This is a genomic window from Marinigracilibium pacificum, from assembly GCF_012926615.1.
In the GTDB taxonomy this organism is placed as follows: domain Bacteria; phylum Bacteroidota; class Bacteroidia; order Cytophagales; family Cyclobacteriaceae; genus Mangrovivirga; species Mangrovivirga pacifica.
Genome location: NZ_JABBNU010000004.1, coordinates 346,028 through 443,479 on the forward strand (window position 1 = coordinate 346,028; position 97,452 = coordinate 443,479).

The following is a 97,452-nucleotide window of genomic DNA, read 5'->3' on the forward strand; positions in this document are numbered from 1 at the left end:
CAAAAACATTTAACAACGAAGCTCTTTACCATTCTGGGAAAGAACCAGATAAAAATGAGATAGAAAATCGTAAGGAGACATTCTATAAACCTTATCATAACAAGATTCAGGAACTACTTAATGAAATAAAAAATCAATTCGGATTGGCACTTTTATTTGATGCACATTCAATAAAAAAACAGGTACCAGGAATAAGTAAAAAACCCTTCCCGGATTTCATTCTTGGAGACAACGACAATAAATCTGCAGCCAAGGAAATAATTGTTATTGCAGATAAAACACTATCCTCAAATAACATAGGATTATACACTCATAATCATCCATTTAAAGGCGGTCAAATTACGCGAAGCTTTGGTGACCCGAGTAATAATATTCATGCCTTGCAACTAGAAATGGCTAAAGTCAATTATATGAATGATGATGAAACCAAGTATGATTGTGATAGAGCAGAAAAAATTCAGAAAGAATTGCTATCGCCTCTTTTTTCGTCATTAGGGAAATACATGCTTGAAATGAGTGAAAAATCAGATACCATAAGCCGATGAAAAATTTTTATATCCCTAAACTTATTACTGAAAACGGACCTGAATCAACTTATCTTTCGCTTGATAATGAAGGAAATATCATTCATTTATCAAATGAAGCTAAAGCAGATATCAATTATGAAACAATAAATGGCATAGTACTTCCGGGAGTACCAAATTCACATAGTCATGCTTTTCAATATGCTATGGCCGGACTTGCTGAAGTCCAAACAAGAGATCAAAGTGATGATTTCTGGAGCTGGAGAAACTCTATGTATAGCCTAGCATCCAAGTTGCAACCTGAAGACCTTGAAGCAATAGCAGCACAGTTATATGCAGATATGGTAACGAGAGGATATACCCATGTAGTTGAATTTCATTATTTGCATAGGCAGCCAGATGGAACACCATATGAAGATAATGCAGTAATGGGTAGAAGTCTTATTAGAGCAGCTAAAACTGCTGGAATAGGAATAACAATAATGCCTGTTTATTATCGATTGGGAAATTTTGGCACAGCTTCTTCTGAAGGTCAAAAAAGATTTATATCAAACAATTTTGAGACCTATGAAAAATTGGTTCTTGATACAATTGATGTGATCAATGAAGAAAATTATGGCAGCATTGCAATTGCAGCTCATTCATTAAGAGCTGTTGATGAACAGGATCTTCATGATTTAACTTCACTGAGAGAAAAATTAGACTGCCCTATCCATATTCACATTGCAGAGCAATTAAAAGAAATTAAAGACTGCTTCGAATTTCATAAAAAAAGACCTGTTGAATATTTATTGAGTCTGGGAATTTGCGATAACAATTGGAATTTTGTCCATGCTACCCACCTCACAGAAGAAGAAACCATCCAATTGGCTAATCAGAAAGTAAATGCAGTTATCTGTCCAAGCACTGAAGGCAACCTGGGTGACGGTATATTTAACATGAAACTTTATCTTGAAAACAATGGTCGGCTTTGTATCGGGTCAGACAGTCATATAGGCCTCTCTCCTTTCGAAGATATGCGTTGGTTGGATTACGTCCAGAGACTTGTTACACACCAAAGAAACACATTTAATACAGGACTCAGGTCTGAAATGTTTCATAACTCAATAATCGAAGGAAGAAAATCAGCGGGAATTGATTCATCAAAATATTTTGAAGTAGGCAACTCATTTGATGCAGTAGTTTTTGACCAAAACCATCCTTTGGTTGCGTCATCTTCAAATAAAAACCTCCTTAGTACATTGCTATATAGCGATAGTACTATAAAAATAAAGGATGTATACAAAAGTGGTGAAAAAATTGTAGAAGAGTCTAATCATATAAAAAAGGAAGAAATTAGTACACGAGCATTAAAAACTTTAGAAAAAACCGGACTTAGATAACTAACAATTTTTTTAATTTATTTAAAAGTATATATTAGTATTATTATTCTAAGTTACTTATAGATTTTTTAGAGTTATATCAATGCTGAATTACAAAACAAGGGCAGGTAATTTTTTTAAAAACCCTAATTTCCAGATAATATTCCTTTCATTAATTTATATTCTGGCTGCGCTGATGGGAATAAAAACTATGATGCCCGACATCAATATTACTCCTGTATGGCCTGCAACAGGAATCATCTTTGCTTTTGCGATGCTAATGGGCTACCAATCCTGGCCTGGAGTATTTATCGGATCACTAATCTCAAATTTTCTATTATTTAACTTTTTTGGTTTTTCCTTTAATTACGACAGTATATTAGCCGCAGTATTTATTTCAATAGGTCATACTGTTGAAGTTCTTGTAGGTTTTATTCTTGTCAAATTTTACATTAAAACAGATAAACTATTTATAAAAACCATTGATACCTTCAAATTTGTAGGTGTCAGTATGTTTATGAGTACTATTGGAGCATTTATTACCATTGGAGCTTATAAATACTTTAATCTTATTACAGAAGACTACGTTTTTAAATGGGTTACTTTATGGATTGGTTCTATGGTAAGCCTTGTTTTATTCACTCCCTTTATATTATCATGGGTAAAAATCGGCAAATGGAATCTGACAAAAAACCATCTATTTGAGTTTGCTGCATTTATTATAAGTATCAGTATTCTATTAATCTTATGGAAGATTGACTTTTTGACAATGCCAATAGAGAAATCATTACCATTACTATCAATTCCATTTTTGCTTTGGTTAGCTTTTAGATTCAATTTACAAGCTTCAATAACTGGAATTGTTTTACTGGCACAAATCACAATCTATTTTACAGTTGAAGGTAGAGGACCATTTATTGCATCAAATTATCAGAATTCATTATTGCTATTGCAAATCTATATAGCTGTTGTAGCTGCAATGACTATTATTGTTTCAGCCACAGTTACAGAAAGAAATATTGCACAGGAAAAGTTAATTTCCTTTAATGAAAACCTTGAAACAAAAGTTCAGGACAGAACAAAAGAATTAAAAGAGGAAATTAAAAACAGGAAACAAACTGAAAAAGATTTATTGAATAGTAATAAAGATCTGCTCAAAGCCAATGAAGAGTTAGACAATTTTGTTTATAGTGTAAGTCATGATCTAAGAGCCCCTATTGCCTCTGTTTTAGGACTTGTAAATCTGGCAAAACTGGAAACAGATAAAGACAAGATTAAAGATATACTTGAAAAGATAGCTAAAAGTGCTGAACAGCAGGATGCATTTATCAGAGATATACTTGACCTATCCAGAAATGCAAGATTAGATATCTCAATAGAGAAAATCGATTTAAGTGGTCTTACTTTGGATATTTGTCAGCAACTAAAATACAGTGGTCACAATAAAGAAGTTGAACCTGAAATCAACATTACACGTAACAGTAAATTTGCATCAGACCCCAAAAGACTTCGGGTTATTTTGAACAACCTGCTATCAAATGCTATCAGATACAGCAATGATGATAACCCATCGGTAATTGTAGATATTAATATCACTCAAAGTAGTGTTCGGCTAAAAATAAGTGACAATGGCATAGGAATTGAAAAAGACCATATGCCTAAAATCTTTGATATGTTCTATAGAGCTACAGATAAAAATTCTGGAAGTGGATTAGGATTGTATATAGTTAAAGAGACATTAAATAAACTTGGCGGATCTATTTTTATGGATTCTAATCCAGGCAAAGGAACTGTCGTTGAGATTATTATTCCAAATATGTTTAGTCAATTACCTACCGATGATCAGCCTAATAAATCAAATAAAAAGCCCAACTCTCTAAATCAAGAGCACAAAAAGACAGATTCTTTTAAAAAAGCTGAAAACAAAACTTAAAAAAATTTGCTTTATCATTTTGCTAATTTAATATAGATTATATATCTTGATCAAAATTCAAGAAATATAGTTATGAAATGTCCTCGCTGTGCATCCTTAAAGTTTGTAAAAGATGGATTTGTAAATGACAGACAAAGATATCAGTGCAAAGAATGTCATTACCATTACTCAGTAAGAAGAAAAGGTAAAAAACCTTCTTATTTAAAGCGTTTAGCACTATTCCTACACCTCGAAGGCCTGGGCTACAGGCCAATTGAAGAGCTTATAGATGTATCAAATGTATCCATAATGAAGTGGATGAATAGCCTATCTCCTGAACTTAAACCCTTAAAAAGTGATAGAAGAAGGATTCAGACAATCGATAAGCAAGACATCAACAATATCATAAAGCGAAACAAAGAAGGAAAAACCCTATTAATCAACATAAATGAGAATAAAAGTGAAATTTATTATATAAAAGACTAAATAAATTTGACTTATAATTTTATCTATATTATATTAGCATAATAAACAATAAAGCTATGCGACATATCACACGAAAGATCACACTACTTGCAATTATCCTGTGTCATTCGATAGTTATAAATGCAGAATCAGACACAACATCAAACAAACGTCATGTCAAGGAAAAATTATTCCAGATATATGTCGAAGATGTGGGGTTAGGAATAAACACAAAATATCATGAGATCAAACCCATTATCTCACCTGACGGACAATCACTATTCTTTTCAAGAATGTATTATCCTGGCAATATTGGAGGAGCATCAGATGAACAAGACATCTACTTTTCCAAATTAGTTGATAATAAATGGACCTTCCCTGTAAACATGAAAGCTCCAATCAACAATTCCAAGCCTAATGGAATGATATCAATATCTCCGGATGGAAAACACATTCTTCTACTTAATAGCTACAAAGGAACTAACGCACCTGTTTCACAATCATTTATTAAGGAAGATGGGAGCTGGAGTGAACCTGAAGACATAAAAATATACTCTTACTACAACAAAAGTATATTTGCTGACTTTCATATGGCTCCAAATAACAGAACGCTATTAATGGCTATAGAAAGAAACGATAGTAGAGGCGATCAGGATTTATATGTATCATTTATTCTGGATAACGGCCAATGGTCTCCTCCATTGCACATGGGCGACATTCTAAACTCCAAAGGAGCAGAGTTTTCACCATACTTATCAGCAGATGGACGTACACTATACTTCTCAAGCACAGGACATGATGGTTATGGAGAAAGCGATATATTCTACTCTAAAAGACTTGATGATACATGGACGAAATGGTCTGCACCAATAAACATGGGCCCACAAGTCAATTCTCCAGGTTGGGAAGCATATTATTCCGTACCTTCGAAATCAGACTACGCATACTTTATTTCAGGAGAAGAAGGAAATTCTAAAACCAGAAACATCTATAAAATACCTGCAGACTATATAGATTATTCACCTGACGAAACAATTATGATTGAAGGAAATGTTGAAGCTGAAGAAGAGAACCTGGTCGTCAAAGTTAAAAATTCACTTACAGGTGAAGATCTTGCTCAAGCTTTCACATCTGGAGAAAATGGCGAATACAAACTATTAATTCCAAAAGTTGAAAAAATAGATATATCGGCAAGTGGAAAGAATTCATTTGGTTTTAACAAAACTATTGATCTATCCGAAGTTAAATTAACTACTTCAATAGATTTGAAAGTAGAAAAAATTGAAAAGGGATCATCTCTTGCAATGACTAACTTACTATTCAAAAGAACTACACCTATCCTACTTAAAGAAAGCTATCCGGACCTGAATAACCTTGCTGCTTTAATGAGAAATAATTCTAAAATTAAAATATTAATTGAAGGCCATACGGATAATGTAGGACCACATGACTCTAAAATGGAATTAAGCAATTTGAGAGCACAGACAATCAAAAATCAATTGATCAATCTGGGTATAGAAGAAAATAGAATTAAGACTGAAGGATTTGGTGACACCAGACCTGTCGCTCCAAACACAACAGAAGAAAACAAACAGCGAAACAGAAGAGTGGAGATAAAAATCCTATCATTCTGACTTTTTATAACTAGTCTGGCGACAGACATTTTTTAAATCACAGTGCCAACTAAAAAAAGCTGCATTTAGCAGCTTTTTTTTTTAATTCTTAATAATTGTAAATTCTACCCTTCTATTAAGTCTTCGCGTTGCCTCAGTGGCATTTGAGGCGATTGGTTGAGAGCCTCCATACCCTTTACCATTCATACGACTTTTTTGAATACCTTTCTCGGCTAAATATTCAATTACCCTGTCAACTCTTTCCTCACTTAATTTTAAATTCAGTTTCGGGTTACCCCTATTATCAGTATGCCCGGATAATTTAATTTTCATATTAGGGTTTTCCTTCAACATTTGGACAACTAAATCTAATTGATCATAAGATCCTGTTAACATCGTTGAGGTTCCCCGTTGGAAAAGGACGTTGTCAAGCTGAATAGTAGAGCCAACCTCAAGAGGGTTTAACATTATATTTATTTGATCTTTAAGGCTATCAGCATTCAAATAAATTGCTTTTTCTTCAGGCATAAACCCAGGACTCACAACCCTAACTAAAACTCTTTGATCTTCATATTCATCAGGAAGTGAAATATCGAAATAGCCAGAATTTGTCTCAAGCTTTTTAATTACCTGTTTATCTTTAGGTAATGCGATATTAACCACAGCGCTACCCACTAACGTTTTGTCCTTTTTATTTCTTAAAGCACCATTAAAAGAAATGAATTTATTCTCAACAACTCTGTGAATAATTGCCGAATCTTTTTTGATCACCTGAGCTATCACCTGACGAGTGACAACTTCAACAGTATCTTGCGGAAGGATATCCTCTGGCTTTACATCAACCTTTTTAATATCTCCATAACCATCACTATTATGTGTCGAAATCAAATAAACAAACTCTCCGGAAGGATCAAAAAACAACGATTTTTCCATTCCTGAGGTATTTATTCCACTTCCTAAATTCTTTGGCTGAGTCCAATTTGTCCAGGAATCATCTAAACGCTTGGCTACATAGATATCTTTAGAACCAAGACCTTCATGACCATTGGAAGAAAAATACAAGCTCTTATTGTCCTTATACAAATAAGGGGTCACCTCTTGATATTTAGTATTTATTGTTGCTCCAAGGTTTTTAGGTTCACTCCACGAGCCATCGATATTTAAAAAGCTAACATATAAATCCTCTGCCCCTCTGGTATCAAATGATTGCAAAGATAAAATCATTATTGTTCCATCCTTTGAAACAAAAATATCTTGATTTTCAGAATAATTTCTAAAATACTTTATATCCAGTTTCTGAGGAAAAGACCATGTGCCATTTCGATATATTGAAAAAGATAATCCTTGAGTTTTTGGAGTAGAATTATCTTCACTATAGAGACCATATAAATACATTATTGATCCATCAGAAGAAAATCCAAGAATTGAATTTTTCCTATTATCATTAAAAGGTTGGCCAAAATTCATCGGGGTACTCCATTTACCATCAGAACCCTTTTTTGAGATCCAAATATCACCTTTATCTGCTTTACCTCCAAAATTCCCTGGATGATGAGATCTTGTAAAAAATAAACTATTTCCGTCTGGTGAAACTACTGGAGTACTTTCATCCTCCTTACTATTTATTATCCCTCCCAAACTTTTCTGCTCGCCTCCAAAATCCTGACTAAAACAACTAAATGAATAAAAAATTAATAATATTATGGATAACTTATTGGCCATGCTTTGTTGTATCTGTTTATAGTTCAAAAATAAATGGTTATTCTTTTAAATCAATATTTATACCAAACTAATGTTAACTGTATATTACATCTGCTTCAGTATTAGTGTTAACAAACGATCAATTTCAATCGATAGTACTTGAATTAATAAGGATTTTATCTTGTTTAAACTTTTTACTCACAAAATCCGAATCACCAAAATAAAATCTCCACAACCTTAATGCATGTTCACCGGCATATTCAACACCAATTCTTTTACTTGCTACAACAGGTCGAAAATTACTTTTATCTTCTTCTGAAATAAATATCTCTTTTTTTAATAGATCAGCCCCATTTAATTCCGTGGTTATACCTGCTTCCTTTGTCCATTTCCCAGGTCCATTGGTATTTACCGTTTCAATAACCAATGGTTCTACCGCCCTAATCAAAACTGCATCTGCATTCCCCTCTGTATTTGTTACCACATTAAATAAATGATGAATTCCATAGCAAAGGTAGACATAACAAATACCGCCATTTTTAAACATCACTTTATTACGATTAGTCATTCCATTTGAGGCATGACAGGCCTTATCATCATATCCACGGTATGCTTCTGTTTCAACAATTCTAAATTGCTGTGATTGCTTCTTATTATTTACTGTAATAATTTTGCCCAATAATTGTTTGGCAACGCTAACTACATTATTTTGTAAGTAGAATTCTTTCGATAATTTTTCCATATAAAATTTTGAACAGAATATCTAAAATTACGTTTACAGAATCAAAACCAACATATTTAAATTACCATGACTAAACACACATTTACAATCCTGGCTTTCTTTGCCATGACATTATTTATGTATACGGCAAATGCCCAACAAGGAATACAACTACCTCAACCTAGCCCTACTGCTAAAATAGTTCAAACTGTAGGCCTTAGCACTGTTACAGTAGATTATTCAAGACCTGGTGCAAAAGGACGAGACCTTTTTGGATCATTAATACCCTATGATCAGGTATGGAGAACCGGAGCAAACGCTTCAACCAAAATTACTCTAAGTGATGACTTTACTTTTGAAGGTGAAAAAGTCCCTGCTGGAACTTATGCTTTATATACTATTCCTTCTAAAGATAAATGGGTAATTATTATTCATAAAAACACTGAACTTTGGGGTGCTGGTGGATATAATGATGAAAATGACCTTTTTAGACTCACTGTTGACGCCAAAGAATCTAAAGAATTCTATGAAACATTTACAATTGAATTTTCAAACCTGGGTTTTGCTGATGCCATGATTGACATTAAATGGGGTAATTCAGTAGCAAGCTTTAAAATAGCTACTGAAGTTGACTCAAAAGTAATGGCTCAAATTAATGACAAAGTAATAAATGCAAACGGAGAAGTTGATCCTGGCATGTATGCTGCTGCTGCAAATTACTACTTGATGGCGGACAAAGACATGAATCAGGCTATTGAGTGGATTGACAAAGCTATTGCAGCTAATCCTGATGCATTCTGGTTAATGCATAATAAAGCAAAGATGCAGGCTAAAACTGGTGATTATAAAGGAGCTATAGCTACAGCAGAAAAATCAATGGAAATAGCTAAAAAGAATCCTGATGGTGACTTCGGATACATCAAAAACAACGAAGATGCTATCGCCAAATGGAAAGAAATGTAATCAAGAAATTCATTAATTAAAAGGAGCTATATAGCTCCTTTTTTTATTTTATTCTGGTTATTAAAGCTTGAATAACCAATGAGAATACCACAACAGATACACATCCTATTAAATTATACCATAAGAAACCAATTTTAAAAATCCCATTGGTATTTAATAAATGGGTAACAATAACTAGAGTTTCACCTATTAATGCTCCAACAAAAACTGCTGTACCTTTTACATATCGAACATAAAAGGCTGTAATAAATATCCCTAAAATAGCACCATAAAAAAGTGACCCTAATAAATTAACTAATTGAATTAAATTTTCGAGTAAACTGGCATTAAAGGCAAATATCATTGCTATTGCCCCCCAAACAAAAGTCAAAACTTTACCAGCTAGCATATAATGTCTTGAAGTACCATCTTTTTTAAAATACCTCTTATAAAAATCAATTGTAGCAGTAGAGCCTAGAGCATTTAGCTCAGAAGAGGTACTACTCATTGCAGCGCTAAATATCACCGCGAATAACAGACCAACTAGTCCTTTTGGTAAATGATCCATAACAAAGGTCATAAATATATAATCTTTATCGTTGGTTTCAACTAGTGGTGATTTCTCGCTGATATATTGTTTTACATCTTCTCTTATGACTTCTTCTTTAGCACTTAATTCACTAACTAATTTAGCAGATTTTTCTGCTGATAAGTCATCACCACTTTCCATGTAGGAAAGCATATCCCTATAAGCCTCTGACTTCTCTTTGTGTATTTCACTATACTCATTATTTATCTTCTCAAAATATTCAGGTCCCTCCTTTTCTGTTATTTCCTGTATAGCTACTTCATTAAAAAAGACAGGCGGCTGATTAAACTGATAGAATACAAATACTAAAACACCAACGAATAGTATCAAAAATTGCATAGGAACTTTTAATAACCCATTCATCATTAACCCTAATCTGCTTTCCCGAATAGATTTTCCGGAAATATACCTTTGGACTTGAGATTGATCAGTCCCAAAATAAGCCATAAATAAAAAGAAGGCTCCAAATATCCCAGACCAGATGTTATATCTGTCTTCAAGATCAAATGAAAAATCAATAGCGTTTAATTTCCCGCTTTTACCTGCAACCTTTAAAGCATCATTAAATGATATATCTTCAGGCAATAAAAATACCACCATGACTCCTGCTATAATCATCCCTCCCATCATTACAGCCATTTGTTGCTGCTGAGTTTGAGAAACCGCTTTAGTACCACCTATTACAGTATATATTATTACTAAAAGCCCAATAATTAAGGTAGTAATTGATAAGGGTATTGATAATAATGTTGAAAGAATAATTGCCGGTGCATATATAGTAATTCCAGCAGCTAATCCTCTTTGAAGTAAAAACAAAAAGGCAGCTAAAGATCTTGTTTTAGCATCAAATCTAGTTTCAAGAAATTCATATGCCGTATAAACTTTTAATCTATAAAAGATAGGAATGAATGTTATTGAAAGAACTATCATAGCTATTGGAAGCCCCAGATAAAACTGGACAAACCGCATTCCATCGGCATAAGCTTGCCCTGGAGTGCTCAAAAATGTAATTGCACTAGCCTGAGTAGCCATAACAGACAAGCCAATTGTCCACCATTTAGATGAATTCCCCCCTTTAAGATAATCTTCTACTCCCTGAGCTCCGCGTGTCTTGTAAGTACCATAAGCTACAATAAAAATCAATGTTCCTGAAAGAACCAGCCAATCAATCCAACTCATAAGTTAAGAGAATAAATAACCAAAAAAATAAAACACGATTACTTCTAAAATCAATACAAACAAAAGAAGGGCATACCAGCCCTTCCAAGATTTAAATATCGGTATATTGTTATCAGCTTTTTCCATTATTCACTAAAATAAGCGATTTATTATCACTTTTGTGAACTTGATTATAAAAATTGTTGACAACGTCAACCTCAGATGGCTCAAAAACATCTCCACTGAATCTTACTTTTCTAAATATGTGTAATTCACCATTCTTTAATTCATATTTTACTTCATAAGTTCCTGCAGCACAAGCTAATGACTCATTTTCAGGGATTTCTGCCAAAGTATATCCTTCAGGCAATTTAATTATGACATTCGCAATTTCTTGTTTACGTGTTCCAATATGAAATTTTCGACTATAGCCTTCATCTACCTTATACCGCTCATCAAGTTTACAGATCAATAATGGTCTGATTATTCTATTTGAACCTGCTGACACCATTAGACCAGAGCTTATTCCATTCATTTTAATATTAAACTCAGGATTATATTCCCCTACGTTTTCAATTTCAAATCCCTCTAATTTAGATACCTGAAAAGGAAGCCTTCTACGAAACCGGACTTTATGTTCATTTATTTCTGTATAATAATCATTATTTAAATTCATCAGGTAAGCTTGATTACCCTTCAGAGTAGTCATAATATCAAATCTTTGTTCAGTATTTGAAATATCAAAAAAGATCTTCAGTTCTTCTGAATTTTCTTCATAGGTAAACTTAGGAGTATTAATTAATTGTGAATCATTCTCCTTAACAAAAAGAGCCTTTCTATTTCCAGTATGAAATCCTTCATAATTAATATTTGTATTTGAACTGGTACACTCTAACCATAAAGAGTCATTTTCCATTGGTACAACTAAAAAAACATGATTAAAATTATTATTTGGGTTATCTTCATCAAATTCCTGATACATTTTATTATAAGTAGCTCCTACAAGCACGTAATTAGATTCTATTCCAGCTACCTTCAGCATTCCTTTCATTAGAGATGATAATCCTTTACAATCTCCATATCCTTTTTCAGCAACCATTTTGGCAGGCATTGATTGCCATCCACCAATTCCCAATTGGATACTTACATATCTGGTATTATTTTGAAGGTATTTATAAAGAATATTGACTTTCTCAATATCCGAATCAACATTCTTTATTAATTCATTTATTTTGTTCGTAAATTCTTCAGTTAATTCGTCTCTACCTTTATTTAGTTTATAATACCAATTACCATAATCTTGCCATGTGTACATATTCACTGTGGTTCCTTCAAACACAAATTCCTTTGGTAATGGTATAAATTGTGGGTTTTGGTCTAAACCCGGCACATAAAGTTTTTTTTCTTTATCTGCAATATAATTCTCCATAGTAATGTGAACCTTCTGAGGTGACTCATTGACAGTATATAGATTCCGATCCCCATTTAATTTAAAATCAATATCATAATTATGATTTTTATAAAATTCATACTCATGTTTACTAACCTTTACATCTTCATAACTTAATGGTGACCAAGCCCCTAATCCACTTAAAAAATATAATGAGTTACATTTAATGGTGTAACTAAATCTTACAGTATAGGGATAGGTAGGTAAAGCTGGTTCATAAAATAAGATTCTTTCTCCACTTATGTCTCCGCCATGGTCAGCGGATACGTCAAAAAAATCTCGGTTTTTTATTTTCTGTGATTTACCATTATAAATAACTTCCCCTTCTATTCCTTCAACTTCATATAAATCACCATATCTAAAAAATCCTTGAGCATACTTTACTCCATGCCTATTAAGGACTTTCACTTCCCTTGTTGTTTCAACATAAAAGGATCCATCATTATTTACAACTACTTTTTCATGCATACTTATTGAAGCATTTACTTTCCTGTCATAATTTGAATACCCATATAACTGGATGCATAAAAAAGAAATAATAAATATTAAAAATCTTTGCATAAACTATAAGTTTAAACTTCGTTAACTAGCATTACCTGTTTAGATAATTCTCTTTCTATAGTATCAAAAAATAACCGAATATCAGGATATTGATTTGGAAGAAAATAGGATTCTTCAATAATTACTGTAGCTATCAAGCTAAGTTTATTACCATTCTGAATTGAATTTATTTTAAAAACAAATTTTTTATCTGGTGTCGTGAATATTTTAGACTCAAGTTCTGTTTCTACGATATAACCTTCAGGTACATCAATGGTAGCCATATATATTTTTTTCCATGGACTTATAAAATCTATCGCCTGATACCTTTTTTCTTTATTAAAAGGGTTTTTCTTATATATAAAGTCTTCAAATGGTGATATATATATAGCATTGTTAGCAACCAATAATGGATTAGAAACCTCAACTTCTTGAATTGCCTCATACCCCTCTATACCTATTTTATGACTTTTTATTTCTGATCCGGAAAATTCTGAAGTATACTTATCTGCAAATTCTTCTACAAATTTTAATGAGTCAAGACCTGTAGCAAAATTTATTAAGTCTATACCTTTTCGTTTTCTAAGGATAGTTTTATCTAGTGAATTGTTTTCAAGGTTAATTTTTATTGTTGAAGAGGTTAAAGTCTCTGCCTTTGTATAATTTCTAAGATCAATCCATTGTTCAACTGCATCATCAGTAACAATTAATCCTTTACCATTGATACATCTTAGTGGTAGCATTCCAAATGGTGCGGAAGGTTCAGTTGCATCAACCAGAATATATTTTCCATCTATCACTACTAAACAAATAACATAATTAAAATTGCTTAATAATGGAACAAAAGGATTCACCAGTCCATTCTTCCTTGTACTTAATAATACAGGATAAGCGGTAAATCCTGCTCTTCTATATGCACCAATCAATAAATTATTAATATCAGCTGCAGATCCATTTTTATCATTAATTAATTTTCTATACGTTTTATATGGAGACAACCATCCTGTTTGCTTATTCCAGGCTATACTTCTACTAATTAGTTTAAGAATCGTATTTGCTCCATCAATTGATTTTTCAATGCTAACACTTCCCAAAACTTCATCAAGAAAAGCATTGTTTTTTTTATATTGAATGAAATTGCTATCATCAAACAATTGCCCCTCAATAATATTATTATAGTCTGTACCTAAGGCATGATACCCACCGATGAAGTCCCTGTAACCTCGGATTTCAAATCTATACTTAGTAAATGAATTAGATTTTATTGAAGTATAATCCTCATCTGGAACACCTGGAAGATTTTGAGTAGAATAAACACTTTTTTCATAAGAATAGGTTTCTGAATAATTAGTCATATTGATTGTAGATACACCACTGCCTTTATCAATATTTACCGGATATGAACCTTGGTAAAAAGCTTTAAAATCAAAAAATTCTGGTATGATTGTAGTATACTCACTTAATAATACCGGATCTTCTTTCTGAAACTCCCAATCTCTCACATTAGCTATATTTCCAGTTCTAATACTAATCTCATATTCAAGAATACTATTTTTCTTTAACCCAGGTATATGAAGAATCAAATTATCCCGGAAGGTAGTATATTCTGTAAATGAAGCATCCCTGGTCGTAAACTTTTGTTCTGTAATTTTATTGGATTTATCTTTTGAGTAAGTATATCCTTTAATTGACACATCATCATTTTGATTATAAACAATGTCAATATTCCCGAATTTATCAACTCCATCATTATTAAGAATTAATACCTTTACATAATAACTATATTCAAGCATCCATCCTTTAGAAGAAATATGGTCGATTCTTGAAAGTCCTATATTACTTAAAATTACAGCATCACAAACCTTTTTAAGCGAATCCAAATTTGCAATATTCCAATCATCTGCATTGATTCTACCTATTTTAGGTTTGCTTTGGGAGAATAAAACATTTGATATTCCTGCAAAAAGCAGAAAAATTAAAATTCTCTTCATGAAAAAAAATATTATAGTTGATAATTTTAGGATTGCAAGAAAACAATTAACACTAAAATATCAAAATATTTTTTTCATGAACTCTATGCAAGTTGTAATACAACTTTATCTGCTACGGTATTTCCAATTGCCAATGAAGATGTTGCTGCAGGAGATGGTGCATTGCATACATTAACAACTCCTTTTGTTTCTAAGATCAAGAAATCATCAATTAAACCTCCATCTTTATCACATGCTTGAGCTCTCACTCCTGCCCCGCCTGGAATAAGATCTGACTCCTGTAATTCTGGCATAAGTTTCTGTAATGCATTGGTAAATGCAGATTTACTAAATGAACGATACATTTCGCCAAAACCTGTTTTCCAGTACTTTGAAGCTACTTTAATAAAGCCAGGCCATGTAAGTGATTCTACAAGTTCTGGAATATCGATATCCGACTTTGTGTATCCTTCTCTTTTAAATGCAAGTACTGCGTTTGGCCCTGCTTCTATTCCTCCATTTATCATTCTTGTAAAGTGAACTCCAAGAAATGGGAAGTTTGGATCTGGAACAGGATAAATTAGGTTTTTAACCAGGTTGTGTTTTTCCGGTTTCAACTCGAAATATTCTCCTCTGAATGGGATGATCTTAACATTTAGTTGCTGCCCCGTCATTCGTGCTATTTTATCCGAATAAAGTCCTGCACAATTAACGATCATCCCAGTCTCAATATCTCCTTTATATGTTTGAACTATCTTTGATTCCCCTCTAGAAACAATATTAACCACTTTATGACCCAGCTTAATTTCGCCTCCATTTTCCTTAAACTTCTCGGCATATTTTTGGGCAACTTCCTTATAATCTATTATCCCAGTCTGAGGTACATATAATCCGGCAAGTCCTGCTACATGTGGCTCATATTCATGTAGTTGCTCCCTAATTAGCCGTTTTATACCTTCAAGACCATTTTGAGCCCCTCTGGACTGTAATGTATCAAGTTGAGGTATCTGAAAAGCATCCGTAGCAACAACTATTTTACCACAAAGCTCATATTTAATATCATTTTCATCACAGAATTGAATTAATCTATTATAGCCATCAACGCAATTTTTAGCCTTTAGACTACCTGGCTTATAATATAAACCTGAATGTATCACTCCACTGTTATGACCTGTTTGGTGACTTGCCAATGACTCTTCTTTTTCTAAAAGTCCAATCTTCAAATCAGGCTTTTTTAAACTAAGCTGATATGCTGTTGCCAGTCCTACAATTCCACCACCGATGACTACAATATCGTATTTTTCCATTCTGTCAAAATTTTATGCGAATATACACCGTATCAAACTATCATAAAAAAGTTGGTATAACTTTTGCCATACTCTGAAAAAAACATCTATAATCATGAAGCGATCATTACTATTTTATTCATTTTTATTAATAGTTTCATTATCGTCTTGTAACATTTATATAGACGAGCCACTGTATAATCTTAGTGGGCATTACAGAGTTGATGAATACAGTCATCATTATGATGAATATTTCAGATACTCAATTTATATTGATCAACCACATATAAATGGCCCGGATGACGTCATATTTATAGAGAATTTTTACAATGCTGACATTGTTGTTGAAGCATACCTAAACGGTTCACGAATTAATATTCCATACCAAGAGATCGGACCTTTCGATATCCAAGGAAGCGGCTATATCAGTGACGGCAATATTCACCTTGATGCTACCATTTGGGAACATGTAGGTTACTCTACCATCAGAGATGACATCGAAATAGATGCTTATTAATTAATAAGTAGGTTATAGAAAAATGTTTTTGCAGAATTCAGGTTTTCGATACTAATGCGTTCATTGTTACCATGAATTCGTTCAAGATCCTCACTTTCAAGAACAAACGGCGAAAAACGATAAACATTTTCAGCTATAGATTCATAATGTCTCCCATCAGTTCCGGCGATTACTAATCCCGGAACTACTACTGTATTATCAAATGTTCCAGCAATAACACTAGCCACCCTTTGATATGAGTCAGATTCGTGAGAAGATACTTTACTTGGCTCCTTAGCAAATTCATCATATCGGGTTAAGCGAACATCAGATTCTCCAATTACATGTTTTAAATATTTCTCAATCGCATCGATATTATCTCCAGGTAATATTCTAAAATTAATAGTAGCACTGGCACTAGAAGGAACTACGTTATCTTTTACTCCTGCATCTATAATTGTTACTGCTGATGTAGTTCTTACCATTGCATTTCCTGATGGTATAGCTTCATAGGTAGAAATTAATAAGTCATCAAATAACCATGTGTTGGCAAAAACCATTTTCTCCGGAAAAGGCATCTCAGGCCCTAAATATTGAATAAAGGCCTTTAGAGGCTTTGATAATCGAGCTTTGAAAGGTTCCTTCCTGATTTTCTCCAGCACTTCAACAAGTTTATTTACAGCATTATCTCGTGCAGGCATAGATGAATGCCCAGCTTCAGCTACTGACTCAAGTTTGAAGGTCACATAACCTTTCTCTGCAATTCCAATGATTGCTGCATTTTTAGCTAACCCTGGAACAATACCTTTAGTAACCACAGAACCTTCATCCAAAGCCATATTTAATTTAATACCTGAATCAGAAAAATATTTGGCGATAGCCATAGCTCCGTTTGTTCCTCCGGTTTCCTCATCAAATCCGAATGCTAAATAGGTAGTACGTATAGGTTTACCATTATTCTTTAGTAACTCTTCAACTGCTTCCAGTATAGCAAATGCGGATCCTTTATCATCGAGAGTACCTCTACCATAAACAAATTCGGAATCATATTCTCCTCCATAAGGAGACTTATTCCATAATTCAAGCTGATTTTCAGGTATCGGGACCACATCAATATGAGCTGCCAATAGATCTGGTGATAAGCCAGAATCCTTACCTTCTACTTTGATTAAAACACCTGAATTATTAATTATTTGAATATCACAATTTGAACTTATTAGCGGGTAATTATTTCTAATCCATGGTAGAACTAAATCAAAATCAGAACTATCTTCAGACTTTCTGTCTGATGAAGCGATAGTTTCTAACTTCAATAGCTCAGATAAACTTTCTAAATCTTGTGTGTCAATAGATTTTCTTTCAACAGAAAATGCAACAGGTTGCTGTGAAGTAAACATAAAAGTCTTCACCAGCAATATGAGTATGGTCAAAACAAACACCACCAAAAGAACGTAAAAAACCTTGACTCGCTTTCTCATGAATTTAGCTTTGTAAGAATTCCCAATAATAAACAAGGTTTGGTAAATTACAAACTTCAAACTGAACAGATAGAAATGAAAAGACTGTTTTTATTTTTTTTAACATCCTTTACGGCTTCATTATTTGCCCAACATAACCAGATAATATCTCCCCAGCCATCCTCACAAATTGTTGATGAAATAAAGGGATTAAATTCATTTGTAAAAGTATTATATGTTGCAGCTCACCCCGATGATGAAAACACCCGGCTAATTACATACTTTGCAAGATACAAGCACTTTGAAACTGGATACCTTTCAATGACAAGGGGTGACGGTGGTCAAAACTTGATTGGACCGGAAATAAGAGATGGCCTTGGACTAATCAGAACACAGGAATTAATTGCTGCGCGAAAAACTGATGGTGGAAGACAGTTTTTCTCTTCAGCAAATGATTTCGGTTATTCAAAAAATCCTACAGAAACATTTAGTAAGTGGGATAAAGATAAAGTTCTTAGTGATGCAATTTATGTTATCAGAAAATTTCAACCGGACATTATTATTACTCGCTTTCCGGAAACACCTGGAATAACCCATGGACATCATACCGGAAGCGCTATAATAGCTCGAGAAGCCTTTGACCTAGCATCTGACCCTAATACATATCCTGAACAATTGAAATTTGTTGATACCTGGCAGCCAAAAAAGATTTACTGGAATACCAGTCCATGGTTTTACCGAGGTAGAAATGAGGAATTTGATACAACTAATTTAGTTAAGGTAGATGTTGGACATTATTTACCTTCGATGGGTGAATCTATCGAGGAAATCGCCGGCAGAAGCAGAAGTATGCACAAATCACAAGGATTTGGTTCTTCTGGGGCAAGAGGTGAATCATTTGAGTGGTTAGTACCTGTAGAAACTAAGAAAGGCACAACAAATGGTGATTTATATTCCGGAATTAAAACTTCGTGGAAAGACTTTGGAGCCCCTCAAATTGAAAATGAAATTGAACAAATAATTAAGGACTTTGATGCCCTTAATCCGGGGAATTCTGTTGAAGAGTTGATTTCATTAAAAGATAATATCAAAAAATTAAACTCATCTAATCAAAAGGTTAAAGATAAATTATCCCAAATTGACAATATAATTATTGAATGTCTGGGGCTTTATGTAGGTGTTCATACTGACAAAGCATATTTTTCTCCCGGAGATACAGTTAACATTGATTTTGAAGCAGTAAACAGATCAGAAAAGGAAATTAAAATAGTTAATATTGATCTACCTGGTTCTTCGAATGAAAGAACTGGTCTTCTAAGTCCAAACAAACCATTTACATTTAAATCTTCATTTGTTATTTCTGAAAATGAAGCTTACACTGATCCATATTGGCTAAATGGAAACCAGACTGATGCTAATTTTGATGTAGAAAGCTATAATTTAATAGGTAAGCCTGAAAATGAACCTCGATATAATGCTAGTCTAACTCTTAGCATAAATAAAGAACAAATTAATCTAATGGTTCCTATTACCTATCACACTACAGATAGAGTTAAGGGGAAAGTAATTCAACCGCTTCACATTATTCCTGAAATTAATATTGAACCTGATCAAAAAGTGATGGTTTTACCTGTGAATAAAAGTAGAACCGTTACAGTAACATTATCGTCTGAGTCCCCTATTCCTTCAGGCACTGTTAAAATCAATTTACCAGATGGCATAACAGCTAACCAAAAAGAGATAAATTATAACACTAATGGAGTTGAGAGAATAAAGTCATTTGATTTTACCATTAGTGCTAAAAAGCCAACAGACTTCATGCAAGATAATGTAAGCTTTGAGTTTATTACGGGTACAAGAAGCTTTAAAGACTACACGCTTTTTGTAGAGTATGACCATATACCAAATCAAATAGATGTAAAAGCCTCCAAAATGACAATTTCAGCTGTTGACATAACTGTTCCAGATGTAAAAGTCGGATATATAATGGGTGCCGGAGATGAAATACCGGAGTTATTAAGTGAAGTTGGAATGGATGTTAAATTGATTGGTGTTGAAGACCTTAATGGAGGTAAAAACATCCCTTATGATGTTATTATATTAGGTGTCAGAGCATTGAATACCCTTCCGGAGTTATCCAGATCGATGGATAAGATATATACTTTTGTCGAGAATGGAGGAACTGCTATTGTTCAATACAACACTTCATATGGATTGAGTGTACCAAGCCCTGGCCCATATCCTATAAGTATATCAAGAGATAGAGTAACTAATGAAGATTCTCCGGTAACAATTTTACACAAGGATCACCCTGCATTAAACAAGCCCAATAAAATTACAAATGAAGATTTCAATAATTGGGTACAGGAAAGAGGATTATATTTTCCTTCTTCATGGGATAACAACTACACCCCAATGTTAAGCATGAATGATCAAGATGAAGGTCCTTTGGAAGGCAGTTTACTTATCGCAAATTATGGTAAAGGTCATTACATATATACCGGACTATCATTTTTCAGGGAATTACCAGCTGGAGTTCCGGGAGCCTATCGATTATTTATTAATCTAATAGGATTTGATACTGCAGCCGACAAGCCATAAAAAAAGGAGGTTCAAATGAACCTCCTTTTTTTATTTTACTAATTCCAGTTTATTCTGGAGATCTTCTATCTGTTTTAAATAAAGTTTTTCTTTTCGAATCATTTCTTCCTGAGTAGCAGCAAGCTCTTCCATATTCTGTCTCATTTCTTCTTCCTGAGCCTTCATTTCTTCTTCCTGCTGTCTTGCTTGCTCCAGAAGTTCCTTGTTAGATTCGTTGATTTTTATATCCTTCAAACTTGAAGCGATTGATTCTCCTAGCTTTTTAACAAACTCAATCTGATATTCATCAAATTCATTAAAAGAAGCTATTTCTATTATCCCTTCAACTTGCTCATTAAAAATCATTGGAACAATTATTATACTATTAGGAGTAGCCTCACCTAACCCTGAAGTTATTTTAACATAATTCTGAGGTATTTCTTTTAAATGAATTACCTCCTTCTCAATAAAAGCCTGACCAACTAATCCCTGACCTGGCGTTATTTTACCTTCTTCAAATTTCTTCCTGTTGTAGGCATATGTTGCATATAGATTTAAAACACTATCTTTTTCGGTATCACCTGCTTCTAACAAATACATTGTCCCTTGATTCGCTTGCATATAATCGACTACAAAAGCGATAATTTTATCACATAAGTCCCTCAAGCCATAATGACCACGTAAGAGTTCTGTAACCTCAGCAAGTCCCTGAACAGCCCACTGCTGCCGTTTTTCATTTTGTCTAACCGCTTCAATTTCTTTAAGATTTTCCTTTGCTTTATGCTCTGATTCTTCCATTTTCTTAGCAATTTCCTTACTCTCATTGATGTATTTCAGTGAAATCTCTTCCGAATGCCTGTTTTCAATAAGTAAAGTCAGAATAATTCCAACAGCAAATACAACAGAAATTAGTACAGCAATTCTGGTCAGGTTTCCTTTGGCTAATTCAGTTCTGTCCAGATCAATTTCAAAAATGGAGTTCAGAAAATCAAAACCAAGAATCATGGCTATGCAAATTCCAGCACAAGCAAATAGATATCCCTTTTCCCGTATATCAAATACAATGAAAGGGATAAACAAAAATGCCAGAGAAAGCATTGAAAGTCCTGTCATCGGAGGATTTCCTGCTTCTACAATGTATGCACCTACTACGGAAGATAAGGTGATTGGAACCAGCGAAATAATTATTCTACTGATATAAATCATTCCAAACCTATTTAACAACACCGAAAGAACCGAAAGAAAAATCCCTGCTATAGGCAATTTAATTATCGGCATTAAGCTTCGTGTAGAAATCAAGGTAAAGGGTAATGACACAAAAAACGTTAAAATCAACCCGGTAATATTAGCTTGGTAAACTTTTCTTTTCAAAAACCTCGGTTGATCAGGATTTATTCCCCACTTTAGTATGTCCTGTAATTTCATTTGGGCTAAAAAATTATAATCTTAGTAACTTCAAAAATCAAAAAGTATTAACAATATAACAATAAAGAACATTTAAAACCTATTTTTTATGTCGCAAAAAGAAGAGTTCAGTAATCGTTGGGGTATTATCCTGGCGGCACTGGCAATGGCTGTAGGAGCAGGTAATCTTTGGAGATTCCCAAGATTAGCAGGTGAATACGGAGGTACATTTATTATTTTATGGATGTTTTTTTTATTCATTTGGTCTATTCCAATTCTTTTAACCGAATTTAGTATTGGTAAAAAATTCAAACGATCTGTCATTGGATCTTATACCGAATTCGCAGGAAAGAAATATGCCTGGATGGGCTATTTCATTACAATCTGTACACTTGGAATTGCTTTTTATTATTCCGTAGTAACTGCCTGGAGTTTACAATACCTGGGATTCTCAATTGATTATATGATTCAGTATTTTAATGGTGCTGAATTAAAAAACTTAGCTACACAAGAACAAGTAACATCTTATTGGGAGAATATATCTAATAATAATTTCATTACTGTCGGACTTCATGTTTTTGCTTTGGCAATGGCCGTTTTTGTGCTAATAAAAGGAGTTAAAAATGGTCTTGAAAAAGCAAATAAAATATTAATCCCTTCCCTTTTCATTCTTCTTATAATAATATCAGTTATTGCATTGAATATGGATGGTGGTGAAATTGGGATAAAGTATATGTTTGGTATTAACACTAAGTATTTCTACGAGCCTAAAGTATGGATAGAGGCATTATCTCAAAGTGCCTGGTCAACTGGTGCCGGATGGGGACTTATAATGACATTATCGGCCTATTCCCGAACCAAGGAAGATGTATCTCTTAACATAGTCTTTAGTAGTTTAGGGAATAATGTTGCTTCAATCTTAGCAGGAATGGCAATTATTCCTTCGGTTTTTGCACTTAGTACTTCTGAAGCAGAAGCAATTAGTTACTTACAAAGCGGAAATCAGGCTTTAACTTTTACAATTATCCCCAAACTGTTTTTCTCTATTCCAGGAGGACCAGTATTGTGTGTGGTGTTTTTTGGAGCCTTTTTCCTTGCAGCATTTAGTAGCTTACTTCCGATGATTGAGCTGTTTATAAAAACTCTGACCGATCTTGGTTTTGATAGAAAGAAAGCAGTTTTATCTGCAGCAGGGTGTTGTGTTATCTTTGGATTTCCAAGTGCATGGTCTTTGGACTTTTTCAACAATCAAGATTGGGTATGGGGTGTTGGCCTAATTATCAGTGGACTATTTATTATTTTCCCAACAATCAGAAAAGGTGTATTGAAAGTAAAAAATGAAATGATCGACCCGGATTCAGACCTAAAACTTCCGAATATATATTATTCAGCTTCGATGTTCATTAATATTGGTTTAGGAGTTATCCTTATTTGGTGGTGGTTATCCAGAGGGTATAGCTCCTACCCTTGGTTTAATGCTGAAGGGATGTGGAATATTATTGATGTGTATAGTAATGCAACGGTAATTACACAATGGGCACTGGTAGTGATCAGTGGACTACTCCTAAATAGATTTATAAGTGAAAAATTCAAAATTCTATAAATGAAAAGGCCTCTGATGAGGCCTTTATTTTTTTAGGCAAAAAAAAAGCCCGAATGAGCTCCGGGCATCTTTTTAACCAGCTATGGAAAGAAAGATATACTTGATTCTACTTGCACTTCAAAGATATCTCATAATTAAATAATCAAACCAAGCAATTAGATGAATACACCATTTAACACGATGAAACATAATTAAAAGACCATTAACCTATAAAGGGGTATGCTTATGTTTTAACCACCCGGTAATAGAAAATCGATCTTTATTAGTTTTCAATACTTCATGAGGCAACTCATCACTCTTAAAAAGTACCAACCTCCCTGGTAACGGAGCTATTGTCTTTGAATCATCTCCCGGATAAATCATAAGCTCACCTCCAAACGATGAATCCCAATTTTCATTTAAATAACAAATAACTGTCATTAACCTGCCATCATTTGTTTTAAATTGATCAAGATGCTTTTTGTAAAATGCTCCCGGAGGATAAACCGCAAAATGGAACTCGTAATCATTGATGCTTAAAAAGCAATAACGATTTAAAGTCTCTACAAGTCGGTCAATTTCATTATAAAAACATTCTGTCTCAGGGAATTCGCCTTTACTCAACCACAATATTTCATCTTTTCTAATACTTTTGATTTTAGTCTGATGAAATCTATCTCCTATCTTTGCTTCTTTAAATTCTCCTTCAGAATATTGATTCCTTAGAAGTTCTCTCAGAGTTGTTAATTCGGGATCCGTCAAAAAATTATCACAGATCGCATAGCCTTGATCAATAACCGTATCAATCAAAGGCAGAAAGTCAACCTTACTTGTCACTTTTCATAAAATGAAAGCGAAAGTAATCAATATATAGAAATATTCTCTACTATCCTCTGGTTTTTAACAAGTATCAAATTATTGTCTCCAATATCGATATAGCCCTGGTCATAAACAAAGACATAAGTATTTCCATTTTTCGCACGGTAGATACTAGTTATATAAGAAAAATCAAACCCATAGGCTATAAGGCTTTCCCTTGTGATTTTGGTTTTTCCACTTGGATTAAGTTTCGATAATATCCTCCTGTTTTTTTGAAGACGACTATTAATTCGGCGAATTAAATTATTGTCTTTTGAGGAAACTTTATTATTATACGAACTACGACATTGATCAGTGCAAAAGATCTTGTCAGCTCTACTACCCGGACGAATAGTATCGCCACAGAGTTTGCAAGCTCTAGATTCCATTATGTTATGTTTTGGTTTAGTTGATAATGTGCCAAAATAATACTTTCATCGATAATTGTAAACTATTTAAAGAAAATATATAAAAATACCGTCACCTTTTATTGCTGTAACGGATATATAATCATGATGAGATCACTTTTTAGAACATTCAAGAAAAGGATCACCTACAACCAAAACAAAAATCACCTGGTGAACCTATGCGCATTAGCCTTATCTGATGGCAAGTTCGATGATATTGAACAACAGTATATTATATCCATTGGTAATCAATTGGGTATAACAGAAGAAGAAGGCTTAGAAATTATTGACTACTGTAAACAAAATCCTGTAGTCATCAAAACCAAAAAAAGTCTGTTTGGCAATAAAAAGCTATCCGATTATTTTGCATTAGTAATTGCCGATGGAATAATTCATCCTAATGAGGTTAGGTTAATTGAATTCATCGGTGAAAAATGGGGTTATGATGAATCTCAAGTCAATAAACTATTAACTCTAACAAAATCGTATTTTGGTGGACAAATCACAAAACTTAATATCAAAAACAGATTAACATTCCTATTAGAAGAATATAATAGCATTTTTAATAAAATAAGTTCAGGAATAAATAATCAGGTTTCTATATTTGCCATGTGAGTTTACCTATTACTGATTATTTACTTTTATTTGGTGTCGGAGCAATAGCCGGATTTATAAATGTCATCGCAGGTGGTGGAAGTTTTTTTGTTTTGCCACTAATGATGTTTATAGGAATCCCTCCTGCTGTAGCTAATGCAACAAACCGTGTAGCTGTTTTACTTCAGAGTATATCTGGTGTTGCAGGTTTTAGAAGTAAGGGAGTAAAAGTCAGTAAATTTGGATGGTATATTGCTGCTTCGGCAGTGGTTGGATCTATAATCGGTACTCAATTAGCCATTGAAATCAATCAGGATTTATTTAAGAAATCTATTTCTGTCTTTATGCTTGGATTGGTCTTTTTGACTGTTTTGTTTACCAAGCATAACTACAAACCAGAGGAAGCATTACTAAAAGGTAAAAACCTGATAGTATCTATAATTGTATTCTTCTTTATTGGTATATATGGAGGCTATATACAGGCAGGAGTTGGCTTCCTGATTATGGCAGCTCTTACCGGAATTAATAAACTCGACCTGATCCGAACTAATAATTTAAAAATGTTCGTCAATGTTGTATATACGGCGGTTGCTTTAATAATCTTTGCTTACCAAATCAAAATTGAATGGACAGCTGGCTTATGGCTTGCAGCAGGAAATATGCTTGGAGCCTGGGTATCAAGCCGATGGTCAGTAAACACTCAAAGCAAAACCCTAAAGTATATCACTCTTTCAGTATTTGTAATCCTTGCCATTGCTTTATGGTTTTATTAAGCCCATTGAAATTTAAGGTACTTAATTGTAAAGCCTTTATCAAAAAACATCTTTTCAAACCTGGTTTTTATACCATGGTGCTCGTCCATAAATTCTGAGTGATATAAATCACGAGTAAAAGACAGGTTCTTTATATCTTTCCTTTCTTCCAGAACTTCAAGTGTATAATCAAAAAGCCCCGGATTATCCGTTTTAAAATAAACCCAGCCATCTTTGCTCATCACCTTCTTATACATATCTAAAAAGCGAGGAGAGGTAAGCCTGCGTTTGATATCACGCTTCTTTGGTCTTGGATCAGGAAATGTAATCCAGATATCTCTAACCTCATTTTCTACAAAGAATTTTTCAAGCAATTGAATCTGTGTACGAAGAAACCCAACATTATTCAATCCTTCTTCTTCAGCTTCCTGACTACCATACCATATTCTATCGCCTTTAATATCTACGCCAATAAAATTTCTTTCAGGATAATGCTTAGCAAGGCCAGTGGTATATTCTCCTTTTCCACAAGCTAATTCAAGAGTAATAGGGAATTCATTTTGAAAGTATTCCTTATTCCAGTTCCCCTTTATTTCTTCATATCCCGGTTTTTCCGGTTCAAAAACAAACTTGTTATCTTTATTATCTGCGAAGCGCTTAAGCTTTTTCCTCATAGTCTAATTCATTCAGTTCGGCGACAACAAAAGTACTGCCACCAATATATAATGCCTCATCGGCTTTTAGATCATTTTTTGCTATACTTACAGCCTCATCCACTGTTTTATAGTATCCTTTAACATTAATATCACCAGAAACATGCATTTTAAGGTCTTCTACTTTTAAACCTCTGGGCACATTTGGTGTGCAAAAATAATATACGGCATTTTTAGGTACCACTTCAAAAACTTCCTCTACGGCCTTATCAGAGACAAACCCCATCACCAATCTATATGCAGAAGCTTCAACCTCTAATAACTGTTCCATGGTTTCTCTCAAGCCTTCTACATTGTGCGCCGTATCACAAACGATAAATGGTTTTTCTGATAAAATTTGCCACCTTCCCTGTAAACCGGTATTAATTATAACACTTGATAATGCCTTATCTATATTTGATAGGGGAAATCCTATTTTCATAAGCTGTTCGGAAACAGCCAGCACTCCAGCCAGGTTTTTACGCTGATATTTACCTTTCAAATCAAGATTATATTTTTGAAGTGTATCGAAATTATAATTATGAGCGGCAAATGTTAAATCAGCATTACAATCTTTGGCCTTATTCTCGAATATATCAGCTATTTCTTCCTGATACTCACTGACAACAACTGGAACTCCTGGTTTTATAATTCCCGCCTTCTCGCCAGCAATCTCCCGCAAGGTATTACCAAGCATATTCTTATGGTCCAGACCAATGTTGGTAATCAATGATACCAATGGAGTAATTATATTTGTAGAATCCAGACGACCACCTAGACCAACCTCTATCACGGCAATATCAACCTGCTGCTCTTCAAAATATTTAAAAGCAAGAGCTACAGTCCATTCAAAAAATGAAGGCTTCAGATGCGCTGTAACATCTTTGTATTTATCGACAAAATTAACCACATAATCCTTGGTGATCATTTTGCCGTCTATTTTAACTCTTTCTCTAAATGATTTTAAATGTGGTGAAGTATACAGTCCAGTCTTATACCCGCTCTCTTGCAAGACAGAAGCCAGCATATGTGATGAACTACCCTTACCGTTAGTTCCTGCAATGTGAATGGATTTAAAATTATTTTGAGGATTACCAATTATACGGCAAAACTCAATAATATTATCAAGTCCTTTTTTAAAAGCAACACTTCCAACACGTTGATACATGGGAAGCTGCTCAAAAAGATATTCCTCTATTTGATTGTAATTCATCACCGTTAGTTAAAACGGTGCAAAGATAACAAGAAGTTAATTGCTTTTAATAATGAAAGTAACCTTTCCTTTCGTTTCAGATTTAGGAGGAAGGTTTCCTGTTTGATGAAATGTTGTTTCTTCAAGCTGTCTTTGATAAAAACTAACCACATCAGGACTTACTGTGCTTTCTAAAACTCTAGCTCTGATGACATACCCATCTTCATCAATGAAAAATTCAAATACAATACGACCAGCTTGATCGGATTTATCCTTTTTATCAGGCTTGGAGTCCCAGTCCCAACCATCAATTTCTAACTGTGGTCCACCGCCACCGCCACCGGAAGTGCCTTTATAGATAAAGCGTTCATCAACACTATTCGGATCTCCTTTATCACCTTGCTGGCCGGTATCGTCACCATCACTCTTTTTAGAAGCGCCGCTACCCTCTCCTTTATCAGTACCAGGATAAACAGGTGCTTTTACCGTTTCTTTCTCAGGTTGTTTTTTAGTCTCTGTGGTTTTAGTTTCCTTAGGTTTAGGTTCAACAGGAACTGCATCACTATCATCAGTCACATCTTCTACAGTTTCAACGACCTCTGTTTCCACAGGTTCGGATGTTTCTTCAACTGCCTCTTCAACCGGTTCTTCGGTTGGTTGTTCTTCTACTGCCTCTTCAACTGGAGATGGTTCATCTTCAGCTTCAGTTTCCGGAGCTTCAACATCATCCTGATCACTTCCACCACCTATTTCATCCATTCCCATATCAACTTCAATTCCATATTGAGGCAATGGTGGATTAGGTTCCTTCCAGGCAAGAAGAAAAGCAAAAAGAATCAAAAGAACACTATGAATCACAAAAGTGATCACCATTGACTTTTGTTTATCTTTTTTTCTGGCTGTATCTTCTTCTCTGTTAATCATTCTATTTATCTGGTGTTGTCGCTATTGAAACTTTAGCTTTCAGAGATGTCGCTATCCCTGCAATTTCCACAAAATGCTCTGTAGGCACCGACTTATCTATATATAACGAAACTGTTGGAGATTCCGTTTTTCCAATTTCATTTCTCAGTAATGCCTCTATCTCTCTCCGTGAAGATTTTTTACCATTAAAGTAATATTCAAGATCTTTAGTAATAGCTACTTTAATAACAGGATTACTGAATGTATTACTTTTTGATTTTGGAAGATTTACCGGCAATGCCATCGGATCTACGACTGTTGATGTGAGCATAAAGAATATAAGCAGCAAAAACACCACATCAGTCATCGATGACATGTTAAATGTCGGATCAACTTTATGTTTTGACTTTAATGCCATAATTATTTATTTGGCTCTTGTAAAAGATCAATAAACTCAACAGAAGTGTACTCCATTCGATGAACCACCTTTAACACTCTGGCTACTAAATAGTTATACCCTAAGTAAGCCAGAATACCTATAAACAAACCACAGGCAGTTGTAATTAAAGCCTCATAAATACCGGCAGAAAGCTGTTGAGGTGTCAGAGCACCTTCAATCTTCGTAATATCCATGAAGGCCGTAATCATACCTGTTACTGTACCCAGGAACCCAAGCATAGGAGCTGCCCCGGCTATAGTTGCCAACAGGTTAAGGTTTTTCTCTAGTCTGTAGATTTCTATTTTACCGACATTCTCTATACTTACCTCGATATTTTTAAGTGAAGAACCAATTCGGTCAATACCCTTTTCAATCATTCTTGCAATCGGGGTATTTTCACCACTACAAATACTTTTTGCACCAGTGATATCACCAGCCATCACAGAATGTCTCACACGATCCATCAGATCGTCAGAATCCCTGTCGGCTCTTTTTATGGTAAATATTCTTTCGAAGAAAATGTATACCGCTGCTAGTTGCAGAAGTACCAATGGCACTAACCACCACCCTCCTTTTTGTAATAACTCTAAAAATGTTAGTGTTTCCTCAGACGACATCGACTGTAAAGCCAGTGAATCAGGTGTCGCCTGAGTCAGTTGCAAAAGTAAGCTCATAAATTATTTTAATATTTCAACACCCAAACTTCCGATCCGTATTCACTTTTATAACTTTCTGATCCCTGCATACCTTCATCGTAGGTTTCATAAGATTCGGCTGCTACACGATAAAACCTGGTTTTACCATATGGCTCAATTACAAAAGTGGTTAATCCTTGTTCTTTGCGTTTTCCAGCTAAATCCATAGCTTGATCTTTGTCAAAGAAACTTCCTATTACTACATATGAACGTCCTGTTCTGCTTTTTAGTACACTGATTGTACCTTCTTCAGGAATATTTTCTTGTGCGAGTCTTGCAGAGTCTAATGCTCTATGTCTTTCTGCTTCCAACTCACGTTGTTTTTCTTGCTCAGCTTTCAATTTTTGATCCGCTAATTCCTGCTGTCTTCTTTTTTCAGCAGCAGCAATTTTATCTGCCTCATTTTGAGGTTTGATAAGGAAGAAATAAATAACAAAGCCTGCCGCAACTAATAATAAAATTACTACAAGAGCAATAATACCTCCGTTGGAATTATCTTTTTTGGTGGTCTTTGTTGTTGCTTTTGGTGTTTGCTTTTGGCTCGTTTGTTCAGTTGGTTTGTTTCTGTCTATTGGATTGAATGACTGATTTTCAGGTAATCCGTAATCAGAATCTTTGGATCTATACTTTTGCTCCATGATTAAAATTTGCTGACGGTTTTTAAAAAATTAAAGTTTGAGTGTAAACTTAATTTAAATAAATTATACCTCAAAAACCTAAAGTAAACACTTTTTTAACCCAAATCAAGTATTTACCCCTAATTAAAAGCTATAAGTAAGTCCTGCCAATACCTGAACTTTCTTATTTGAATAATTCAGATATCGCTGATAATCTTTATTTAACAAATTATATCCTTCGATAAATGCACTAAATCTTGGTGAAAATAAATACGAAATCTGGGCATTTACATCAAAAATATTATCAAGTTTTGCTATTGTATCAGAGGCCGGATTTATTGTTTCAATCTGGCCTAGATAATATGCACCTAGTCCAAGATGTACTTTATCAAACAAATTATATTGTGCTACCAAATCAAATTTATACGTTGGTTTATGCCATGCTCCTAACAGTTCATCAAGACCATAATTAAATACATCCATTGAAATCTGGACATTACCATTCTCATTAAACTGATAACGACCATTGGCATAAAAATTAAACACGGCCACAGCATCATTATTATATACAATTTCGAATCTTGATGTATCGGCATCACTATTTTTATAGAATCCCATATTCAGATAGCTCCCTGCTCTAAAACCAACACTGTATGCATAGTTTTGGTTCTGACCTCTAATTCCACCGTCAAGCTCAAATGTCTTTATTTGTTGTCTGATATCAAGCCCTGTGCCTAGATAAGGATTTTCTGACACATAATTCTGGTAAGTTTGTTTATCAACACCTCCTGAAATTCCGGCATAAACACTAATCATCTCCTTCAAATCATATTCGGCAAATACAACAGGGAAGAATCTCAGGTCCTTTTGATTATCAGCCAAGGTATCATCTTCATAAGCTACTGTAACACCAGCTCTGATTCTAAAATCGTTCCAATGGAAATAATATGAAGGAGTAAACTGAAATAAATTTCTTGTATCAGATCTGAAGTTATCTTTCAACTTGCTATGCCAAAGCTCGAAATCTACTTGCAGATTTTGCTCATCATTAACATTCCAGTCAGCATGACCCTCTAAACCCACCTGAGTTTCTACATCATCAAACTTCGAGTTAAAACGATTAGCTTTAGCTTTCAAATTAAAATTAAAATCCTTCTTTTCCTGATATGATCCAAAATCCACTTGAAGGCCAAGATTATTATAATTCTGCTTGATATCTTTTTTATCAACTTCCAGAGAAGGATTATAGCCGTAGTAGTGGTAGGTATCTGTCGAACCTATAAATTTACCACCAACCTGATACCCATTATCCATATACTTGGCATTTAACTCCAGATCAGTATTTCCGAATGCTGCATTTTTACCATATGGCTCCGGACCTTTCCCCGAACTATTATGTAGAAAACTACCTCCAACTATTAAATTGTTATTCCTTTTGTTGTTAATAAGCACCTTTAAGTATGGAGTAGAATAATTACCAAACCCTGCCTTAATGAAATTACCATAAAGCTTTTCAATTTTCTCCGGACTGATTTTTAACGGACGTATTGGAATCAAAGCCGGTAATTGCTTTATTTCCAATTGAGGGATTGTATAGTTTACTTTTAAATCTTTTTTATCAGCTTCCGACTCATCTGCTGTAACAAATATCTTTGAAGCTTTAGGTACAGAAAGCTCCTTATTTTTTTCAATTACAATGTTAGTCGGGTCAATTTGACTTTGAGTCTCTTCTTTTTTATTCTGACCGTCAGTACCTTGTGCAAAAACAGTATACCCGGAAAAAAATAATAATATATATATCAGTTGAGATTTGATCTTCATAAAAATTTTATTTTATACTGTCAGTATCAATATAATTCTCTTCTACAATTTGTTTTCCTAAGCCTTTAAGCTCTGCTAGTTTAGCATTTGCCATTTCTACATTCTCTTCATTTTCAGCATTTTCAATCACTGAATTTAAAGTAGCTTCAGCTTGTATTAATTCATCCAAGCCTATGAAATTATCAGAAATAAGAATAAAGCTTCTACCAAGCCAATAATCATAAGCACCAAACTTATTTATGAACTCATATAATATCTCATTACTCGCTTTGTAGTTTTTTGACTTATACAGCACTTCAGCTTTTCTAAACATTGCTTCTGCTGCATATTCATCAGATGCATTTGCAACAAGGTTATCAAATACTTTTACAGCAGCTTCTGTCTCGCCTTTACCTAATAAAGCTTTTCCTTTGTAAACATTTGCCATGGTTACTGATGAAGGCTTTGGAGATCCTATTTGCAATGCTTTATCAGCATATTCAATTGTCTTATCATATTGGTTTGTATTGTAATAAGCAATCATCAACCCTTCTACCGCATCGTATTTCTCTCTGTTGTTTACAGCGTCATTTTCTAATTTTGAATATGCAGCTATTGAAGACTCCCAGTTTCCATTTTCTTGCTGAAGGTCACCTATTTTCTGTCTGGCACGGTTTACCTTATTTGTTTTGTTTTGTTCAATGACTTTTTGATATGCAAGAATCGCTTCAGTTGGCTTCCCTTGATATCTCAATGCTTCTGCTTTAAGGTATTGGGCTTCATATGCTTCTGTCGTACCCTGGTAATCCTTTATAATATCATCAAATGCACCAATCGCTTCCGGGTACTTTCCTGCATAAAGCAAAGACTTTGCAGATTCAAATCTTACTGTAAGCAATTGTTTGTTTTCAGGGTTTGTCTCCCTGTAAATCTTAAGATATTGATCAAACTGTTCAGATTGGTCAGTTCTAGCTAATAAATCTTGTAATCCCAATAAAGCATTATAGGCACTTGGGTAAGTAGGATATTTACTTACAGCCATTTTATAATCCTTTATGGCCATATCATAATCTTGCAAATTGGTAGCAGCTAATGCCCTTTTTACATGTGCCTGAACAATTAGATCTTGTTTTGTAGCGCCTGATAAAAATCTTGTAAATGCATCAATTGACTCCTGATATTTACCTCCTTCGAATAAGATTGTCCCTATCTGAAACGCTGCATCCTCCCTGTAAACACTATTTGGATAGCTTCGCACTAATTTTGATAGTGATTGAACAGCATCGTTATCCTTTCCCTCAAGCCATTGTGATGCCGCAAGTTGGAAAGCAGCATAATCAACATTTAAAGTAGATTTGTTAAGGTATGAATTATATGCGGAAATGGCATTGGAATATTGTTTTGTCACATAATATGAATCTCCTAATCTAAGCGTTGCATCAGCTATTTTTCTTTTTTGAGCTTCCGTTTCACCATTAAGTGATGAGTAAACTTTAAAGTGAGTTATAGCTTTATCATATTTTTTATCATTAAAATAAGCATAACCTATTCCATACCTCGAATCAAGAAACAACTCGGAAGATTCATCCTCATTTCTGAAAACTGTTGAGTATGCATTTACTGCTTCAGGATAATTCTCTTTGAGAACCATAATTTCTCCCTTTAGATATGATGCTTTTGAAGTAAGCATTCTATCGGCCCCTACTCTGATCGATTCGTTTGCAAACCCTAAAGCCTTATCAACCTCTTTCCTGTTAAATGATTCAACAGCAAGGTTATAAGTAACACGTTGAAAAACCTCTCTTAATTGAGGCGAGTTTAAGTTTGTATTACTTAGGTGATTATAAGCAGCCTGATAGTTATTATTATATAGGTAAGCCTGACTAAGCCAATCGTTTACGTTATTTTTTGTAGCTTCATTAGGATATTGCTCTTTAAAAGCTTCTAGTCCGGTAATAGCATCGTCAAAATTACCAAGTTCAAGATTTAACTTTGCATATAATAACAATGCTTCTTTACTAATTTCCGCATCATTATTCATTTCATATGCCTTTTTTAAAGGTGCAGGTGCATAATTTTTGTTTCCTGATTCCAAGTAACAAAGTCCCAGAAAAAATGATGCTCTTTGACCAATTTCACCTTCAGTTAAAGCTAATGGTCTTAATCTATTTACAGCAGTTTCGAAATTGCCAGCTTCATAATTAGCAATTCCTATTCTTAATGCTATTCTCTCATCAACTTTACCCTTATTAGTGCTTATAAATTTATCATAGTAAACAAGGGCTTTTTCCTTCTGGTTACTAAAAAAATAAGCTTCAGCAAGTGAAAGGTAGAAATCAGAAGAATTACGAATTTTTCTTCCACTCAGATTAACCTGTTCTCCATATTGAATTAACTCTTCATATTGCTGTGTCTCATAATATGAAAGAGCAATTAATGAAGGAACAATTTCTTTATAAGATGCTCCTGATTCAGCCTGTTTAAATTCTGTTACAGCTTTATCATAGTCTTTATTTCTATAATAAATATAACCACTATAATAATGAGCAGCGTGTGTATAAGGGTTTGATGAGTTCTTTAAATAGTCAAAATGAACAAGTGCATCATTAAATTTTTGCTCATTAAAATATGAATAAGCCATCCTGAACCTTGTCTCAACAGCAGTAGCACGACTCAATTTATTAGCGTTAACCCTTTTATAATAAGTTACGGCCTTTCCATATTTACCAGACCTATAGTAAAAATCGCCTAACTCAACAAAAGCCTGATTTGCTAACGGATGGCCAGGATATCTATTTGTAAATTGCCTAAGAAGGTACTCACCATCATCATGGTAAAGCTTTATTGCACACATAGCCAGATAATACCTTGCTTCCATAAGGTTGTTATCCTCTGGTGATGTTTCAAGATAATTTTCCAGCATACTTCTTCCGGCATTGTATTTACCACTATTGTAAAGTGAAATAGCTTGCAAAAGAGGCCCGTCATCATCTGTAAAAAACAGTGTTTGCTGAGCGTTGACATAAAAATTTAGCAAGAAAAAAATCAGAAGTCCTGAAAAGACTTTAACTCTATGCATATGATGCTTTTGTTTTTGATTAAATAACAGTTAAAATTCTGAATTATTTTATTGAGATGAAACAAAAAGAATAAAGAATATTTTATTCCCGTCAAAAATCCTATTTAATATTTCAATATGTAAGATTGAAAGTCATTGAGCAATATTCAGCATTTAAACTATCAATTATTATATTTATTATTGTGAAGTTGAGAAATTAAATAAGAAGACCTTGTTAGACCGGTTAAAGCATATTTTTAAATCTAAAAATTCAAACTCAGAGCCAATATTTGGTGATGAGCAGATTAGCAGATTTGTAAGTTATCTGGTTTATAATGTTGAAAATATAGAGTCTAACCCATTACTTAAAGAAAAGGTAAGGGAGATTAACAAGCTAGAACCAAAGGACAAAAAGAATTTCTTAGCCGGATTATATTTACTTTTTGAAAGGAATATCTTTTCAGATCCTAAATTTGCAACTGAAACTGATAAGAAGAACTTCAGAGAAGATTTCAAAAGCAAATTCCCAACCATTAGTCAGACCCCTGAGATGTCATTAATATTTCAGGAAAGGATAATTCAGGAAAAGCTAATTTGTATATTATTCCTAAAGAAATTAATCCAAAACAGTTTCCATTCATTTGATTCATCCGGAAAAGGTTATATAAAGAATATAAATGATTATCTGGATGAATTAACCAGTAACATAAACTCATTAAAAGCTGACAAATCCAAAAAGGTAATCGGAAAATTGAAGACATACACTAGTGAGATCTTCAACAGGTTACATAATAAAGTTGGAAAGAAATTAGCTACAGAAATTTTTCAAGGTGTATATAATTTCATGGCAGACAATTATCGTTTGCTTAATTCATTTCATGAAGTAATTGTAATCATTCCTGAGGAAGTACTTAATGAACAGCAAATAGGTATGCTTAGTAAAAAGCATATGCAAAACATGCTTGTTGATAAAGTAGGAAATCTAGAAGCTGTTAATACCCGGTTAAATGAGGAGATCCGTGACAGAAAGAAAGCTGAAGCCGCACTAAAAGATAGTGAGCAAAGGCTAGCACAAATCATTGGATCTGCAATGGATGCCGTGGTAATCTTTAACAGCTCCGGAATTATCATGGAATGGAATAAACAAGCTGAAATTCTACTTGGATATTCGAAAGAGGAGATTATAGGCAAGCAGGTTCATAAAACAATTCTACCTGATATTGAAATAACTAAAAATGAGAATGATGAACCGATGATCAAGATCGGAGATCAATTTCCAATAAACACAAATAACCTTCGTATTGAGCTTAAATCAGTAACAAAATCAAATACGGAAATTGAAACAGAATTATCAATCTCACCAATAAGCTATCATGACGAAAAGATATTTAGTGCTTTCGTAAGAGATATTACTCAAAGAAAAAAATACGAAAGGGAAATTCTGGATGCAAAAGACAAGGCAGAACAAGCATCTATTTCCAAAGCTCAATTTCTTTCTACGATGAGTCATGAAATCAGGACTCCGCTTAACGCAGTAATAGGAATTTCAAATTTGCTTTTGAAATCCAACCCTAGCAAAGAGCAGATTGAAGACCTGAAAATATTAAAATTCAGTGGTGAAAATCTTCTGTCTATTATCAATGACATTCTGGATTTTAATAAGATTGATGCAGGAAAAATTGAATTAGAAAAAGCTCCATTTAATATAAAAACAGTCATTAACGGGGTTAAAAGCTCGTTATCAACTAAAGCTTATCAAAAGAACCTTCCATTAGTTCTTTATGTTGATGATAACCTGCCTGATGTAGTTGTTGGGGATAGCACCCGATTAACACAAATCCTGACTAACCTAATTAATAACGCCATTAAGTTCACTCATAAGGGCTCTGTAACCATTGCAGTTTCAGTAATTTCAAATGAGGAAGACGAAATTGAAATAAGGTTTTCGATACGTGATACAGGTATTGGTATTTCTACTGAAGAGCAAAACAAGATATTTGACAGTTTTAGTCAGGCATCAAGCAGTACAACAAGAAAATATGGCGGTACTGGCTTAGGACTTTCTATATGCAAAAAGCTTCTAGAACTTCAGGATAGCAACCTTATGTTAGAAAGCGAAATAGGAAAAGGCTCTGAATTCTTTTTCACATTGAAGTTTGGCAAATCAGATATCCAGATTGCTCCTGAAGAATTAAACATTAATGATGACAAAAAGGATCTTGCCAAAGCGAAAATACTGGTTGCCGAAGATAATAAAGTAAATCTATTAATTGCAGTAAAATACCTGAACCGCTGGAATGCTATAGTCGACACAGCTGAAAATGGTATTGAGGTAATTGAGAAGTGCAAGAAAAATGATTATGATCTTGTTTTAATGGATCTACAGATGCCTGATATGGATGGTATAGAAGCCACAAAGCAAATTCGATCATTGAACAACAAGAAATTCCAAAGCTTACCAATCATTGCCTTAACAGCATCTGCGATGATGGAGGTAAAAAGACAAGTATTAGAAGCCGGAATGAATGACTTTGCAGCAAAGCCTCTTAATCCGGAATTACTTTACGAAAAGATTTATAATCATATCTTTGAAAACAAGGAAACTATGTCGATATGATTAATGCATTAATTTGTAAATAAGCTCTTTCCACAATTCTTTTTCTTCAATACTTGCGCCCACACCTTTAGAAGCTAGGTCAGCATTAAACAAATGACCTAAATTTTCTATCACCTTCTGAGGCGGGTAATTTCTTGCCGCCGAAAGATATTCTTTTTGAACGTAAGGATTAAATATCTTAATTATACCTCCTACCGCTTTTTCTGAATAAGCCTGCTTATGGTGTATTTGCAACAGCTTTGAATAGTAACCAGTTAGTACAGCTAATGCAGGAATAATCGGGTGACTCTTGGTATTTGCTGCAAAATACTGAACAATGCGGTTGGCTTTAACGACATTCCTCGTAGAAAGAGCCTTTTGAAGCTCAAAAATGTTAAAATCTTTACTTATTCCGACATTCTTTTGAATGTGATCTTCATCGATTGTGTCACCTTCTTTCAAGTTTATGAGAATTTTATTTATCTCATTACTTAATCTACTAAGGTCGTTACCAATAAAATCCGACAACATAATAGTTGCCTTCTGATTTATTTTATATCCCTGTCCCGAAACATATTTTTCTATCCAGTCAGGCACCTGGTTATCGTATAATTTCTTTACGGAAACTAATGTTGCATATTTATCAAGACTTTTAGCCAGAGACTTTCGGCCATCGAGTGTTTTATGTTTATGAGCAAACACAAGTATAGTACTAGGTTGTGGGTTCTTAATATAGTTTTCCATCAACTTAATACCTTGTTCCTTCTGTAGATCAGGTACATCTTGAGCTTCCTTGATAATTACTACCTGACGGTCAGACATCATCGGAAATCGTCCGGCATTTGTAATAATAGTATTAACATCAACATCCTTTCCGTAAAACACCATTTGATTAAAACCACGTTGAGATTCTTCGAGTGCATTTTTCTCGATATACTCAGTGATCATATCAATGTAAAAAGGTTCATCACCTTGTAAAAAATATACCGGGTGATAAGTTCCCTTATTTAGTTCTTCGATTATTTTTTCGGGTGCTACGGCCATGTGTTTTCTTTAATCGATTAGTATAACTGTATCCTATAACAAAAGATGTCGCCAAAATTGACAATAAATTGATAAAAAGTACAATAACAAAGAGGTTATAATCTTTTTTATTCTTTGACATATTCAGGTCAGGCCCTGAAAAAGTACTGCTATACAATGGTTTAGTATTAAAAATATACAGATCAAGATGAACTTTAAACCTTGCAATCAATTCCCTGACAAACATTTTAACTGTCATCCCTCCTTTTGCTACCGCTCCTACCACTTCATAATCATGGTATTCAGCTATTGGAATTGCCCTACGCAAATGAAATTGCTGTGACACAATTATAACTTCGGAAACACGGTGGTCTTTTAAGCGAATTACCGAACCAAGTGTATTCCTACCAGCATAATCAAGGTGTATTAAAGATGAAGGCACACTCCTTTTAACCAATGACTCCTGCATTAAAGCCGGTTCATTGTAACTTGATGAGCTATTATCTCCTGATAAAACAAAAAAACTGGCTTTCCCTTTATGATAAAGATCTGCTGCCATATCCATACGGTTTTCATAATAGGCATTTAACGACTTTCCATCACTAAGGTATTTATTTGTACCCAAAACAAGTACTGGGGCCCTACCAGGAATATCCTGAGCAGAATCAGTAAGATTTCCCATTGACTGAAATACAATCAAAATATTACTGATAAGAATACAGGAGATTAAAAATGTTACTGGAAACCCAAATACTTTTAACCAATAAAAAATAGGTGACTGATATGATAATCCTTTTTCACCATCATTAGATGATTTCTTACGAGAAGATTTTTTTCTTTTACTTTTATTCTTCCGGAAGAATTTAGATATGTAAGAAACAATTGGAACTTCTATGAAAAATATCCAAAACAGATTATGAACCATAAAAAGTATTTGTCCATACAAGAAATTCTTGACGCGATATTCACTAAGGTCTAATTCAATGCTTTGAAAAACTGATGATAGCCCAAGACTATCAAATGAATCTTTGAAACTAATATAGCCTGTCAGAAAATGTAGTGAAGGGTATTTAAAATTTAAAAACTCAAATGCAGGAAGTATTTTCTGCTTTTCAAGCATAAACAGAGGAACACAGGTTTGAAAAAATGTAATTCCAATGGCAAAAATTAAAAAAATAAATATTCCCGTCAGTGCGCGTTGCATGAATATTTCCTTAGCTGTTAAGCTAGCAAATAAATAATTTTTAAGGTAAGATAAAAGGGTTATTGCGGGTCATGTAAGGTTAAAATAAAAAGAGCCCCGGGTAAGGGCTCCTAAGGGCAATCGGAATTAACGATTAATAAATACGAACAGGTTATTAATCGAGAATTTTTCTTGAAATAATTTCTTTCATAATTTCATTTGTACCTGCATAGATACGCTGAACTCTGGCATCAGCCCAAGCTCTCGCTACAGGGTATTCCCACATATAACCATAACCTCCATGTAATTGAACGCATTCATCTGCTATTTCACACTGAAGATCAGTCAATTTGTATTTGGCCATTGATGCAGTTGCAGTATCTAACTTACCTTCATTATGAAGCATTAAACACTTATCTGCAAATGCACGTCCCATTGTTAATGAACTAGCCATCTCGGCAAGCTTGAATTTTACCGTTTGAAGCTTAGTTAATGATCCACCAAATGCTTCTCTTTGTTTTGTGTATTCTACTGTTTGATGAAAGATAGCTTCCGCTGCTGCTATCGCGCTTAATGCAACAACTAAACGCTCTTGTGGTAATTCGGTCATCAGGTATACAAACCCTCTTCCCTCTTCACCTATTAAATTTTCTTTTGGTACTTTTAAGTCTTCAAAAAACAATTCGCATGTATCTTGAGCATGGAGTCCTACTTTTTGAAATGGAACGCCTTTTTTGAATCCTTCCATGCCTTCTTCTACAAGAAGCAAGCTAATTCCTTTGGCTCCCATTTCAGGATTAGTCTTAGCCGCAATCACCACATAATCAGCCAAATAACCATTAGTAATAAAAGTTTTACTTCCATTTACTAGATAATGATCACCTTTATCTACAGCAGTGGTACGCATTGCTTTAAGGTCACTTCCAGCACCAGGTTCAGTCATTGCTATCGCGTTAACCTTTTCACCAGTTAACATTTCAGGCAGAACTCTCTTTTTAAGTTCTTCAGAACCATTATGTAAAACATACGGAAGTACAATATCAGAATGAAGCGGATAACCGATAGCTGGCCCAGCACAACCTGATCGAGATAATTCTTCTATAAGTATGGCATTGTACCTAAAGTCATCAATACCTAACCCTCCATATTCCTCAGGAACCTGAATTCCCAGGAAGCCATTTTCACCAAACTTTTTCCATGACTCACGGGATACCATTTTATTTTTCTCCCATTCATCATTATAAGGTACAACTTCTCGATTAATAAAATCTTTTACCGAATCTCTGAACAAATCATGTTCTTCATTAAATATTTCTCTGGGTAGTAGTTCCATAACCTAACAAGTGTTAGTAATTTTTAGCAAATATAACCCATAACAGGATATTTTCAAGAATCTAGAGTGGAAGAAACCGATACCGGTCTGAATTATGATTGAAGAATTGATTGAGAATACGCTGAACATCGGCATCGTGAATTCCCTGATTAATTAAGTTTTGCCAATTTTCTAAAGCCTGATTTTCGTTTGAAGCAAAACCAAAACCTTTATAAGTATTATCCTTAATAACAACAAATCCGGTTTCTCCAACACTTCTTCCCTCTCCAAGGATCAAAATATCAGCTTTATTAGTAATAACTGAATTATGCCAGTCCAAAACCCTTTTGTTATACTCTTCAGGTGTTTCATGATCACAACACGCTCCTTTACATTCTTCATCTTTAACCCATGCACATGGCCCGGAAGTTTTAGCTAAACCTAATAACTTGGGACATAATTGATATTCCCTGGCTATTTCAAACAAGTAATTCCTAGATTCCATCATGGAATTAAAGGTCATTATCAGGTTTGGTTTACGTCCCTGAGCAACACCATGCCTGATAAAGCCTTTTCCATCGAAATATGAAATCAGACTAAATACTTTTGAATTAAATTTTTGCGCCTTATTAAATGGTGGCCAATATTTTTTAATTAGTTCATTTTCATGAAGCAGTGCTATTAACTCATTTCCACAAACTACGTGTTCAATATTGTGAATTTCATTAATGAATGAAACCTCAGGTTTTCCAGAGCCGGTTGTAAAATGAGATTTAACCCTTTTTCTAATATTAATTGCTTTACCAACATATAACACCCTGCCCTTTCCATCGATAAAAATATAAACACCAGGTAATTCCGGTAGATTTATAAATACAGATTCTTCAAGATTGGGAGGAATATATCTATGAATGCTTCCATGGTTGATCAGCTTATCCATGATCCCTTCTGAATCCTTAGACACCATTAAATGAAAAATTTCAACTGTAACCATAGCATCTCCAAACGCTCTGTGCCTGGCTTCGTTATTAAAACCCAGATTATCCGCAAGCTTACCTAAACCATATGATGGAAGGCCAGGGAAAATCTTCCTCGCATACCTAACTGTACACAATTTCTTCGAATCCCATTCATATCCACTGGACTTAAGCTCATTTTTGACAAAATGATAATCGAAATTCACATTGTGAGCAACAAAAATTGAATCCTTAAGCATTGAAATAACCTCATCTGCTATATCTGCAAAAACAGGAGCTCCTTCAACAGTATAGTTGTCAATACCGGTAATAGAAGTAATGTATGGCGGTATGGAAACCTTAGGATCAACAAGAGAATGAAATTCATCTATCACCTTTTCTCCATCACTTAGGTAAATAGCAATCTCAGTAATCTTGTCTTCAAAAGATGATCCTCCTGTTGTTTCAATATCTACTATAGCGAAAGTATTCATTTGGATTTTTCAAGTACACGCATTTGCAATTTACTCATGAAAGATGACAGTTCACGTCACAATAATGACAACTCACGGAAATGTGCTAATCAAAATTCATTTCAGCAAGTTATCTGATCAAACAAAAATTCGACAATACTATGAAGACCTTACAATCACTTTATTTAAAAAGATTATCACTGATACTACTCAGTATCTTTGTATTAGGATTATCATCTTGCGATGATGATGACAATCCGGGAACACAACCACAAATCGATGAAAATCTGGCGGAAGTTGCAGAAGATGCAGGTTTTTCTGCATTATTGGCTGCTGCAGAAGAAGCTGGATTATCAGATGCACTTACAGACGAAAACAGTGATCTGACAGTTTTCGCACCTACAAATGATGCTTTTGCTGCATTTTTAAGTGCTAATGGTTGGGCAGATGTAACTGAAATTCCTGATGCAGCATTAGAGGCTGTTTTAAAATATCATATTTTAGGAAGCAGCAAATCTTCAAGTGAATTAGGAGCCTCAGAAGAAACTTTAGAAGGTAATTCAATTTACTTAAACACAAGCGCATTAACAGTCAATGGAAATGTAGATATTCTTTCAGCAAATGTTAATGCTTCAAATGGTATAATACATGTTATTGATGCCGTATTAATGCCTCCAACAGAAAATATTGTAGCTATAGCAGCTGGCAACGATGATTTTTCAATTCTAGTTTCTTTATTACAACGCGCAGGCCTTGTTGAAGCTGTACAAAATGGTGAATTCACAGTTTTTGCTCCAACTAACACCGCTTTTGAAAATTCAGGTATTACTACAGCAGTAGCAGAACAGTTATCTGATGAAGAATTAACAGACATTTTAACGTATCACGTAATCGGTGGATTTGCATTTAGCTCAAATCTTTCAAACGGAGATATTACCATGCTAAATGGTGAAAGTCTTACAGTAGATGCAGATAACGGAACATTACAAGGCGCAAATAACGAAGATCCTGTAGGATTGACAGCTACCGACATTTTAGGTACAAATGGAGTTATTCATGTAATCGATGGGGTTTTACTACCTCCAAAAACTATTGTTGATGTTGCAGTTTATAATGGTTTCGATAGTCTTGCTGTAGCCGTTCAGGAAGCTGGATTAGTACAAGCCTTAAGCGAAGGTGAATTGACTGTCTTTGCTCCTACAAATGCGGCCTTTGTAAACTTGTTGAGCAATTTAAGTTATGCCCAAGTATCAGATATCCCATCTGATTTGTTGACTGCTGTTTTAACTTATCATGTTGTTGATGGAGTTGTTAGTTCGGAAATGCTGTCTGATGGATTTGTACCTACTTTAAATGGTCAGGCTGTAAAGGTAAATGTAGCAGGATTGACGTTAAATGGAAATACAAATATTGTTGCTGTTGATGTCATGGCTGATAATGGAATCGTTCATGCAATTGATAAAGTTTTAGTTCCAGAAACAAGAACAATAGCTGAAATAGCAGGAGATGCGGGACTTTCAAGATTAGTTGAGGCTCTTACAGAAGCAGGATTAGCCGAAACATTTACATTGGAAGGAAATTATACAGTATTTGCTCCTTCAAACGCGGCATTTGACGCATTGTATTCAGCACTTGGGGCTTCGGGACCTGCTGACATTGATGATGCTACTTTAACTGCAGTATTGACTTATCACGTTTTAGGAAACAGAGTATACAGTTCTGACTTAACTGATGGCGCAATGCCAGAAACTCTTCAAGGAGGAACGTTCACAGTTAATATTGATTCAAACGTAACTATCACAGATAATGACCCTGATAATACTGATGCAACGGTTACTGCAACAGATATTCAAGCAACAAATGGAGTAATTCATACTATTAACCAAATCATATTACCAGTAGATATTTAATATATTGCCTGCTGAATGAGGAGATCGGGAGTTGTTTTACTCCCCTCTCCTCTTTAATTTGTAATCTGATCGCTCGCTAAGATGTTATTTAATAATAAATATAGATGGTTAATCATTGCTTTGATTTCAATCTATTCTTTCCTGAACATTATGTTTACTGTGGGAGAAAAGATTTTCGATTTCAATGCACCTCCTATATTTTTATTTTTCATACTTACATTTCAAGTGATTTTCATTTGGGAAGGTAATAGAACCTTATTTAACAAGATCGAGAAAAATTACGGTTCAACATTAAAAACTCTTCTCTTTTACTACTCAATTTCAATAATACTGGTCGTTGCTATTTCATTTATTGCTGTTCTGATTACAGCTGGAATTTTAGAAGGTGCCAAAACCGGATTTTGGAATAACTTGAGGCTAGATCTGGCATTTGTATTCAGAGTGAATCTATTTCTTCACACAGTTAATGCAATTGTGATATATGCTCAAAAAGCAACAACAATGAAAGAAGAGAAAAACAAATTGGAAAAAGAAATTCTCGAAGTTCAATATGATGCTCTCCGTAATCAATTGAACCCACATTTTCTTTTTAACAATTTGAATGCATTGAGCAGTTTAATTTCTATATCACCAGATAGAGCAGAAAAATTCGTTGAAAAACTTTCTCTCATATTCAGGTACCTGCTTCAACACAACAGTAATAACCTTGTAACAATAAAAGAAGAAATAGATTTTATAAAAAATTACTTAGATCTCTACAAAGAGCGATATGGAATTGCTCTCACATATGAAATAAACATTGATCAAGAATTTGAAAACCAATTAATAGTTCCTTCTGTAACACAATTAATATGTGAGAACATATTCAAGTACAATAGTTTCACAAAACAAAACCCGATACATATTAGAATAAACATTGATAAAGAAAATAACTACCTGGATATCTGGAATAGCCGCAATCCAAAAGCTGTCACCAAAACAGATAGTTCCGGAGTTGGATTTAAAAACATTGTTAAACGGTACGAAAATTTTTCTGATAAAAAAATTGAAAGTTTAAACAATGACTCTACCTTCTCGGTTAGATTACCAATAATTCCAACAGACAGCAGCAATGAATTACTTAATAATCGAGGATGAAGAAATAGCCGCGGAAAAATTAAAATCCCAGCTAAAAAAAATTGATAATGAAGCCACATTTTCCGGCTATTGTCAAAGTGTAGCTGAAACCATAGAATTTTTGAATAATGATCACCCTCCCATCGATCTTGTATTTATGGATATTCAACTTACCGATGGCGTTTCGTTTGATATATTCAAAAACACTACTCTTGATTATCCCGTAATTTTTGTAACTGCCTATGATGAATATGCTCTGGAGGCCTTTAAAGTTAATAGTGTTCACTATTTATTAAAGCCTATTTCCACTTCAGACTTAAATGAAGCTTTAAATAAATTTAAGTCGATTAATTATCACCATAGCTTCCAAAGCTTAAAAAAAATAGAAGATCAACTTTTAGGGAAAACAACCTATAAAGACAGGTTCATTAGTCAAATAGGATCCAAATTCTTTATTATTAAAACTCAGGATATTTCCGGGTTTTATGCTGATGGAAAAACTGTTTATTGTCTGAAGCATAATGACAATACAAAATACATAATTGAATATTCACTTGATATGTTGGAAAATGAGCTTTTAGACCCAAAGGCATTTTTCAGGATAAATAGAAAAATGATAATCCATATTGATAAAATATCGGAAATTAGGAATTATGTGAATAGCAGACTACTTTTAATGGTACCGGAATTAAATCTTCCTTTTGATGCTATAGTTAGCAGAGAAAGGGTCTCATCTTTTAAAAACTGGTTAAATCAGTAATCATGAATAAATACTTTTATCTTTTACCAATACTATTTATTTCCTTTATATCGACTCAAAAAGTTCAAGCACAAGGACCTGTAGTTATCGATACAACCGGTCTGGAAGCTAGAATAAACCTTATGGAATCAAGGATTTCATATTTAGAGGATAATCTGGCCAAAATGGATAAACAATTTAAAATTGGTGCTGCCATGGCTGCTACCGGCTATACTGTAACAATTATTGGAGGACTAATGTTGGGAAGAGAAAATGACAAACTAGGTCAGGGATTATTAATTGCCGGAGGTACAATAGGATTGAGTGGAACAATTGTTTTAGTTGATGCTTTTAAATATCTTGGTCGCTCCAAAAAAAGACATGGTCGGAAATGACGAGAAAAGAGAAAGCAAAGGAAATACTAAACATCTTAAACAATATCTATCCGGAACCTCCTATTCCACTCGATCACAAAGATGCCTATACATTATTAATAGCAGTTCTATTGTCTGCTCAATGCACAGATGAAAGGGTAAATAAAGTTACCCCTGAATTATTTGCCTTGGCTGACAATCCATATGACATGGTAAAGCTAACTGTTGAACAAATTAAATCTATAATAAGACCTTGTGGTTTATCACCTAGAAAATCTAAAGCCATTTATGATTTAAGCCAGATATTAATTGACAAGTACAATGGAGAGGTGCCAGATGACATGGCAAAATTAGAAGAACTACCTGGCGTGGGGCATAAAACAGCTTCCGTTGTTATGGCTCAGGCATTTAATGTGCCTGCTTTCCCCGTTGACACACATATTCATAGGTTAGCATGGAGATGGGGACTTTCTACCGGTAAATCTGTTGAGAAAACTGAAGCAGATCTTAAAAAAGTTTTTCCTCCTGAAACCTGGAATAAGGTTCACTTGCAAATAATCTACTATGCAAGAGAATATTCTCCAGCAAGAGGATATAGATTTGAAAAAGATATTATTAGTCAAAAATATGGCAGAAAATCTTTTACAAGTAAATACATTGACAAATAATGTCATCAACAGGTTACTAATTAATTTTAACCCGAATAAACAATATAAATAGAACAACTTTTTTTAATGGGATCGCATTTCAGGCTTGCAATATCTTTATTCCTAATTCTCCAGACCTTACTAGGTTTTGCTGTAGAGACAGACTCTACAACAATAACTATCAATGGAAATGAAAATGATATTATAGAGTTATCAGGAAAGTGGTATCTCATTAAAAACCTCGATAATAAAAGCATTATTAACTTACAGCATGGGCCGTTAAATAAATCACCTTATGAGTATGGTGAATATCAAAAAAAGATATTTTTAGATTCAGACGAACACAAAACAACAGCAATATTATTTCCAATAATTAGATCAGCCTACCAATTAAAAATAAACAATGAATTTATAACTGAACATGGCGTCTTTTCATTTGATAAAGATGAATATAAACCTGGAGCAAAAATAGTTCCTTATGAAATCACATTAAAGCCCGGTTTAAACACTATTTCTATATTATATGCTAATTATGACCACGTTAATGGTGGTATAATTGCTCCACCACTACTCGGTAACATAAGTCAATTAGAAGGACTATTAGTTCAAAACGATTTAGTACTTACGGCAATCTATAGTAGCATAATTTTGTTAGGAATATTTTTTATGGTATTCTTTATTAGCTGGAAGAAAGACCTTGAAATATTTTATTTTAGTCTTTTTGCCATTTTATGGGCTATAAGATGTTTAGCTACATCAGAAAAGAAAATCACTTATCTCTCAAACAATATAGATTGGGACTTATTAATGCGGATTGACTATTTCGCATTCTTTGGAAGCACCCTCTTTGGGCTACTGTTCTTTAACAGTCTGTTTAAAAATTATTCAAAGCCTCTTTTTGCTAAGGTGGCCATAATTGGTAACACTTCAATGATGGCCTTAACAATATTTTTTCCGGTTAAAGTATTTACAGAGGCAACTACAATAATTCACTTTGTATTGTCACCATTAATTGGGTATGTTATATATCTGGCGTATCAATCATATAAGAATAATGATGATATATCTAAAATAGGATTAGTTGCTGCAATTTCTGCCATGGCGATATTCTTTTTGGAATGGCTTCTTTATTTTCAATTTTTTGCCATTCCTGAATTTACAATTGATTTTGGTTATTTATTAATTTTTATATTGAATGCTTCAACACTTTCAAGAAGATTTGGGAAACGATTTACAATTCTGGAAAAGCTTCAAAAAGAAACTTATGATCAAAATAAGAAAATAGAAGAACAGCATAAGAAGATTATCGATTCGCACAACACAATTGTCCAGCAAAGAGATGAACTCGAAAAGAAGCATAATGAAATCAAAGCCATAAATATTAATCTGGAAGAAACAGTTCAGCTTAGAACCAGAGAATTAAAAAAAGTTAATAACGAATTAGACACTTTTTTGTATAGAGCATCTCATGACTTAAGAAGGCCTTTGACGTCAATCCAGGGACTATGTAATATTTCAATGGCTAATCAGGATATTCAGGAAATTCATCAGTTGGTTGAAATGATTAAACAGACAACAGGAACTATGGATGATATGCTTAAAAAGTTAATAAGCATAAGCGAAATATTTAATTATAATGGGAATAAAGATTTAATTCAACTAAATACAATTCAGCAGGAAATACTAACTATGTTTAAATGCAGGCTTGAGACAAACAAGATACAGTTAAACTTTAATACTGATTGTGACCAAATCTTAATCAATAAACGCATGCTATTTTTGATCATATATCAATTAATTGATAATAGTATCAACTATCATAAAAAAGGAGTAGAAAGGGAGCAGAAAGTAATAAATGTTAATTTCGAAAAGTCTAATAAGGAATTAGTTGTTTCTGTTTTTGATAACGGAACCGGTATTGAAAAAGGACAGCTTAATAAGGTATGTGGTATGTTTTATAAAGGTACTGATCAATCTTCTGGTAATGGTTTAGGGCTTTATCTATGCCAATCTGCTGCAAATAAAATTGGAGGTGAATTATCAATTATAAGTCAGGAACAAAACTATACTGAAGTAATCCTTTCTATACCTCTTTCTGAAGTTGAATTGGAATTAATTTCTCAGAATTGATTATTTAATAATAGATATTTCAAAGGTTGTCTTACCATTAGTAGATTCAACCAGTCTTATCTTCCCTCCTAGCTTATCCATTGCCACTTTTGAAATATACAAGCCTAACCCTGACCCCTTTGACCTCTCAGATCCTTTATAGAACATATCAAAAATATGACTTTTGGATTCTTCTCTAATTCCAACGCCATTATCTGTCACATAAAAATTAACATACTTTCCGTTAGGCACAATGTCAATTTTAACTTTAGAGTTTTCATTTGAAATATCTGAATACTGAATACTATTTAAAAACAAGTTATAAAACACTCTTTTTAGTAATTCAGGATCCGTTGAAATGGGTTTATCATAATTATTAATGATATCTAACTCAAAAGGGAGCCCATTTTTAACATTTGCTTCTTTAAACGCAGTTTTTATTATTTTTTGATAGTCTACATTCTTGATTTTCGGATCGTTCTCTCTTATTGAAATAATATCAATCAATTTCTTAAGAATGACATACATTTCATCAGCAGAATTAGACAATAAACTCATGTATTTAACTGCAACTTCTTCTTCTACTTCAAGCTTACCCAGATGACACAAACCTTTCAATCTTGCTAGCGGCCCTAACAAATCATGAGATGCTTTATACATAAAAGTATCCAGTTCTTTATTCAGATAGGCTAATTCTTTATTAGCTTCTTCAAGGCTGGCTGTACGTTCAGACACCTTTCGCTTCAACTCTTTATTGAATTTATGAATTGTATCATTAGCCTCTTTTAATTTTTCATTTATGGCCTCATACTCTTCATTTTTTTCTTCTATTTCGTCTTTCTGTTTCTGAATTTCTCTAGTCCTTTCTTCTATTCGCTCCTCGAGCTTCCTATTATAATTCCTTAGACTACTAATACTTAAATTAACAATCATAACAACTAAAAAAAGAGCTCCCATACCTGCAACTAATAGAAACCAAGGAGATTCATACCATGGAGGAAGAATACTAAAGTTAATTTTGATAGGCTCAATTGAATTGGTTTCATTGAGATTTGAAGCCTTAAATTCTAAAGTATATTTACCAGGTTTCAAATTACTAAACGAGACAATTCTTTGAGTTGAGGCTGGTGACCAATATTTCTCTGCCGGTAGTAATCGGTAACGATAAACCCAATCTGTTTTTCCAATCAGATCAATACAATCAAAGTAAAATGTTAAGGTAGTAACATCATTTTCAATAGATATTACCTCATCTGAATTAATGTATTTTTTTAATTCCTCATCCACCTCAAGTGGAGATTCACCATAATTTCCGGAGATATCTTTCAGAAAAAGTTTTGGTTCAGAATTTCCTAGAATATTCGGAGATCTTTTAACTAGAGTAATCCCATTATCTGTACCAACCCATAAATTATTAGACGAATATGAAAGTGCATGCGGATATCTTGAAATACCATAAAAACCATCTTCCTCTCCATAGGCTATAGTTTCCTCTGCATTTCCAGATTCATTTATAATAATACATTCAAGTCCATTATCAGTATTAAACCAGATTTTCCTGGATGTTTCGATAAATAAATTAAATGTGTTTAATGAACTTAACCCTTCATTTTTGGTAAACCAGGTCACCTTATCATTTCTTATCCTTATTAAGCCAGATCCCAAAGTAGATAACCAATAGTCCTGATCTTTACTTTTACTAATTTGAGTTATCTTAACATTTTGATCTTTACCAAGGTCAAATGATTCAACTTTACCATTTATTAATTTATATAAACCTTTATCGGTGGCAATCAATAAATTGTTAAATTCATCCGAATATATATCATTAATTTTTGATGAATTGAATCCATCACTTTGATCAAAATATCTAACAACCGTATTGGTAAAGAGAATTAATCCATTCTCAGTAGCTACCCATATACCATTTTTAGATCTTGCCAATGAATTTATTTTCCCATTTGTATATGGCTTTAAACTATAGGAATCAATAAACCCATCTTTAAACTTTATTAACCTGCCATCGCTAGTTCCAAACCATAAGGCACCACCACCATAACTTACACTTGTAAACAATTCATTTCGAAGCCATTCTTCTCCGGTAATATCTGCGAGATTAACAGTGTCTTTTGAGGAAATTCTGTAAGCACCATTACCAAGAGTCGTTACCCAGTTAGTAGTAGAGCCTTGAGTAGTTTGGTAAATTCGCGTAATAATACCCAGATTTTCAGGTTTGGTATTGAGATAAGTGAATTGATCCCCTCTATAATTAAACACTCCGGAATTTCCACCGGCAATCCAAAGCATACCATTAAGATCCAAATGAAGATCATAAATATCAGTAGCATTCAATCCATTTGAAGGACCATAATTAATTACTTTATTCTCATTGATTGAGAAGAGACCTTTAAGCGATGAAATCCAAATTGTTCCCTGATAATCTTTTAAAACATCAGTTACTCCCGCTCTATATAAATTAGGAAATTCTTTAATGAAATTTCTTACTTTACCATTCTGGAGGGTATAGATGTCCTCATTTGAAACAATAGCTAGTTCATTTTCACCTAAACCTTTGATACTAATAATCGGTGATGAAGATATTTTTAAAGCATCATACTCACCAATATCCTTATTCATCAAAAGTCTACCTTTAGATGTTCCAACATATAAAAGATCATCATAATAAATTAAAGCACTTACTTTTTCATTATTATATAATTGCGGAATATCAAATGGGTAAACTTTACTATCCGTATATAGAAATATTTCATTTTCAGACAAAAAGAATAGACTATCTCCTACAGCTGGTATTATTTTATCAACTCGCTGACTGAAAACAGAATCCTGTTCTTTAACAACTTTATCATTAGTAATATTAACAGTACCATCAAGAGTACTCACCCATACTGATCCATTGTCTGAAATATTTACATCAAGAACAAAATCCGAAGGAAGGCCCTTTTCTCGGTCAAACCGTACAAATTCAGAACCATTAAATCTAAACACACCGCTACCTTTGGTTCCTATCCATAGATAGCCATTATTATCCTGTATTACTGAGGATGCAGTAATTTCAGTATAGGTATTACCTACTTTTAATTGATTAAATTCGAATTGAACATTCTGACCATATAACCCTTCCCCGTAGATAAATATGAGCAGAAAAATAAGATGGATTAAATATTTCACTATTCTATACAGCTGTCAAGAATCGGAATCTAATATACAACAGCATTACGAAGAAATTAAAGAAATCTTTACTTTTTAATTATGGTTATACTGGTAATTTTATACAGTATTAATCAATAGTTCAACTAACTGTCTTATTGAGAGTTTTTTACAGAATCTTTATCATCATTTTGAGTATCATTTCCTTCTCCGTTTAATATCCGTTCTTTTAGTTGAGGTTTACTTCCTGGAAATGTAGTTCTTTTGGCAATATCAATACAAACTATCCCTATGATTATAATGAATATTGCAGAAAAGATTAAAAAATACTTTTTTGATTTGGAATTTTGTTTAGCCATTTGTCAAATCTTTGGAGCTAACCAGATTAATGCCATTCCACCAATTATAAGCAACAACGACAACCAACCTGGCTCTTTATACTTCGAAATTAATAAATCATTACTTTTTATGCCCTGATTATGTTCAATAATCGATTCTTCTGTCTTAATTGAATTTTCAATTACATTAAATTCAGGCCAATCATTATCATAAACATATAACATAAAACTGTTCCCAGAATTATATCTAAACTCTACCCAACCAGTTGAATCAATTGCACCGGATATTCTATTTAAGTTGGGCACCATATTCAACTCCAATGCATCAAAATTTCCATTGCCAGGTAAATCCACAGAAATGATTTCACCAGTAAACAAACGGTTTTTTGTTAAGTAAGGAAACTTAATAAATACAGGATCTGAAACAGCATTGCTCACAATTTTAATTGGCACTTGCCATATTTCATTATAAACATCCTCTGAACCTCTCAACATAATTTCAAAAGTTGTATTGAAAGGTAAAACGGTGACCCTACCATTACCTGAAATAAAGTATGGCCATTTAAGTTCATTTAATTCAGAATTTTTATACAAGTCAAATGATAGTTCATTACCTTTCAGACCCGCCAGAGATGATCTGGCTAATGTTTCCCGGGTTCCATGAACGTTTACATTGTAACTAATTCTTTGCCCTTCTTGCCAGTAAGTTTTTAAATTGACATTTAGATAATTTATAGCAAGATTTACTCCCCTCCTGTTGTCTCCGGTTATAATTAATCCTTTACCATTTTGGTTTATCAAATCTGAAATTATAGACCATTCATATGAGTTAAATGCATCGGATGAAACAATGAATAAATCAAACTGATAAAGCCACTCTTGATTAAATTGATAAGGCTCAAACTCTCCGGCACTTTTATTTAGAAATCTGTCTCTAGAAATTTGTGACCGATAAAAATAAGAGTGCCCTTCTGATTCAAGCCATCTTACCAGAGTATTAAACTCACTATTTGGTGTTTGGGTAAATAAGCCAATTTTCTTGGGCGTATAAGGTAATACATTTACCCCCAGTTTGGATGTTCTTACTTTATTAAATCCTTTATAAAATTCTACATTTAGAATTGATTTACCTGGTGATTTAAATTTATGATTAATTACAAAATCGATTTGTTTATCAGTATCCAATCTTTTAGCTGCAATAATTTCATTATTAATATTTATTGCAATACTATCATATTTTGACAATAAATAAGGTTTCAGGTTTAATTGCCAATCCTTACCAACTGAAGTTGAATAATCACATGAAAATGGCTCTTCAAATTTTCGATTATACAATACCTCAGCTTTTCTATTATCTATTAGATATGATCTGAGTTTAAGCTGATCTTCCCATGGACTGACAATTTTAATATTCTCAACTAATGAAGGATCTATAAAGTGATTGTTATTAACTGAATCCTCATATATAACAATGTTGTTTTCACCTTTAATAGGAGAAAAAATTGTAGAATCATACCCGGTTCCAACAAGATAAATATTGGAAGTATCTAAATCTGCATTATTGGCTAGAGGAAATAGCAATAAATACAATCCTATCGCCAGTAAAAAAGACCCGGTTATTTTAATTATACGCTCCTTACCTTGTGTTTTAACAGAAAATACAAAAGCTATCAAGGCAGCCAGAAAGATTAAAATAATATTCAGCCAATAATGGTTCATTGTGTTAATTTTTTCTTATAAAAATTGACTAAACTATCAGAGATAACTTTCTGATTTTCTGACTTATAATTAAAATCAGATAGAATTTTATTTAAGGATTGTAGTAACTGATCCGATTCAGATTTAGACAATTTATCACCCTGTGAAACTTTTCTTAAACTTGCGAGAGGCTTTAATAAGGTAATGTCATTATTTTGAAGAATTCTACGTGAAAACTCATTACCAACTAATTGAATGTCAGCTGAGTTATAAATTTTAGAATTCCCTATTAAATAATCCTTAAAAGAGATTAATGAAGTATATAAATTATACTCCTCTATCTTTGCCTTTTCACTAATTCGCTTATCACTTATATCATTAAGGTCACCCGCATACCGACGTTCAGACAATTTAATCGGAGGTGGTTCAAACCCAACCCTTTCCACATATACCCTTGAGCGCTGTTGAATTTCCTTAATTAATAATAAAGCACGTTCTTCATAAGGTAACGCAGTCGAAGGTTTCATCATTCTAAGATACAATTCTGCATCCCACATTTCATTAAGAGCTGCACGTAGGAGTGCTTTTATTGACTGGTCAAAAAAGGTCGACTCAGACTCAATATCGTGAGTATGAACAAAGTCATCCAGCCCTGTTAGTTCATCCTTCCCTGTTGCTGAAGGAGCATCAGATTCATGTTCATGGTCTTCATGATCATCTCCATCTCCACCATGATCGTGTTCTTCTGTTGCATCAGCTTCAGGCGTAGTAATTCCAAGGCCACCAGTCTCAAATTCTTCTCCCATAAACTTACTATACCTGATTCTAAGCAATTTCTGATCATAACCTAACTCATTACTTCTTTGTCTGAATTCATCCTTGGTAATTTTTAAGCTATCAGATATTAACTTTTTAGTATCTATAATTATTTGTCTTTGTGACCTAAAATATTCAGGCATAATATCAACAGCCATCCCACCACTATATGTGAGTTTATCAGCATTTTCATCAACTAGTTTTATAAACCTCGTTTGACTCTTAGTTATGTTTGCAGCCGGTTCCTTATTATCAGTTGCTCTAACGTGAAAATAAACTTCATCGCCTGGTTCCAATGACAAAGAATTAGTTGTTAAGGAAAAAGCATACCTTCCATTACCAACTCTAACCATATCAAATTCCTGATCTCTGAATTTCACACTTTCACCGGAACCTCTACTAACAGTAGTAACTATCTTAACATCCGTGATAGCATAATCATCTTTGACCATTGTGATTATATCAAACTTAAAATCAGACTTAAATGGTGTTATTAAATATTCTTCAACAGGCTTAATAAATGTAATTTCAGGTGCATTATCAGGAATAACATTTATAGAAAATGAGGTTACAGATAAAAACTCTCCTTCTGTCAATACTCCGATTTCAACAATTTTGTCAGATGTTACATTTTCTGATCTATAAAAGTATTTACCTTTTTCATTTTCATTAAAATTTATGGTGTCATTCAGGTTTTCTATAACAAACAAATTCCTTTCTGGCTTTGATTCAATATTAATGATCAATGTTGATCTTTCAGGAATAGAAATGCTTTCCAAATCACTATAAAACGACCTTTTCCCAGTATAGGAAGGCGGAATCACTCTCATTGAAGCTTTATCAATTCCGAAAGCAATTTTCAGATTTTCGTTTGCCTGATTTAACGAATCGTTGGTAACAGATCCTGGAGTTATTCCTAGAACACGATCATTCTCCATTTTAGCTTGATTAACTAAATACCAGGCAATTAAGGTAAATAGAGCAAACAAAAAAGTGTTGAATAAACTTATTGGCGGGCTTAATTTTTTAAGCGCTTCAATCACATACTTTTTAATGCGCTCCAATTGAATTTCTTCAACCAGGGACTTATTTTTTTTCGTAATTAACCCTGTACTACTTTGTACTAGCGGTTCATTACTGTTAATAAAATCAAGTACATTTTGAGCGTTAAGTGTAAAGAATTGAAAAGAAATCAGAAATCCGGCTAATGTCACTATGAACAAACCATATGCCCAATAGTAAACATCCTCATATCCATCACCAAGCAAGATCAGGATTAAAGACAAGCCAAAAGAATAAAAGATGGATTGCAGGAGAATTTTCATTTTCCATTTAATTAAAAACCATCTTATTTTATCAGAAATTTCCTTCATCACATACTCACTTTTCTTGAATACACCCTTTCCAAAATAAATAATAGAAGAAATATAGTCAGGATCCACTTCCTATAATTCGATACAAATCCAAATTCAATCAGTTTGCTTTTTGGTTTAAGTTTTCTTTCGGAAATAAACTCATAAACTGGTATTCTAGTATTGATTCCTGTAGTGTCTGTTTGAAGAACAGCACTTGACACAAAATAAGGTATTAATAAATCCTTTTCATCAATTATATCCCTGTCTGGTAATGTTAAGCTATAGTAGTTTGCAGCAGTTTTTGAAAGTTTAGTTCGATTTCCCGGAGTGACATACACTATTGGTATTCCATCTAATTGAAAATCTTTCTTATCAGTAAAGACAAAATCAGATATTCTCGGATTATTAACTTCAAGAAACTGAATTCCAGACACATACGACAAGCCTTCCAAAGAATATTTCACCGTATTCTTAAAAACTGAAGTTGAATCAAAATTCAAAGTATAAAGTATTGTATCTGAACTTATTTCATTGTTTGATTCAAAATATATTGTATCATTTTGAGTTCTAGTCTGATAAACCCAATCACCATAAACACTATCCTTTACGGCTCCAATAAGTCGTATTTTTTCATTTGACTCCGGTTTATAAAAAGGATTTACAAGAAAAGCCTCATAATTTAAGGAATACTTGTTTAATGGGATATCGAACTTTCTCCAATCAGATAAAAACATCACTGACAGAGGAAGTGTATCAGAATTGTTCCAACTTAAAAGTTGGCTAAAAATTTTACTTTTATTGTTTTCCTCAGAGATCTTAAAAGTTGTTTTTAATGAATCCTCAGGATGTAATTTTAGCCATGTTTTTATTGATGTAGTATCACCAACCAGCCAATTTTTTGGTTTAAAGTTTATTTTTCCAATACCAGGAGCTGTAGGATTAATAAAGTAAAAAACAATCAATGTTATCAGTGAAATTCTCAACATTAGGAGAATCAATTCGTGTAATTTTATTGACCTGGCTTTTTGAACCTCAAAAGACTTAAGAAATCGAACAGACCCAATGTTAAGAATTTTCCCTTGTCTCCGATTTAGTAAATGAATTAAAATGGGGATTAAAATTGCACTTAAAGCAAGTCCATATGGCAGCCAATCAATCTTCATATTCAGGGTTTCCGTTTAAAAATTGTATTAAAGATTTAATTGGGTCATTATCGATCTTCAACTGATAATACCTCACCTTATATGAGTGACAAAAGTCTTTCCATTCTCTAATAAATTCATTAAACTCCTTTAAATAATCCGATTGAAAATTATTCACAGATGTGGTAACTATTGTACCGGACTCAAGATCACGTAATGAATCCCTTTCAAACAAGCCATCCAATTCATTAGGAGCTAAGGTATGTACTAAAGTATAATGCTTTTTTGAGGTTGAATGGTTTTTTATAAAATCCTTAATTCTGTCATCATAACCATCAGTAACGATTAAAATTTCCTCTTCGATATCAGGATTAAAGTCCTTCCAGTTTATTTCAGATTCAAGATCTTTTTGACTACCCTTTGGTTTGGTTGATAAAACAATTGATGCTAAATGTTGCCAATGACTTATATCCAGTTTTCTAAGTTTTTGTTCATCGGTTCCTCCAAACCACTGAAGGTTAAGTCTATCTCCATTTTTATGTGAAACATATATCAGACCAGCAATAAAAACACTTAAATATTCCCATTTGGTAGTTCCATTAAACTGGTGTCCCAAAGAAGCTGAACAATCAACTATTAAGCGAATACGCAGGTTAGTTTCAACTTCAGACATACGCACATAATATTTACCGGTTTTAGCGTACATCTTCCAATCAAGCATCCTTAAATCATCACCAGGCATATATTGTCGGTAATGACTAAATGTAATACCTGTTCCGGTTTTGAGTCCTTCGTGTCTTCCCTGTAAAAAGGCCTCAACCCGACGCTGTACATTAAGAATTAACTGATCTAGTTCCCGGTATGAAATATTATCTTCTACCACCCGATTTCACCTATTGATTTACTGATTAGCTCTTCTACATTAATATTTTCTGCTTCAGCTTTATAAGATAATAATAACCTGTGTCTTAAAACTGCTGCTGCCATTACTTTAAGGTCTTCGGGCACTACTGCTAACCTGCCTTCTTTAAATGCTCTGGCTTTTGCTGTTAGAATTAAAGCCTGACCAGCACGAGGACCAGCCCCAAATCGGAGATAACCAGAAATAGCCGAATTGTTATCCTTTGATGGCCTCGTTGACCTAATAAATCTGTTTACCTGACTAATTAATTTGTCATCTATATAAACCTCTTTTACACTATTTTGAGCATTAACAAAATCTTCGGCTGTACAAACTGCCTTTATAGTTTCAAACTGAGTTCCTGTTGTCATTTTAAGAACCTCTTCTTCCTCAGATTCAGTAGGGTAGTCAATTAGGACCTTGACAAGGAATCTATCTAATTGTGCTTCAGGAAGAGGAAAGGTCCCTGCTTGTTCAATGGGGTTTTGAGTGGCCAGGATAAAAAACGGTTTATCAAATACATGATCTTTACCAGCATAGGTAATCATCTTTTCTTGCATAGCCTCTAACAGTGCTGCCTGTGTTTTCGGGGGAGTTCTGTTTATTTCATCGGCAAGAATAATATTTGCAAAGATTGGTCCTGGCAAAAATTTAAATATTTTCTTACCAGATTCTTGATCCTCATCCAATACTTCAGTACCAATAATATCTGAAGGCATTAAATCGGGTGTAAACTGGATCCTTTTAAATTTAAGATCCATTGCCTGTGCAATTGAATTTATAAGAAGAGTTTTTGCCAACCCAGGTACTCCTTCAATCAAAGCATGACCTGAAGCCAGCATTGCAGTAAGTAATTCGTCAATTACCTGCTGTTGACCTACAATTTGCTTTCTCACTTCAGATTCAATACTCTTTATTTTACTCTGAAGAGACTCTATTTCTTTTTCTTTAATTTTCAACTCACTCATAATTAAACAGTCAATGCGTACATTATAATATTCACCCCAAATCTGGTATTATCCCTGGCGAGCCACCTTTTATTTCTAAAATCATAATCCCATTCACACCCATAATCTTTATTACTATACAGCACTGCAATACGTCCATTTATAGTAATAGCTTTCAAATAATCATGGACTAAATCATCTCCCCATCCATTTAATTCCTGAGAAGTAGTTGGTGGTCCATCCTCAAAATTGAAAAAGCAATTATACAGATAATGATTATTCGGAATCTTTTTTAATTCTCCAGCTCCAAATAAAGTTTCCATTTGTCTTTCAAATGATTTTGCAAATAAACCATCAATATCATGATTGCAATCATCTACAAATATGAATCCTCCCTGTTGAACATACTGTTTAAAATTTTGAGCTTCATTTTCAGAAAATTCAACCAGTTTATGACCTGAAAGGTAACAAAACGGACTTTCAAATATCTTTTTACTGCTCAAAGGGACAACCCTTTCAACAGTATCAATATCCAGAGAAGTATATTCGGCCAGGGAATTCAGCAAATTACTCGGCATTCGCTGATCCACATTCCAGTCACCGGAATTATATTGAATTCGGGTAAAGAAAAATGGGTAATTCATCTAATAATAAACTCAGGTGCATACTTAGTATACACCTGAGCTTTGATAAAGTTTTGAAAATTATATAGCGTCAGATAAAGATGTAAAAGTAAAGTCTCTGATCTTCATTGCAGGTATCAGGCTTCCGTTTACTCTTTGTTGTTCACCTAATTCTTCAAGATTATTAAGCATTATCACAGGGCTTTCATTAAATCTGAAGTTTTTAACCGGAAATTTAATTTCTCCGTTTTCGATATAGAAGGTACCGTCTCTGGTTAATCCTGTGTATAATAGAGTTTGTGGGTCGACAGAACGGATGTACCACAGCCGGGTAACTAAAATACCCTTTTCAGTTCCTTTAATAAGATCTTCAAGTGATTTATCACCTCCAATCATTATTCCATTACTTGGAAAAGGCATCGGTTCGACACCATTCTTTTCAGCCCAGTATCGACTATAAAACATATTTTTCACTACTCCGTTTTCAACCCACATGGTCTTTTTAACCGGAAGACCATCCTGTCCCCATGGTGCAGATGGTACCTGATCATTTGTTGGATCAGAAAATATTGTTACCCTTTCATCAAATAACTTTTCTCCAACTTTGGTTCCACCACCCTGCTTTGAAAGAAAACTTCTTCCTTCATCTGCAGATCTGGCATCCATATTTCCAATCATATTCTGGAGTAAATCGTGAGCTGCTGCCGGTTCAAGGATAACAGTATATTTACCTGGTTCCAATGCTTTCGGATTCTTTGACATTGTTGCCTTATTAAGAGCAACCATTGAAGCAGCCTCTGCATCGAAACGATCAACATCATTAAAATCACGAGTAACCCAACCGGATCCCGTACCATCATTTGATCGCATTGTCACAGTAAAGTCTACACTTGAACTTTGATTGTATGCGAACAGTCCTTTTGAGTTCATCATTGCTGAAAACCCAGCGCTATCTTGTAAAAATCCTGCTGCGGTAACGTCTTTAGCTTTTGCAGGATTAATTGATTTTGCTGCAACTTCCGCACGATATTCAGGAGAAATATTTCGAGTGCTATCAAAGAATGATTTTGACTCCAAATAAGTTTGCGGCCCCAGAGGCTCCATAAACTCAGGATTTTCAGGAGACAGCCTTGCCAGTTCTTCAGCACGAGCGACAACTTTCTTTAATGAATCTTCATCAAATTCATTTATTGTAGCGGTACCTACTTTTTTTCCAAAACTAGACTGAACAACCAATGATGTATTACTTTCAGCACCTGCGGTAGACACAGTATTTCTTGCATATCTGATGTTTCCTCCTATGTTACCATTCAGGTTAGCTTCGATAGCATCTGCTTTACTATAGCCAATTACCTTTTCAAGGATTTGTCTGACTTCGTCTTTTGATAATATTGCCATGGTTTAAAATCTTTTTAGGTTAAATTTTACGTTCAGTATTGATAACATTTACTCCGTTAAATCTCGTAGTTGAACTACCATGAGATACCGAACTTATCTGTGAAGGCTGTCCTTTACCATCAAAGAAAGAACCAAACAACCTGTAATCGTCCTTATCACAAATCTTCACACAAGAATTCCAGAATTCCTGAGTATTTGACTGATAAGCCACATCATTAACAGGACCTTTAATTTTACCATTTTCAATTTCGAAGAAGGCAGTTCCTCCAAACTGGAAGTTGTAACGTTGTTGATCAATTGAATAAGACCCACGACCTACAATATATATACCTTTTTCAACATCACTAATCATATCATTAGCGCTGTATTTATCCTTCCCAGGTTCTAAAGAGACATTTGGCATTCTTTGAAACTGAACGCTATTCCAACTGTCTGCATAGCAACAACCATGAGACTCTTTTTGATCAATAATCTGGACCTGATCTCGGATAGCCTGATAATTTACAAGAGTACCGTCCTTAACAAGATGCCATTTCTTAGTTTTAACTCCTTCATCATCCCAACCGACATTACCTAATGAATTAGCCTGAGTTTTATCGGCTACTAAGTTTACAATTGGGCTTCCGTATTTAAAGTCTTTAGTTTTCCACTTGTCAAGTGTAGCAAAACTTGTTCCCGCATAATTGGCTTCATACCCTAATACTCGGTCTAGCTCTAATGGGTGACCAACAGATTCATGAATTGTAAGTCCCAGGTGATTAGGCTCTAATACCAGATCATATTTCCCTGGCATAATTGAAGGTGCTGACAACATTTGTTTTGCCTGTTCAGCTGCAACTGTTGCATCTTCAATCAAATCATAATTATTTCTATATAAATTAAATCCTGCAGGACTCATTATCTTTTCACTATCAGTTGGAGTCATATACTCATACCCCATTCCCATAGGAGCCGACATTGCATTTCGAGACTTGAATTTACCAGTTTTAGGATCAATACAAGTTACCGTAAATGTTGGCCAGATTCTATGTATGTCCTGATCAATATAACTACCTTCAGTAGAAGCAAAATATTTTTGTTCATTTACCAGAAATAGTAAATTATTCACATAATTAGCACCGTTTTCCATTGCCTTTGCATTAGCAGAAAGCAATAGATCAACCTTATCAGCAACCGGAACTTCAAAAGCATTTTGCTTGATTGGTGTTTTCCATGAAACCTCACCATAAGATTCAACAGGGGCTAACTCAACTGGTTCGGTTTGAAACCTGCTATTCGCCTTAGCAATAGAAACAGCTCTTTGAGCAGTTTTGGCAATACTTTCCGGAGTCACTTCATTTGTAGAAGCAAAGCCCCAGGTACCATTTGCGATAACACGAATACCAATACCATAAGATTCGGTATTTACAATATTCTGAACTTTGTTTTCGCGGGTTATTACATATTGATTAAGATATCTGCCTAACCTGAAGTCAGCATAAGATGCTCCGGCTGATTTTGCAGCACTAAGAGCTGTATCAGCTAACACTTTCTTTGCTGCAACATCCATTGATGATTCCAGAAAGACTTCAGGAGATACAGCTTTACCAATAATAGGTATTGATGAAACTGCCATCGCTCCCAGGCCAAGTCCGGATAATTGAATAAAATCTCTTCTTTTCAAGGTTCCTCCTTTTTAATTTTAACCTGATTATATTTGAATTAAATAGTGACATTTAAAATGCCGTAAAACGGGTCTTATAATATTAACAGCATTTTTTCATGAATCCAAACCGCTTATCATCGGATGTGACCAATAAAATAATCCATGTCGATATGGATGCTTTTTATGCATCTGTGGAGCAACGTGATAACCCTTCATTAAAAAATAAACCTGTAGCTGTTGGTGGCGGTGCTACTCGTGGAGTGGTTGCTGCAGCTAGCTATGAAGCACGAAAATATGGTGTTAAATCTGCAATGCCGGGAATTGTTGCCAAAAGAAAATGCCCCGACTTAATATTTGTAAAACCACGGTTTGAAGTATATAAGGAAGTTTCAAATGAGATAAGGGAAATATTTTATGAATATACTGATTTGGTGGAGCCTTTATCGCTCGATGAAGCATTTTTGGATGTGACTAAAAATAAAAAAGGATTACCCTCGGCCACACTCATAGCCAGAGAAATAAAAGTTAAGATAAAAGAAAAAACAGGCCTCACTGCATCAGCAGGAATTTCAATTAATAAATTCCTAGCCAAAACCGCAACAGATATTCACAAACCCAACGGCCTTACTTTGATCCCTCCTGATAAGATTGAGCCTTTTATTGAAAAACTACCAATTGAAAAATTTTTCGGAGTAGGAAAATCTACTGCTGAGAAAATGCATAAAATGGGTATTCTTCATGGCAAAGATCTTAAATCTATAAGTCTTGAACGATTGAAACAATCATTTGGTAAACAAGGTCAATACTTTTATAATATAGCCAGAGGAATAGATAATAGACCGGTGGTACCAGATAGAACAAGAAAATCTGTTAGTGCTGAAAGAACATTTGAAAAAGATCACCGACAAGAATCATATCTTCAGGAGTTTTTATCAGGATTGATTGATAAAATTTATAACTGGAGTATTAAAAATGAGAATTTCGGCAGAACATTAACTGTTAAAATCAAGGACAACCAATTTAAAGTATTCTCGAAAAGTTATTCATCAACCCTGCCTTTTAAGGAAAAAGAACTTATTGAAAAGGTGGCTTCAGAATTATTAGGCAGTTTATTAGACCAAAAGAACTACCCTCCTGTCAGACTATTAGGGTTTGGCATTTCGTCTTTAACAAAAGGAACAGAAACGGACCTTCAGCTAACATTGGATTTTTAAAAAATCCATTCCAGGAAATAATACCAAAGAGGTAGAATTATTGAAGATAATACTAATCCCACTCCAACCATTAGGTTTGCAAGATCCTTCTTTAAATTATGGTTAATTGCCAAAATAGATGCAGTTATCATCGATGGCATTGCTGCTTCCATAATGCTTACTTTAGCTGTAATACCATAAGCACCAAGAAAATAATAAGCTATAAATATAATTATTGGAAAAACTATCAATTTTGCAATTGAACCAATAATCAGAAAAGGAATATAAACAGATTGCCGGTTGATTCTCCATTGAATCCCTACCGATACAAGGGCAACAGGCACTAAAGTAATTCCAATTTTATGAAAGGCCTCTGCAATTGTCCAATGCAGGGAAAAACCACTAAAATTGATAAGAATGGCTATACAAAATGCTATAAATGGAGGAAAAGTAATTAATCGTTTAAATATATTAGTCTTTGATTTAGTTGAATGAGAATATTTTTGAGCGATAAATAAGCCTAATGTAGATAATGCCATAAATGAACCAACTTGATCTACAATTAAAGCTTTCTCAAGCCCCTCTTCTCCATAAAAAGCTTCGATAATCGGAAATCCAAGAAAAGAGGTGTTTGCAAATCCAGTAGTTAAAATTAAACACCCTATTAATTTATCAGGCCAATTAAATATTTTGCCAACCAAAGCAAAAAATATCCATGAAATAAAAACTAAAATCCAGGCAACACTAGCTGGAAATAAAAGTGAAATATCAAAATTCAGATTACTAATAAAATAAATGGATAATGAAGGCAAAGCAATATTAATAACATATGCATTCAACCCTACATAGGTATTGTCAGGTAATATCCGAAGGTTTCTGAGTAAAGCACCTCCTGACAAACAAATAAATATTAATAACAGATTATCCATAAAAAAATTAAGCTGCCCAAATTGAGCAGCTTAATTACTGATTAAGTTACTTTATATTTTTTCAGGATCATTGATCATTGGAAGATCAACAACTTGTTTTTCATCATAATTAATTCTAAACCATCCCAGAAAACCACCATTAGCTTTAGCAACTTTCATAGAGAAATCCTGCATAGCATCATAAAACTGAATGGCAAATTTCCTATCTAGCTTAGGAAGAACATCATTTATCTTCTTTAGGTGACTTAACACCATTTCTCCTGCTTTTTGCTCATCATCAGGAAGGGAAGCAACAGCCGCTTCAAGGTCCTTTTTAAAAGTCTGGTCAACTTCATGGTAATATTCACGAAGTACAAACCTACCTGTTTTTTCTCTTAAATGGATCATTGATAAAGCTTCATCCAATTCCTCTTTATCGATTTTATGATCGGCACTGGCGATTAAAATAGTTACCCATACAGGGGCTTCCATCATAATTTTAACTTCGTCAGGGTTTAATGATTTAAATGCTTCTATCATTTTCTGATTAATTATATATTCTTTTGAGTTTTGTTATTTGAATACTGTGGTGCAAAGAATGATTAGTTAAAAATTCAATTGTTTGTAAAATATTCAACTTACCCGCTAACGGATGCTTAAAGATAAAAAAGTCTAATTTGTCTTGCGGAAATTGATCAATGAATTTTTCAAATTTTATTGTATGTTCTCGATAAAATTGAATCATTGTTTCTATATCCGGATTTTCATCTGGTTCGATGGCTTTAGTTGGTACTTTAGCCTTCATAGTAGATTTAAGAAATGCATTTAGCATAAAACTATTAATCAGATTACGGATTCCGGTTTTCTCCTTTTTTCTATTAAAATCAAAGTGAGAAATAAAATCAAATGTATTCTTTTCTACTTTCATCAGGTGATTGATGATCTGGGCTGAATTCCATTTTTCCTCATTAAGTTTAAAAAATAAAAACTCAGCAGGTTCATTTTCTAATGTATCAAGGAAAGAAAGATGAAACTTCTTCAGCTCACCCCACCTTTTTGTTAATTGTGCTGTGGTTGACATAAAAAATTTTATATGCGTGAAAGTAAAAAAAAAGCGGCCTCTTAAAAAAGAATGCCGCTTTAATTTTATTGGGTTTATAAATTATTCTTATTTAATCAATTTACCTGTATGTAATCCATTCGCATCTGATTCGATACGATAGATAAACATTTGATCTTTAATATGAATGATATAGTCTTTATAGTTCGAAAAATTATATCATTCTTATCAAAGCTGGCTTCAACTAATCAAGATAATAGAGTTCTGGATTTTATGAATGTCATATACGTCTTATTCATAACTAAAAAATGAAGGACACTCAATGTTTTTATGAACATCTCTAAGTCTGAATTTAAAGTTAACCAGAAATTCATGGCTACCCCCCGAGTCTACTGACAGATTAGAGGTAACAAAATCATAAGAATAACCTATATGAAGGTTATCTACTATTGTTAACTGAAATAATCCACTAACTGAATCTCCGGAACGCCAATTAGCTCCTAAAGCAACTCTATCATAAAATACAAATGAACCACTCAAATTTAATGTAGCAGCCTGGTTTTCCTGAAGTCTAACAAGGAAGGAAGGTTTAAAAATCACATTACCCGCCAAATGAAAATTCTTTCCACCGTTAAGAAAATAATAACGTTGTTCTTTAGACTCATTTGGAGAATCTTCAACATCTAAAATCTTGTTTCTTAACATATAAGGCACTGAAAATCCTAAATAGAAATCTTTGATCTTATATAGAAACCCTACTCCGGCATTTGGCCTGAAAGAAACATTTCTATTATTAATTAATGGATCCATTGGGTCCAGGGGACTTGTTTTACCATAATTTGAAACCAAATTATTAAAACCAGCCTGAAGTCCCATACTTAATGTACCATTTGGAAGTCGTAGCTTGTATGCATAGGCAGCATAAACGGCAAGATCACTATGAACCCCGATTTCATCATACTCGATCTTTAGCCCTACACCGACAAGGTCTTTTGCTAAGCCGGTATGAGCATTAAGCATTTGCGTAGTTGGAGCACCATCAAAATTCACCCACTGATCACGATGGTGCAAAGTAACTGAACCAATGTTATCAGATCCGGCATAAGCAGGGTTAAACACAAACATATCATACATATACTGTGTAAGAACCGTTCGCTGCTGTGCATTAGTCTGCAAATAAGCTGATAGCAGAACCAATATTAATAATAATTTTTTCATCTCCCCTTCCAATATTTTATCTCAATAACTCCATATATCCGGTAATAGGCTTAGATCCATCATTCAGATCAATTACATAGAAGTATGTACCTACAGGTAGTGCATTCCCCATAGCGTTAACTCCTCTGTTAGAAACACCATTAAACCTTCTATTTGGATCATCATTATCATAGCTATCCATCTCAAATACTAGCATACCCGCACGATTAAATATTTTAACCTGATTATCCGGGAAGCTGGCTATACATCCGATATGGAAATATTCATTAAGATTATCACCATTTGATGTTACCGCATTAAAATCTTTAATGTCAAGACCAACCTCAAAATCAGCATAACCTTCACACCCATTATACCCAATTGCAGTTACAGTATAGTTACCTTCAAATAGTCCGTCAACATACCCACCATTATAAAGTGAACCATTTATATCCCAGACAATTTCTCTTAGGATCACATCATTATTATCCAAGTTGATGATTGCACTTCCTTGTCCTGTACCACCTTCACTTCTTGAACAAATATCATTTTCAACAATCACTTTAATTCTTGGATATTCATTAATCTCTGCTACAGTAACTGTATCACTACCAATGAAACAACCAGACTCAACATCAACAACATCAACTCTAAGTTTTGAATAAGAAAGTCCGTCAACGATATCCTGATAGCTAACCTCTCTATCAACATAAGTTCCAAGACTATCCTCCAATAGATACCAGGTAAAGTCATAACCAACAGTTAATCCTTCAACTTTAGCACCAACTTTACCATTATCTTCTTCACAACTCTCATCATTATCAATCAGGAAAGCTTCAGGTGAAGGAAATTCAGGAAGTTCTTGTCTAACTGTAGTATTAGTTGATACTTCACATTTAGTAAAATTATCGATAGCAACTACAGTATATGTACCCTGAGCCGCGTTCATATAAGTATTATTACCAATTACCTGATTTGTAACCGTTCCGTCGAATGAAGAATAATCCCAGTTAAAAGTAAATCCAGCTACTAAATTACCATTTGCATAAGCACTAAGCTGACCATTTCCAATAACATTACAGTCAGTCACTGGAGCATCTTCAATAATCTTTACAACCGGAATTGTTAAAAGTTCTTTAATATCCACCGGTACAATTTCAGAAGTACACTGATTACCGTTTAGCTGAGTAGCTTGAACATAATAAGTGCCTTCAGGCAAATCGATCAGATCTTGAGTATTTCCTATAACTGTATTACCGGCATCATCGCTAAACCAAGTATAGCTAAATAATGGATCTTCAGTTTGTCTTGGATCATCAACAGTAGCCAGTGCAGAAACAGTACCATTTGCATCATCACCACAAATAATATCAGCAGTAGATGAGGCCTGAACAGTTGGTTCAACTAGTGAAATCACCATTGTCTGACTTGCAGTTGACTGACAAAGGTTATCCGTAACAATCACAGAATATGTACCAGCATCTAATCCAGTTGCGGTTGAAGTACTTGAAATAAGGTTATTAGCACCATCATACCACTCATAATTATAAGTTCTGGCTGGGTTTTCATTTAGAATCAATACAGACAACTCTCCATTTGGATCTGTAACCACACAAGATTGTTGTGGAGCCACCTCTATTATATCAAGAGCCGGATTTGTTCTATCATCATTAATTCTTAACTGAGCCGGAGCTGATTGACAACCAGTAAGATTATCTTCAGCAACAATAAAGTAAGTCGCTACATCAAGATCAGTACGGTAAAAATCAGGGCCTGTTTGCTCAACGGTATTTTCATCTGGTGTATGCCAGGTGTAAGTAAAATCAGTAAGCGGCTGACTAAGTCCATTTTGAAGAATCTCAACGACACCTCCTTCACCTCCAACATCACAATTCTGCGGATCTAATTTTGAAATCTGAGTTATAATTGGCTCCTGATTTATACTTCGATCCTCAATAGTAAAGTTTCTGATGTTTATACATTGTGTACGTTGATTTAATACCTCAACCGAATAATCTCCAGGTGCTAATGCTAAATTCTCATCAATTGTAGTATTAGGAGTTGTTTGGAAAACACTTCCACTTCCACCAGATCCATCAAAATTATCATACCAGGTAAAGGTATAAACATCAGTACCAGGATTTGAAAGTGAAATAGATGCTTGACCTAATGGATTTAGGTTATCGCAACTAATATCACCAGTTGTTGCTACATTAATAGCCGGGGTAACAGAAATATCATTAATTCTGGCACTAAGCGTTCTTGTCTGACAGCCAGCTCCGTCGCCATTTATTTTAACAGCTTCAACATAATAAGATATACCATTCTTTATATCAGGGTAAACCGTTTCATTTAATACTGTACCGTTAACACCTGCTATTGGAGTATTTGTTGTCAAATTTACTGAACCTTCGTACCAGTAAAACTCAAAATTTGCTGGATCTTCAACTGGGAAGCTAACAGAAATTGATCCCTGATCTATACAATCATCCTTATCTACCTTAGCAATAGCCATACTAAAAGAAGGAATCGGGTCATTACCAACAGTGAAAGATCTTATCAATTCACAACCTGATACAGTTCCTCTGAAAGTTGCAGTATATGTACCTGGCTCTAAATCGGTGAAATTATGTGAATTCCCACTTGAAATTGTTATCCCTGATTCAGGTTGAGTAGTGGTAGCAGAAGCATCCCAGATTACCTCCCATGAATTAGAGAAAAAGTCATTAGGATCAGTTTGTAAACCAATCTCTATGGCTCCATTAAAATCAATACAGTTTTTATTATTAGTTATATTTTCAGTAACAATCGGATCTTTAGATTGAATAACTAATGTCTCAGAAACAATATTTGATTCACAAATTTCTGTTGCTGACCTGTTTTCAAAAGCAACGATTGTATAAGTTCCAGCGGCTAAATCAGTATATGAATATGTACCAGAAGAATTAACACCAAGATCTGAGCCCGCAATTGTACCACCAAGGTTAGCACCTTCATAGACAAATATATCATATGATAATGACGGATCACCACCAATAATCTGAACATCAATCATTCCATTTTCCTGAATACAACCTTCAACATCTGTAGGTGTAACAGCAATTGAATGTGCAGTAGGTGCTGTTAGCGATGCCGTTGCATACTGTTCACAATTGGTTGCTGTATTTGTTACCACAACAGTATATAATCCAGCTCCAAGGTCTGCATTTGTTAATGCATTTGAACTAATCGGTGGTGCACCAAATGTCAATGGACTTGTAGAAATCGGTGCTCCTTCATACCATTCGTAGGTATATGTCCCTGGTTCTACAACAGAAGCTTCCAACTGACCATTAGGTGCCGAATCATCACAACTAGTTGGATCAGTGGTTGCTATATTAATAGTATAAGGAACAACTACATTATTGATAGTTTCAACTATCAAATTAGATACACAACCTGTTAAATTATTTATTGCTCTTACAGAATAGGTTCCTTCCGGATAACCCGCCAAAACAGATCCTGTCTCTCCTCCTATTTGATTTGCCGCAGTTGCAAAAGATCCTGTAAACCATTGGAAGGTATAATCAGAATTTACAGCTGTTGCCGGAGTGGTAACATCAACTTCGATTGAACCGTTAGGTGTACCACACTGATCAACATCAGAAACATTAACTAAAGATATTACAGGAATTACAATTGCATCCTGTACATCATATGTTTCGACAGTTTCACAAGCATTTGTATTATTAACAACCTGAACAGTATACGGTCCTACATCAACATTTCTTATAATGTTACCTGCTGCTCCCTGAATATTTCCTGCGTTTACCGGAGATCCAGCAATTGAACTACCCTGGAACCAACTCCAGGTGTATCCTGAAGTTTCTGTAGCTGAACCTCCTGTTGATGTTTCATTTACATAGGTTTCAACTTCACCATTTGGAGTCAAACATGAAGTAACATCAACAATTGTTTCATCTATTACCGGATAGGTTCTTAAATCTTCAACATTAATAGTTACCGGTGTAGATTTACAGCCCGTTGTATTATCAATTGCTTGTGCCGTATAATCTCCATCATACAAATCTGTATAGCTAAGACCTGCATTATCAGCAGTATTTTCTACTGCACTACTATTATACCAGCTTACACTAACATTCGAAGGATTAGAATGAACTACAGATGCTTCAAGTTCTCCATCAGGATAATCACATCTTGTATAATCATTAATTTTATTAAGATTTAAAGAAGGATATTCCAGAGTCTCTGGTAGATACAATTGATTAATACCTGTACACCCTGTAGCTGTATTAGTCACAACAACAGTATAAGTGTTACTAGATAGTCCAGTTTGAGACATCCCGGTTCCAATAAAGTTTGCCGGAAGTGTATTTAATCCTTCAAACCATTCAAAGGTATATCCGTCAACCTCACCTAAACCAGTTAAAGTTCCTTCAGAGGCTACTACTGCCAACTCACCATTTGGAGTTGCAGAAATACAACTTGTCTGAGGGCTTATCAGGTTTATTTCAGGTGTTGGATAAGTTCTAACATCTACAATATCGACAGTAATCATGTCAGTACAACCAGTTACATCATTGACAACTTCAACTGTGTAAGTGCCTTCTGCAAGCGCAGTCTGGTTTGCACCGGTAAAATCAGGTACCGTTGACGTTGTTGTACCAACATACCAATTAAATGTATATCCTGTTATTACACCCGAAACACTAACACTTGCAGTTCCTACAGGGTTATCACAAGATGTTATATCTGTTTTTGCATCTAAGGTTAATACAGGATAAGTCAGAGTTACAGGTAAAGTCAAAGATTTCTCTTTCCAGCAACCTGTAATATTATTCGTTACCAGAACTCCATAGGTAATACCACCCTCTAGTCCTGTTAATGTCTGACCTGTTCCTACTGGTTGATTATAATCTAATATTCCAAATTGATCAGACAGGAACCACTCAAAGGTATAATTAGCATCATCATCATCGGCAACAAAAGCATATAATTCACCATTCGGAGGAGTACAGAAAGTCTGTTCCTGAATAAGCTGAACCTGATCTTCGAAATCAAGGAATCCAGGATTGATAATAACTGTATCTGGAGAACTAGAACAACCCTTAGCATTGTTTGTAGCAATTACATAGTATTCTCCATCAGCTACATCAGTCAGGTACGGACCTGTACCAATTATACTTCCATCACCACCTACCTCATACCAGTTAAATGTATAGCCAGCAGTTATAGTATCTCCTGTTACTGCATCAAGTCTGTAAGCTCTTGCTGCTCCGACATCAGGATAGGTATCATCACATTTTATATTATCCTGAACTTTCAATGCTTCTATATCATAAGGAAGCGGTTCAACTAGCTGATTTGTTATATTATTAAAGTAATCACACTCCAGAACAGTACCATCCAAAGGAAATTGTAAAGGAAGTGTATTAGTACCATCATCATCAAGTACAATATATAACTGGAAAGACGTACCATCTCCCTGAACAGGTAATCCAGTTACGGAAATAGTTTCTCCCGGAGCTAGAGATATGGTTCTATTAATAGTCAATAGTTTTTGAGCCGTCGGATCATTTACCGGGTCTCCGGCATACAATGTCATTAACAAGTCATCTGCAACGGCAACATCCCCATCATTCTTTACAATGTAATCAATAGTAAACTGTTCTCCCGGGCAAATTGGAGGATTTACTGTGATAAACGAAGCAGAACCATCAATCGGATCTATTATTGGGTCAAAAACAAGATCAGCACCAGGTAGTGAAGGACAACCATTAGCATCTAATGAAGGAGTTTGAACCATAAAGTTGTTAAACGGATAAACAGTTCTACCGTCTCCGTAACAGTTACCTGGAAAGCTCGCAGCATTATTTGTAAATTCTCTCGGAACTGTTAAATCATCATTAACGTTAGTTACATGGTATCCATGCTGGTTCCATACATCCCGAGTTGGAACCCAGTATTGTTGGCCAGACGCTTCATAAATTCTTAAGTTACCATTTCCCTGCTGCTGAAGTCCATCTCCTATTTTAAACGCTGATGAGTTATCAGAGAAGTTACAAGGAATAACGATGTTCGTATTTCCATCTCCATTGGCATCAACTATTAGCGGGTATTCCATAAAAGTGTGAGACTGGCATATCTCCTGATGGATGATAGATCCATCAATACCAGAAGCAATTGTAAGGAAAGTAGCATCCCGATAGACAATTTCTTTTATACCATCATTATCAAAATCATAAGCCGTTACCCCAATAATTCCGGATAAACTATCTTCAATTGGCCTTATCCATTCTACTGAATAGCTTAAATCTGCATTAATCTCCAGATTATATAGGTTGGATCCAGAAACAAACAATGCATTCATTAATCCATCATTATCTACATCGGTAAGTGTCACCCTACCTGTACCCCAAAGCCAATCATCAGGAGTTTCATAGACCTCAAAATTATCATTATGTGGGTCCCATATAAATATTGCAGTATTTCCGGTATTACTATCAGTAGCTCCGGACATTACAACATCAAGTTTGCCATCACCATTTACATCTGCAACCGAAGAAGTGCTGTAGGTAGCATACCCCATGTCTTTGGTAAAGTATTCAGGCAATTCTTTCCATACAGTCCATGTGCCCGTGTTGACATTAACATTAATTATTGTTCCACCTACAATTAGTTCCATACCAGGGCTGGCTGGGTTGATATCCATTGCAACCGGACCATGAGAAACTTCGGAATTCCAATTTCCTAGATTTATATCATCAATCAGGGCTGCTCCTGTATGAGCATCGTAAATTTCATCTTTAAAATATATTTCAACTTTACCATCAGCATTAAAATCAGCGAGACCTATGATTCCCGGGTTATCAGGCCCTAAATCAACTTTACCATTAACACCAAATGTAGTTATCGGTTCTAAACGACAATTATAGGCTACCAGATAAAAATTACCATTAAATTCATTTCCTTTTGCATCCCCTTTAGCGCGCTCTATTGAGAAAACTTCCCCACAATCATCATTATCAATGTTTGCAATGGCAACTTCAAGCTCAGGTCTATATTTATCATTTCCAACTACGGTAGTAGTAGACTTATATTCGGTGTCACCTGCATCAGGACCTGTACTATATATAATACGTATTTCCTGGTCCCACTTATGAGGAGTGACAACTTCAGGAATTCCGTCATTATTAAGATCTCCAATTACAATCCTTGCCTGAGTATGGACGTTCCTGTTTGCAGAACCAACAGTATTTTCCATCTCAAAATCAACAACCGGAGGATTAACATTACAAGTACCCGGAGTAGTATCTAAGAAGAAATCATCGCAAGCAGACTCTGAATTACAGTCTCCATCATAACAGTCTACTAAACCGTCGCCATCATCATCGATACCATTTCTACAATTTGTTTCCTGTGATAACCCGCTAAAAAATATAAATAAACCTGCTATTACAGTTAAAAAAAATTTGTTTCCCATAGCGCTAAAAATAATTGTATGCAAATAATGCATTTATATTACATTATTCAACATGAAATCAAATCATTTCTTACATTTGAAAAATTACTTTTTGCCAGCATGAATAAATTTTTAAGTTATATCATTTTTTTAATATTTGCTAATTCAGCATTTGCACAACTACATATCGGCCCTAATATAGGTGTTGATTATAACTCTGTTAGATTCGGTGAAAAAGAGTATACTGATATTATAGATCGAAACCCATCTATTGGATATCATGCAGGTGTTGCTGCTCTTTTTGAATTTAATCAAAATGTAAGTGTCTCAGCAAAATTACTTTATGCAAACAAAGGTCGAGATGTAAAACTTTCTGCAACAGGACTTAGAATACAAGAAAGATATGGCTTTGTTGAATTTCCATTAGTATTAAGGTATGCTTTATACAAAAACCCTGGATGGTATTATATAGGAGTTGGTGGTCATATAAGCTACTGGCTTAATGGTAAGGGTACTTTTTCAGAAGGAGAACTTGAAGATTACGGCCCTGTAGATTTTAAAACTGAATTCAATTCATTGGGAAATGAATTTGGTGTGATGTACTATACTGAACCAAACCGACTTTTTGCAGGGTTAACTGTGGTAGTTGGTTCTATGTTTCACACCAACTATGGACAGCGTATCATGATTGAAGCACAATTCAGTCTGACACAAACTTTTATGTCAAATGAAAGTGAAGGCAATTATACAAGGATTTTGTCGTTTTACGACAGAACACGTGTTTCCCCTTTTGCTACCGGTATTTCTGTAAGCTATTTGTTTGATGCTCAATTTGGAAAAGCTAAGAAGGGTAAGTCAACGAAAAAAGAATCAAACAAAAGAAATCACCGCAGAAAAAAGGATAAGCACAATATTTTTTAATTTTAAGGAAACCAAAGAAAGATAGAATATGTTTATCAAAAACTTGATTAACACTACACTTGCGTGTTTACTACTTGCACTAGTTTCATCATGTACTGATGATGAACCATCTACACAACTTGTAACGATTAAGCTCACTGATGCTCCTGGTGATTACGAGGAAGTCAATATTGACATTAAAGAAATCTACGTAAACCTTGGAGATGAAAGTGATGAATCAGGCTGGTATCAGCTTTCGGGAGTAAATCAGGGCATTTATGATTTAATAGAATTATCAAATGGAATTGATACTACTCTGGTAACTGAAAGAATACCTGCTGGTGACATCTCTCAAGTTCGACTTGTATTAGGCAATGACAATTCTGTTCAAATTGATGGAATTGAGTATGCTTTGAAAACACCTAGTGCCCAACAGTCAGGACTTAAAATCAACTTAAATGAAACTTTTGAGGAAGGTATTCCTTATATCATTGTTCTTGATTTTGATGCTGCAAGATCTGTTGTTGAAACAGGAAATGGAAGCTATAACCTTAAACCTGTAATTAGAGCAACTGCTGAAGCTTCAGGTGGAGCGATAGCGGGTAATGTTCAACCTGAAGAAGCTAATGCTATTGTCTATGCTATTTTAGGACAGGACACTGTAACTTCTACTCCAGTTAATGATTCAGGTGACTTCCTCCTACCATATCTTCCTGCGGGAAATTATACCGTTGGTATTGACCCAATTGAAGATTATGAAGAAGCATCGATTTCAAACCTGACTGTAACAGATGGAAACCTTACTGAGGCTGACACAGTCTTTCTTGATTTTATACAATAAAACATAAAAAACAATGTTTAAATACCCCGGTTAATAGCCGGGGTTTTTATTTGGCCATAGTGTTTCAGGACCTTTATTTTATGGTTACCTTTTAATATATATTGGTATAGACATTAAATGTTAAACCTATGAGCCTTAAAAACATATACCTGCTTTTTCTTGCCACATTAATACTATTTTCGTGTTCGAAAAACACCTCTGAATTAAATACTACAAGGCAAATCTCTATAAAACTTTCAGACTCACCGGCAGATTATGAACGACTAATAATCGACATTGACGGTGTTTTATTAAAAGAAAACAATAAGGAATATTATTTGAAAACAGCGTTTACCGGTCAGCTTGATATTTTAGACTTTAATAATGGTAAATACTATAACCTGGTAACTGAAAAATTTAAAGATTTTAATCCTACAGAAGTTATTCTTGTTTTAGGTGATAATAATTTTGTAACCATTAAAAATAAAAACTACCCATTGGAATTAGCAACAGGCATTTCTAATGGCATTTCAATTACTATGCCAGAAGACGTGTTAAATAGTGAAATAATTGATTTACACCTTGATTTTAACGCTGCGAGTTCTGTAAAATCAACCAATGATGAATACATTCTTAATCCGGTTATCAATGCAAAGAAAAAAGATAGTGGTGGTGGTGTAGAAGGACGAATCAATCCGGTTGTGCCAGCCGTAGCCTACATAATTAAGGATCAAGACACGATATCTTCAACTTATGTAGATGAATATGGATACTTTTTAATTGATAATGTAGAAGAAAACGACAAATATACTCTGGTTTTAGAATCTACAGATGATTATGAAATCGCTCAAAAGAATAATATAAATATTAAAAATGGAAGAATTAGCAATGCAGGTGTGATTATTCTAAAAAGTAAATAATTCCTTAGCAAATGAATAAATTCATCGTAATATAACAAATTATCTTACCCTTTTAGATAAATCCTTACATAACAAGGATAGACTTTTTAAGTTAAACGATAAACCCTGCATTATATAAGATAAGCTATTTTTTTCCTTACAGAATAAATACTTAAAACACTAAACTTAAAAATATCCTATATCAAATCAGGGTATTTAATACGATCACATAATTAATATTCCTACGACTTTTACTCCAAAAAAATTAATCCCTTTTGTTTAACAACAATGGAGTCATGACTTTTTCTTAAATTATAAGGAGAATATTATTTCTAATAATCCTTATTAAAAATTCTTTCACCTAATCCTAGTCATGATGTCAAATCCATATAAAAACGAAGCTACATTAAAAACCAATAAAGGTGATTACAAATACTATAGTTTAAAAACCCTGGAGGAAAATGGTTATAAAATTTCAAAGCTCCCTTTTTCGATTCGAATACTTCTGGAGAACGCTTTAAGAAATTTTGATGACTTTGGCATCACTAAAAGCCACATTGAAACATTGCTTAATTGGTCGCCAAAAGCATCAGATAAAGATATCCCATATAAACCTGCAAGAGTATTAATGCAGGATTTTACGGGAGTTCCTGCAGTAGTAGATATTGCTTCCTTAAGAGCTGAAATGGATAGAAAAGGTAAGGACCCTAATAAAATCAACCCTCTAGTTCCTGTTGATCTAGTTATTGATCACTCTGTACAAGTAGATTATTTTGGCACCTCATACTCATATCAAAAGAATGTAGAAGTAGAATATGAAAGAAATGGTGAAAGGTACCAGTTTCTAAAATGGGCACAACATGCTTTTGAGAACTTTAGTGTGGTCCCTCCCGGAATGGGAATATGCCACCAGGTAAATCTGGAAAACCTTGCTAAAGGAGTAATCACAAGAGATGGAATGATTTTTCCTGATACACTTGTTGGTACAGACAGCCATACGCCAATGGTAAATGGAATAGGTGTCGTTGGCTGGGGTGTCGGCGGAATTGAAGCAGAAGCGGCTCTTTTGGGACAACCAATCTATTTCATTATGCCACAAGTAATTGGTTTAAGGTTATCAGGAAGTATGCCATTAGGAACTACCGCAACTGATTTAGTATTAACAATTACTCACTTACTAAGATCTTATGGTGTTGTAGGTAAATTTGTTGAAGTATTTGGTCCCGGTTTAAATAATCTAACGATTCCTGACAGAGCAACAATTAGCAATATGTCTCCAGAGTTTGGTTGCACAATATCATATTTCCCTATTGATGATCAAACACTAGATTACATGGAAAAAACTAATCGTAGTGAAGATCACATAAAAACAGTAGAGCAATATTGCAAAGCAAATATGCTTTGGAGAGAAAATGAAGATGAAATTGTCTATTCAGATGTTCTTGAACTAGATCTAAACTCCATTAAACCAACCATTTCAGGACCAAAAAGGCCTCAGGATAAAATATTATTAGAAAATCTTAAACCCAAATTTGAAGAGCTTTTAAAGATAGGGTTTGAAAGAGAATACATTCCTCTGGATGAAAGAGATGTTGTTCGATGGAAAAGTGAAGGAGGTGGACAAACAGAGGTTAAAGCACGCAAATCAGATCTCCCTCAAGAAGTTGAAGTAGAAAAAGTAGAGAATAAACTCAAAACTGTCAGTATTAAAATAGGAAATGAAAAATATGAAATAAGTGATGGTTCCATTGCCATAGCAGCAATCACATCTTGTACAAACACTTCCAACCCAAGTGTTATGATCGGTGCAGGATTAGTGGCACGAAAAGCCGTACAATTAGGGCTTGATGTAAAACCATGGGTTAAAACTAGTTTAGCACCAGGATCAAAAGTTGTGACAGATTACCTTAAAAAATCCGGACTACTTGAAGACCTTGAAGCACTTAAATTTCATACTGTTGGTTACGGCTGTACCTCGTGCATAGGTAATTCCGGTCCATTGCCAGCACCAATCTCTAAAGCTGTTGAAGATTATAATCTGGTGGTATGTTCAGCACTATCAGGAAATAGAAATTTTGAAGCCCGTGTACACCCATTGGTTAAAATGAACTTCCTAATGTCTCCAATGTTGGTTGTTGCTTTTGCATTAGCTGGCAGAATTGATATTGATATGGCTAAAGAACCACTTGGGTATGACCCGAATATGAATCCGGTATTTCTTAAAGACATATGGCCTTCAAATGAAGAGATATTTAATGAGATGAAAAGTGTTCTGACTCCTAAGGATTATGAAAAGAATTATAATGAAATTTTTGATGGTAATGAGATCTGGAGAGAACTAAAAGCTCCGGAAGGCAAGCTATATGATTGGTCAGATAAATCAACATATATCAAAGAAGCTCCATTCTTCTTAAATATTAGTGAAGATCCTAAAGATTTTGAGGACATTATTGGAGCCAAAGTTCTTTTAAAACTCGGTGATAGTATTACCACTGACCATATTTCTCCTGCCGGATCGTTTAAGAAAGAGTCCGCCGCTGGTCAATATCTAATTAACCGTGGTGTAAATCAGGAAGATTTTAATTCATATGGTTCACGAAGAGGAAATGATGAAGTGATGGTTAGGGGGACTTTCGCAAATGTCAGAATTAACAATCAACTTGCTAAAAAGGAAGGTGGATATACAACACATTTACCTTCCGGAGATGAAATGACAATATTTGAGGCCTCCCAGCTTTATAAGAAGGATAATACACCATTAATTGTTATCGGTGGAAAAGAATATGGTAGCGGATCTTCACGAGACTGGGCAGCAAAAGGCACCTTCCTGCTAGGAATAAAAGCTGTTATTGCTGAAAGCTATGAGCGAATTCACAGGAGCAACCTTGTTGGTATGGGTGTGCTACCTCTCCAATTTAAAGAAGGTGATACACCCGATAGTTTAAATCTCAATGGAACTGAAACCTATGATATAACTGGTATTAGTGATAGCCTCTCTCCTCTCGAAGAATTAAACGTAAAGGCAACTAAAGACGATGGTTCTACTACCGAGTTTAAGGTTATCTGCAGGCTCGACTCCCAAATAGAAGTTGCTTATTATCAGAACGATGGCATTCTTCAGTATGTGTTAAGGCAGTTTTTAAAGGAATAATAAAATAGAAATGCTGTTCGATATGTTCTGAAAGGACATGTCGAACCTATTAATAAAAGGGGTTTTGAAACCCCGATTCATTCCAAGCTCCAGATGCGCAAAAGCTAAGATCTAGAACAACATTTCGTATATATTCAACTTGCTGTTTGATATGTTCTGTAAGGACATGTCGAACATCTTAATAAAAAGGGGTTTTGAAACCCCGAGTCATTCCAAGCTCCAGATGCACAAAGGCTAACATCTAGAACAGCATTTCGTATATATTCGACTGCTGTTTGATATGTTCTGAAAGGATATGTCGAAAAAAACACTAATAATCACTTAATTCAAGAATACTTTCTCCATAGCCATAAATCTCGGCACAACTACTATTTAAATAGTGTTCTTCTCTTTCTACTATCCCCGCTCTCACTGGATTACTGTGAATGTAATCCATTTTTTGTTCCATAAACTCTTTTGTTAATATCTCCTTAGCGTGATAACCTTTGCCCCATAATTTAACTTTATCTTCATCTCTAAGTAGCCATAGAAGCCAATTCTTCCTACTTTCTTTCCCATTATTTTGAATTGCTTTAATAATTTTACTTGAAGTGAATTTTTTAAAATCTCTAATTATATCACTTAAATTTCCTTTCTCACTACTTACAATCAAATGTAAATGATTTGACATGATTACCCATGAATATATTTCTAACCCTTTATTTATTTGACAGAACTTAAGACTTTCAATTAAAATATTTATATAATCTTGTCTAGTAAAGACATCCACCCATTGATTTACTGTTATAGTAATAAAATGTGTAGCATATTGATCTCTTATTCTATATTCAAACCCCATTAATTTTATTTTTAGTTGATAAATAACAATATATAAAACTAATAATTAATTAAAATAAAAAAGGATCTAAGATCCAATAATATTCCAAGCTCCAGATGCGCAAAGGCTAACATCTGGAACAGCATATTGTAAATATTCAACTGCTGTTTGATATGTTCTGAAAGGACATGTCGAACTTATTAATAATAGGGGTTTTGAAACCCCGCCTTATTCCAAGCTCCAGATGCGTAAAAGCTAACATCTGGAACAGCATCATGTAAATATTAAACTGCTGTTCGATATGTTCTGAAAGGACATGTCGAACCTATTAATAAAAGGGGTTTTGAATCCCCGATTCATTCCAAGCTCCAGATGCGCAAAAGCTAACATCTGGAAATGAATTTCTTTAAACCGTAATTTCTATAAGCTATTGTTTTGGCTTTATACTTATCGCTAAACCACCTCCGGGTGCCAAGTGAAAGGTTTCAGATGATGTGTTGGTAACATCCATATTCGAAATTACTATTGATTCAGGATTATCATTCCAATGAGCATCCTCACCATCCTTATATATTATCGCCTCATATGTTTTGCCCTCGTCCAAAAATGAAAACTCTATCTTTATATCTCTTTCATTTTCATCTGAGATACTTCCTAAATACCAATCGTTACTACCTTTTGCCTTTCTGGCAATGGTTACAAAATCTCCTACTTCACCATTAAGAACCTCAGTACGATCCCAGTCTACAGCTACATCTCTGATAAACTGAAATGCAGGTTGGCCTTCATAACTTTCTGGTAGATCTGCAGCCATTTGTATCGGGCTGTAAATAACCACATATAAAGCTAGTTGCTGGGCAAGAGTAGTGTTTACCTGATTACCCTTTTTATATGGTTCTAATTTAATATTGAAAATTCCCGGAGTGAAATCAATTGGCCCGGCAAGCATTCTTGTAAAAGCAACAGTTGGAAGGTGTTCCGGAGGATTACCACCATCAGAAGCCCAGGCATTAAATTCCTGACCTCTTAATCCTTCCCTTGCAATCATGTTTGGATATGTTCTTCTTAAACCAGTTGCTTTAATAGGCTCATGAGCATTAACTGCAACCTGGTAATCAGCAGCCTTAATTACTGCATTATTGTAATGATTAACCATCCATTGCCCATGATGATACTCTCCTTTAGGAATTATAGGACCAACATAACCGGATTTAACAGAATGTATCCCAAGCTTTTGCATTAGTGCATAAGCCGTATCCATTTGTTGATCATAAGTTCTTGGAGCTGCTGAAGTTTCATGATGCATGATTAACTCAACACCATGTTCTTTTCCATATTTCACAACTTCTTCAATATCATAATCAGGATAAGGTGTAACAAAGTCAAATACTCCTTCACGATCATCAAATCCGATCCAATGAGACCAACCTGTATTCCAGCCTTCGACTAAAATCCCTTCGATATTATTCTTAGATGCAAAATCTATATATCTTTTAGCATTCTCAGTTGTAGCTCCATGCTTTGAACTAGTAGCCTTATCTTTTGTGAAAGTAGACATATCTTGTGTTGCTTCTATATCCCAGGTCGAAATACCAAGATGCATTTCCCACCAGATGCCCACATACTTCATCGGCTTAAACCAAGGAATATTACCCAATTTATTTGGTTCATTAAGATTCAGTATTAACTTTGATTCTATCAGATCTCCAGCCTTTTCAGATATTTGAATAGTTCTCCAGGGAGTATCAAAAGGCAGTTTCCTCTTCACTTTATACCCAAGTCTTTCAGAACCAACCAGTTCACTTGTAAATTTTTGATTTTCTTTATCTACCTTTAAGGTCATACCAGCATAATCTACTAAAGCAGCTTCATGAAAACTGATATGTAAACCAGAATCAGTTCTCATTGTAACCGGGGTATTTACGGCGTTTTCAGGAATATATATTGATGCTATATCTTTATTTCTCTTAGCTCTTTCCAGAGCATCAATTTCTGAAAACCGACTTGTACTATATAGCCATTCATAGCTATCCCAGTCACCGGGAATCCACCAGGTCATGTGATCACCGGTTAGATTAAAGTCTGTGTGTTCATCCATTATGATTAACGAATCAACTCCCTTTTGTTCAGGAAACTGGTATCTGAACCCTACTCCATCATCATAGGCTCTAAAAATTACAGTTAATTTTCTTTGTGTTTCACTCTCTTCCTGTAAATTAACTTCTATTTCCCTGAATTGATTCCTTACTGTTTTTTGTTCTCCCCAAACCATGTCCCAGGATTGATCAAGAGCTCTTTCCTGAACACCAATAATCTTAAATTCGTCATCCATGGGAGGTTGATTTTTGAATTCAAACCCAAAGTATGAGGTATCAATTACAGTTCCTTTTTTATATGTAACCGAATAATATGGTTTACCTAATTCATCTACACCAAAACAAACTGCAATATCTTCATTAGGAGATTTGACAAAGGCCTCCGTCTTAATATTTTCTGTTGGTTGACAAGCTAAAAAAGCTGTTAAAATGATCAAAAGACCAATTAAATTTCTTGATTGAATCATGTCTGACAGGTTTATATAAGGTTATGTTTAAAGATAAGAAAATCAGTCTGAATTCATAAAATATTATACAAACCCTAAATAATTTAATACACAATCAGTTTGCCAGTAATATTTATTTCTTCACCGATAATTTTATAAACATAGACTCCTTGTTTGACTTTATTTAGCTTGATGAAGTCCTTTTCCGGATAAATTGATCGCTCAACAAGTACTCTTCCATCAAGACTTATCAAACTAAATATGTGTATTGAATTGAATTTTCTGGTAAAAATCTTCAATTCTTCTCCATTACTAACCGGATTTGGAAAAACTTGTCCCGGAGTATCACTATAAAAGTATTCTGAGACAATTTGAGACAATAGTATCTCACCATTTTCAAATATAACTTTACACTGATAAGAATTGATTCCTTCAGTGGGATTTGGATCTAAAACAAAATTATTACCTGATATCAGATTTGCATTATTTATCTCGGCAACAAGCAAATTATCATCTGTTCTATATACTTCTACTTTCTCAATCCCCAAAGACGAACCAAGTCCAACAATCAGATCGATACCCTTTTCTTCAACTGATCGTTGAGCAAAAAAAGAACTCAAAAAACAGGATGCCTGCTGGAATTCAGAAAATACAGTCAAACTTGATATTGCTTCAATATTATTAAACGAAGGAATAATTCTGAAAATGGGAAATGTAACTGTCTGGGGAATCACAGCAAAAGTATCTATATCTGTATTGACACTTTTAAATCTTTTTGAAGACTCATCGAATAACTGTAATTCATAACTTTCAAGTCCCACAAGTTTATTCCAACTTACAATTAATGAATCACTACAACTCACTACTACACGAGGTCGCACTGGCCTTGAAATAATAAATTCATCAGAAATATATTCATCATTAGGTGTTTTTAAAATTGCTTGTGCAGTTGCGAAGGTATCGGGAGCAACCCACCAATATTTACCAGATGAAACATCATCTACCTGGCCGATTAGTTGTTCTTTTCCATCTTTCCATCTGATAAATAATGTGCCACTTGATTTGATTGTTGAGTTCCACCGGAAATAAGATGGTGTTTCCCCATTGTATGGCATATTCTCATGATACAACGGAGCATACCATTCAAAACTATTGTCCTTAGTAATTTTCCATGCAACCGAAAAGTCCTGGCTGGATACCAGGCTTGATGCTGATGAAATTTTAATTTTATAGATTCCCGCAGGAGGATTTACCATTGTTATCAATTCACCATTATTAACATTATCTACACCTCGTGTTGCGTTAATAGTCAAAATATCAGCAGTTGGGGTGGCATCAATCACCCAGGGAAGTATAATGTCCCCATTTGGAGATTGTAGCTTCACATCCAAATCATTAATTAAGGCTTTGAAGCTTCCTGCATTAATCGGTGGATCAACCCATGAAAGAGCCAACTTCAATTCATTTGTATTTTCAGGAATGGTAATAGAATACTCATTAGATTCACCCGGACTTAATAAACCAGAAATAATATTATCATTTTCGATACAGCGAATTGCTTCAATGGCATTAACACTTCCATACCCTGACGAATAATCCGGTCCTTGCTGAAGTTCATCTTTTGATGTAGCCATTAATACAGATTTAATGACAGAAAAATCAGGCAATTGATTATGTATTTCCTTGAATTTTTGCTGTAGCAATACAACTATACCTGACATCAAAGCAGCAGAATTTGAAGACCCTACATTACTATATGTTACAAACTCAGGTTTTATCCTACCATCATAAGCCGGGCCTTTAGATACAAATGAGGGAACCACACCGGTGGTATCTATAGATCCAATAGTAAGTACATTTTTAGCCTGCTTATAATTACCGGTCAAATTTGCTGCCCCCTGAATGTTAGCATAATCACCTTCCGAGGCTGAAGAGAAACCCGAGTTTCCAGAAGAAAACACATGAATCAAACCAGGTAAGCTATCTACGAGTTTATCATATTCCTCAGCTATAGCACCATAAAAACTCTCGATCTCAGTTCCAAAAGAATGATTCTGTACAGAAATTTCATAATTCTGATAATCTTCAATACGGTCTGGTACAATATCAGAAAAATCAGATGAAAATAGCGATACCCCAGGGGCTACCCCTCTGCCTGTAACAAAAGAATTTCCATTGCCAGCAGCGATTGTTGCCATTTCAGTAGCGTGTCGGGAGGTACTTTCATTAACATTCGGAAATTCATTTACTCTACCTGAAAAATCTATATCATCATAATCAAATTTCTCTTCATGGATGGATAAATTTATACCCTCACCACTCAATTCAGGATATAATTTATGAACCACGTTAACATGATTAGGCCTCAAATTAAGATCAAGTACAGCAGATTCCTCCTTTGGTCTTAAACTTTCAGCACCTATATAAAAAACTTCTTTAATTGGTGCTATATCTGTGATAACACTTGATAATTCTCCTTTTATATAAATAAATCCATTAATAATCTTTGGAGAGTAGGTATCAGGGATAATCTGCAATACCATTTGAGGGTCATTAGATTTGATTATAAATTCATTATTCCCTGTTTTTAAGGCTCCCGGAGCAAATTTCCACAAATCATTAACCGCCCATACTTCGGCATCACTTTTAAAACTTGCATTTCCTTTTATTATAGCTACCCCAGGTGAAACCCTTCTAACAATATCTCCACCATTCTGAAGTACCAGACCTTCGGCCCCCTTATATTTAATCAGATAATATTTATCAGGATTTAAATAGTTAAAATCTGTATTGATTTTCCTGACCACAAATTTTTCGTGAGAGATATTCTGGGCTGATAACATACCCGAAATTGTCAGAATCAGAAAAACATGAAGAAACACGTCTTTCATATTGTTCACTAGCATTGGTTGATTTTACAAATATATAAATTATACTGATAACTCCTTGAGTTGACATTATTTTAACAAATATAATTCTGTCTTTTGAAACATATCAAAATTATTAATCATAAATAAATTCAAAATTATTTTTTCTTTAAAAAACTAATTTTTACATTAGCGCAAATCTTTAACCAAATCAATTTTACAATGAAACAATTGAGAATCAGTTTCTTGTGTGTAGCAGTTATTGCTTTCACACAGATGATCTTCGTATCATGTACTAACGAAGAAAGTCTACAACCAAAACAATCTGAAATTTCGGAAGAAGTAATCGCTCAGTTTTATGACCTGGGTTTTGATGTTTCTGATATCCGAATGACTGATGATGTGGATTTATTGGATCCTGCTAGTGAATCTGGAAACTACTTGCTAGAAGGCGACATCATTATCACCCCTGAAAACCTTCAGGAAATGCTTAAAAGTGAAATCCATTCGCAAGGACCAAACTTTGAGCAGTACCGTACTAACAACTTAGTATCAGCTCCAAGAACTATCAGAGTAATCGGTTATACCGCTAACAACTCTAATGGTTTGGACAATACTATGAGAACTGCTTTACAGTGGGCTGTTGATAACTACAACAGACTTAACACTGGATTAAACTTCACTTTAACGTTTGGAACAAATTACAACTCATATGACATGGTTGTATATCGTACTAGCGGTGGTGGCGGAGGTTCTGCCGGCTTCCCAAGTGGTGGCAAACCATACAAGTGGATCCAGATTCAGTCTGGTACAAGCAGCTATGGTACTAACGTTGTAGAACACGTTATGACACACGAAATTGGTCACGCAGTTGGATTACGTCACACTGACTACTTCAACAGATCTTATTCTTGTGGTTCTGGTGGAAATGAAGGTGACGGTGGTGTTGGTGCTGTTCATGTACCTGGCACTCCTACTGGAGTAGATCCAAACTCAATCATGTTAGCTTGTTTTAGCGCTAACGAGGATGGAGAATTTGGTCAGTATGACATTGTAGCTCTTGAGAGACTATATTAATCACTGATCATCCACAGCAAAAAAAATATCCCTGGTCATGGCCAGGGATTATTTTTTTATATGATTCTAGTTTTAATATTTTCAGCTCCGGCAAATTGTTCAAACCATTCACCGGATTGATGTAGCCAAAGTTCCAGATCTGCCTTTCCGTTAAAATCATAAAACACCAATACCATCTTTGAAGTTGCCGGTTTAATACTTGTACGGTCTGAATCAGAAGTCGGAGTACCAAAATACCCATCAATATCACGTAAAGCAGGCAGGCTGCTTACATTTAATTGCCCTCTTCCGATTGCTTCGTAAGGAATGCCTTCAGGTGCAATATCAAGAGTTACATCTCCATTGATCTGCTCGACATCATAGGCACCTATAGAAAATCCGGATACAAATGATAACCAATTAACAATGTCGACTGCATTATTTACCTGATACAATCCCTTTCCTTGAACTATTCTCCTTGATAATGCTTCTGCACTGGGACGATACCTGTTTGGATCTTTTCCAAGATCTTTATAGGCATTTCTTGTAGCCTGAATAATCGGGCGATTCTTAATATCTTCTACTTCGTATTTATTAAAAAGTATATCAATTTCCTGCTCCAAGCGATCATCAAGTTCGGCAATACTATATACCACTCGAATATCTGCTTCGAGAACACCTAATCGAAGGTCAGGCAATTTTGATTTAATTTCTTCTGTGATAAAAATATTCTTCATTACACACTGTCTTCTATCTTACACATCGGTAATTTAAACATCAAAAAACTTGATGTCTACCCAAAATAATTGTTTTTATTGCAAAAACTTATTTCCATATGAAAAACACATCTTTCGTCTTAATATTTATCATATTTACAATTATCGGTTGTAGTAAATCTAAAAACAATAACAATGCCGAAAATAATATAAACACCTCCAATGATATAGAAAATCGCGTTCTTACACTTAGAGACAGCATCCAAAATGCCTATAAAATGGATGAATTAAAGGTAAAAAATGCTCTATCATTTGACTTATCACTAACCTTTGGAGGTAAAGAAAGGTTTAATGGAGAAGTTGTACAAACTCCTTCAGGTAGCAAAGTAAAAATCACATACAACAATGGTAACCAGGCCCTTTATGATGATGGTCAATTTTATAAAAAGGGTGATTCATTAAACACTCGGGCTGCAAGGTTTGATGTGCTTACATGGTCATATTTTTATATGCTACCGTACAAAATCAAGGATCCGGGAGTAAACTGGGAATACATTGGTATAAAATCGATGAACAATAAAGATTATCAGGTTGCAAAAATGACATTTGCCCCGGGAACAGGTGACGCTCCGGATGATTGGTACTATTTATATATCGACCCAGAAACAAAATTTATTCATGCTGCTTCCTATATAGTTACATTCGGAGGTGGCGATCAAAATGAAGCTGAAGAAGACCCTCATGCCATAATTTATAGTGATTTTAAGATAGATGGTGCTATTCCATATGCTCAATCATGGAAATTTACGTCATGGAAAGATTTCGAGTTTTCCGATGAACTGGGTTTTGCGCAGGTTAAAGACATAAGATTGATAGACGAATACCCAAAAATTCATTTAAATGAATATCAAAACATAACTGATTAAAAAAAATTTAAAATATTTAAACAAAACACTTGCAAGTGACAGCAACTGTCATTACATTTACAACAGCTCTTTATTCATAGTTGATAAATTCCTAATAAGCGATCTCGGCTCCCCGCCCTGATCGCTTATGCTTTTTAAAGGGTTTTCACTTTTCAAAGAATATTTCACCATCCCCAGCTACCTTCTTCACCTTTAAATGGTCCGACGACATCACTGGTTATCCACCCCCCATAAAACTTACCAGGTTGTGGAGTAACTGATTCATTATCAACCATGCATTTGTCTATCATACCAGCATAAAATGCCAAATACCCCTTAATCAATGAAAATGAATTATTCGGAGACATATATGTCCAGGCAACATTTTCATTCAATTCATTTTCCAGGTATAAATCATAATAGTTACCTGTACCTTTCCATTCACAATGTGTTTCCAGATCAGATGGTAAGAGATACTGCATTTGAACATCAGAGGGCGGAATATAATATTGAGGTGGGTGGCTTGTCTCCAACACACGATAAGCACCATTACTTCTTGCAAGGCAAATTCCTTTATGCCAGACTTCAATTAATTTATTTGTTTTTTCAAGTTTAGGTGGCCGTGGATAATCCCATACTGACTCCTGCCCCTTCTTAGGCTTTACAGGCTTTGGCTTCTTCATACGATATAAACAAATGCAGGTAATCATTGTTCGTCAAATACATTATCTGACTATTAAAGCATTTATTGAATTAATTACCATTCCTTTTTGAAGTAATTCCCAATGTTGTTTCAGGAACTCTATTTTTAGATTGTTCCAAATTAACCAATTGAATACTTTTTTAATAATGAAACTAAGCAATCAACTCCCCCCTATCCTTACTAAAGTTTATAGTATTATCATTGTAATCTGTCTCACTAATGCTACTTGTGTATCTCAAGATAAACCTGATTTAAAAACAATCAATCAGAAGGTTGAGCAGATACTTTCGCAAATGACGCTGGAAGAGAAAATTGGCCAGACCTCACAACGCGGAACATCCTCAATGGGAAAAGGACTTTCTGAAGAATTAATTACCAAAGTCAGAAAAGGAGAAATTGGTTCATTTTTAAATGTTACTGATTCTCAAACGATAAACTTCTTACAAAAAACCGCCGTTGAAGAAAGCCCCAATGGAATACCATTGATCTTTGCCCGTGATGTAATCCATGGGTTCAAGACCATATTTCCGATTCCTCTGGGGCAGGCTGCTACCTGGAACCCTGATCTTATTGAAAAAGGATCGCGGATTGCTGCCATTGAAGCTACTGCCAGTGGTATCCGATGGACATTCGCACCTATGCTCGATATTGCCCGCGACAGCCGTTGGGGACGGATAGCCGAATCGCCAGGAGAAGATCCTTTTCTGGCCTCTAAATTTACCGAAGCTTACATTAAAGGCTTTCAGGGAGACCTTTCAAGCCCTACCGGGATGCTGGCATGTGCAAAACACTTTGTCGGTTATGGAGCTGCTGAAGGAGGCCGTGACTATAATATTGCCATCATTCATGAACAACTTTTGCATAACGTTTACCTCAAACCATTTGAAGCAGCCGTAAAATCAGGAGTCGGTTCATTTATGTCGTCATTTAATGAATTAAATGGTGTCCCGGCTACCGGAAATAAATATTTACTAAAAACCATCTTACGAAATACCTGGGGATTTGACGGGTTGGTAGTAAGTGATTGGAACTCTGTAACTGAAATGATTCCACATGGATTTGCTGCCGATGAAAAACATGCAGCAATGCTTTCAGCTAATGCCGGATTAGACATGGAAATGACAAGCACAGCGTATGAAGATCATTTAAAAAATCTGATTGAATCAGGAGTAATTGCCGAGTCTCAGCTAGATGATATGGTAAGGAATATACTGAGAGTAAAATTAAAAATGGGGCTATTCGAGCAACCATATACCAGGTTTAATCATTCAATATTCTATGATGAGAAACACCTGGTAAGCGCCAAACAAACAGCAATTGAAAGCATCGTATTGCTTAAAAACTATAATAATTTACTTCCTCTGGATTTTAAAAATCAGAAAATAGCCTTGATTGGTCCTCTTGCAGATGCCCCACATGAACAACTCGGAACCTGGGTTTTCGATGGAGAATCTGAACATACCCAAACACTTAAAATGTCTCTTTCTGAAGCTTATGGCAAAAACCTCATGTTTAGCAAAGGATTAGCCTTTAGCAGAGACTCATTGACAGACAAATTTGATGAAGCACTTGAAATTGCGCGAAAGTCTGATGTGATCATCTTTGCGGGTGGAGAGGAAGCTATTCTTTCCGGAGAAGCCCACAGTCGTGCCAATATTGACCTGCCTGGGATTCAAGAAGAACTTATTCATAAACTTGCTAAACTAGGCAAGCCAATTGTCTTAATAATAATGGCCGGTCGTCCAATTACCATTTCGAATATTTATAATGAAGCAGATGCCATATTGATGGCCTGGCATCCGGGAACGATGGGTGGTCCGGCACTAAAAGACATTCTGAATGGAGAAACCTCACCTTCGGGAAGACTACCTGTAACCTGGCCTAAAACTTCAGGACAAGAACCAATCTATTACAACCATAAAAACACAGGCAGACCAGCAAGTGAAGAGTCATTTGTGGCGATCGATGATATCCCTGTGGGAGCGTGGCAAAGTTCTCTGGGAAATACGTCACATTATCTTGATGCCGGATATCAACCAATGTTTCCTTTCGGGTTTGGATTAACTTATTCGACTTTCGAATACTCCGAAATGACATTAAACAAAGCTTCATTTTCCATCATGGACTCAGTTCTAATAACTTTTAAGTTAACCAATACCGGTAAAGCGGAAGCAACGGAAGTAGTACAGTATTATGTCCAGGACATCACCGGAAGTATAACCCGGCCAGTCAGAGAGCTAGTTGGTTTCTCAAGAGTCACTTTAAAAGCTGGTGAATCCAGAGAAGTAACATATACCCTTCCTGTAGAAAACCTGAAATTCTATAATATTGACAAAGAGTGGGTAGTTGAACCCGGAGATTTTAATATCTGGGTTGGTCCCAATTGTCAGGAGGGCCTAAAATCATCTTTTGTTGTAGACTAAATTCAGTTTTAGTAGATTAAATAAAACACAGAATCAAAAAATTGACTTTTGGTTAAAAAAGAAATTATGATCACACATGATGATAACTTCTGGATGAAAATGGCTATTGATATTGCACGAGATTCGCGATCGCCTTTTGGAGCCGTTCTTGTTGATTGTGAGGGCCAGCAAATAGCCATGCCCAACACAACATTACTTGATGGCCCCACTGCTCATGCTGAAATGAATGTAATTCGCAGAATGAATGAATTAGATTATGATGATCCGGAGGACTTGACATTATATACTACCGTAGAGCCTTGCCCCATGTGTATGGGTGCAATTATCTGGGCAGGAATTGGCACTTTGATTTATGGGGCGTCTATTAAACATGCATCTAAATTCACTAATCAAATATTAGTTTCTTCAGAAGAAATAGTAAATAATTCAAATAGTATGTTAATTACTCACGGTGGATTTATGGCTGAGGAATGCGAGAAATTATTTCAACACAAATAATCTGATTTAAACGAGCGAAACCAGCTCAGGATTAATAACTTAATAGACACCAAAACCAAAAAAATCAAATAGATGAAAGCTGTTCAAATCGAAGAAGCCGGAGGTGATTTCAAACTAGTAGAAAAGGAAATACCAGAACCCGGCACAGGTCAAGTTCAAATTAAAGTTGAAGCATGCGGTATCTGTCACAGTGATATGTTTGTAAAAGAAGGGGCATTTCCTGGAATTGAATTCCCGAGGGTTCCGGGACATGAGGTGATAGGCCGGATAACTAAAGTTGGAAAAGGCGTCAAGATGTTTTCCGAAGGTCAGCGAGTAGGTGTTGGCTGGCATGGCGGGCATTGCTTTGAGTGTGAACCGTGTCGCCGGGGTGATTTTATTAGTTGTCAGAATGCCCAGGTTGCAGGAATATCGTATGACGGAGGGTATCAGGAATATATGGTGGCTCCGCAAGAAGCTGTTGCCAGTGTACCAGATGAAATCGATTCGGCAGAGGCAGCGCCATTATTATGCGCAGGGATTACAACGTTTAATTCTTTAAGAAACAGCTCTGCAAGAGCCGGAGACCTTGTTGCGGTACAGGGAATTGGTGGCTTGGGGCATCTTGCCATACAATTTGCCGCTAAAATGGGATTCAGAGTTGCAGCAATATCGACTAGTGATTCAAAAAAAGACCTGGCAATGAAGCTGGGCGCAAAATACTATATCAACACCAGCAAAGATGATCCGGCTGAAGAACTTCAAAAACTTGGTGGTGCAAAGGTAATTCTCTGTACAGCTCCAAGTGCTGATGCAATCAGTAGCGTTGTAAACGGAATGGGAATTGATGGACAAGTTTTAATAGTTGCTGCACCCGGAGATGCAATTTCTGTTGCTCCGTTTTCTTTGATTATGGGCAGAAAATCTGTTGCAGGATGGCCAAGCGGAACAGCAATTGATTCTGAGGACACATTAAACTTTAGTGCCCATAGTGACATCAGACCGATGATAGAGACGTTTCCACTTGAAAAGGCTGCAGAAGCCTATGAGCGAATGATTACTAATAAAGCTAGATTCAGAGTTGTGTTGAAAATGGAATAATAAAAAATATAAAAAACACACACCTAAAATAAATGCCTGGAGAGATCCGGGCTTTTCATTTTACAAATGACCAGGGATCAAATTCCTTCATATATTCCTGTCTATTGACGATAACCACCTTTTTAATTCCTCTTTCTACCTTTGGACTAAAGGCATAATTGAAACACAAATAATATACATCTCCCCTTCCGGTAACATATATACTACTGAAATTATCAAATCTAAACCCCATACTATCAAGTACTGATTTTCTTACTATAGCCTTTCCCTGATAACAAAGAGTTTTTAAAATCCTTCTGTTATTACGTACATGAGAAGTCAGGTTTTTAATCATTACCTGCTCATGATTACTATTCTGATAATGATAGGCACTTTTACAATTGGAATCACAAAATATTTTATCTGACCGGCCAAATAGTGGCTTGTTACAATGTTTGCAATAATTAGTTTCTATAAATGAACCTGACATAGTTGAAGAGGGTTGAAAAATCCAATTACAATAAATATAACTTATTAATTAGATACAATTTAAGGTGAAATATTTGAAAAGTTATCAATTCCATCTAAAAAATAAGTGTAGATTAAACGTATAATAAACGTCTATACACGTATAATCTTACGCTTAGCACTTTGGAATTTTCTTTCTTTAGGTTCATAAAATTGATCCGAATGATAGAACTAAAATCAAAATCAATTGGTGATAAGACCCAAATACTGATTCTTTTTAAATACCATGAAGGAATACTAAAGTCTGTCAAGTCTATACCCGGACGCAGATGGGACTCAAAAAACAAGTATTGGTATATAATAGACAATGCTGCCAATTTCCGGAGAATATGTTCAGTATTAAGAAATTACCAATATAAAGTAGATCAAGTATTACGTCTGAAATACGAAGCAGAAATAAAATTACCTGTAAGACAAGAAAAAGATAAGGAAAAACCAAAGATAAAAAATCCATTTATCAGGCAGCCACAAAGAATTCCGGCACCATTAGAATATATAGAAAAGCTTGAAATGGAGAGATATAGTAAAAGCACCTTTCAAACCTATGTGTATTACCTTTCAGATTTTCTGAGTTATATAAAACAAGAAGACCCGGGGAAATTTACAGATGATGATGTTAGAAGATACCTGTTATATTTAATTCATGACAAGAAAGCATCGACTAGCACCCAGAATCAGGCCATAAATGCGATTAAGTTTTATCTGGAAAAAATTAAAGGTGAACAAAAAAAGTACTATTGGTTAGACAGGCCAAGAAAGGAAAAGAAGCTACCGGAAGTTCTTAGTGAAGAAGAAGTACTAAGGATATTGAAAGCACCGATGAACCTTAAACACCGCTGTATGTTAAGCTTGATATACAGCGCCGGACTTAGAGTGAGTGAAATGATCAATATGAAGATATCAGACATTAATAGTGATCGGAAGCTTATCCATATAAAAGGAGCCAAAGGTAAAAAAGACCGCACTACCCTCCTATCGGATAAAATGCTGATTCAGCTTCGGGAATACTATAAAGAATACAAACCAAAAAGATGGCTATTTGAAGGTCAGGGAGGTGAGCAGTATTCGGCCAGTAGCGCAAGAAGTATATTTAACCGGGCAAAGAAAGTCGCCAGGATAAGGAAGCCTGTAACATTGCATAGCTTAAGACATAGTTTTGCAACACACCTATTAGAGCGGGGAACAAATTTGCGATATATACAGTCACTGCTTGGTCATTCGAGCAGTAAAACGACGGAAATTTACACACATATCACAAGTAAAGGCATGGATGAGATTAAGAGTCCGTTAGACAATTTAGAAATATGATAAGCGCGACATGTTTGTTCAAACAGATTTTTGCAATTACTGATTCAGCTACTATATTGCAGGAAAAACAAATAACACATATATGGAATAAGAGCAATAGAGTCGCGCTTATCCATTCGTTAGGTGGCATAAATGTTTAGTGCTATAAACATCCTGTTTAAACTCATAAATAATTCTCCGATTTAACCTTACCAACCCAATGTGCCCACCGCT

General features: G+C 34.6%; 72 protein-coding genes (1 of these 72 running past the window's edge). 29 read left to right on the plus strand and 43 right to left on the minus strand.

All coding sequences use genetic code 11. From position 1 onward, the window contains the following. From HH304_RS08230 to HH304_RS08250, 5 genes are all read left to right on the plus strand, one after another. Positions 1-545, plus strand: the 3' portion of a protein-coding gene (locus HH304_RS08230) for an N-formylglutamate amidohydrolase (protein ID WP_169680062.1). 295 nt of this gene lie to the left of the window's left edge; only the last 545 of its 840 coding nucleotides appear in the window; its start codon lies off the left edge, out of view; its stop codon occupies positions 543-545. Continuing rightward, entirely contained in the window at positions 542-1,906 is a 1,365-nt protein-coding gene (gene hutF, locus HH304_RS08235; protein WP_169680064.1) for a formimidoylglutamate deiminase, read from the plus strand. The genes HH304_RS08230 and hutF overlap by 4 nt, the downstream gene beginning before the upstream one ends. A gap of 82 nt (positions 1,907-1,988) precedes the next feature. Then, on the plus strand, positions 1,989-3,818 hold the full coding sequence (locus HH304_RS08240) for an MASE1 domain-containing protein (protein WP_169680066.1): 1,830 nt from the start codon (positions 1,989-1,991) through the stop codon (positions 3,816-3,818). Between the two features lie 72 nt (positions 3,819-3,890). After that, positions 3,891-4,283 carry an IS1 family transposase gene (locus tag HH304_RS08245; protein WP_169680068.1) on the plus strand — a complete coding sequence of 131 codons (393 nt, stop codon included), beginning with the start codon at positions 3,891-3,893 and terminating at the stop codon, positions 4,281-4,283. 56 nt (positions 4,284-4,339) lie between these two features. Continuing rightward, a complete protein-coding gene (locus tag HH304_RS08250) occupies positions 4,340-5,896 on the plus strand; it encodes an OmpA family protein (RefSeq protein ID WP_169680070.1) in 1,557 nt (518 codons plus the stop codon). Positions 5,897-5,977: 81 nt separating this feature from the next. Here the strand turns inward: HH304_RS08250 and HH304_RS08255 are convergent, their stop codons facing one another. Continuing rightward, entirely contained in the window at positions 5,978-7,597 is a 1,620-nt protein-coding gene (locus HH304_RS08255) for an OmpA family protein (RefSeq protein ID WP_169680072.1), read from the minus strand. Between the two features lie 124 nt (positions 7,598-7,721). Continuing rightward, a complete protein-coding gene (locus HH304_RS08260; protein WP_169680074.1) occupies positions 7,722-8,318 on the minus strand; it encodes a DNA-3-methyladenine glycosylase in 597 nt (198 codons plus the stop codon). Positions 8,319-8,384: 66 nt separating this feature from the next. On the opposite strand from HH304_RS08260, the gene HH304_RS08265 reads away from it, so the two are divergent. After that, complete coding sequence (locus HH304_RS08265) at positions 8,385-9,260, plus strand: DUF2911 domain-containing protein (RefSeq protein ID WP_169680077.1); 876 nt, start codon at positions 8,385-8,387, stop codon at positions 9,258-9,260. 43 nt (positions 9,261-9,303) lie between these two features. Here the strand turns inward: HH304_RS08265 and HH304_RS08270 are convergent, their stop codons facing one another. The 4 genes from HH304_RS08270 to lhgO all read right to left on the minus strand — a co-directional run bounded on the left by HH304_RS08270 (position 9,304) and on the right by lhgO (position 16,253). Continuing rightward, positions 9,304-11,007, minus strand: a complete 1,704-nt coding sequence (locus HH304_RS08270) for a sodium:solute symporter (RefSeq protein WP_169680079.1) — start codon at positions 11,005-11,007, stop codon at positions 9,304-9,306. A 112-nt stretch (positions 11,008-11,119) separates the two neighbouring features. Then, positions 11,120-12,997 carry a DUF3857 domain-containing protein gene (locus tag HH304_RS08275; protein ID WP_169680082.1) on the minus strand — a complete coding sequence of 626 codons (1,878 nt, stop codon included), beginning with the start codon at positions 12,995-12,997 and terminating at the stop codon, positions 11,120-11,122. A gap of 11 nt (positions 12,998-13,008) precedes the next feature. Continuing rightward, entirely contained in the window at positions 13,009-14,967 is a 1,959-nt protein-coding gene (locus HH304_RS08280; RefSeq protein WP_169680084.1) for a DUF3857 domain-containing protein, read from the minus strand. A gap of 83 nt (positions 14,968-15,050) precedes the next feature. Continuing rightward, positions 15,051-16,253, minus strand: a complete 1,203-nt coding sequence (gene lhgO, locus HH304_RS08285) for an L-2-hydroxyglutarate oxidase (RefSeq protein ID WP_169680086.1) — start codon at positions 16,251-16,253, stop codon at positions 15,051-15,053. Positions 16,254-16,347: 94 nt separating this feature from the next. Between lhgO and HH304_RS08290 the strand changes: the two genes are divergently transcribed. Next, on the plus strand, positions 16,348-16,749 hold the full coding sequence (locus tag HH304_RS08290) for a hypothetical protein (RefSeq protein ID WP_169680088.1): 402 nt from the start codon (positions 16,348-16,350) through the stop codon (positions 16,747-16,749). On the opposite strand, the gene HH304_RS08295 is transcribed toward HH304_RS08290, so the two are convergent. Beyond that, a complete protein-coding gene (locus HH304_RS08295) occupies positions 16,746-18,206 on the minus strand; it encodes a M20/M25/M40 family metallo-hydrolase (RefSeq protein WP_169680090.1) in 1,461 nt (486 codons plus the stop codon). The genes HH304_RS08290 and HH304_RS08295 overlap by 4 nt on opposite strands. 75 nt (positions 18,207-18,281) lie before the next feature. Between HH304_RS08295 and HH304_RS08300 the strand changes: the two genes are divergently transcribed. Next, the gene (locus HH304_RS08300; RefSeq protein ID WP_169680092.1) at positions 18,282-20,786 is read left to right on the plus strand and encodes a PIG-L family deacetylase; all 2,505 of its coding nucleotides are present in this window, start codon (positions 18,282-18,284) and stop codon (positions 20,784-20,786) included. A gap of 30 nt (positions 20,787-20,816) precedes the next feature. On the opposite strand, the gene HH304_RS08305 is transcribed toward HH304_RS08300, so the two are convergent. Beyond that, complete coding sequence (locus tag HH304_RS08305; RefSeq protein ID WP_169680094.1) at positions 20,817-22,190, minus strand: GAF domain-containing protein; 1,374 nt, start codon at positions 22,188-22,190, stop codon at positions 20,817-20,819. An 88-nt stretch (positions 22,191-22,278) separates the two neighbouring features. On the opposite strand from HH304_RS08305, the gene HH304_RS08310 reads away from it, so the two are divergent. After that, positions 22,279-23,772: a sodium-dependent transporter gene (locus tag HH304_RS08310; RefSeq protein WP_169680096.1), complete on the plus strand. Its 1,494-nt coding sequence runs from the start codon at positions 22,279-22,281 to the stop codon at positions 23,770-23,772. 207 nt (positions 23,773-23,979) lie between these two features. Here HH304_RS08310 and HH304_RS08315 read toward each other — a convergent pair whose 3' ends face one another. Then, entirely contained in the window at positions 23,980-24,588 is a 609-nt protein-coding gene (locus tag HH304_RS08315; protein ID WP_169680098.1) for a 2OG-Fe(II) oxygenase, read from the minus strand. A gap of 26 nt (positions 24,589-24,614) precedes the next feature. After that, entirely contained in the window at positions 24,615-24,998 is a 384-nt protein-coding gene (locus HH304_RS08320) for a hypothetical protein (RefSeq protein WP_169680100.1), read from the minus strand. 123 nt (positions 24,999-25,121) lie between these two features. Between HH304_RS08320 and HH304_RS08325 the strand changes: the two genes are divergently transcribed. Both HH304_RS08325 and HH304_RS08330 read left to right on the plus strand, forming a co-directional pair. Continuing rightward, complete coding sequence (locus HH304_RS08325; protein ID WP_169680102.1) at positions 25,122-25,631, plus strand: tellurite resistance TerB family protein; 510 nt, start codon at positions 25,122-25,124, stop codon at positions 25,629-25,631. Continuing rightward, positions 25,628-26,383 (plus strand): sulfite exporter TauE/SafE family protein, encoded by a 756-nt coding sequence (locus HH304_RS08330; protein ID WP_333908748.1) that lies wholly within the window; start codon positions 25,628-25,630, stop codon positions 26,381-26,383. Before HH304_RS08325 ends, HH304_RS08330 begins: the two co-directional genes overlap by 4 nt. On the opposite strand, the gene trmB is transcribed toward HH304_RS08330, so the two are convergent. The 8 genes from trmB to HH304_RS08370 form a co-directional block, all read right to left on the minus strand. After that, positions 26,380-27,036 (minus strand): tRNA (guanosine(46)-N7)-methyltransferase TrmB, encoded by a 657-nt coding sequence (trmB, locus tag HH304_RS08335; RefSeq protein WP_169680104.1) that lies wholly within the window; start codon positions 27,034-27,036, stop codon positions 26,380-26,382. The two genes, HH304_RS08330 and trmB, sit on opposite strands and share 4 nt — an antisense overlap. Next, complete coding sequence (locus HH304_RS08340; RefSeq protein WP_169680106.1) at positions 27,020-28,267, minus strand: bifunctional folylpolyglutamate synthase/dihydrofolate synthase; 1,248 nt, start codon at positions 28,265-28,267, stop codon at positions 27,020-27,022. The genes trmB and HH304_RS08340 overlap by 17 nt, the downstream gene beginning before the upstream one ends. A gap of 36 nt (positions 28,268-28,303) precedes the next feature. Continuing rightward, the gene (locus HH304_RS08345; RefSeq protein ID WP_169680108.1) at positions 28,304-29,170 is read right to left on the minus strand and encodes a hypothetical protein; all 867 of its coding nucleotides are present in this window, start codon (positions 29,168-29,170) and stop codon (positions 28,304-28,306) included. A 1-nt stretch (position 29,171) separates the two neighbouring features. Then, positions 29,172-29,567, minus strand: coding sequence for an ExbD/TolR family protein (locus HH304_RS08350; RefSeq protein WP_169680110.1), 396 nt, complete (start codon positions 29,565-29,567; stop codon positions 29,172-29,174). A gap of 2 nt (positions 29,568-29,569) precedes the next feature. Beyond that, entirely contained in the window at positions 29,570-30,262 is a 693-nt protein-coding gene (locus tag HH304_RS08355) for a MotA/TolQ/ExbB proton channel family protein (RefSeq protein WP_169680112.1), read from the minus strand. 8 nt (positions 30,263-30,270) lie between these two features. Continuing rightward, complete coding sequence (locus HH304_RS08360) at positions 30,271-30,921, minus strand: hypothetical protein (protein ID WP_169680114.1); 651 nt, start codon at positions 30,919-30,921, stop codon at positions 30,271-30,273. Positions 30,922-31,044: 123 nt separating this feature from the next. Continuing rightward, the gene (locus HH304_RS08365; protein WP_169680116.1) at positions 31,045-32,721 is read right to left on the minus strand and encodes a TonB-dependent receptor; all 1,677 of its coding nucleotides are present in this window, start codon (positions 32,719-32,721) and stop codon (positions 31,045-31,047) included. Positions 32,722-32,728: 7 nt separating this feature from the next. After that, on the minus strand, positions 32,729-35,779 hold the full coding sequence (locus HH304_RS08370; RefSeq protein ID WP_169680118.1) for a tetratricopeptide repeat protein: 3,051 nt from the start codon (positions 35,777-35,779) through the stop codon (positions 32,729-32,731). Positions 35,780-35,990: 211 nt separating this feature from the next. Between HH304_RS08370 and HH304_RS08375 the strand changes: the two genes are divergently transcribed. After that, positions 35,991-38,375 carry a PAS domain-containing hybrid sensor histidine kinase/response regulator gene (locus HH304_RS08375; protein WP_169680120.1) on the plus strand — a complete coding sequence of 795 codons (2,385 nt, stop codon included), beginning with the start codon at positions 35,991-35,993 and terminating at the stop codon, positions 38,373-38,375. Here the strand turns inward: HH304_RS08375 and holA are convergent, their stop codons facing one another. The 4 genes from holA to HH304_RS08395 all read right to left on the minus strand — a co-directional run bounded on the left by holA (position 38,376) and on the right by HH304_RS08395 (position 43,322). After that, positions 38,376-39,398 (minus strand): DNA polymerase III subunit delta, encoded by a 1,023-nt coding sequence (holA, locus tag HH304_RS08380; RefSeq protein ID WP_169680122.1) that lies wholly within the window; start codon positions 39,396-39,398, stop codon positions 38,376-38,378. Then, positions 39,358-40,581, minus strand: coding sequence for a SanA/YdcF family protein (locus HH304_RS08385; protein WP_169680124.1), 1,224 nt, complete (start codon positions 40,579-40,581; stop codon positions 39,358-39,360). The genes holA and HH304_RS08385 overlap by 41 nt, the downstream gene beginning before the upstream one ends. A gap of 154 nt (positions 40,582-40,735) precedes the next feature. Further along, positions 40,736-41,893, minus strand: coding sequence for an acyl-CoA dehydrogenase family protein (locus HH304_RS08390; RefSeq protein WP_169680126.1), 1,158 nt, complete (start codon positions 41,891-41,893; stop codon positions 40,736-40,738). A 61-nt stretch (positions 41,894-41,954) separates the two neighbouring features. Next, on the minus strand, positions 41,955-43,322 hold the full coding sequence (locus HH304_RS08395) for an exonuclease domain-containing protein (RefSeq protein ID WP_169680128.1): 1,368 nt from the start codon (positions 43,320-43,322) through the stop codon (positions 41,955-41,957). Positions 43,323-43,462: 140 nt separating this feature from the next. Here HH304_RS08395 and HH304_RS08400 point away from each other — a divergent pair, with 140 nt between their 5' ends. The 6 genes from HH304_RS08400 to HH304_RS08425 all read left to right on the plus strand — a co-directional run bounded on the left by HH304_RS08400 (position 43,463) and on the right by HH304_RS08425 (position 50,217). Continuing rightward, a complete protein-coding gene (locus HH304_RS08400) occupies positions 43,463-45,211 on the plus strand; it encodes a fasciclin domain-containing protein (RefSeq protein WP_169680130.1) in 1,749 nt (582 codons plus the stop codon). Positions 45,212-45,361: 150 nt separating this feature from the next. Next, complete coding sequence (locus HH304_RS08405; protein ID WP_169680132.1) at positions 45,362-46,348, plus strand: sensor histidine kinase; 987 nt, start codon at positions 45,362-45,364, stop codon at positions 46,346-46,348. Further along, positions 46,323-47,087 (plus strand): LytR/AlgR family response regulator transcription factor, encoded by a 765-nt coding sequence (locus HH304_RS08410; RefSeq protein ID WP_169680135.1) that lies wholly within the window; start codon positions 46,323-46,325, stop codon positions 47,085-47,087. Before HH304_RS08405 ends, HH304_RS08410 begins: the two co-directional genes overlap by 26 nt. A 2-nt stretch (positions 47,088-47,089) precedes the next feature. Continuing rightward, positions 47,090-47,461, plus strand: coding sequence for a hypothetical protein (locus tag HH304_RS08415; RefSeq protein WP_169680137.1), 372 nt, complete (start codon positions 47,090-47,092; stop codon positions 47,459-47,461). Next, positions 47,458-48,108 carry an endonuclease III gene (nth, locus tag HH304_RS08420; RefSeq protein ID WP_169680140.1) on the plus strand — a complete coding sequence of 217 codons (651 nt, stop codon included), beginning with the start codon at positions 47,458-47,460 and terminating at the stop codon, positions 48,106-48,108. Before HH304_RS08415 ends, nth begins: the two co-directional genes overlap by 4 nt. 66 nt (positions 48,109-48,174) lie before the next feature. Then, positions 48,175-50,217: a sensor histidine kinase gene (locus HH304_RS08425; protein WP_169680142.1), complete on the plus strand. Its 2,043-nt coding sequence runs from the start codon at positions 48,175-48,177 to the stop codon at positions 50,215-50,217. On the opposite strand, the gene HH304_RS08430 is transcribed toward HH304_RS08425, so the two are convergent. The 10 genes from HH304_RS08430 to HH304_RS08475 form a co-directional block, all read right to left on the minus strand. Then, complete coding sequence (locus tag HH304_RS08430; protein ID WP_169680143.1) at positions 50,218-53,385, minus strand: sensor histidine kinase; 3,168 nt, start codon at positions 53,383-53,385, stop codon at positions 50,218-50,220. 134 nt (positions 53,386-53,519) lie between these two features. Next, positions 53,520-53,723 (minus strand): hypothetical protein, encoded by a 204-nt coding sequence (locus HH304_RS08435; protein ID WP_169680146.1) that lies wholly within the window; start codon positions 53,721-53,723, stop codon positions 53,520-53,522. A gap of 3 nt (positions 53,724-53,726) precedes the next feature. Continuing rightward, positions 53,727-55,421 carry a hypothetical protein gene (locus HH304_RS08440; protein WP_169680148.1) on the minus strand — a complete coding sequence of 565 codons (1,695 nt, stop codon included), beginning with the start codon at positions 55,419-55,421 and terminating at the stop codon, positions 53,727-53,729. Then, positions 55,418-57,541 carry a DUF4175 family protein gene (locus HH304_RS08445; protein ID WP_169680150.1) on the minus strand — a complete coding sequence of 708 codons (2,124 nt, stop codon included), beginning with the start codon at positions 57,539-57,541 and terminating at the stop codon, positions 55,418-55,420. The genes HH304_RS08440 and HH304_RS08445 overlap by 4 nt, the downstream gene beginning before the upstream one ends. A 47-nt stretch (positions 57,542-57,588) precedes the next feature. After that, a complete protein-coding gene (locus tag HH304_RS08450) occupies positions 57,589-58,734 on the minus strand; it encodes a BatA domain-containing protein (RefSeq protein WP_169680152.1) in 1,146 nt (381 codons plus the stop codon). Then, positions 58,724-59,596 carry a DUF58 domain-containing protein gene (locus tag HH304_RS08455; RefSeq protein WP_169680154.1) on the minus strand — a complete coding sequence of 291 codons (873 nt, stop codon included), beginning with the start codon at positions 59,594-59,596 and terminating at the stop codon, positions 58,724-58,726. Before HH304_RS08455 ends, HH304_RS08450 begins: the two co-directional genes overlap by 11 nt. Further along, positions 59,590-60,582: an AAA family ATPase gene (locus HH304_RS08460; RefSeq protein WP_169680156.1), complete on the minus strand. Its 993-nt coding sequence runs from the start codon at positions 60,580-60,582 to the stop codon at positions 59,590-59,592. The genes HH304_RS08455 and HH304_RS08460 overlap by 7 nt, the downstream gene beginning before the upstream one ends. Positions 60,583-60,584: 2 nt before the next feature. Then, on the minus strand, positions 60,585-61,205 hold the full coding sequence (locus HH304_RS08465) for a DUF4159 domain-containing protein (RefSeq protein ID WP_169680158.1): 621 nt from the start codon (positions 61,203-61,205) through the stop codon (positions 60,585-60,587). A gap of 60 nt (positions 61,206-61,265) precedes the next feature. Beyond that, complete coding sequence (locus HH304_RS08470) at positions 61,266-62,582, minus strand: TldD/PmbA family protein (RefSeq protein ID WP_169680160.1); 1,317 nt, start codon at positions 62,580-62,582, stop codon at positions 61,266-61,268. Between the two features lie 19 nt (positions 62,583-62,601). Next, positions 62,602-64,245, minus strand: coding sequence for a TldD/PmbA family protein (locus HH304_RS08475; RefSeq protein WP_169680162.1), 1,644 nt, complete (start codon positions 64,243-64,245; stop codon positions 62,602-62,604). Positions 64,246-64,343: 98 nt separating this feature from the next. Here HH304_RS08475 and dinB point away from each other — a divergent pair, with 98 nt between their 5' ends. Beyond that, entirely contained in the window at positions 64,344-65,441 is a 1,098-nt protein-coding gene (gene dinB, locus HH304_RS08480) for a DNA polymerase IV (protein WP_169680164.1), read from the plus strand. On the opposite strand, the gene HH304_RS08485 is transcribed toward dinB, so the two are convergent. The 5 genes from HH304_RS08485 to HH304_RS08505 all read right to left on the minus strand — a co-directional run bounded on the left by HH304_RS08485 (position 65,438) and on the right by HH304_RS08505 (position 76,068). Continuing rightward, positions 65,438-66,349 carry an AEC family transporter gene (locus HH304_RS08485; RefSeq protein ID WP_169680166.1) on the minus strand — a complete coding sequence of 304 codons (912 nt, stop codon included), beginning with the start codon at positions 66,347-66,349 and terminating at the stop codon, positions 65,438-65,440. The genes dinB and HH304_RS08485 overlap by 4 nt on opposite strands. A gap of 51 nt (positions 66,350-66,400) precedes the next feature. Further along, the gene (locus HH304_RS08490) at positions 66,401-66,868 is read right to left on the minus strand and encodes a hypothetical protein (protein WP_169680168.1); all 468 of its coding nucleotides are present in this window, start codon (positions 66,866-66,868) and stop codon (positions 66,401-66,403) included. 7 nt (positions 66,869-66,875) lie between these two features. Further along, entirely contained in the window at positions 66,876-67,409 is a 534-nt protein-coding gene (locus HH304_RS08495; protein ID WP_169680170.1) for a DinB family protein, read from the minus strand. 270 nt (positions 67,410-67,679) lie between these two features. Continuing rightward, positions 67,680-68,606, minus strand: coding sequence for a PorP/SprF family type IX secretion system membrane protein (locus HH304_RS08500; protein WP_169680172.1), 927 nt, complete (start codon positions 68,604-68,606; stop codon positions 67,680-67,682). A gap of 16 nt (positions 68,607-68,622) precedes the next feature. Beyond that, entirely contained in the window at positions 68,623-76,068 is a 7,446-nt protein-coding gene (locus HH304_RS08505) for a gliding motility-associated C-terminal domain-containing protein (protein ID WP_169680174.1), read from the minus strand. Between the two features lie 99 nt (positions 76,069-76,167). Between HH304_RS08505 and HH304_RS08510 the strand changes: the two genes are divergently transcribed. The 4 genes from HH304_RS08510 to acnA all read left to right on the plus strand — a co-directional run bounded on the left by HH304_RS08510 (position 76,168) and on the right by acnA (position 81,817). Then, positions 76,168-76,968 carry an outer membrane beta-barrel protein gene (locus HH304_RS08510; RefSeq protein ID WP_169680176.1) on the plus strand — a complete coding sequence of 267 codons (801 nt, stop codon included), beginning with the start codon at positions 76,168-76,170 and terminating at the stop codon, positions 76,966-76,968. 28 nt (positions 76,969-76,996) lie between these two features. Then, entirely contained in the window at positions 76,997-77,788 is a 792-nt protein-coding gene (locus HH304_RS08515) for a DUF4382 domain-containing protein (RefSeq protein ID WP_169680178.1), read from the plus strand. A gap of 128 nt (positions 77,789-77,916) precedes the next feature. Further along, positions 77,917-78,687: a DUF4382 domain-containing protein gene (locus HH304_RS08520; RefSeq protein ID WP_169680180.1), complete on the plus strand. Its 771-nt coding sequence runs from the start codon at positions 77,917-77,919 to the stop codon at positions 78,685-78,687. A 352-nt stretch (positions 78,688-79,039) separates the two neighbouring features. Then, positions 79,040-81,817 (plus strand): aconitate hydratase AcnA, encoded by a 2,778-nt coding sequence (acnA, locus tag HH304_RS08525; protein WP_169680183.1) that lies wholly within the window; start codon positions 79,040-79,042, stop codon positions 81,815-81,817. 310 nt (positions 81,818-82,127) lie between these two features. Here acnA and HH304_RS08530 read toward each other — a convergent pair whose 3' ends face one another. The 3 genes from HH304_RS08530 to HH304_RS08540 all read right to left on the minus strand — a co-directional run bounded on the left by HH304_RS08530 (position 82,128) and on the right by HH304_RS08540 (position 88,067). Continuing rightward, complete coding sequence (locus HH304_RS08530) at positions 82,128-82,655, minus strand: REP-associated tyrosine transposase (RefSeq protein WP_169680185.1); 528 nt, start codon at positions 82,653-82,655, stop codon at positions 82,128-82,130. Between the two features lie 406 nt (positions 82,656-83,061). Next, on the minus strand, positions 83,062-85,197 hold the full coding sequence (locus HH304_RS08535; protein ID WP_169680187.1) for a glycoside hydrolase family 97 protein: 2,136 nt from the start codon (positions 85,195-85,197) through the stop codon (positions 83,062-83,064). An 83-nt stretch (positions 85,198-85,280) separates the two neighbouring features. Further along, entirely contained in the window at positions 85,281-88,067 is a 2,787-nt protein-coding gene (locus tag HH304_RS08540) for a S8 family peptidase (protein ID WP_169680189.1), read from the minus strand. A gap of 198 nt (positions 88,068-88,265) precedes the next feature. On the opposite strand from HH304_RS08540, the gene HH304_RS08545 reads away from it, so the two are divergent. Beyond that, positions 88,266-89,120, plus strand: a complete 855-nt coding sequence (locus HH304_RS08545) for a M57 family metalloprotease (protein ID WP_169680191.1) — start codon at positions 88,266-88,268, stop codon at positions 89,118-89,120. A 56-nt stretch (positions 89,121-89,176) separates the two neighbouring features. Here the strand turns inward: HH304_RS08545 and HH304_RS08550 are convergent, their stop codons facing one another. After that, positions 89,177-89,836, minus strand: a complete 660-nt coding sequence (locus tag HH304_RS08550) for a B3/B4 domain-containing protein (protein WP_169680193.1) — start codon at positions 89,834-89,836, stop codon at positions 89,177-89,179. A 98-nt stretch (positions 89,837-89,934) separates the two neighbouring features. On the opposite strand from HH304_RS08550, the gene HH304_RS08555 reads away from it, so the two are divergent. Continuing rightward, positions 89,935-90,741, plus strand: coding sequence for a DUF6503 family protein (locus HH304_RS08555; protein ID WP_169680195.1), 807 nt, complete (start codon positions 89,935-89,937; stop codon positions 90,739-90,741). Positions 90,742-90,905: 164 nt separating this feature from the next. On the opposite strand, the gene HH304_RS08560 is transcribed toward HH304_RS08555, so the two are convergent. Further along, positions 90,906-91,403, minus strand: coding sequence for a DUF427 domain-containing protein (locus HH304_RS08560; RefSeq protein WP_169680197.1), 498 nt, complete (start codon positions 91,401-91,403; stop codon positions 90,906-90,908). Positions 91,404-91,569: 166 nt separating this feature from the next. Between HH304_RS08560 and HH304_RS08565 the strand changes: the two genes are divergently transcribed. The 3 genes from HH304_RS08565 to HH304_RS08575 all read left to right on the plus strand — a co-directional run bounded on the left by HH304_RS08565 (position 91,570) and on the right by HH304_RS08575 (position 95,424). Beyond that, positions 91,570-93,846, plus strand: a complete 2,277-nt coding sequence (locus tag HH304_RS08565) for a glycoside hydrolase family 3 N-terminal domain-containing protein (protein WP_271711552.1) — start codon at positions 91,570-91,572, stop codon at positions 93,844-93,846. 66 nt (positions 93,847-93,912) lie between these two features. After that, on the plus strand, positions 93,913-94,344 hold the full coding sequence (locus tag HH304_RS08570; protein ID WP_169680199.1) for a nucleoside deaminase: 432 nt from the start codon (positions 93,913-93,915) through the stop codon (positions 94,342-94,344). Positions 94,345-94,416: 72 nt separating this feature from the next. Continuing rightward, positions 94,417-95,424 (plus strand): alcohol dehydrogenase, encoded by a 1,008-nt coding sequence (locus HH304_RS08575; protein WP_169680201.1) that lies wholly within the window; start codon positions 94,417-94,419, stop codon positions 95,422-95,424. 55 nt (positions 95,425-95,479) lie between these two features. Here the strand turns inward: HH304_RS08575 and HH304_RS08580 are convergent, their stop codons facing one another. Further along, positions 95,480-95,893 (minus strand): hypothetical protein, encoded by a 414-nt coding sequence (locus HH304_RS08580; RefSeq protein ID WP_169680203.1) that lies wholly within the window; start codon positions 95,891-95,893, stop codon positions 95,480-95,482. A gap of 200 nt (positions 95,894-96,093) precedes the next feature. On the opposite strand from HH304_RS08580, the gene xerA reads away from it, so the two are divergent. After that, positions 96,094-97,239, plus strand: a complete 1,146-nt coding sequence (xerA, locus tag HH304_RS08585; RefSeq protein WP_169680205.1) for a site-specific tyrosine recombinase/integron integrase — start codon at positions 96,094-96,096, stop codon at positions 97,237-97,239. Positions 97,240-97,452 lie beyond the last annotated feature (213 nt).

Excerpts from the sequence above, each read along its gene's own strand:
- hutF (WP_169680064.1), top strand. The coding sequence starts at position 542 with ATGAAAAATTTTTATATCCCTAAACTTATTACTGAAAACGGACCTGAA.
- HH304_RS08240 (WP_169680066.1), top strand. The coding sequence starts at position 1,989 with ATGCTGAATTACAAAACAAGGGCAGGTAATTTTTTTAAAAACCCTAAT.
- HH304_RS08245 (WP_169680068.1), top strand. The coding sequence starts at position 3,891 with ATGAAATGTCCTCGCTGTGCATCCTTAAAGTTTGTAAAAGATGGATTT.
- HH304_RS08250 (WP_169680070.1), top strand. The coding sequence starts at position 4,340 with ATGCGACATATCACACGAAAGATCACACTACTTGCAATTATCCTGTGT.
- HH304_RS08255 (WP_169680072.1), bottom strand. The coding sequence starts at position 7,597 with ATGGCCAATAAGTTATCCATAATATTATTAATTTTTTATTCATTTAGT.
- HH304_RS08260 (WP_169680074.1), bottom strand. The coding sequence starts at position 8,318 with ATGGAAAAATTATCGAAAGAATTCTACTTACAAAATAATGTAGTTAGC.
- HH304_RS08265 (WP_169680077.1), top strand. The coding sequence starts at position 8,385 with ATGACTAAACACACATTTACAATCCTGGCTTTCTTTGCCATGACATTA.
- HH304_RS08270 (WP_169680079.1), bottom strand. The coding sequence starts at position 11,007 with ATGAGTTGGATTGATTGGCTGGTTCTTTCAGGAACATTGATTTTTATT.
- HH304_RS08275 (WP_169680082.1), bottom strand. The coding sequence starts at position 12,997 with ATGCAAAGATTTTTAATATTTATTATTTCTTTTTTATGCATCCAGTTA.
- HH304_RS08280 (WP_169680084.1), bottom strand. The coding sequence starts at position 14,967 with ATGAAGAGAATTTTAATTTTTCTGCTTTTTGCAGGAATATCAAATGTT.
- lhgO (WP_169680086.1), bottom strand. The coding sequence starts at position 16,253 with ATGGAAAAATACGATATTGTAGTCATCGGTGGTGGAATTGTAGGACTG.
- HH304_RS08290 (WP_169680088.1), top strand. The coding sequence starts at position 16,348 with ATGAAGCGATCATTACTATTTTATTCATTTTTATTAATAGTTTCATTA.
- HH304_RS08295 (WP_169680090.1), bottom strand. The coding sequence starts at position 18,206 with ATGAGAAAGCGAGTCAAGGTTTTTTACGTTCTTTTGGTGGTGTTTGTT.
- HH304_RS08300 (WP_169680092.1), top strand. The coding sequence starts at position 18,282 with ATGAAAAGACTGTTTTTATTTTTTTTAACATCCTTTACGGCTTCATTA.
- HH304_RS08305 (WP_169680094.1), bottom strand. The coding sequence starts at position 22,190 with ATGAAATTACAGGACATACTAAAGTGGGGAATAAATCCTGATCAACCG.
- HH304_RS08310 (WP_169680096.1), top strand. The coding sequence starts at position 22,279 with ATGTCGCAAAAAGAAGAGTTCAGTAATCGTTGGGGTATTATCCTGGCG.
- HH304_RS08320 (WP_169680100.1), bottom strand. The coding sequence starts at position 24,998 with ATGGAATCTAGAGCTTGCAAACTCTGTGGCGATACTATTCGTCCGGGT.
- HH304_RS08325 (WP_169680102.1), top strand. The coding sequence starts at position 25,122 with ATGATGAGATCACTTTTTAGAACATTCAAGAAAAGGATCACCTACAAC.
- trmB (WP_169680104.1), bottom strand. The coding sequence starts at position 27,036 with ATGAGGAAAAAGCTTAAGCGCTTCGCAGATAATAAAGATAACAAGTTT.
- HH304_RS08340 (WP_169680106.1), bottom strand. The coding sequence starts at position 28,267 with ATGAATTACAATCAAATAGAGGAATATCTTTTTGAGCAGCTTCCCATG.
- HH304_RS08345 (WP_169680108.1), bottom strand. The coding sequence starts at position 29,170 with ATGATTAACAGAGAAGAAGATACAGCCAGAAAAAAAGATAAACAAAAG.
- HH304_RS08350 (WP_169680110.1), bottom strand. The coding sequence starts at position 29,567 with ATGGCATTAAAGTCAAAACATAAAGTTGATCCGACATTTAACATGTCA.
- HH304_RS08355 (WP_169680112.1), bottom strand. The coding sequence starts at position 30,262 with ATGAGCTTACTTTTGCAACTGACTCAGGCGACACCTGATTCACTGGCT.
- HH304_RS08360 (WP_169680114.1), bottom strand. The coding sequence starts at position 30,921 with ATGGAGCAAAAGTATAGATCCAAAGATTCTGATTACGGATTACCTGAA.
- HH304_RS08365 (WP_169680116.1), bottom strand. The coding sequence starts at position 32,721 with ATGAAGATCAAATCTCAACTGATATATATATTATTATTTTTTTCCGGG.
- HH304_RS08370 (WP_169680118.1), bottom strand. The coding sequence starts at position 35,779 with ATGCATAGAGTTAAAGTCTTTTCAGGACTTCTGATTTTTTTCTTGCTA.
- holA (WP_169680122.1), bottom strand. The coding sequence starts at position 39,398 with ATGGCCGTAGCACCCGAAAAAATAATCGAAGAACTAAATAAGGGAACT.
- HH304_RS08385 (WP_169680124.1), bottom strand. The coding sequence starts at position 40,581 with ATGCAACGCGCACTGACGGGAATATTTATTTTTTTAATTTTTGCCATT.
- HH304_RS08390 (WP_169680126.1), bottom strand. The coding sequence starts at position 41,893 with ATGGAACTACTACCCAGAGAAATATTTAATGAAGAACATGATTTGTTC.
- HH304_RS08395 (WP_169680128.1), bottom strand. The coding sequence starts at position 43,322 with ATGAATACTTTCGCTATAGTAGATATTGAAACAACAGGAGGATCATCT.
- HH304_RS08400 (WP_169680130.1), top strand. The coding sequence starts at position 43,463 with ATGAAGACCTTACAATCACTTTATTTAAAAAGATTATCACTGATACTA.
- HH304_RS08405 (WP_169680132.1), top strand. The coding sequence starts at position 45,362 with ATGTTTACTGTGGGAGAAAAGATTTTCGATTTCAATGCACCTCCTATA.
- HH304_RS08410 (WP_169680135.1), top strand. The coding sequence starts at position 46,323 with ATGAATTACTTAATAATCGAGGATGAAGAAATAGCCGCGGAAAAATTA.
- HH304_RS08415 (WP_169680137.1), top strand. The coding sequence starts at position 47,090 with ATGAATAAATACTTTTATCTTTTACCAATACTATTTATTTCCTTTATA.
- nth (WP_169680140.1), top strand. The coding sequence starts at position 47,458 with ATGACGAGAAAAGAGAAAGCAAAGGAAATACTAAACATCTTAAACAAT.
- HH304_RS08425 (WP_169680142.1), top strand. The coding sequence starts at position 48,175 with ATGGGATCGCATTTCAGGCTTGCAATATCTTTATTCCTAATTCTCCAG.
- HH304_RS08435 (WP_169680146.1), bottom strand. The coding sequence starts at position 53,723 with ATGGCTAAACAAAATTCCAAATCAAAAAAGTATTTTTTAATCTTTTCT.
- HH304_RS08440 (WP_169680148.1), bottom strand. The coding sequence starts at position 55,421 with ATGAACCATTATTGGCTGAATATTATTTTAATCTTTCTGGCTGCCTTG.
- HH304_RS08445 (WP_169680150.1), bottom strand. The coding sequence starts at position 57,541 with ATGAAAATTCTCCTGCAATCCATCTTTTATTCTTTTGGCTTGTCTTTA.
- HH304_RS08450 (WP_169680152.1), bottom strand. The coding sequence starts at position 58,734 with ATGAAGATTGATTGGCTGCCATATGGACTTGCTTTAAGTGCAATTTTA.
- HH304_RS08460 (WP_169680156.1), bottom strand. The coding sequence starts at position 60,582 with ATGAGTGAGTTGAAAATTAAAGAAAAAGAAATAGAGTCTCTTCAGAGT.
- HH304_RS08465 (WP_169680158.1), bottom strand. The coding sequence starts at position 61,205 with ATGAATTACCCATTTTTCTTTACCCGAATTCAATATAATTCCGGTGAC.
- HH304_RS08470 (WP_169680160.1), bottom strand. The coding sequence starts at position 62,582 with ATGGCAATATTATCAAAAGACGAAGTCAGACAAATCCTTGAAAAGGTA.
- dinB (WP_169680164.1), top strand. The coding sequence starts at position 64,344 with ATGAATCCAAACCGCTTATCATCGGATGTGACCAATAAAATAATCCAT.
- HH304_RS08485 (WP_169680166.1), bottom strand. The coding sequence starts at position 66,349 with ATGGATAATCTGTTATTAATATTTATTTGTTTGTCAGGAGGTGCTTTA.
- HH304_RS08490 (WP_169680168.1), bottom strand. The coding sequence starts at position 66,868 with ATGATAGAAGCATTTAAATCATTAAACCCTGACGAAGTTAAAATTATG.
- HH304_RS08495 (WP_169680170.1), bottom strand. The coding sequence starts at position 67,409 with ATGTCAACCACAGCACAATTAACAAAAAGGTGGGGTGAGCTGAAGAAG.
- HH304_RS08500 (WP_169680172.1), bottom strand. The coding sequence starts at position 68,606 with ATGAAAAAATTATTATTAATATTGGTTCTGCTATCAGCTTATTTGCAG.
- HH304_RS08505 (WP_169680174.1), bottom strand. The coding sequence starts at position 76,068 with ATGGGAAACAAATTTTTTTTAACTGTAATAGCAGGTTTATTTATATTT.
- HH304_RS08510 (WP_169680176.1), top strand. The coding sequence starts at position 76,168 with ATGAATAAATTTTTAAGTTATATCATTTTTTTAATATTTGCTAATTCA.
- HH304_RS08515 (WP_169680178.1), top strand. The coding sequence starts at position 76,997 with ATGTTTATCAAAAACTTGATTAACACTACACTTGCGTGTTTACTACTT.
- HH304_RS08520 (WP_169680180.1), top strand. The coding sequence starts at position 77,917 with ATGAGCCTTAAAAACATATACCTGCTTTTTCTTGCCACATTAATACTA.
- acnA (WP_169680183.1), top strand. The coding sequence starts at position 79,040 with ATGATGTCAAATCCATATAAAAACGAAGCTACATTAAAAACCAATAAA.
- HH304_RS08530 (WP_169680185.1), bottom strand. The coding sequence starts at position 82,655 with ATGGGGTTTGAATATAGAATAAGAGATCAATATGCTACACATTTTATT.
- HH304_RS08535 (WP_169680187.1), bottom strand. The coding sequence starts at position 85,197 with ATGATTCAATCAAGAAATTTAATTGGTCTTTTGATCATTTTAACAGCT.
- HH304_RS08540 (WP_169680189.1), bottom strand. The coding sequence starts at position 88,067 with ATGAAAGACGTGTTTCTTCATGTTTTTCTGATTCTGACAATTTCGGGT.
- HH304_RS08545 (WP_169680191.1), top strand. The coding sequence starts at position 88,266 with ATGAAACAATTGAGAATCAGTTTCTTGTGTGTAGCAGTTATTGCTTTC.
- HH304_RS08550 (WP_169680193.1), bottom strand. The coding sequence starts at position 89,836 with ATGAAGAATATTTTTATCACAGAAGAAATTAAATCAAAATTGCCTGAC.
- HH304_RS08555 (WP_169680195.1), top strand. The coding sequence starts at position 89,935 with ATGAAAAACACATCTTTCGTCTTAATATTTATCATATTTACAATTATC.
- HH304_RS08560 (WP_169680197.1), bottom strand. The coding sequence starts at position 91,403 with ATGAAGAAGCCAAAGCCTGTAAAGCCTAAGAAGGGGCAGGAGTCAGTA.
- HH304_RS08565 (WP_271711552.1), top strand. The coding sequence starts at position 91,570 with ATGAAACTAAGCAATCAACTCCCCCCTATCCTTACTAAAGTTTATAGT.
- HH304_RS08570 (WP_169680199.1), top strand. The coding sequence starts at position 93,913 with ATGATCACACATGATGATAACTTCTGGATGAAAATGGCTATTGATATT.
- HH304_RS08575 (WP_169680201.1), top strand. The coding sequence starts at position 94,417 with ATGAAAGCTGTTCAAATCGAAGAAGCCGGAGGTGATTTCAAACTAGTA.
- HH304_RS08580 (WP_169680203.1), bottom strand. The coding sequence starts at position 95,893 with ATGTCAGGTTCATTTATAGAAACTAATTATTGCAAACATTGTAACAAG.
- xerA (WP_169680205.1), top strand. The coding sequence starts at position 96,094 with ATGATAGAACTAAAATCAAAATCAATTGGTGATAAGACCCAAATACTG.